Consider the following 112,853-nt stretch of genomic DNA (forward strand, 5'->3'; position numbering starts at 1 on the left):
GCGATCTCCTGGCGCTCGTGATCCCACAGTAATAATTATTGGAGCAAAACCTAGATCAAAAATTCTCTTTGCTTCAGTAAGACGTGCTTCTAAAACATCACCGGGACGACCATCGAATTGGGCCGCGCCCATAACAACGATGGCATCTGCGCCTCGCACAACTGGATAGTGCGCTGCGTAATATGTCTTTCCGATGGCATATGTTGGGATCGCCAAAACAATCAAAAAGATTATTGTGAACACGCGACGGATAAATCTAAAGATAAACATCAGCCACCTGAAAACGCATCTTCTAATTCAATCGCAGCCATCTCATCTGGATCTTCCAACCAACGATCTGGCAAGGTAACTGGGCGGCCATGGCTTGTGCGACCGCGTGGTTTTTCACCCACCTCAATCGGATATGGCTGATCATCTAGTTGATCTAGCAGTGTGCGAAAGTGAGAAAGAGATTCAATTAAGCCAAATTCTCTACGTAATTCGCGGTGCACTCTAAATCCTTTGAGATACCACGCCATATGTTTGCGCAAATCACGGCATCCACGATCTTCTGATTCGAAGTAATCAACAATTAATTCTCCGTGTCTAAACATAACTTCGCGCACTTGATGCAGAGTCGGCAAAGTGCGCTCTGTTCCGCCCTTAAAAGCACTGACTAAATCTGAAAACAACCACGGACGTCCAAGGCATCCACGTCCAACAACAACGCCGGCGCACCCTGTTTGGCGAACCATTTCAACTCCGTCGGCGCCTGACCAAATATCGCCGTTACCAAGTACTGGAACACCAGTAGGTTTGAGGTGTTCTACAAGTTGGGCAATTGCAGACCAATCTGATTTACCTTCATACATCTGCGCTGCTGTGCGTGCATGCAGCGCAACCCATGCAACACCTAAGTCGGCCGCAGACTTTGCAGCCTCTAAATATGTGTGGTGATCACTATCGATTCCGATACGCATTTTTACTGTGACAGGAATGCCAAATGGTTTTGCAGCTTCAACTGCTGCTCCAACAATTGCACTAAAGAGATTGCGTTTATATGGAAGGGCTGCTCCTCCGCCTTTGCGAGTAACTTTAGGAACAGGGCAACCAAAGTTCATATCGATGTGATCGACTAAGTTTTCTTTACCAAGCATTGTGACCGCCGCACGCATGGTGTGTGGATCAACGCTATATAACTGCACAGAGCGTGGCCATTCACCTTTACCTGGTTCGATCATGCGCAGAGTCTCTGGCCGTCTTTCAATGAGCGCGCGTGCTGTCACCATCTCAGAGACAAATAAACCAGCACCTTGTTCGCGGCAGAGCATGCGAAATGGGGCGTTGGTTATGCCTGCCATTGGCGCCAATACAACTGGCGGATCAATTACATGATCACCAGTTGCAAGGGCAAGAGTGAGAGGTTTTAGCAACCGAGTAGTCGTGGCGCTAACCATGCTTCAACCTGATCGAGTGCAATGCGCTCTTGTGACATCGTGTCACGATCGCGAATTGTTACTGCGTGATCTTCAAGTGTTTCAAAGTCCACAGTGATGCAATACGGAGTTCCGATTTCATCTTGGCGACGGTATCGACGACCAATAGCACCAGCATCATCGAAATCGATACTCCAGTTCTTGCGCAATTGCGCTGCAAGATCACGTGCTTTAGGAGATAAATCAGCGTTACGTGACAACGGCAAGACCGCCACTTTTATTGGTGCTAAACGGTAATCAAGTTTGAGCACCGCACGCTTTTCCATTTCACCTTTGCTATTTGGTGCTTCATCTTCTGTGAATGCATCCATTAAGAATGTAAGAGTTGCGCGATCCACACCTGCTGCAGGTTCGATAACAAATGGTGTCCAACGCTCATTTTTTTCTTGATCAAAGTAAGAAAGATCTTTACCGGAGGCCGCTGAGTGCGCCTTTAAGTCAAAGTCTGTGCGATTAGCAATACCTTCAAGCTCGCCCCATTCGGTTCCGGCGAATTCAAATTTATATTCAATATCTGCTGTGCGCTTTGAATAGTGTGACAACTTCTCTTTTGGATGTTCAAAAATACGCAAGCGCTCTGGATTAATTCCAAGGTCCACATACCAAGCCATACGTGTATCAATCCAATATTGATGCCAATCTTCGTCCGTTCCTGGAACAACGAAGAACTCCATCTCCATCTGCTCAAATTCGCGAGTTCTGAAAATAAAGTTACCTGGCGTAATTTCATTGCGGAAAGACTTACCGATCTGGCCAATACCAAATGGTGGTTTTTTGCGTGATGTTGTCATCACTTGATCAAAGTTAATAAAGATTCCTTGAGCAGTCTCTGGTCGCAAGAAGGCAAGACCTGATTCATCTTCTACAGGTCCAAGGTATGTCTTGAGCATTCCGCTAAATTGTTTTGGTTCGGTGAATTGGCCTTTGTTTCCACACGCTGGGCAATTAACTTCTGTCAGCGATGTGGCAGCTTTCTTATGCTTTGCCTCATATGCTTCAAGTAAATGATCTGCGCGATAACGCTTATGACATGACGTGCACTCTGTCAGCGGATCAGAAAAAGTTGCAACGTGTCCGGATGCTTCCCAGACTTCTTTTGCCAAGATCACACATGAATCTAGACCGACAACATCTTCGCGGCCTGTGACCATGGATTTCCACCATTGGCGCTTTACATTGTTTTTTAACTCAACTCCGAGTGGGCCGTAATCCCACGATGCGCGCAACCCACCATAAATTTCTGATGAGGGATAAACAAATCCGCGGCGCTTTGCAAGACCAACAATATTTTCTAAACGATCCGTTGCCATTTCATTTTCTCCATCCGGCTGGCTGTCGGCGGTAAAAGCAACTCCTGTTGCGATCCGTGTCTAAATTTTACTCTGAGTACGGCATTTCATATGCACCGGGCTCATCGATTGCGCGGGCAAGAGTTGGAATTGCATTCATTTTTACATCGTTATTTCCAAGTGCGCGGCGATATGAGCCTACGTTTTCCCACTGTGTAACCAGTGACCACAACGTCGGGTCATCAAGATTTTGACCGTATTGGCCATCTCTAAAACCTGGGCACTTAGAAAATGCATCCAGGGCTGTGGCCAGCAGGGTTTGAAAATGAGCTGCTTCACCCAGTGGCACGTTAAATCTGGCGACAGCGAGCATGGGCTGAGCCTAGACCCTGCCTGAATGGTGAAAATGAAAATCATTTTCATTTGTGCTATGGTCGGATTATGAACCTAGCCATTGGACTCGCAGCCCTAACTGCAATTGCAACCACTGCCGGTGGATTCTTAGCTATTCGATCTCGCGATCGTCTGCACCTGATTCTTGGATTATCAGCAGGTCTGCTTCTTGGTCTTGTTGCCTTTGATTTACTCCCTGAAATTTTTGAGTTAAATACTCAAACTCTTGGAAATGTTCCAGTTGTTTCATTGGCTCTAGTCGTTGGTTTCTTAGCGCTGCACTTTGCTGAGCAAATCTTTGGTGCCCACGAACCTGCTGAATCAGATTACGGCCATGATCACAAGCACTCTGTCAACGTTGCAGGAACTCTCGGCGCTCTTGCCATGGGAGGTCACGTATTCCTAGATGGTGTTGCACTTGGATTGGCCTTTAAAGTCAGCAACGGATTAGGTATCGCGGTCTTTGTTGCAATTTTATCTCACGCGTTTTCAGATGGGCTTAACACAGTTTCACTACTTATCAAGAGCGGGCACTGGACCAAGCGTGCGATTTCACTACTGGGCCTAGATGCAATCATGAGAATTGCTGGCGCATCACTCGGTACTTATATTTCAATTAGTAATGACATGCTGGGAATTTACTTAGCGGCGTTCTCCGGATTCGTTATCTACCTGGCAACATCACATATTTTGCCTGAAGCCCACTCCCGCCATCCTTCCCGTCTGACTATGGCAGCCACAATCATTGGCGTTGTAGCAATGTGGCTCATCGTGGGAAATATTGGCCTTGAATAAATCTGAACTTAAAGTGCTCGGCGTCCTAGAACGTGTTGGAGGCTTTGCTAGTGCTCAAGAGGTGTATCAACTTCTGCAAAGAGGTAACCAATCGATTGGTTTGACCACTGTGTATCGCGCACTGCAATCTTTGCTCGATGACAAAGTTGTAGATACGTTGCGCAGAGATGACGGCGAAGCTATTTACCGCTTGTGTGGAGAGAATCATCACCACCACTTAGTGTGCAAGAGTTGTGGCACAACGATAGAAATTCAGGCAAATGCAATTGAAAAATGGGCGCAGCAGATGGCTAGTGATCACGGTTTTCGAGAAGTAGGACACACAGCTGAAATATTCGGCATCTGCAAGAAGTGCTAACTACGCTTTTCCAAACCTACGTTCGCGCTTGTTGTACTCCTCAATAGCTTTCCATAAAGTCTTGCGTGTGACATCTGGCCATAAAACATCCATAAAAACCATCTCGGCATAGACAGATTGCCATGGCAAGAAATTGCTGGTGCGCTGCTCGCCAGATGATCGCAGAAACAAGTCCACATCTCTCATTGCTGGCGAATCTAAATACTTTGCAAATGTCTTTTCTGTAATCGCATCGGCTTTGATTTTGCCCCGCTTCACATCTCGAGCAAGTTCAGTTGCTGCATCAACGATTTCTGAGCGGCCACCGTAATTAACACACATATTTAACGTCAGGGTTTTATTCTTCTTTGTTAACTCTTCTGCTTCTTCGAGTTCTGAAATAACACTTGCCCACAACCGTTTAGGCCTTCCCACCCAACGAATTCGAACACCCATCGCATTCATCTCATCACGGCGGCGCCTAATGACATCGCGATTAAATCCCATTAGAAATTTGACTTCTTCCGGTGATCGACGCCAATTCTCTGTTGAAAATGCGTATGCGCTTATTTCTTTAACACCGAATTCGATAGCACCTTGCACAACATCAAAGAGTGCTGCTTCACCCGCTTCGTGACCTTTTGTTCGTGGTAATCCGCGCTCTTTTGCCCAGCGACCATTGCCATCCATAACGATTGCAACGTGCTCTGGAATATTCATACCCGCTCCACGATTGGCAGTGAACGCAAACCGCGTTCAAGGTGCCATTGTAAATAAGCAGCGATTAATCCACTAGCCTCGCGGCGATTTTTTCCTTCACTCTTATTCGCACTCTCCCAGTCGCTACTTAACAGTGCGGCCATTAACTCAAGTGTTTCTGGTTGCGGGGTCGCACACGCAGATGGTCTGCACTCAAGACAGACGGATCCACCGCCAACGAGTGAGAAATATCTATGCGGTCCGGTCAGGCCACACCGTGAACAATCTGTCATTGATGGTGCGTAACCACCGAGTGCAAGGGATCGCAATAAGAATGCATCTAATACAAGTGCTGGGTCATAACGATCATCACAGAGCGCTTTCATCGCACCAACAACTAAATGAAACTCTTGCACCGCAGGTTCGCGTTCTTGGGCGGTGAAGCGCTCAGAAGTTTCAAGGATCGCTGAAGCAATTGTCCAGCGCTGATAATCATCTGTAATTGCTTCGCCGTAATTTCTTAAGGCTTCTACTTGTGTGACTGTGTCAAAAGTTTTACCAATATGCATCTGAATATCAACATGGCTACCAGGTTCAAGGCGCGCACCGAATTTAGACATTGTGCGACGAACACCTTTTGCCACACCGCGCACACGTCCGTGTTCGCGAGTAAGCATTGTGATGATGCGATCTGCTTCACCTAGTTTTTGCGTGCGCAAGATGATTGCTTCATCGCGATACAGGCTCATGCAGGCAAAGGTACTGGTGGCAACTATCTAATTGCGCGATTTATTGCAGACACGACGGCCTTAAGGGAGGCAGTCGTGGTGTTTGGATCAATTCCAACGCCCCAGAAGGTTTCGCCATTAATCGAGCACTCAAGGTATGCAGCAGCAGATGCATCACCGCCGGCTGAAAGTGCATGCTCGAAATAATCTAAAACTTTCACATCGACGCCATATGCCTGCAAGATGTTACAAAATGCTGCAATAGGACCATTGCCTGTGCCAGCTAGTTTTTTAGCATCGCCGCGATCAAGAAGTGTTACTTCTAGATTCACATCTTCATCTAGAACAGATGTCTGTGAAAGACCCTTTAATCTAAAGCGTCCCCACGGTGCATCTTGTGTTGGCAAGTACTCATCTTCAAACACATTCCATAACTCATCGGCTGTGACTTCTCCGCCTTGTTCATCTGTCATTGCCTGAACAACTCGGCTAAATTCAATCTGCAAACGACGTGGAAGATCTAGATGGTGTTCGTTTTTCATCATGTATGCAACGCCGCCCTTGCCTGATTGCGAATTCACGCGAATCACAGCTTCATATGAGCGACCAATATCTTTTGGATCAATCGGTAAATACGGAACAGCCCATGTGAATTCATCAACGTGCTTTCTGGCAGCCTTTGCATCACGCTCTAGATGCTCGAAACCTTTTTTAATTGCATCTTGGTGTGAACCAGAAAACGCAGTAAATACAAGGTCGCCGCCGTATGGATGGCGCTCTGGCACACGTAGTTGATTGGCATATTCAACTGTGCGACGAACCTCATCAATATCGGTGAAATCAATCATCGGATCAATTCCGTGACTTACTAAGTTAAGTCCAAGAGTCACAAGACAAACATTTCCGGTGCGTTCGCCATTGCCAAAGAGAGTTCCTTCAATGCGATCAGCACCTGCTAAGTAACCAAGTTCTGCGGCCGCAACGCCAGTGCCACGATCATTATGTGGGTGCAGCGAAACAATAACGTTCTCACGATTGTTAAGGTTTCGACACATCCACTCAATTGAATCGGCATAAATATTTGGAGTCGCCATCTCAACTGTTGCAGGCAAATTCATGATTGTCTTCCACTGCGCAGTTGGCTTCCAGATGTCATTAACCGCGTTACAGACTTCTACAGCAAACTCTAATTCGGTGCCTGTGTATGACTCAGGTGAATACTCAAATGAGACCTTGGTCTCTGGCAAAGTCTTGACAAGATCTAGACACATTTGTGCGCCATCTGTTGCAATCTTTTTAATGCCCTCTTTATCAAGGCCAAAAACAACTCGACGTTGCAATGTGGAAGTGGAGTTATATAGGTGAACGATCACTTGCTTGGCACCCTTTATAGATTCAAATGTTCGCTCGATCAGCGGTTGGCGAGCTTGAGTAAGAACCTGAATGATGACGTCATCAGGGATTAAGCCCTCTTGGATAATCTTTCGAACGAAGTCAAAATCTGTCTGGCTAGCACTTGGAAAACCAACTTCAATTTCCTTGTAACCCATTGCAACTAGGAGTTTGAACATCGCTAATTTACGCGGTGTATCCATCGGATCAATTAGTGCTTGATTGCCATCTCGTAAATCAACTGAACACCACTTGGGCGCCTTCGTCATCTTCTTTTCTGGCCATGTGCGATCGTGTAGATCAACAGGTATAAATGATGAGTAACGATGCGCACGCATCGATGATGGTTTTTGTTCTGGGAAATTCATTTTAAAACTCCTTATTAGTTACGGGATTTGTCAGGTTTAGCCGGCGCGACAAACCCCGCGGCGAGGGGACCGACTTACTTGGCCCCGCCACGGCAGCGAAGGAGGAGGCTGCGATGTGTCATGTGTAAATGGTAACCCCACCGCGTGATTTCAAGCAAGTAAAGTTCTAAACTCACGCGTATGGCCAACTTCGAAACGCAACTAATTGCCCTTATAGATTCTGCCAAAGAAATTTGTGACGTCGCAGAAAAATCAGGACGTGGTGATCAATTCAATGGTTCTGATTGGACCCCTGCAATTATTTTGGGACACCTAGTCGATGTTGATAAGCAAGTATGGATGGCTCGTTTTGATTTGATGCGGCAAGCACAGATATCTGGAGCACCAATCCCGCGATTGCAATGGTGGGAACCAGATGCAGTTGTGACTGCAGAAAAATACTCAACACAGAGCTTTGCAGAGGCGCGTACTAAATTGCTAGCAAGCAGAGAAAATATGGTTTCTTACTTAAAAAACCTCAGCCTTCAAGAGCGCGCTGCTGCTGCGCAACACCGCACCTTTGGTTCGATCACAATTGAATCAATGCTCCAAGTGCTTTTAGATCACGATAAAGAGCATCAAGCATCTCTTTTGTAACTCTGAGTAACTTTCAAATGTGCAATACTTCTGCAATCTTCTGATTGGCACTAAACAGGGCATGCCTCACTTCGCGTGTGGGATGTCCTGTTTTATTTATCCACAGTATTTTTCTTTTAATTTTTTCGGCCCTGGCACTTAGAGACCATTCCCTCACGATGTTGATGTGGTGTAACGGATAGCACATCCGTTTTTGCCAATCAGAAGGTGCGGGTTCGCATCCCGTCATCAGCTTAGTAGTCTCACAATTGCATTCTGGTTTTTGGCAAGAACCAAAAAGTTATGCAAAATGAGCAAGGGCCTTGAGGAAACTCAGGGCCCTTTTTAATGCCTACGTAGGAATAAGGGTGTTGGCAAAGATTTGCCATGCAAGTGCTGATTTAGCAATGAGTGAGAGCGTGATGTAGGTGCGCTCTCCACGCATGTAATCAGACCACTTACCAACTTTTTTATACTGCAAAAATTGCACGAGTGCGAATGAGTTAAAGAACAAGAAAATTGTAAGAACAATGACATAGACAAATGCAGGCGCCTTCGCATCACTTGGGCCACCGATTGCAAATACGTGAAAGAGCAGTGCAATCCAAGGAACGATTCCCGTAATGCAACCAAAGATGAATGGAAGCCATCCGCCGTTGCCTGGTTGCTCGTATTTCTCTTGAAGCCATCCGAATAAAATCATTGACGCGTTAACGCCAAAGATTGAGATGATCGCTGAAATTTCTGAGACACCAGTTACTTGTGCAATCAAAACAATCATCACTGATGAGCTGATGGAGTACTCAACCCAACGGAAGTAATTGCGCTTTTGTGCAAGACCGGCTGAATATCGTGGAAAGAACTTTGGGCTAGCAACAATGAAGTGAGCAAGTGCTGAAAGGCCTAAGAAGATACCGACAGTTAAGCCAATAGGAGTGTCAAAGAGAACAACAGGTTCGGCATAGGTTGATCCTGGAGGACCAGACATATATTTTGCTGTGATTGGTAATGAAAAATCACTGCTGAGTGCAAGGACTGCAATCATCTGCAGTAGGTGGAAAATTCCGGCGATGATGTTTGTGCGACGTAAACCTGCTGATGTGATCTCTTTGCTCATGGGGGCAAATTTATCCCACCAACTGCTAAAGAACTGGGATATACCTATCTAACTCAAAGGCACTTACCTGGCGGCGATACTCCTGCCACTCAGCACGCTTATTTCGAAGCACATATTCAAATACATGCGCGCCTAGCGTTTCGCGAACCAGCTCGCTCTTTTCCATGGCAGAAATTGCTTCATCCAAGTTTGTTGGCAGGGTCTGCAAATCATTAGATGCAGAAAGTTCGTACTTATTTTCTATTCCCTTTAAGCCAGCAGCAATCATGACGGCGTATGCAAGGTATGGATTACACGCAGAATCTGGTGATCTAAATTCAATGCGTGTGGAGTTTTCTTTTCCTGGTTTATACATCGGCAAACGCACGAGTGCGCCGCGATCACTTGGTCCCCAGTTAACTAGTGCTGGTGCTTCTCCGCCACCATGTAGCCGTTTGTATGAATTAACCCATTGATTTGTCACAGCAGTAATTTCAGCGGCGTGAGTCAAGATGCCTGCAATAAATGAGCGACCAATTTTGGATAAATTAAACTCAGCCTTTGGATCATAAAAAGCGTTCTCTTCGCCTTTAAATAATGAGACGTGCGTGTGCATTCCACTGCCCGGATGATCTGTAAATGGCTTTGGCATAAAGGATGCGTAGAAGCCTTGATCTAGGGCAACTTCTTTAATCACGTGACGAAATGTCATGATGTTATCTGCAGTGCTTAACGCATCAGCATCGCGCAAATCAATTTCTTGTTGTCCTGGTCCACCTTCGTGGTGGCTAAATTCAACAGATATTCCCATTGCTTCCAGCAAGGTAATTGCTTGGCGTCTAAAGTCATGGCCAACAACAGATGGGGTGTGATCGAAATATCCGCCTTGATCAACTGGCACTGGTACTTCGCCTTTTTCAGGACGTGCTTTGAATAAGAAGAATTCAATTTCTGGATGGGTGTAACAGGTGTAACCCATCTGTGCTGCTTTATTGAGTGTGCGACGTAGAACATTTCGTGGGTCTGCAGGAGATGGAGAACCATCTGGCATCGTGATGTCACAGAACATGCGCGCAGCGCCCGGGGCTTCTGTACGCCATGGCAAGATTGAAAATGTTGCAGGATCTGGCTTTGCCAACATATCTGATTCAGTAACACGAGCAAATCCTTCGATAGCAGAACCATCAAAGCCAATGCCTTCTGCAAATGCATTTTCTAATTCAGCAGGTGCGATTGCAACAGATTTTAGAAAGCCCAAAACATCGGTAAACCACAAACGCACAAATCGGATATTGCGTTCTTCAAGAGTGCGACTAACAAACTCTTGCTGCTTGGACATTTCTTGTTCTGGGGCCATGGCCAGATACTGCCAAAGCCGCGTTACGGCTGTGTTACGAAAATTAAGCTTCGCTCCAGCGTGAAGTCATGGGCAAGCGGCGATCTTTACCGAAGGCACGGACTGAAACCTTGGTGCCAGGTGGATATTGGCGACGTTTGTATTCAGCCTTATCCACCATTGCAATAACGCGCATTACAAGTGCGCTATCAAAACCGGCGGCAATTAGCGCAGCCGATCCTTGATCACCATCGACGTAACGAGTGAGTAGTTGATCTAATAACTCATACTCAGGCAATGAATCAGAGTCTTTTTGATCAGGGCGTAATTCGGCGCTCGGTTCTTTTTCAATCGAGCGCTGCGGAATTGGTGCAACTTCGCCGCGAGCAGTGGCTTGAGCATTACGCCATGTGGCCAGTGCCCAGACATCAGTTTTATAAATATCTTTAATAGGTGCAAAGCCGCCGACGGCGTCGCCATACAAAGTGGAGTATCCGACTGCGAGCTCTGATTTATTTCCTGTAGCAAGTACAAGGTGGCCTTCTTGATTTGAAATCCCCATCAGCGTCGTTCCGCGCACGCGGGCCTGAATGTTTTCAGCAGCCACTGCTTTTAGGGTGATGGATTGCATAAAGGATTGCACCATTGGCTCTATCTCAACGTTTCTAAAGTGAATGCCGGTATTGGCTGCAAATGCTGTCGCATCTTCAACTGAGTGATCGGAAGAATACTTACTCGGCATTGCAACACCATTGACGCACTTGGCGCCCAATGCATCAACTGCAATTGCTGCAACCAGGGCTGAATCAATTCCACCAGATAGGCCAACGACTACGGATCTAAATTTGTTTTTGGCGACATAGTCGCGAAGACCCATGACAAGTGCGTTCCAGATTTCTTCGTTATCACTCATCCGCGCAGCAACTGCTGGTGGCAGAGAATCAGATGCCTCAACGCCACTTTCTGAAATCACAACATCGGGTGTGGATGTCTGCGTGGCAGAATCAATATCGACTACCAATAGTTGGTCTTGAAATTGTGCGGCTCTAGAAATAACTACGCCTCTTGCATCAACGACAATGGTGTCGCCATCGAATACCAAATCATCTTGGCCGCCGGTCATATTCACATATGCCAAAGGCGCACCTATTTCCTTGGCACGCTTTTGAACAAGGGCTAATCGCACATCATCTTTATTGCGTTCATACGGAGAACCATTTGGAACAAGGACTAGACCAGGTTTTCTGGCAGCAAGATCTGCCAATGAGTGCCAGATATCTTCACAGATTGCGATACCTATATCTACGCCTTTGACTCGAATAACTAGCGTTGAATCCCCTGGCACAAAGTTTCGGAACTCATCAAAGACGCCATAGTTTGGCAAGTGACGCTTTGTATAAGTAGCTGCGATTTTTGAGCCGTAGATGATGGCCACGTTATTTTGTGGCGCCCCTGTTGTTGATTCATCGAGATAGCCCACCACTGAGACGATCGATGGATTTAGAGAAGTAACTAGTTGAGCCAGCGCTTTTTTGCTTGCACTTCTAAATGATGCGCGCATTGCAAGGTCTTCAACGGGATAGCCAGTTAAAACCATCTCTGGAAAAACAATGACATCGGCGGCAGCTTTTTTTGCCTGATCTGTGTATTCGCTTATGAGCGCAGCATTGCCTTCTAGATCACCAACTGTTGGGTTGATCTGTGCCAGTGCTACGCGCAACTTCATACGTTAAGCCTACTTCTAGTACCCTTGGGGATGTACCCAGGGACTTCACTTGAAGCCTTGAGGCTGGAGGTCTTTACATGTCATCCCTATATGGCGGAGCTACGCATCGTCGCGTAACCATTGCCGATTTAGCCGATGCTAAAGCGCGCGGTGAAAAATGGCCGATGCTCACATCCTATGAAGAGATGACCGCATCCATCTTCGATGAAGCCGGTATCCCTGTTTTATTAGTGGGTGATAGCGCTGGCAATAATTTCTTAGGTTTAGAAAACACAATCCCTGTGACAGTCGATGAAATGATTCCCTTAGTTCGAGCAGTTGTTCGCGGATCAGAGCGAGCAATGGTTGTTGCTGATTTGCCATTTGGGTCCTATGAACAATCCCCCGAACAAGCACTTGCCACATCGACTCGATTCTTTAAAGAATCTGGTGCGATGGCGGTCAAGATTGAAGGGGCGCGAATTTCAACTGTTGAAAAATTAGTTGCCACCGGAATTCCGGTGATGGGCCACCTTGGTTTTACCCCACAATCTCTTCACCAATTAAGTGGATATAAAGTCCAGGGCAGAACCGATGGTGATTCGATTTTTGAAGCAGCCCTCGCCCTTGAAAAGGCTGGAGTCTTTGCAATCGTCCTTGAATTAGTCCCAGCCGAATTAGCGGCTCGAATTACTAAGGCTTTGGCTATTCCAACTGTTGGAATCGGAGCCGGCGTTGATTGCGATTCACAAGTTTTGGTCTGGACAGATTTGATGGGCATAACAAAGAACCCACCTAAGTTGGCTAAGGCTTATCGCAATCTGCGCACCGAAATGCTCGATGCTACAAAGGAGTGGGCGGTGGATGTGGCGGGATCACGTTTTCCTGGCGCCGAACAATCCTTTAAGTAATATCGCCTCGTGAGTAAATTCGCGATTGATATAACGCCTTTAAAGAAATACCCCGACTTTCGAAACTTATGGGCATCAGGGCTGATCTCTTACCTGGGTTCGATGGTCACATATGTCGCAATTCCCTTTCAGATTAAGGAACTGACCAACTCATACGTTGCAGTCGGCATCGTTGGCGCCATTGAAATCATTCCGCTGATTGTCTTTGGCCTCTATGGCGGAGTTTTAGCGGACTATGTGGACCGCAAGAAAATGATCTGGGCAACAGAGGCTGCAGCCCTTGTTATATCGGGGATTCTCTTACTTAATGCGATGAGCTCAGAGCCCAAGGTCTGGGTTATTTATTTGATGGCTGGATTGTTTGCATCCGTTGATGGATTACAGCGACCAAGTGCTGATGCGATTTTGCCACGCATCGTAGGTCATGCAGATTTACCAGCGGCCAGTGCACTCATGAGTCTTCGTTGGCAGTTGGGCGTGATCATTGGGCCAACAATTGGTGGCATTGTTATTTCAACTGTCTCTATATCTGCTGGATATGGTTTTGATGTTTTCACTTTTCTTATCTCATTGATTTTTCTGGCAAAAGTCGGATCTGTGCCTAGCCACCCAGAGGCGCAAAAGCCATCTCTGCGTGGTTTATTAGATGGAATCAAATATGCACGTAGTCGTCAGGATTTAACTGGCACATACCTCATAGATTTGGCAGCAATGTTTTTTGCCATGCCAACTGCGCTCTATCCGTTCTGGGCTGACCAACTTGGTGCGCCTTGGGCACTTGGATTTTTATATGCAGCAGTAACTGTGGGTTCAGTTGTCGTCACATTAACTAGTGGATGGATTAAGACGTATCGATTCCATGGTCGCGCCATCATTTGGGCAGCAATTGGTTGGGGCGCAGCCATCGCAATGGCAGGAATTTCTAACTCCCTGATTCTGGTGCTCTTGTTTTTGGCAATCGCAGGGGGCGCCGACATGATCAGTGCGCTATTTCGCGGAACGATCTGGAACCAAACCATCCCGGATAATCTTCGGGGCCGATTAGCCGGCATCGAATTGATTTCGTACTCCATTGGACCATTGGCCGGACAACTTCGCGCCGCTTCAATGGCTGCAGCTACCAGTCTTACCTTTTCGGTAACTGCTGGAGGTCTCATCTGTGTATTTATGGTTGCCTTACTGGCGAGTTTTTTGCCGAAATTGAGAAAATATGACGCCGAAACGAACGAATTCGCAGTTGAAATGCGAAAAATTCGCCAAATGGAGCAAAAAAAGCGCGATGAAAAGTAATTTCGGCGAAAAATTGGCCGATTTTTTTAATTTCTACATGCATTTTTTTACCGAAATGCACAAAATTATTAAAAAATAAATTTGCGACACGCACTATCTTTTTTCTCTTATTAACTAGCATTACGGCGCAATTCCCGTCACACTTATCCACGAACAGGTTTGGGTGACGGATCCGAACCATTCCGAATGGAGATATACGTGGCTGCAGCTAAGAAATCTGCTCCAAAGCGTCGTCGCAAGAAGGCCGCTGCTAAATCAGCAGCACCAAAGCGTCGTCGTAAGAAGGCTGCTACATCAGCAGCACCAAAGCGTCGTCGTAAGAAGGCTGCTGCAAAGAAGGCAGCTCCAAAGCGTCGTCGTAAGAAGGCAGCTGCTAAGAAAGCAGCTCCAAAGCGTCGTCGTAAGAAGGCAGCTGCTAAGAAAGCAGCTCCAAAGCGTCGTCGTAAGAAGGCAGCTGCTAAGAAAGCAGCTCCAAAGCGTCGTCGTAAGAAGGCAGCTGCTGGTGCAGCTCCAAAGCGCCGCCGTCGCAAGAAGGCAGCAAAGTAAGCATTTCGCTTATTAAAAAAGCCCGCCACGAAAGTGGCGGGCTTTTTTGCTTTTAATAACTAATCTATTTCTTTATCAGATTCCCTAAGGGATTTACTTACCCTTGCAAATATCTCAGCAAGTGCAACTTGATCAGCCTTTGTTAGGTGATCTACAAATCGAGTGCGCACACTGACCACATGATCTGGGGCTGCGGCCACAATTGCTTTCAATCCCTTAGGTGTCATTACTGCAAAATATCCACGTTTATCAATTGGGCAGGATTCACGCTTTACCCACCCAGCTTTTTCCATCACCTTCATTCGATGAGAAAGTCTGGAGCGAGATAACATCGCAACATCTGCTAATTCACTCATGCGCATTCTGCGATCTGGGGCGTCACTGAGTTGGGCCAAGATTTCATAATCAGCCATCGACACATCGTGTGGCTCAAGGTCTGAATCAAGTGCTTCCAGTAATCGCCGGCTGGCAACAATGTATTGGCGCCAAGCCTTCATCTCAGATGGATTGAGCCATTTAGGTGTTGTAGCGTCTGCCATAGAGGCAATGGTATGCGAGAAGTTGAACCTTCAACTACTTCAAATAAGCGGGGGAATACAGCCAATGGTTTTAAAAAGCGGCATTGATCTTTCACATATCGATCTCACATTCGCCCCAGGCGATGACCTCTATCGCTATCTCAACGGTGGTTGGCTCAAATCCCATCAAATCCCGGCAGATCGAGCATCCGATGGCGTTGCATACGCCCTTCACGATGAAGCAGAAGCACAGGTGCGCGAAATCATCGAAGGAGCACATCGCAATAAAGATGGTGGAGCAGAAGCCCAAAAAATTGGCGATCTCTATCTCTCATTTATGGACACCGACGCGATTGAAAAACTCGGCACATCTCCCCTGGCTGCAGACCTTGCATCCATCGATGCGATAACAAATAAATCAGATTTCATCTCCACGATGTCTCGTCTTGAGATGAAGGGCGTCGGTGGAATATTCGGCGCAGCCATATACACAGATGCCATGGATTCAGAGACGAACATTATTTATTTAGGACAGGGTGGTTTGTCTTTACCTGATGAGTCCTATTACCGCGAAGAGCAATACGCACCGATTCGCGAAGCCTTCTTAGAACACGTGGCAAAGATGTTTGCTCTAGCCGGCATCTCAGCAAGCACCGCCGACGTGGCTTGCATCCTGGCACTTGAAACATCCATTGCAGCATGTCATTGGGATCAAGTTCGCGATCGCGATGCAACTCTTACCTATAACAAACACAGCCGCAGCGAATTAGAAAAATTAGCGCCGGCAATAGATTTCCCACTCTGGATTAAATCAGGTGAAGTTCCAACCAAAGCATTTGAATCAGTCATTGTTCGCGAACCTGATTTCTTCTCCGGTGTTTCAGCGCTGCTTGAAAAATTTGACCGCAACGCATGGGTACTTTGGCTTAAGTGGCAGTTGATTTCTGGCTCTGCGGCCTATCTAAACGATGCACTTGTGCAACAAAACTTTGCTTTCTATGGCACGACTTTGTCTGGTACTCCACAAATTCGCGAGCGCTGGAAACGTGCAGTTTCATTGGTCGAAGGCTCACTCGGTGAAGCAGTTGGTCGCATCTATGTTGATCGCCATTTTCCACCTGCTGCAAAAGCTGCCATGAACGAACTCGTTGCAAATCTGATTGAGGCCTATCGCATCAGCATAAGTGAGTTGTCATGGATGAGCGCTGAGACAAAGGCCAAGGCCTTTGAAAAACTGACTAAGTTCACTCCCAAGATTGGCTATCCAGATAAGTGGCGCGACTACTCATCACTGCAGATTTCAGCAGATGATCTCTTTGGCAATCTCGGTCGCATCTCAGCATTTGCCCGTGATTACGAATTAGCAAAAATCGGTGCACCCGTGGATCGCAGCGAGTGGTACATGACCCCACAAACGGTGAACGCCTATTACAACCCAGGTATGAATGAGATTGTCTTTCCAGCAGCTATTTTGCAGCCGCCTTTTTTTGATATCGATGCCGACCCAGCCGTTAATTACGGTGGAATCGGCGCCGTTATTGGCCACGAAATCGGCCACGGCTTTGATGACCAAGGCTCTAAATATGATGGCGATGGAAACATGGTTGATTGGTGGACCCAATCAGATCGCGATGAATTTGAAGTGCGCGCTAATGCATTAATCGCACAATTTGATGCACTCTCCCCTGAAGAAACCCCTGACATCACCGTTAATGGCGCTTTGACAGTGGGAGAAAACATTGGAGACCTCGGTGGTTTAAGCATCGCTTATAAGGCGTATTTGCTGGCTTTAAAGGGTGCACCAGCACCCGTTATCGATGGTTTAACAGGTGAGCAACGCTTCTTCCTTGCCTGGGCACAAGCATGGCGCGGCAAGGTGCGCCCTGAAGAACTTCGTCGCCGAATAGCCACAGATCCGCACTCACCCTATGAGTTTCGATGCAATGCCATCGTTAGAAATATTGATGAGTTTTATACAGCCTTTGATGTCAATGAAAAGCACACACTCTGGATGAGAGAGTCAGAGCGCGTTCGTATTTGGTAGTTATTCAGGCCAGACTATTCGGGAAAGTGACAAGCGACCTGGGTTGCACCGAGTTGTAGTAATTGTGGAACTTCAGTGCGGCACTTGTCTTGCGCTTTCCAGCAGCGAGTATTGAAAACACAACCAGTTGGTGGATTAATTGGGCTGGGCAAATCACCAGATAAAATAATGCGCTCGCGAGATTTCTCAGAACGTGGATCTGGTTGAGGAACTGCAGAGAGCAACGCCTTTGTATATGGGTGATGTGGCAGCTGATAAAGATCTGCAGTGGGTCCAATTTCCATTACCTTGCCCAGATACATAACTGCCACGCGATCAGAAATATGTTGCACGACAGATAGATCGTGGGCAATGAAAACAATGCTGATGCCATCTTCTCGCTGCAAGTCATCGAGTAAATTAATGACCTGTGCCTGAATAGAAACATCGAGTGCACTTACTGGTTCATCGGCGACAATAAAACGTGGCTTGAGCGCGATAGCGCGGGCAATACCGATGCGCTGGCGCTGTCCGCCAGAGAACTCGTGCGGATAACGGTTGTAGTGCTCAGGGTTTAGGCCCACGCGCTCCATAAGAGTTTGCACAGCGTTTTTCACACCGCCTGAGGGATCAACTTTTTGAATCTCAAAGGGTGCAGAAATTATCTTGCCAATAGTTTGGCGGGGGTTAAGGGCTGAATACGGGTCTTGGAAAATGATCTGCATCTGTGCGCGAAGAGATGTCATTTTATGGTGCTTAAATTTTGTGATGTCTTGGCCTTCAAAGACGATGCTGCCTGAAGTTGGCTCTGTTAACTTTAAAATTGTGCGGCCAGCAGTTGTCTTGCCACAACCAGATTCGCCAACTAATCCCAGAGTTTCACCGGCGCGCAAATCAAATGAGATTCCATCTACTGCTTTGACCACAGATTTCTTGCGATCCTTAGATCTCTTAACAGGAAAGTGTTTAGTCAGGTTAGTGATGCTCAAAATGGTCTCATTACTCATTAGCGCACCTCCTTCATTGCATCGGCAAAGGATGCTTGACGCTTTGACTCATCGATATGACATCGTGAGGTGTGGGAGGCAGATGCGCCGACCAAATCTGGCATCACAGTTGCACATGCATGGCTATCTGCAAATTTGATGTATTCACACCGTGGTGCAAAGGCGCACCCTGCCGGCAAACTAATAAGAGATGGAGGCTGTCCTGGAATCGCTTTGAGGCGCTCAGATCCAGTTACTGAAATGCGTGGAACTGATTTTAAAAGACCGAGATTATATGGATGCATTGGGTTATAGAAAATGTCATCGACTGCGCCTTGTTCCACAATTCTTCCTGCATACATCACATTTACTTTTTCAGAGACTTGAGCAACAACACCTAAGTCGTGAGTAATGAGCAAAATTCCCATGTTGAACTCTTTTTGAAGTGAAGCAAGAAGAGTCAAAATCTGTGCTTGCACCGTTACATCCAACGCCGTCGTTGGTTCATCAGCAATAAGCATCTTTGGCGAATTCATTAGCGCCATTGCAATCATCACGCGCTGGCGCATACCGCCAGAGAATTGATGCGGAAACTCTTTTGCACGTTGCGCGGGTTCTGAAATTCCAACTAGGTCAAGCATTTCAATAGCGCGAGATATCGCTTCCTTTTTCTTGCCAGGGTTATGAACTAAATAGGCTTCTGCCAGCTGCGCTCCGATTTTGTAATACGGATGAAGAGCCGACATTGGATCTTGAAAAATCATTGCAACGCTTCGACCGCGCATGCTGCGAATCTCTTCTTCACTGGCTGAAATAACATCTAAGAAGCCACCTTCATGGGCAACGCTGATGGACCCACTCATCTGGGCAGAACCTTTTTTGTGTAATCCCATTACTGAAAGACTTGTCACTGTTTTTCCTGAGCCAGATTCGCCCACGATGGCAACTGTTTCTCCTTGAGAAACGCTCAGTGATACCCCATCGACTGCGCGAACTAAACCATCATCTGTTGGGAAAGCAACGTGGAGGTCTTTAATTCTTAATAATTCAGACATTACATTCTCACCCGCGGATCAAGGACTGCATAGAGCATGTCCACGATTAAGTTCATGACGATTACAACCACTGCTGCCAAAATTGTGGTGGCAAGTACAACAGGTAAATCAAATTCATAGACTGAACGCAGAGTCAGTCGAGCTAGCCCTGGCAAATTAAAAATAGTTTCGGTAATGATTGCTCCACCGATAAGTCCGGCAAAGTCCAAGCCAGCCAAGGTGATGATGGGTGCAAGTACTGCGCGCAATGTGTGCTTGAAAAGAACTGTGCGCTCTTTAACGCCTTTTGCTCGCGCGGTGCGAATGTAATCCTCACCCAGAGTATCTAGCACTGCAGCCCGGGTAAATCGTGTGTAGAGGGCGGCATATGCAATTGCCAGAGTTATCCACGGCAAGATGAAATACATAAACCATCGCCCCGGGCTATCTAAAACAGAGACATAACCATCGAGTGACATTGGAACAATCTTCCACTTAATGGAGACCCAAATAAGTAGAGCCAAACCAGTTACGAAGGTGGGAAGAGATGTTCCCAAGAGCACAAATACTGAGCTAGTTGTGTCAGGCCATCTACTCTTAAACTTTGCCGCAAGAACGCCAAGTGAGATTCCAATAAGTAACCATAAAACTAAAGCGCCGACAGCTAAATTTAATGTAACTGGTAGAGACTCTTTGATCATGTCTGTAACGCATGCGTTTTCATTAAATGAATAGCCAAAAGCCGGAGCCGGGCAACTAAAGGCGGCTTGGCCGCTTCCATATGTGCGACCAACAAAAATTCCCGATAGAAAGAGCCAATACTGCTCATAAATTGGTTTATCAAAACCTAGTTTTATTCTGTTGCCCTCAATGATTTGAGGTGTGCAACGCTGTCCGCATGTAAGAGCTGCGGGATCAAATGGTAAAACGGAGAAGATCGCAAAAACCACAGCCGAAACTGCCAAGATTGTCAGGACGGCAAAGAAAAAACGCCGACCAATAAATCTATACATTTTCTAATCCCCTAAAAAAATTAATGAATGAATTTCAAGTAAATGCCCCTGAGGCTTTTGCAAACCTCAGGGGCACTGTACTTCAATACGTTCGACTAGATATGGATTACTTCTTTACCCAAATCTTGCCGTATGCAGGGTTACCTTGTGGAACCCAGAAGAAGACGCCACCGAGGCCTGAACCCCAGACTTCTTGTGCCTTACCAAACACTGTTGGCAATACCCAGAAGTTCTTCATAGCTTCTTTATCTAGTGCTTTCCACATTACTGCCTGCTTCTTACGATCTGTTGTCTTCATTGCGATGTTTACCTTGTCTTCAAATGCCTTGTATGCAGGATCATTTGAGTTTTGTGACAAGTTAAATCCACCGAATGAAGCGAAGAGTTCAGGGATAACTGTTGAGGCGTTAGCCCAGTCTGCTCCCCAACCAGAACCTGACATGTCACTCTGCTTTGCAGGGTTCATGACAGTTGAGTAATAACCAGCGCTGATGATGTTGAACTTCACCTTGATTCCAACACGAGCATAAGCAGCCTCGTTAATTGGAATTGTGTCATTCAGTGTTGAAGATTGACGAGCGTCAATCACAATGCCATCTTCAGTTGCCTTCTTGTAATCAGCAGGACACTTAGTCTTTGCTGTTTCAAGAAGTGCCTTTGCCTTAGGAATGTTTCCTTCTGGCATGAAGTCCGCACTTCCTGGGCCAACGACCTTAGTTGGCTCGTAGTCAGTTGCAACCAATGGGCTAATTACGCCAGTTGCATATGAACCTGCATAAGTAGGTCCACCTGAATAGTCAAGAAGTGCCTTTGCATTACGTGCGTAATACATAGCTGCACGAACTTCTAGACATGGCATCTTGGCTAAGTTAAATGCAACGTAGTTTGCATAAGGATCAGAGTTATTCATACGACGGTTCTTGTATGTGTTATCTGTGAAGAACTTATCCCTGTTTGTTGGAAGTGGGCCATTGAAGTTAATTGCATTTGGCTGTGAATCTTCAAGGAAGATCTGATCTTGTACTTCTTCATCTAAACCAAACTTGATAACAACCTTGTCTGGATAAGGAGTACGAACAGGATCTGATGCCTTTGACCAATACTTGTTACGGATTAATACAAGCTCTGTCTTGTTATTACGAGAGATCTTGTATGGACCTGTTGCCTGTGGCAGTAGGTCATACGCATCACCTGTATCAAGCTTTGCCTGTACTGGAGAAATTGTTCCGTAAGTTCCCAAGTAGTTAAAGTCAGCTACTGACTTATTCAAATTAAACGTAATTGTGCGGTTGTCCTTTGAACAAGAAACAGCCTTCTTAAATGCTGCTAGTCCTGCTGGTGTGTTCTTGTAAGGACCTGTGAAGATTGAATTTCCATCTGCATCTTTTGGAATATCAAGCCATGAGAGCAAGTAGGCAGGACCATCAGTGATGACATCAGTTGCGAATACGCGTGATGTTCCGTACTGAACGTGCTCACATGTAATTGCTGTTCCGTCTTCAAACTTAGTACCTGGACGCAGCGTGAACTTCCATGTCTTTGCGCTGTTGCTTGGAATACCAGTATTTGTTGCTAAGTCAGGAACGATGTTCGCACCTGCTTCACCAGGAACTGGAGCGTATGCAACGAGTGTGCGTGTGTGGAAAGAGTTCATAAACGCTAAGTCGCGTCCTGTGTAAATACGGCTTGGATCTAAGTGATCAAGACGTGGTTCGTGCTCAAGAAGAACAAGTGTTCCTCCAGTGCGTGGAGTTTCTGCGGCGTTTGCTACTTGTGATCCTGCAACAAGTGCTGCAGAGATAACTAGTGAGCTAGCGGCAGTTACAACTACGACGCGGCGAAGAGCGGAGATGCTGCTCATTCATGGTCCTTTCAGTTGGTGGGCGCGGGCTGCCCTGAGCGCACAGTCAAGCAGAAAGTGTCCGAAATGTGAATAAGAGGTGAACTCAGGAAGGGGTGACGTTAGCGGTCTGCGCGTGGATCGAGCGCATCTCGCAGCGCATCGCCCACCAAGTTAAAGGCTAGGACCACAAGGACTAGTGATCCCGCAGTAATTAAGAAAAAGCTCGGCATCACGGTGACGTAACGGGATGCATTTGAAAGCAAGATTCCCCATGTTGATGCAGGTGGTTGAACACCTAAACCAAGGAATGAAAATACTGCTTCAGCGGCTAAATATCCTGGCAACGAGAGTGAAACAACAACAATGACAGGTGCCCACACATTTGGTAATAACTCTTTAAGAATAACTCGTGATCGTTTTGCTCCCATTGCTTCGGCGGCGGTGACAAAATCTCTTTCACGCAAACTAAGTATTTGTGAACGAATTAATCTAGAAAATCCTGGCCATCCAAAGAAGGATAAAAAGAAGACTAGAAATAGAACACGTGCAGAGTTTCCTTGAGCGATTCCGGCGCCTTCGATGCGCTTTACCATTGGCTCACTCAACGCAACAATCATAAAAAATGCTGGGAAGGCAAGAATAAAATCTGTAAAGCGACCAAGAGTGCTATCTACACGACCCCTGAAGTATCCCCCGATGATTCCCACAAACAAACCAATTGTTAAACTTGTAAAAGTTGTGAGAATTGCAACCATAAATGAAATGCGTGAGCCATAGAGTAATTGCGCAAGCAGGTCGCGCCCTGTGCCAGGAATAAGTCCGAGTGGGTGATCAAGGCTGATGCCACCATTGGGCAGATCAGGAATACCGCTTCTATCGAGAACTTCAAGATTTAATGTATTGGGATCAATGCCTAATATTTTGCAGACAATGGGGGCAAATAATGAGAGTGAGAGCAAAGCGATGCTTACGGCGGCAGCGCTCATTCCCACTTTATTGCGCTTAAAGCGCATCCATGCAATTTGGCGCGGACTGCGGCCTTGGATTGAACCATCGCTTTCACGGGTTGTTTCAACGGTGGTTGTCATGGCGCTTACTCTATACTTTCAGGCATAAGAGTTACACCTTGGGTAAGGATTTACTTGCCCCGATGGAGGGTTACATGTTCACACGCACTAGCCACAAAGTTACTGCTGCACTCACAGCCACACTTCTTGCCCTTGCCTTGAGCGCATGCGGTGGAGGAACTGAAGCAGATACAACAACAGCAGCCGAAGGCGAAGCACTCGTGAACGCAGTTGAAGAAGAGGCACAAGCAAAAGGTGCATTTGATACAGCAGTTGTAACTCCAGATAAAAACTCTTTCACCGTGACATCACCTGCAAAATTCACACCAGGAAAATTTGCGGCCGGTCAGTTGCCAGGACAAATTAATCAACGATTTAACATCACAGTAAGCAATGGATCAGCTGCAGATCTTGATCTTGCAACATTAATTATTAAAGGAACAACTACGGCTGGTGCTTGTGTAGACATTTTTGATGGCGATGCCAAAATGGATGGTGCACCACAAACTCCACTTGCAGCCGGTGCATCGATTTCATTTGCATGGGGCATTTCTTGTCCAGGAGCCCCAGGAGATGAACTCACTGTTGTGCTGACAAATAACGCAGTCAACGTCGTTGAAGCAACGGGCAAACTCGCTTAATTACTCTGTTTTGTTGCCATCTTCTTTAATTTAAAGAACAGCGGCAGCGGCAAAAGTGCTCCAATAAGCATTGTAAATATCCACGCGCTTTCAAGGCCCGCACCAAGCATGGGGCCACTAATTGCTGGTCCAATGACACCCGAGACTCCCCATTGCAATCCAGTCAGTGCGTTAGTGCGCCCGCGAATATGTTCAGGTGATAACTCATTGGCAAGTGCTGGAAGCGTTGGCGACCAAATCATTTCACCAAATGCAAAGACCACTTGGCTTATACATAACATTATTGCGCCAGCAATTATTGGTAAGAGCGGAGATATTCCAACGACGCCCCACGATATTGACCAAATAATTCCAACCGCGATGAGTGCTTTATATTTTGATTCGCGACTGAGTCTGCGCAAAACTGCTGGCTGGAATAAAACAATAGAGATCGTATTTGCGGCATAAAAAATACCGAGCCACTTAGGTGATAACCCTAAGTACTGCGTTGCATAAATTGGGAGTCCCGCTTGCAAACTGGCATACCCAAAAATCAAGAGAATCAATCCAGAAATGCTTAGTAGAACTATTTTCTTGTTTTCCCAGACATCTTTATAGCTTCCACCCTTTGGTTCGTGTGCTTCGGGTATGTACTTTCCAATAAGTGGGGTTCGAATAAGTAAAATGACGACCAAGAAGAGCAGGAATGTAAATGAATCAATGATGTACATAATCTGAAATGAACGCAGGGATCCTTCAGTAATTACTAGGGATGCAAATATTCCCCCTAGGCCAATTCCAAGATTGAGCAGCATGAAATTTAGGCCAAAGATATTCTGCCGATCTTTGACTTCGGTTAATCGCGTCAGCATCACATTTATCGGCGGCCAGATAAATGCTGCGCCAACAGATTGAATACTCATAACCACAATGGCATCGCGGTGAGTCTGCACAAATGCCCAACCGCCAGTGCCAATAGATTCGGCAACAATTCCAACGATTATTACCTTCTTTGGCCCGATGCGATCTATCAAAGCACCGACTGGTCCCCCGATAAGTAGAGATACCGCAGCACCGAAAGAGAGTAAGAACCCACCAAAAGTATTTGTGAAGCCACGCATGTCATGCAAATAAACCAACAAGAGTGAGAGAGTCATACCGGTTCCGATAGCGCTGAGCAGCACTCCTAAAACCATTTTCTTAGAGTGTGGGTTCAGGATTGCGTAATACTCACGAGCTATTTCTGAGTTTAAAATCATTTAGGCAAGCAGCGCCTTTGCTTGTGCAAATACTTTGTCTGTGTAATCAACAAGCAATGTGACATGGCCTTGTCCAGGGATAAATGTTAGTTCGGCGGTTGATATATGTTTTTTTAGCCAATGTGAGTGTGCGTGAGGCACCATAAAATCTTGATCGCCTTGCCAGATTTTTACTGGCTTATTAATTGATGAAAGATCAAATCCCCATGGTTTAGTAAAAGCAACATCATCATCTACCCAACCATCAAAGCTGACTGCAAGTCCTGATCTAATTGCCGCAGCAATAACATCTGCAAAAGAACCTTCCATTGATTTCTTGTCAGTTTCGCTAATTAGCCCACCAAATGCTTCGCGGATTTCTGCGCCACCGGCAGATTTAAATGCTGATGCGTTATCAATAAACCACTGCTGAATGACATCTTCACCTTGTAGTGATGCACCGAATTCATCATAGTTTTCTTGTGCCATACCCTCTAGAAAATCTAAATCTTCAACGCCGTATGCGCCCACACCAGCTAATGTAATTGCGCCAACATTGCTATCTAATAATGTGTTTGCAAGTGCATGTGGGCCACCGCCAGACCAACCAATTGCTACGAATTTTTCAATACCTTTAGACTCCAAAACTTCAGATATATCTTTATTGACGCTAACAATGCTGCGGCCATAATCGCGATCGCTCGTGCCATATCCCGCACGGCTATATGAAATAGCGCGAATGCCCGCATCTGCTGCATATGTAAACCACTGGCTCCACAGTGATGCACTAGCCGGTGTTCCATGATGAAAAACGATGGCACGGGTGCTATCAACGCCGTTATCTAGTACTTCAAGTTCTCGGCCAGATCTAAGTTTGAATTGAGGCATTTTCTTAGCCTACATCTCTGCCACAATGTGGCGCATGGGCCAAGGAACTAATTTGGGTTTTGGATTTGAAATAAAGGCGCGCGATGAGGGTTCACTCGCTCGTGTTGGAAGCATTTCTACTCCACATGGTCAGATACAAACTCCAGCATTTATTCCAGTAGGCACAAAAGCCACAGTTAAATCAGTTTTACCTGAATCAATGCAAGATTTGGGTGCGCAAGCACTCTTAGCAAATGCATATCACCTCTATCTACAACCAGGACCAGAGATTCTCGATGAAGCAGGTGGCTTGGCCAAGTTTATGAATTGGCCGGGTCCGACAATTACCGATAGCGGTGGTTTTCAGGTTCTATCCCTTGGAGTCGGTTTCAAAAAAGTATTGGCGATGGATGCAAAGACCTTTCGATCCGATGAAGTAATTGCAGGAAACAAAGAGCGCTTAGCCCACGTCGATGATGAAGGTGTGACATTTAAATCTCATCTAGATGGATCAATGCACCGATTTACTCCAGAGATATCGATGCAAGTGCAACATCAAATCGGTGCTGACATCATGTTTGCATTCGATGAATGCACAACGCTTCATAACACCCGTCGCTATCAAGAAGTTGCAATGCAGCGCACATATAACTGGGGATTGCGTTGTCTAGATGAGCACAAACGCCTGACTGATTTGCGAGCAGATAAGCCATACCAAGCACTCTTTGGTGTTATTCAAGGTGCGCAGTACGAAGACTTGCGAAAGAAAGCTGCTACTGATTTTGGTGCCATGTCATCATCTGATATTTCATACGATGGATTTGGTATCGGCGGAGCACTGGATAAAGATTCACTCGGCACAATTGTGAAGTGGGTTAATGAAGTTTTGCCGCAAGAAAAACCAAAGCACTTGCTCGGTATTGGCGCCCCTGAAGATCTCTTTGTTGGCGTTGAAAATGGCATAGATACCTTCGATTGCGTACTTGCCTCACGTATCGCTCGCACAAGTGCGGTCTACACAATGGAGGGCAGATTTAATCTTTCTAACGCTGTATATAAGCGAGATTTCAACCCGATAGATGACGAGTGTGATTGCTACACCTGCACGCATTACACACGAGCATATTTACACCATGTCTTCCGCGGTAAAGAGATTATCGCAGCCACTTTGGCCACAATTCATAATGAGCGTTATATCGTTCGTTTAGTTGATCAGATGCGTCAAGCGTTACTAGATGGAAATTTTCAAGACATGAAGGCAGATTATTTAGGACGCTACAAACACAAATCGGGACAATCTAACGATTAAGAAATTTCTTGCGATACGCATCTGCTGACATTTCATAAATACTCTCTGGTCCATCTACTTCATCTATTTGCTCGCCCATGAAATCAAAACCAAATGAATTAATCAGAGCAATTGATGCAGTATTTGTTGGGCTAACTGTGTAACGCAAAGTTTTCACTCCAGGCTCTGTTACAACCCATCCCCACATGCCTTGCAGTATTTCTCTGCCAAAACCTTGGCGTGCATATGCCGCTTCGACTCCTAAGCCAATTTCCATCATTCCATTGGCATCAGGTGCTCCATGAAAACTCGTACTTCCAATAACTTCCTGCGTGCTTCGCAGAACAGCCCAGCGCACAAACCACTTATTGACTTCAGGATTTTTTTTCACTTGGGGAACTCTCCACGCAAGCGGACCTTGAAAATCAATTAAGACTCGAAGTGGATTTGTAAATGCTTTGCCTGAAAGTGCTTGCCTGTCATTGCGATTCTCAAAGAGATTGATTAAATCAGCAGCCTCGATGTGGTGTAGATCAAGGCGTTCGGTTTGAATCAAATTCACATGGTAAGTATTTCAGACTTAAATGAGAAAGAGAGATTTCGCTTTCTCAACAGCGCTATGTCGGCCATCGGCTTCAAGCTTGCGATAAATATTGCGAAGGTGGGTTTTCATGGTGTTCTGGGAAACATGCAGTGAAGAACCAATAGCACTGATCGGTTTACCTGTAGATAAATTCTTCAGAATTTCAATCTCTCGCTTGGTCAGGGCTTCTGACATTCCTGAGTTATTTTGATCCTGCTTCTTAAGGCGATCGGCCGCGGCACGTGCCAACTCTTCAAGATAAACAGTTGGGCGCGCCCCAGATGCCTTGATAATCAGATTAAGAACTGCAGGTTTTTGGCGTAAAAGTATTTCGCGAGCACCATATAAAGCTGCCAAATCCAAACACTTTTGCAGATGCCCCAAAGCTTCGGTTTCGCGATCAATTGCTGCGCCAACGTCATTGAGATATTTATCTAACAAATCACGCGGAGTTTTTGTAGGCAGTGTTTCAGAAAGAGCATCTGGAATCTTTTTGCCTTGAAGTTCCATAATCCTTGGTTTGTATCGAGAAACGAGGTTTCCTTCTGGCATGCGATCTAGTAAAGCAACAACGCGATCATAATCTTTTACAACATATCTCAAGAATGCTTCGTTGGCGTCAACTAATGAGCCCAACTGATTAATGCTTGATACCGATTGAATTAATTCGCGTTGCTCCTTAATTCCTTCAAAAGCCTCTTCAACTCTTCCTTCCAAAACATACTGCCGCAGTAAATAACCATCGGCAAGGATGTACCAAACTTTTTGTTTTGAAGCCAGAGCAATCGTGCGAACTAGATTAAATGCATCTAGCGCCTCATCTATCTTTGAAAACTCAAGCAGGCATCTTGCACGAATAAAGTGAAGGTCGGCTGACCCAGAAATACCTGTGTAATCATTAATCTCAGCAGTTTCAATTCCTGTGCAAGCAATTTCAAATGCCTCAAAATAATTACCTTCTGCAAAGCTTGCTGCAGCACTAATAGCATTGACGTAATACATTGGAAGAGGCGCATAATCTAGAGACAAGTAATGTTGTGCTTGGGCATAAATCTGTATACATTCTTCGTAATTTTCAAGAGCCAGGGCTTGATTGGAAAGAAGACGCAGCACATGTAACTTATCTATATTTTCAACATCGCGAACATTTTCTACCGGACTTAAGACGATTTCTGCTTCAATGTTTAATTTGCTTAGATTGCCATTGAATAAATTAATCGTGGCCGAAGAAACGCTTGCTGACTTTTGCAGAAAAACTTCAATTTCCGAATCTTTGATAATTGCCAATAACTCTAAAATAAGGGCTTGGGCTCTTTCGAACTCTAGATTTACAACATGAGCTGCGACTTGAAGACTTAACCGGCGAGGGTAACCGCTTGGGAATTTATCTCCGATGATTTTGCTCCATTGTAGAAGGAAATCACCTTTTCCAGTTGCTGCCATAGTGCGGATGTTGTTCTTGAGAATCCACTGAAGTAACTCATGATCTTCAGATTTAGACGCATGAAAAAGTGCGACTCCAATTTTTTTTCTTTCAAGAAATAAATCGGCTAATTTTTTATGCATTAATGATTGGGCACTCCGCGATTCAGAGAAACGATTTTGCAGTGATTCGCGAATGATGGAATTGAGGTGATACGTGCGGCCAGCATTTGATATTGATGAAATTAATAATCCACCCGTGCACATGCGTGCAAAAAATTCAGGCGCCGCCCGATTCCCTATGAGCAGGTCAGCAATTTCAGCATCAAATTCTTCAACAATACTTAATCTAGTTAATATGTCTAATTCTTCAGCGTTTAAAGATTTGATAATTTCTTCAGCTAAGTAGCTCAGTGGATCTGCTTTATTGGCAATTTCATCTTGGATAGATAGTTCAGTTACACCCTTTTGTAATTTGCGAACTAAGAGTTGAAGGGCTGCTGGCCAACCTTTTGCAGTATCTAGAGTTGCTTTGACATGCAAATTCGTAATATCTAGCCCTGCTAGTTTTGCGATAGCTGCAGTCTCTTGAGAACTGAAAAGTAAATCATCTGGAGTGACCAGATTCAGGTTGCCTAATTTTGCAAATCTTGAATAAGAAGCATCGGGTGCTTTACGGGAAATAAGAACTATGTGAACATTTTCAGGAACACTTTCTACAAAAACTCGCCTAATATCAGAAGATTGGGCGTCTAATTCTTCTGCAGAGTCGAGCACCCAAATGAAATTTTCTTTTTGTTCATATATTTCATTTGCCGTTTTTCGAACAATGTCTCCTATATCAAAATCGCTCAGAGAATTTGCCCAGGGCGCAAAGCCTGGAACAGCATTTCGCACAGATTGGATCATGTGTTGCGATAGTTGAATTAAGGAATCTTTGCTGCTCATCTGAGTCCAAATAACTTTAGACGTGCATTGCTTTGCCCACTCTGCGACAAGCGTTGTTTTTCCATAACCTGCAGGTGCAATAACGAGTGTTGCTCCAGGTCTTTTTTCTGATAACAAATTAAACAAATGTTTTCGAGTAATTAAATTATTTGGAAGAGATGGAGCCAATGTTCGCGAGAGCATCACGCCATCAATCACCGAGGGTGATGGCTTCTTGTCACGATTGGGCATGCCTAAGGGTGATACGAATTCGGGAAAATTCCAAGATAGCCCTCACCCATGAGGGGTGATTGGGGGACGCGATATTGCTTAAATACGTGCGCTTAAGCGCAAAACCGTATTTCTCTCATGCGCCTCACCCATCGCCCAATCTGCTGGAATTTTGGCACCGAGTGAATCACGCTTCTGCCAGACATTTGCACTGATAACTCGAGAAAGGGCTGCCATTTCAAGAGTGGCTTTGGCTGTGCCATACGTTGCAGCGGCTGCGTGATCAATAACAGTGAGAGCAAAAAATATTTCACCAGAATCACTTTGGACAATTTCAATCGTGCGACTCTGCTGTGGCCAATCTGCGTGTGAAGCTGTTTCTATCTGCCAGAAACCACGCTCTTCTATTTCAGGACCAATCCACTCAACATGGTGGCGATGAACGTGACCGGCAAGCCAAGCAATGACCTGCGGATACTTAAGAAGCATTTCTGTAATTTCATCAACACATACTCTGCGCCCAGTGGGTGCATAATCGTTAAACATCTTGCTCAAAGGGTGGTGTGAGGCCAATACAACGAGGCGATCACTCATTTTGATTTCATTTTCTAACCATTCAAATTGAGTCACATCAAGAGAACCCTGCCAGCCACCAAATTCGTTGACACTATCAATCGTAATTAACTTTATTTTTCCTACATTTGTTGAGTAATACATGTGCTTTTTCTGCACATGCTCTTCTGTAAATCCATGTCCCTTTGGCGCTCCTGGAGAACTTAAATGCTTCGCAGCATATTCACCGCGTTCAACTGCCTTACGTTTCACATCAGGTGTCACCAGAATGAAAGGTGCATCTTCAGCTCGTGGCAGAGATGCTGGGCCAATTTCATCAAAGGCTCCGAGCGTTTGTTCGAGGGTAAGCGATGACGGTAGGCCAATGAATCTTTTATTGCCAATGATTGACTCTTGGCTATTTTCATCCGGGGTAACAGTTCCTTGCAAGAGTGCATCATGATTTCCATGAACTGCATACCAAGGAAATTTCAAACCTGTGGATTTAATTGGTTTGCGACATGAATCGAGCAAACCCGGGACAACTGGAAAGCCATATTTTGCACGCGCATCATCATCTTGCATACCTGCAGGAGTACCGTGCGGATGCCAGTATTTAACGTCATAGTGTTCTGCGCCATCATCCATCACGCCTTCATACTTGTTGGAATCACCAGAATCTGGCGTGATTTCTACGCCATCTAGTAGAGCGATATACCAATCAACTTCGTTTAGTTGTGCGTTATCGGTTGTATCGCCAGTAATAATCGCAGCATCGATTGGATGTCCCGATAGTGGTCCAGTTGTGACTTTATTGAGCGCCTGAACCATTGATTCGACGACATGGGGTGAAAGCATTGCTTGTGGCCGATAGCAGCCAATTGTTCCAACGACGTCACGGATTGGGCTATCTGGATCAGCCCAACGATCTAGAAACTCTGGGCGCAGCGGTGATTGTGCATCGCACACATGAAGATCAGATAAGTGGTGCATTACAAGTAATGGTTGTGATTGTTTAGGAAATTCTGCGCCGACGTGTGCTTGCTCACTTACTTGCTCGAGTTCTGACCAACCTTTTTCGTTGGGAGATTTTCGAATGAACGTCATTACATAATTCTAATACACTTCGCAGATGAATAAGAGAGCCGATACATCCGTTTCGTTACATCCACTTATCGCAGAGCGATGGAGTCCACGAGCATTTGATGAGAGCGCCACGATTTCCTCCGATGATCTACGTGCAATCTTTGAAGCTGCACGCTGGGCACCAAGTGCATTTAACGCACAACCATGGAAGTTTATTCACGGTGTGCGAGGAGATGAGAAATTTACCCAAATTTCATCTCTTCTTATAGATTTTAATAAGCAATGGGCACCTAAAGCATCCGCTCTCATTCTTGTAAACGCACTTACTTTTCGTGAAGATGGCAAAGAAAATCCGACTGCGTTATACGACACCGGCTTAGCAGTTTCACTTTTAACCCTTGAGGCAAATCATCGCGGCTTTGATGTTCACCAAATGAGTGGTTTTGATAGTCAGGCAGCAAAGGCGACATTCTCACTTGAAGCAGGTGTTGAACCAGTTGCATGCATAGCTGTTGGCAAAAAGACATCTCCTGATTCCTTACCTGATGAAATTAAGGCTCGTGAGGTAGCACCGAGATCTCGTAAATCTCTTGATGAAATAGTTAACATCACTTGGTAGCCTTACGTTCATGAGCGAATATCAAGTAATGCGATGGAGAGAAATCCCTTCAATGGTGATGGCTCGAGATGGTGCGGACACAATCAAAGTGATGTTGCCCGCACGCTTTCAAGAAGCAATTGATGAGGCTGCGATGCGCTTGGGCGAAATAGATGCAGATGCATACACCGCAGGTTGGAACAGAGATCCTTGGACGCAATCTGATGAAGTTCCTGCAGCGCTTGCCGCGCGAATTACCGCATCCCTTGAAGAAGAGTTTCCTGAGAGTAAATTACAAGCAATTCTTGATGCAATGAACCCAACAAACTAACAGGAGTAAAGATGTCTGCCATTTATGACGCACTTGCCAACGCTGTACTCGCATCAGATGGTGCAATGGGAACAATGTTGCAAGAGCGCGGTTTAACAGATGGCGGCGCCCCAGAATTGTGGAATGTTGAAAAGCCAGAAGAAATCGAAGCTGTGCTTGAAGCCTATGCAGCAGCTGGCGCAAAGTTCATAACCACAAATACTTTTGGTGCCACACATGGTCGACTTGAATTACACGGTCTTGCAGATCGCGTCATAGAACTGAATCAAGCAGGTGCAGCAATTGCGCGCAAAGTTGCCGATCGCCATCCTGGTTGTTTTGTCATGGGCGATATTGGTCCATCGGGTGATCTGATGGATCCCATGGGAACTCTTACACCTGAAAGCGCCAAAGAATTATTCTCAGAACAAATCAGAGGTTTAGTTGCAGGCGGCGTCGATGCAATTCTGATTGAAACGATGAGTGATCTCGCTGAAGTAGAAGCAGCCGTTGAAGCAGCAAAAGCAGTTGCACCAGGATTGCCAATTATTGCAACGATGTCATTTGATACAAACCTTCGAACAATGATGGGCGTTAAGCCTGCAATGGCAGTAACCCATCTTTCATCCATAGGTGTGCGCATCATTGGTGCAAACTGCGGTCGTGGCACAGATGAAATGCGTCAAATTGCACAACAGATGGTTGATGCACGCCCAGAAGGTATTTTCATCATTACCCAATCAAACTCTGGACTGCCAAAACTAGTTGGTGACACATTCATGTATGAAGGCACACCAGATGAAATGGCTATCTACGCCGCAGAAATGAAGGCGATGGGCGTCAATATTGTTGGATCATGCTGTGGATCAACGCCTGCACACACACAAGCAATCGCTGCTGCTATCGCTTAATTCTGCGTTGCAGCAATCTTTTGTGACCACTCTTTAAATTCAGTAGACAAGTAAGTCACGTCTTTAATCTGATTTATCTTTGAACGTTCGCCACTTTTTGCCGCAAATAAATCACTGATAGTGACTGTGTGATCGGGTTTGAAGATGACTTCAATTAAATCCCCTGCCTGTGCGCTTCCTTCTTGAATAATTCGAAGGTAAGTACCAGGTCTTCCTGCTTGGGTGAAATCCTTAATCAGAGTTGCACGTTTCCAAAATCCGGCAAAGACGCGACATGGAATGCGTGGTTGTGAAACTTCAAGAATTACTGAGCCAATTTTCCACTGTTCGCCAATAAGAGCGGCGTTCACATCGATACCTTCGGTTGTGAGATTCTCACCAAATCGACCTGCAGGAATCTCTTCGTTGATCTCTTTTTCCCACCACTGTGCATCTTCACGTGCATAGGCATATACGGCTTGCTCGTATCCCCCATGCACATTGGTATCAATGACTCGATCGCCAACAACGCCATTATCTTTAAACTCAATTGCTCCACTAACGCTTCGTTTATCTATTCCGGTGCGTCCTTCACTACCGGTCCACTCACCTTGGTGAAGGACGGAAGTAATGTTTATTGATATGACGCGCGCACTCATGAGCCAAGTTTATTCAAATCTTCACCAGTGACGCGAAAAACTGTCCATTCATCCATGGCAACTGCGCCTTGAGATTTATAAAACTCAATAGAAGGAGTATTCCAATCCAATACCCACCATTGGAATCGCCCGTATCCACGCTCAACACATATTTTCGCTAAGTGCTTTAGGAGTGCAAGACCATAACCTCGCCCACGATATTCAGGTTCGATGTATAGATCTTCGAGGTAAATTCCGTGAGTACCTTGCCATGTTGAATAATTTAAAAACCACAAAGCTGTTCCAATTATGCGATTATCAACTTCAACAACATGGGCGAATACATGCGGATTTGGATTAAAGAGTGCAGTAGTTAATTGTGATTCTGTGGCCACAACTTCATCGGGTGCTTTTTCATATAGTGCTAAATCCTTTATTAGACGCAAAATATCTGCGACGTCGCCTGGCTGTGCTTCTCGAATACTCATGGCTATCTCTGCAAGAACTTTCGGATTGCAAACCAGATCCGTTTTGGCCATTTTGTTGCAAGTGTGACAGGAGAAACTTGCATAACTTTTGTTTGTGCAGGCTCATCAGGTGTGGTCACATCACTTAAGGCCGGTGAACTCTCATCAAGTGAATCAGCAATGCGCTCAATATTGGAGACCAGCGAAATATTTCTTACAAACTCTTCTTGATCAATTCGATCAGTTTCGGCAATTAATTCTTCCGCCAGTGTCGCTGCCGCCAATCGTAAATCTTCGGCAATATTGAGTGCTCTCTGTCCTGCGCTATGTGTTTCGATTGATTCAGCCTTTGATGTAATGGCATAACTTGTTGCAGATAATGCGTTTCCTATTTGACGGTTAGCAAATTGTGTAACGCCTCCTGCAACGGCTGAATCAAAGAGCGTGCGAGCAATTGTTCGAACCTGCACCACTGTGTGCTCCATCGCAACTCCGCGCAGATAAAGTGCGTCAGCTTGGTCTGCTTCGGCAAGGGGTGACCAACGTGCATATTTCTTTGCTTCAAGTGATTGCGATCGAACATTTGGAATATCTTCAATCAAAACCCGAGCACGTGATAACCATTTACCCGCTTCGGCTTGTGAATATCCACTGGCAACTCCTTCTGCCATCACACCGAGTAACTCTGCAGATTTCTTACCCAGTCGTGAGATTTGCTCAATAGTTCGACCCGCTGGTGTGCTTGCAAGAGAAAAATAAGAAAAGACAATGGCAACGGCTGCGCCAATAAATGTTGAAAACAAGCGAGTTTCTGCTGTGCTGCTATTAATTCCCGGGCCAATGACAATCAGTGCTGTAACTGGAACGTTTATTGATGCAACTTCTCCTAAGTGCAATGCACGTGCGACGACTGAACAGAGCAATACAGTTGTTGCAACAGCGATGAAGCCAAAGTCAAAGTAATAAACAGTAAGCAGTGCTATTCCACCACCTATGGCAGTACCTAGGATTTGTCCCAGTCCTTCGCGGATGGACTTAAACATAGAAATCCGGACACTCAAGCTGCAGACAATTGCGGCGACTAATCCACCGCCATCAAAGGCTAGTTCTCCTACAAACCATGCCGAACCTGCTGCAAGGCTAACAACAACAATTTGTCTTACCCAGATTATGCGGTTGGTAAAGAGCGCGACGATACGAGAAAAAAAGCGCTTCATGTGGCAAGTCTATTGCGTCAGAATTTATTACGAGAGAAGCTCAGATAAGAGTTGCTCAACTCGTTTCTTAATGTCATCACGAATAACGCGCACAGATTCAATTCCTTGGCCCGCTGGGTCATCTAGTACCCAATCTTCATACCGTTTGCCTGGATAGAAGGGGCACGCATCTCCGCATCCCATAGTGATTACGGCATCAGATTCTTGTACCGCCTCTGGTGTTAAGACTTTAGGTACATTATTGGAAATATCAATTCCAACTTCTTGCATAGCTTGTACAGCGATTGGATTTATTGAATCTTTTGGAGCAGATCCGGCGGATAAAACTTCTACCCGGCCTGCGCCAAGTGAGTTCATAAAACCGGCTGCCATTTGTGAACGCCCCGCATTGTGGACACACACGAAGAGAACGGTTGGTTTAGGCGAAGACATCTTCTTCCTTCTTTTGTGCAGTCAATAGAGATGCGATTAAGACCCCTAGTACAGCACCGATGCATTGCGCCAAGATGAACAGCGGCACAGATTTCAGTGAAATCCCAGAAAAAGACTCACTTAATGTTCGCGCAAGAGTGATTGCTGGGTTTGCGAAAGATGTTGAGGATGTAAATATGTAAGCAGCACCTATCCAGGCAGGTACGACGACGGCAGCCATTGATCCACGCTTTTGATGCTGAAGAAGCAGAATAATCATAAGTAACCCGGCTGTCGCAACTACTTCTGCGAGAAAGAGATAGTTTCCACTTCGAGTGTATGTGGATTGCTCAATAGCCTTCTTGTTAAACATCAGGTTTGCGAGCACTGCTCCACTGGCTGTTCCTAGTACCTGCGCGAGAACATAGAAACCAGCTTCTTTTATTGAAATGCGCTTATAAAAGAGTTCGGCCGCTGTAACGAGCGGATTGAAATGCGCACCACTAATTGGTGAAAAAAGAGTGATAATTATGAACAACATAAACACTGTCGTAATTGTGTTTACAAAAAGTTGAATGGCAATATCTTGAGTCAAAATTGTGACCATAATGCCTGAGCCGACAACGCTGGCTGCCAGCAATAGTGAACCTAAAAACTCAGCAGATAACTTCTTTACCATTTATTTATCCTTCGCTAGCGGCCTTGAGTTGGACCAATGTTTTGGCAACTGCTCTCTGTGTAAAAGGATAAGCCTTGCGAAGAGATAACCATGCTTTAGCGATAAGTGGCGCGCGGGAAGCATCAAAGGATTCTGTTACTTGCGTACTTTGAGGCCCGATGTTCACTAATTCGTAACGCCAAATCCACCTACCAACATGGCGCCAAGCGATTAATGAATTTTCTTGATATTCAGTTACGGTGTTGAGAATTCGATAATTGACGCCCAAATGCATTTTCATTCCAAATTTTGATCCAAGGACTAATTTATGTGGACCGCTGATATTTTCTTGAATAGTGTTTGATCCATCGATTTCTTTGTGTCGCTGTGGATTTGAGAGGATTGCAAAAATCTTCTCTGCAGGAGCATTAATGACGATTCTCGCTGATTTAATCTGTCCGTTGCCAGTTTCTAGAATTTCAGAGCGTGTATTTTTGTCCATTTATTTTCTCAAAAATGTTGTTAGGTACCCCAAACTAAACAAGAAACCGACGGCAGCATAGGCAATTGTGAACCATCCGTATTCAGCAGGAATCAATAGTGTGAGCGCTCCCAAAGCTGCGGCAGAAATAACCATTACGCGAGCAGAAAAAACAACACTTGTTTCACTTCCAAAGCGAGCTACTGAGAGCATATTTCCGGTTAATGCAATCAATGTAATTGCGATCATTCGCATTGACCATTGCAGTGAATCAGTGCTTTCTAAATTAAGTAATTCTAAAAATGTTTTAGGATCTACAAGTAAAAACAATGCACTAAGCCCAAAAACTGTAGCGCCAAACTTTAGAATTGTTCGAAGGCGCTTAATTGCAAGGGCTGAAGTAAAAGACATGGGTAGAGCCTAAACCCAGGTAAATCTAGATTCCAGTACTTGGCTAGCGATATTTTGGGGCGATTATGGTTGGAGCACGCCTGTGGCTAATAAGACCAGAACTGCACTGCCAAAGGCCACTCGATAGATGATAAATGGTGCGAAGCTCTTAGTTGTTACAAATTTAAGCAACCATGCAATCACCAAGTAACCAACAGCAAATGCAATAACAGTTGCTACTAATGTTTCTGACAGTGAGTAAACAGCAACTTGGTTCTCTGAAAGAGCACTCTGTAGTTGGTAAAAACCACTGCCAAAGACAGCCGGTAGTGCCAAAAGGAATGAATAACGAAGTGCGGCTTCACGTGAATATCCAAGATAGCGCCCCATTGCAATGGTTGCACCTGAACGTGAAACACCTGGAATAAGAGCTAACGATTGAGCCAATCCGTAAAGAATTCCGTGCTTCACATTGAGTTCAGAAAGTTCTTTAGTTTTCCCACCAAATCGATCTGCGGCACCTAGTACTAGGCCGAAAACAACCATCATCGTTGCAATGATCCATAATGATCGCAATTCAGTTGTGATCAAATCTTGAGCGAGATAACCAATAACGACAATTGGAACCGATCCCACAATTATGAGCCAGCCCATTTTGGAATCTTGATTACGGGCGTTCTTATTGCTCAAACTTGCAAACCACGCAGAAATAATCCGGGCGATATCTTTTCTAAAGTAGATAAGCACAGCTAACTCTGTTCCTATCTGAGTAATTGCCGTAAACATTGCACCAGGATCAATAGCATTTGGAAAAACTTCGCCCGCAAGGCGCAAGTGCGCACTGGATGAAATAGGAATGAATTCGGTGAGGCCTTGGATGATGCCAAGAATTATTGCTTCAAGCACTGCATCCACCTCACCTCAAAAATATTTAGGTTTAAATAATAGCGATGGAGTTAGTTCCTGAAGGTGATTTTCTTACCGTGCATCACAACTTTTAATCTAGCAATTGCACTTTTGCCCATACCGTGAAGATTTGTAAGGTCCTCTAGTGAAATCTTGCGAAGGTCTGAGACTTTATAGAGCTTGGCATCAATGAGTGCCTTGCGCGCCGGCGCTGCCAAGCCAATAGCGCGCCATTCTTCATCTATTTCTTCGTAATTGCTCATGTGACTTCTCCAAGGACTACTGGGAATATTTCAATACTAGCCTTAATCATTTATAAAAGTAAGATTTGAGTATGAGCGCAAGCCAAGTTCTACAAGAGATTAAATCGCTCGCAAACACAGGTAGGGCATTTGATCTTCAACGCTTCTTTCAGACTGCCCCTGGTCAATATGGCGAAGGCGATATTTTTCTTGGTTTAGTTGTTCCAGAAGTGCGGATGATTGCCAAAAAATACAAAGATCTTTCACTTAAAGAGATTGAAATTCTCACAAGTTCTAAGTTCCACGAAGCACGACTTTGTGGCCTCATCATTTTGACTCTTCAGTACAAAACGCTCAAAGAGCGAAACGAAAAGAAGAAGATTTTTGATGCCTATATGAAATCGTTGCAAGCGGGTCATGTAAACAATTGGGATCTTGTAGATGTGACTGCACCCATCATTGGTGAGTACCTGATTGATTCAGATGATCCATACATTTTGCTCTATAAATTAGCTGGAAGCAGATCGCTCTGGCAACGCAGAGTTTCTATGGTTTTTACATTCGCCTTTATTCGTTCAGGTGACATCGAACCAACCTTTGTAATGGCAGAGAAATTACTCGGTGACAAACATGATTTGATCCACAAGGCAGTTGGCTGGGCTTTGCGAGAAGCTGGCAAGCTCAATGGGATTGCTCTTCGAAAATTCCTAACAGCGCATTCACACGAGATGCCACGAACAATGTTGCGTTACTCCATAGAGAAGTTTTCTGAGCGTGAACGAAAGAAGTGGTTGCTAGAAAGCAAAATGGTTAAGTAAATCCTGATGTAAAGTTCTGAACGTGGCGATAGTTAACTTTTATGCAGCGGCGCGAGCAGCCAGTGGAGTTTCAGAGTCACAAATTGACGGTTCCACACTCGGAGAAGTAATTGCATCCGCATCTGCCCAGCATCCACAACTTGTTGCGATATTGCCTGGGTGTTCATTTTTAGTAAATGGTGCAGCAGAATCAAATAACGATCTGAAAGTTGGCGCAGGCGATGTCATAGACATCTTGCCTAGATTTGCTGGTGGGGCTTAACCGCCGATTGCAGACATCGGACGAGATGGCTGAATAAAGCTTGGATCGTTAATTCCGTGGCCAGGTAATTTATCTTTCACTGTTACATGGAATTTAGAAATCAGTGCTTCAATCTTTTCTTCCTCACTTAAGTCAGAGCGAAGAATGCCACGCAAGTCTGTCTCTTTCATTGAGAATAAACATGAACGCAGTTGACCATCAGATGTCAGGCGAATGCGATCGCATGCTCCACAAAATGGGCGACTAACGCTTCCGATAATGCCAACAGTTGCTGGACCGCCATCGATTAAGAACTCCTCTGCAGGCGATGAACCACGGTAATCAACTGGTGAAAGTTTGTACTTGCTGCTGAGTTGTTCAAATATTTCATCGGCTGTTATGAGTTCGGCGCGATTCCAAATGCCGCCGGCATCTAATGGCATCTGTTCGATGAAGCGAAGATTTAAATCTTCGGCCAGCGCCCAATCTAATAAACTCGTGACTTCTCCATCGTTTATGCCGCGAAGTAACACTGCATTAATTTTTACCGGCAATAAGCCCGCATCTTTAGCCGCTTGTATCCCTGCAAAAACATCGTCTAGTCGATCTCGGTAAGTCATCTTCTTAAATACTTCGCGATCTAGAGTATCCAAGCTGATGTTAATGCGACGAAGTCCCGCATCAAATAATGGTGTGGCTAACTTTGCCAAGGCAAGTCCATTTGTTGTCATAGACAAAATTGGTGGGTTTTCAATGGCTGAAATACGAGAAACGATTTCAACAATATCTGGGCGTAAAAGTGGTTCTCCGCCAGTTAGGCGAATTTCATCGATACCTTGTGAAACGCCAACTTTGATAATTGAAATCAACTCATCAGTTGTTAGAAGTTCATCCGATGGCAACCAAGCAGCAAAATCATGTGGCATACAATATGTACAGCGAAGGTTGCATCGATCAGTTAAAGAAACTCGTAGGTCTCGGTGACCTCGCCCGTATGTGTCAACCAGCTGTGTCATGCGCTGTTCACCCATTCGTTAGTGCCATCAGCGAAAACTTGATACTTCCATATTGGAAGTTCTTCTTTTACGGTGGAAACAATCTCTTCACACGCTGCAAATGCCGGACCACGATGTACTGCAGTTACAACAACAGCGAATGCAGTCTCGCCCATCGCAATTTCGCCATATCTATGTGCAACGGCTACCGCTATAACATCATGTTTGGCCGCAATTCGATATGTTATCTCTTCGATAACACCCTGAGCACTTGGATGCACCTCATAAGTCAAAGATTTAACGCTCTTATCAGCATCGTTATCTCTCACATCGCCAGAAAAGCTTGCTACTGCTCCTGCTTGATTTGTTTTGAGAGATTCCGCTAAAGAATCTACTGAAATTTTCTCTTTAGTTACTAGGGCTGTGATCATGTCCGGCCAATTGATCGTGGATGTGAGATGCAAGTCTTTCAATAATAACTAAGCCATCTTTTGCGGCCCCTGGCGATCCAGGTAAATTAATAATTAAGGTCTTATTTGTTACACCTGCGGCGCCGCGAGATAAATCTGTTGTTGGCACTTTGTCCCGCGAATATGCACGCAGTGCTTCCAGAATTCCTGGCATCTTTTTTTCGATCAGCGGCTCAGTTGCTTCCGGTGTCACATCTAGCGGTGAAATCCCAGTGCCACCAGTAGTAACAACTAAATCAAGACCATCTTTGATTGCGGACTTAATTGCTGATGCAATTTTTTCGATGTCATCTGGTAGTACTTCAACGGCATCGATTTGATAACCCAGAGCCTTCAAACCTTGAAGCAGAATCTGACCTGAAGTATCTTCATACACGCCATTAAATGCTCGATTACTCGCCGTGATTACTGCAGCACGTTTCATGTGCGCTTCCAGTGGCCGTTTCTTCCGCCATCTTTTTCATCGACTTGAATATGTTCAATCGTGGCCCCTGGGTCCAACGCCTTTGTCATATCGATAATTGTGAGTGCGGCAATTGAGACTGCAGTGAGTGCTTCCATCTCCACGCCAGTGCGATCAGATATTTTCACAGTTGAATAGATTTTTACTCCATCATCGGCAATTTCTAAATCCACATTCACACTCGAAATAGAAATTGGATGACATAAAGGTATAAGTTCTGCCGTTTTCTTAGCTCCCATAATTCCCGCTATTCGGGCTGTGGCCAAAACATCACCTTTCGGCGCTTTGCCTTCTGCAATCAAGGACAACACAGATTTACTTAACAAAACTTTTCCAGATGCGCTGGCACTGCGTTGGGTAATATCGCGATCTGATACATCAACCATGTGGGCATTGCCCTCATCATTGATATGGCTTAGCTTCTCGCTCATCCGTGAATCTTAATCGGATTCAGCGCTGCGAAAGAAGTGAGATAAAAGCAATGCCTGAAATCAAGCGCAAAGAAAATAGAAAGAGCCCTGATTTCTCAGGGCTCCTTCATGCATATCTGGTGCAACTCTTTTGACCACTACCAATAGGTCGAGTCGAATCAGTTAAGACTGTGGTGGAGACGACGGGGTTTGAACCCGCTCCGATTGTTTGGTAAACGAACAGGCTGCCAATTACAACACGCCCCCATCACGCGAGCGAAGTTACGCAATTACGAAGTGGTGAAATTTTGAATTGGATGAACCTGTGCATGAAGTGGTTCTGTGGGCAGCAAAAAGGACTTGGTTTTACCCAAGTCCTAATTACTACCAAACAACCGTGGTGGAATTATTGCACAAAACAAACTCTGCTGCATAAAAGCAAGAGGGACTTGGCTATTAACCAAGTCCCGATTACTACCAAACTATTGTTGGATAAGTATGGCACAAAACTAAAGTTACTCGCAGTAACAATTGCTGAAAAGAAGTATCGTTCTGTAATCCGCAATTACACAGTGTGCCTGAGATCCTCGATCAGATCAAAGTAAACGAGCACAATCTCAGTTTCATTCTTAATTGGCAATCCGAGCTTCGACCAAAACGCAAAGTGACTTTCTCTAAAGTCATCACCGTTTAGGTCACCTTCTGCCTCTGCAAGAGCAAATTCATCTGGCACTTCTGCAAACTTTTTGACTTCGACTCGAGTAACTTGAATCGTTGCAATATGTTGATTCAAATTATCGATTACTGCTAATTTTTCTCCAACGGTTTCGATCGGCTCATTCTCTGCGACGTAATCCCATTCGAGAGTACCCGCTGTTGCCCGCTTATTTCCATCAAGGATGAGTGAAATTAGTTTGTCACGGGATTGACCAGGGTTGCCAAATTCAACAGTGCGCAATCCATTAACAATTGGAAATGTCATACCAGCAAGTTTACTGGGATGAAAAAGAAGAGTCGCCCTATTAGCCGCACTAAGAAAATATCTTGAATTTTTTGCCTTCATTTTTTGATGTATAGATTTCTGAGCCCACAGTCACCAGCATCATCTGATCACTAACGCTAAGAATCCCTGGAGCACCTTTAAATGTACTCTGCTTTGTCCACGTTTTGCCAGAATTTGTTGACTTGTAAAGCGAGGTGCCACTTAACGCATAGAGACCCGATTTGCGCCATTCGATCTGAGTAATTTTTAGCTTATTCTTAATTTTACTTGCTGATTTGAAGGCATTGTCAGTGAGAAGCAATTCAGAATTCTTAATTGCAATAGCCATTGCTGGCATCTCGGGTGAAACAGCAATATCTGTAAAAGTGTTTGTTCCTAGAGAGCTCCAAGTCTTTCCGGAATCTGGTGAATACATCAAATTTCCGCTCTGTGAATCTGCACCGTATAAATCACTTCCGGCACCTTCTAAAAAGTGGAAATCAACTTTTCCAACTAAAGAGATAGCTTTCCACGTTAATCCGCCATCAAGGGATTTCATCACTCCTATTGGGTTTGGCATCTTGGAACCTACTGCAGGGTGTCCGCTTGCCAGCAATGCCTTACCTAAAGTTGTAAACCCCATCACATCAATCTTTTCTTTTCCAACTAACTTCATATCATTCCTGCTAACTAGCTCATAAAGGCCCTCATGAGTTAAGACATGCACTTTGTTTTCCACGACTTTCACATGATGTATATGTGAGACGGAATCAAGAGTTTCTGCACTTGCGCTATTGCCAACCGCCATCAAAGCAACGATCGCGAAGATGGAGAAACTGAGCTTCAAGCCCTTAGCCTCTAACTTTTTCATATCTTTCTCGATTCTCTGTAGTAATTAATTTCTTTCACACTCTGCCCGCATACGGCATCATTCCGGAGACGCTGTAAATATTTGAATACCTCAGACCTGTTGCAGTTGATCTTGCTTCCCACATCATTCCGCCACCTGCGTAAATGCTCATGTGGTGGATGGTGCTTTGAGTTCCCTTGTATGAATAGAAAATTAAGTCTCCTGGCTGCATTTCAGCAATAGGAATCTGCTTGGTATAGGTATAAAACAATCCTGAGTTAAGGCGATCCCAAATAGGCCAACCAAGACCGGCATATTTGTATGCGGCATAGACAAGTCCCGAGCAATCAAAGGAGTTAGGTCCTTCGCTACCCCATACATACGGCTTTTTCGCTAGAACTTGCCGCTTAGCAAATTCAACCGCTTTTAATCGCTGTTCTTCGGTTGTTCGTGACTTCGTAGCACCAGTAGGCCCACCAGTTTTCCAAACTTTAGATTGATTCTTAACTTTACCGGCTTCATTAGATCGAGTTTCTTCCAAGATTGCTAGTTGGCGTTTTTGCTCGAGAGTTATACGAACTCTCTTGGCTGATGCAAGGTCTCGTTGCAATTGATCCTGAACTGCTTGAAGTTTATTAACTTCTTTTTGTTGTTCAGCCTGTGCATCATCGGCTTCTTTCTTTGCTGATGCCACACGTTCGGTAACTTCTAACTGCTTTTGCTTGGCTACTTCAGCAACTGCCTTAGCTCGCTGAGCAATATCTTCAGCGGCCTTAAATCTCTTCAGTGAGGTTCTATTGCCAACACCTAAATTTTCTAAAGTTGATAATTTGTCCATTATTTCTTGAGGGCCACTAGAACTCAAAATAGATTCAAGATCTGAAAGGCCACCACCATTTACATAAGCATGGATGGCCAACTTTCCAATTTCACGATGGGTCGCAGAAACTTCGGCTGCTGCTACTAAATAGGATTCATTTGCAGAATTTAATTCACGAGTGGCCACTAATAAATCTGCCTTTGCGACCGTATATTTTTTCTGTGCTTGATCCGCGATAGCACTCAACTGCTTTAGGTTTCCCTTTGCGCGTGCTAGTTTTTTTAATGCTTCATCTGCGATTTTTTTCTTTGCTAATTCAGCTTTTTTCGCAGCTTCAATTTGTGCAAGTGTGGGTTTATGGGATGTTGCATGGCTTGCACTCATTGGGGTCGAGAATGCAAGAACAAAAATCATTGCGGCAACAAGAAAGTTTTTATGGATTAACTTCATAGCCTTCTGGCTCCAACAAATGGCTTTCTTCCAAACATTTTCGTTAACGGCACTACTTCGACTTTTTTGCCTGGTCTTGGAGCTTGAACCATTTTTCCGCCGCCCATATATATCGAGACATGGCTAATTGGTTTACCAAAGAAGAGTAAATCCCCCGGCTTTACATTCGAGTAAGCGACTGACTTTCCGTATTTAACTTGCACTCGTGAAGAGTGAGGCAGAGAAATGCCTGCCTTTTGGAATGCTCGCATAGTTAATCCCGAACAATCCCATCTTGTTGGACCAGCAGCTGCCCATACATAAATATCACCAATTTGTTGTAGTGCGAACTTGAGTGCAATGGATCCGCGGGTGTTGTCACCCTTATAAGAAGCGGCATATCCTTTTGAATCATTTAGTATCTTATTTTCTCGAGCGGCTTCTTCTCGAAGAAGACGTTCTCTATCCGCCTTCGCAAGTGATTTAAGAAGTTTTTCGGCCTTAAGCAATGCACTCTTTGCTTCCAGAACTTGGCGATTAAGTCGTTTCTCCTCAGCAATTAGCAGCGAAGTACGATCTGCAATTACCAACTGTGTGGCTTGGACTTTTTGTTTTGTTGTTTCAAATTCCCGCAACTGCTTTGAATATCCTTTGCTTAAGCTATCTAATACCGAGGCATCGGAAAGGTACTTCGTTGGGTCAGATGAAAATAGTAATTCAAATGTTCCACCAAAACCACTTCCTTGAAATTCAGAAATTGCAATTTTTGCTAAAACTTTGCTTACAATCCGTAATTCTTCTTGAATTACCACCTCACGTTGTTGCAGTGCCCCCGTCTCCTTCTGAAGTGATTTAATTCTTATCTTCGCTTCGTTTGCTGCTTCATATTTTTCGGCAGCCAAAGTTCTTAGTCGGTCAATATCACGCTGCACAGATGCCACCGTTGGTGCAGCCTGAGCTTGAACAGACTGCACCATGAAAGCGAGAACAAGCAGTGAGGCGATGACTCTCTTCATATTATTGACCTTGGACCTTATTTACTCTTAGTAAGTAATTTCTTCATGAGTGTAATTTCAGCAGATTGTCCTGTTCGGATATCGGTTGCAATCTTCTTGGCTTCACTATTTTTTGTGCGATCAAGCATAGAGACCATATCTAAAGCACCTTCATGATGAGCAATCATCGCTTTAAGGAAAGCAGTATCGAATTTGGTGCCTTTAAGTTTCTTAAGAGCAATCAGGTCGCTTTTAGAGAGCATGCCGCCCATACCCATGTCGTGTCCCATTGTCATTGATGACTTAGTAGCTGTCAGCCAATACTTCAACTGACTAATCTCTTTTCCTTGCGCAGCAATAATTTCCTTAGCAAGCTTCTTTACTTCTGGGCTGGCGCCATTTTTGAGGGCCATGTTGGACATATCTATGGCTTGTTGGTGATGGGGAATCATGCCTTGAGCGAACATGATTTCATTCATGCCTAGATTTTTTAGAGAATTGGCATGTGAACTAGCCGATGCGGAATGACTGAAGAAGGGAAGGGAAATAACGGCGAGCAATAAAACAGTTTTCTTTAACATTTTTAGTCCTTTTCTCGATTTGATAAAACAGTTCTTTAAATCGAAGAAGGATTAGATGCGGATGACTCCCAATTGAGGGCGAGAAAGAGCAAGATGGAAAACTTGGGGTCGATAAATAGCCGCTAAGACACGAACTGAGTTCACAAAACTATTCAAACGAGACTTTGGGGCTCTTAAATTAAATAATTTTCTACCAAATAGAAGCACAACGAAGAAAAGTGCCGCACATCCGCTATCTATAAATCGCTCCGTATTAGAAGCAACGTTCAGAGTTTTTGTCACTGTCGTCAGGGCAGAATCATGATCCACATGGTTGTGCTGCATCGTTGCCTGATTGCTGGAGATGGATTGGCATTGATGAGCAATCACCATTCCAGTTGAAAATACTGCCAAGAAAATGGCAAAGAGTAAGGCTATTCGCTTACTGCTTTTAGCCACCATGCGCATGGAAAAACTTTACCAGTTGCCACTTTTTAGGCGACTATTTGAGAAAGACTCTCACATGAATTGTGATTTAAAGTACAGAATTACCCTCAGTCGATGCCCATAAAGCTGCAGAGAAGATAGGTTGAAGAAGAGTCGCCCTATAAGCCGGATCCTGTGGTTCTTGCGAACCGATCACCATCCATCTAGTTACGTAATCACTTACGTAATCAAGCAACCTACCCGTTGACTCGTGCGAGCAGCACTCGAACGCCAACTGCGTGGTCTTGCTTCAGGCGGGGTTTACATAGCTAACTGCATTACTGCAATTACTGGTGGTCTCTTACACCACCGTTTCATCCTTACCAATATTTCTATTGGCGGTTTACTTTCTGTTGCACTGTTCCCGCGGATTGCTCCGGGTGGGTGTTACCCACCGCCTTGCTCTGTGAAGTCCGGACTTTCCTCGGTGTCTTGCGACAACGCGGTGATCCGGGCGACTCTTCAGTAGTTAAGGATACGACAGAGATTAGTGATTAGTAAACGTGATTTATTTACGCGTGAATTAACTTAAATGTGCGTCGTTGCTGACCATGCGCAAGCAACGCAATCCATCACTAGGCCAAATAGTCATAGATGTAATCGATGCTGGAGTGATGTCTATGTGGAATACACCTTCGATAGGTGCCCCAACTGTTATGCGAATTGCGTGGCGAATAACCATGTTGTGAGTTACAACCACAACTTTTTTACCTGGGTATGTGTCAACTAAGTGACTTAAACCCGCTTCAACACGAGCTGCAATAGAGTTATGTGATTCACCATCTTTAGGTGCCACGGCTGTGGATGAAAGCCATGCTTCATATTCTTCGCCGAATTTTTCGCGAACTTCTTGATTAGTTAAGCCATCCCAGTGGCCAAAGGAAAGTTCTGTCCATATCTCATCATCAATTACTTGTAGATGTGTTGATTGCGCGATTGCTTGCGCAGTTTGTTGCGCTCGCTTGAGTGGGGATGCGATTAATACATCTGGCTTTATTTCTTCAATAACTTCTGCAACTGCTGCGGCTTGTGCAAGTCCGGCATCAGATAACCCTGGGTCGTTCTTGCCAGCGCCAGAGAAGCGACGCTCTGGTGTCATTGGTGTATCACCGTGGCGAATTAAGTAAATAGTTGTTGGTACTTCATCAGAGCGCAGCCGATCTGTGAGGTAATTAATTTGAACAGGTGCGTGAGTATCTGATCCGCCGCTTTCATTATCTAGTGCCTTATTAGCCAAGCGATCGGCGTGTGAATTAAGGTCGCGCGGAATCCATGAGTACTTAACTAGCGATGGCGTGTGGGCTGCGCGCGCTTGCGCCGCTAATTCGCGCATATTTGAATGTTTGATCTGCCAACGTCCGCTCATCTGTTCGACAACTAATTTGCTATCCATTTGCACTTCAACAGTTGCATCAGGATCAAGTGAGTGAATGTGAATGAGGCCAGCGATTAATCCTTGGTATTCGGCAACGTTATTGGTTGCAACGCCGATGTAGTCATAGAGCTCGGCAACAATTTTGCCGCCTTCACTGACAACTGCGCCATAACCTGCGGGACCGGGATTGCCACGGGATCCGCCATCTGCGGTTAATGTAAATGCTCTCGCCATTTCTTAAACTCCACGCACCAATATGCAGCGGCATTCTTCGCAACGAACAACTTCATCTTCACTTAAATCTAACATTCGCTTAAGTTCGACTGCGTTTATTGAAAGATTGCACCCGCCGCATTGGCCACCCTTGAGCGCTGCAGCACCTGATCCCCCGCCGCCACGTATTTTTTCGTATAACTCAAGTAGCGCTGTGTCTACAGATTTAGCAGTTTCGCTTCGCTCGTGTGCAATTTTCTCTAGGTCAGAGTTAATAACTGTGACCGCATTCTCTTTCTTAATCTCAAGGTCTGCGATTTGTGCTGCAAGTTCGGACTCTTCTTTTTCAAGTGTGGAAATGCGCTCTTTGAGAGATTCCATACGCATCATGATTTCGAGTTCTACTTCTTCGAGTTCGGCCCGGCGCTTATTAAGCGTTGCTACTTCGTGAGTTAAACCCTCTAAATCTTTAGGGGAACCGGTGCCAGAGTTAAGACGAGCTTCATCGCGGGTAATGCGAGAGACAACTTGTTCAACATCGCCTTCTGCACGGGATAGTTCGCGCTGCACATCACTTGCTTCTGTTTGGGCGCCAATGCGTAAATCGCGTGCATTATTTGCACGAATAGTAAGTGTATTTATCTCAGCAATTTCAGGAAGATTTGCTGCTTTATTTTTTAGAGTTGCAGTGGTGAAATCAAAATTTTGAATATCTAGAATGTGGCGCTGATCGCTGGGGCTGGCTTTCATAACGCCTCCCTGGCTTGGTAAGTGCAATATGTGTAATTGTTTTTCTTTCCCTGGTGGGCGCTGAGGGTTTCGAACCCCCGACATTCTCGGTGTAAACGAGACGCTCTACCACTGAGCTAAGCACCCTTAAGTTCCACCGTTAAGTGGAAGCCTAAGTCTAACCTATTAAAGAGATGCGATTGCACCCTTGTAATCAGCGACGTTACGCGCATCGCCTAGACCATTTACGACCTGCCAACGCAGGATTCCTTCTTTATCAATTACGAATGTGCCGCGAACTGAGCAACCGCGCGCTTCATCAAAAACACCGTATGCCTTTGCTGCGGCGCCGTGTGGCCAGAAGTCTGCAAGCACTGGGAATTTATAACCTTCTGCTTCTGCGAATGCACGTTGTGCATACATTGGATCGCAAGAAACTGCTAGCAATTGCACGTCATCATTTTGAAATGCTGCAAGGTCATCACGCAGTGCACAGAGCTCGCCTGTGCAAATTCCTGAGAATGCGAATGGATAGAAAAGAACTACTACGTTTTTCTTTCCCTTAAAAGATGAGAGTGAAACGTTTGTTCCGTGTTGATCCATCAAATTAAACTCTGGTGCCGCTTGGCCAATTGTTAGTGTCATGTGCGCAAACTTATCGCTTGCCGGCCTTACGTGCCACTAGACGTGTGGCGGTCCAATCTTTTGAAATAGGGATCGTCGATGTTTGGCTTAAGCCAGCAGTCGGCGCCGCATCTTGGATCTCACTTGGTTCAACGTGATAGGGGCGACCAAGTTTTGGTGTTAGTACCCAAATTGGTCCAGCTTCAGAGAGGTAGGTAAGTGCGTCAACTAATTCATCGACAAGATCGCCATCACCATCTCGCCACCACAAAATAACTGCATCAACTACTTCGTGATTATCGCTTCCTAAAAATTCAGTACCGGTGATTGCTTTTATAGATGCACGGAGTTCGTCATCACACTCATCGTCATAGCCAACCTCAAGTACAAGGTCGCCTTGGGCTACTCCCAGTCTGCTTGGCACGGGCTAAGTCCACACAATGATTGGCGCGAGCGCAAGTGTTTTCCTGCTATTCATTGCTTCAATTTCCACTAACTGCCCAGTACGTGGAGAATACGTCTATGAGCGAAACATTTGAGGCGCCAGATCAGATCATCGAACAGCTAGTCGATGTGGACCCAAGTGAAACCGCTGAATGGCAAGCATCCTTTGATCAAGCCCTCAAACATGCAGGACCGGTACGCGCTCGTTACTTAATGCTCAATTTATTAAAGCATGCACGCGAAAATGGCGTTCCACTCTCCGCACTTCGCACAACTGATTACATCAACTCTATTTCTCCATCACACGAACCAGAGTTTCCTGGAGATGAAGCACTCGAAAAACGCATTCGTCAATTTAATCGTTGGAACGCAGCGATGCTTGTGCATCGCGCACAACGTCCAGGCGTTGGTGTGGGCGGACATATTTCAACATACGCATCTTCTGCGTCTTTATATGAAGTTGGCTTTAACCACTTCTTCCGTGGTCAAGATCATCCAGGTGGCGGAGATCAAATCTTCTTCCAGGGACACGCATCTCCCGGAATGTATGCACGTGCATTTCTTGAAGGACGCTTTAGCGAAGATCAGTTAGATGGATTCCGCCAAGAACTTTCACATCCTGCTGGTGGATTATCTTCATACCCACATCCACGTCTGATGCCAGATTTTTGGCAGTTCCCAACAGTGTCAATGGGTATTGGTCCAATCAATGCAATTTATCAAGCACGCTTTAATCGTTACTTACATAACCGCGGAATTAAAGACACATCAGATCAACGCGTCTGGGCATTTCTAGGCGATGGCGAAGTTGATGAAGTAGATACTCTGGGCGCAATTGGACTGGCAACACGTGAGAAGTTAGATAACCTCACATTCGTTGTTAACTGTAACTTGCAACGCCTTGATGGTCCTGTGCGCGGTAATGGCAAAATCATTCAAGAACTCGAATCAGTATTTGGTGGCGCTGGCTGGAATGTTATAAAAGTTATTTGGGGACGCGGTTGGGACCCACTTCTTGCCCAAGATCGTGAAGGCGCTCTTGTTAACATCATGAACACAACTCTTGATGGTGATTACCAAACATTTAAGGCAGAAAATGGTGCCTTCATTCGCGAGCACTTCTTTGGTCGCGATCCTCGCACAGCTGCAATGGTTTCTAGTTGGAGCGATGATCAAATTTGGGGACTACAACGTGGTGGACATGATTACCGCAAGTTATTTGCCGCCTATACAGCAGCAGTTCAAGACAATGGTCGCCCAACTGTAATTCTGGCTAAAACAATTAAGGGTTGGACACTTGGTTCACACTTCGAAGGTCGTAACTCAACGCATCAGATGAAGAAGATGACTAAGGAAGATATTTTGCAATTCCGCGATCGTCTGCAGATTCCACTGACAGATGACAAGTTAGATGCGTACTTACCTTCTTATTACCGTCCGCCTGCAGATTCACCAGAGGCAAAATACTTAGCAGAGCGTCGCCAAGCACTCGGTGGATCTATTCCACGTCGCCGCAGCGTTTCAAAGCCATTGGCACAACCAGATGACTCTGCATATGAATCCGTAAAGCGCGGCTCTGGTCATCAGGAAATTGCAACAACAATGGCATTTGTTCGCATGCTCAAAGATCTAATCAAAGATCCAGGTCTTGGCTCTCGCCTTGTTCCAATTATTCCTGATGAAGCGCGCACATTTGGTTTGGATTCACTCTTCCCAACACTCAAGATTTATTCACCAAATGGTCAGAAGTACATGTCAGTTGACCGCGAACTCATGCTTTCCTATAAAGAATCAACTGAGGGAGTAATTCTTCACGAAGGTATTAATGAAGCAGGCTCTGTTGCATCCTTTACAGCAGTAGGTTCTTCATATTCCACACACGATGAACCAATGATTCCTATTTATATCTTCTACTCAATGTTTGGTTTCCAGCGCACAGGAGATGCGTTCTGGGCAGCAGCTGATCAACTTGTCCGTGGATTTGTAGTGGGCGCAACGGCAGGACGTACAACGCTTAATGGAGAAGGCCTGCAACACGAAGATGGTCACTCGCATTTATTGGCTGCGACTAACCCAGCAGTAGTTGCATACGATCCAGCATTTGCCTTTGAACTTGGCCATATTGTTAAAGATGGTTTGCGCCGTATGTATGGACCTAACTCTGAAAATATCTTCTACTACCTCACTGTTTATAACGAGCCTTATGTGCAACCTGCAGAGCCAGAAAATCTCGATGTTGATGGACTCTTGCGCGGTGTTTATCTATACGCACCAGCAACCATCAAGAGCAAGAAAAACGTTCAGTTGCTCGCATCAGGTGTGGGAGTTAATTGGGCGCTGAAAGCACAGAAGTTATTGGCAGAAGATTTCGATGTCGCAGCCTCTGTCTGGTCTGTTACTTCATGGAATGAGCTACGCAGAGATGGTCTTGCAGTTGATCGTCACAACTTACTTAATCCACAAGATCAGCGAACTGCTTACATCACAAGCAAACTAGATGGTGCAAAGGGACCAGTCATTGCGGTCTCAGACTTTATGCGCGCTGTGCAGGATCAAATTGCTCCATGGGTTACCCAACCCTTTGCAGCACTTGGTACTGATGGCTTTGGTTTATCAGATACTCGTGGTGCGCTTCGTCGTCACTTCAAAGTCGATGCAGAATCAATCGTTATCTCAGCGCTTCAGCAACTAGCAGCCCAAGGTGATATCAAAGCTAAGCTCATTGAAGAGGCGATCGATAAGTATCAGATCAATGATGTCCGCGCGGCGGATGCTGGCAACACTGAAGGTTCTGGCTGATTCCTAAAATAGCGCGTTAGCTAAATCGCTGCGCGCTTTAATTAATCGTGGATCACTTGGATCTACTAATGCAAAGAGTGCAAGAAGATGATCTTTTGCCTTCTTTTTTTCATCAGCCGAACAATTTCTTACACAGTGCAATAAGCGATCAAAGGCCGGCTGAACATCTGCGCTCATCACTTCGATATCCGCGCACGCCATGGCAGCAAGCACATTAAGTGGATCAGCCTGCGCCGCAGCTTTTGTTGTTTCCAGATTTAATCCATCTGTTCGGATAAATATCTCTGTTTGAGCCAAACCTAATTTTGCGAATGCATCATTTGGCTTTCGAGCAAGTAATTTCTTATACGCAGCCTCTGCGGATTTAAAATCTCCGGTTTCAAGTGCCTTCAGTGCTTCTTCCTCTTCAGGTTCGATTACTTCAGCAGGTGGAGCACCGACTCCTTGCTGGGCAGATAATTCCAAGACCTTGTTAATAACAAGTGCGATTTGTTCTTTTGCATAGGGTTGTTCAAAGAGTGGAACTAATTGTCCTGCAACAAAAGCCACGGCATAGGGAACTTTTTTTGTTTGAAGCGCCGATGCCACCTCAGGTTGCTCATCGATATTTACATTGCCAAGTCGCCATGCGCCATTGCTCTCTGATTCGAGTTCACCAAGGATTTCAAGTGTTGCCATTGATTCAGGACTGCGCGGTGACCAACATAGAACTATCGCTGGCTTTGTTGATGAATACTCCAGGAAATCAGGAGTTAGATTTGTTGGCGTGATCGAAATACCAGCAACTGTTGCGGATGCTTGTGGTGCTGGTTTTCCAAGGGATGAAAGGTCAACCGCGCGGCCAAAATTAGGTGGAAGCGTCATAAGGAGATCCTGCCAGAGTCACTTCTAAAAGGAAGAATTTCAGAAATATAGGATTTAGTTGCATTATCTAATCCCACATCTCCACCAGCTTTTTCACTTAAGTTCCAGCGATGTTCCAATATTTCGTGAAACATCTGAGCGGGTTCTACTCGTCCCACTAACTCTTGTGGCACGTGTGCAAGTGTTGGTCTAAAAACTTCATTGAGCCATTTGAGTGCACTCTGATTAACAGGGGGGCGTGGTTCCTCTATTCGAGATCTATATCTATCAAAGGATGCGAGCAATCGCTTTGCTTGCAATTCTTCTGTTTCAAGCCCGGTGAGTTCTAACAAACGTGCTTGGTGATATCCAGCTGCAACAAGTTTAGGTTGGAAAATAAGAGTTTTGTTTTCACCATCGAGTGAAACCGATACTTCTTCCACGGTGAAACCTAAATCGTGAAGTACGCGCATTGCTCGTTCGACTGCGTGACGATCACTTGGGTCTAGTTTTTGTGGCTCTTTGAGTGCGGCCCATAAACGGCGATAGCGTTTAATGACTGTTTCACTTGCACGAATGGGATCAATGTCTGGATCGAGAACCCCAGAGAGTGCAAGGTCTTCTAATTCTGCTGCCACATTAAAGTGGGCTATTTCTAAATCATGTTCGCGTTGTCCATCACTGAGAGTCTTTTGAAACTCACTTGTTTCTGCATCGACAAGGTAGGCAGCAAAACCTTCAGCATCTCGTCTAAAGAGCGTATTTGAAAGTGAACAATCTCCCCACCAAAATCCGAGCAAATGCAAACGCACTAATAAAAGCGCTAGCGCATTGGCCATTGTTGTTATGTCGTGGGCGGATACATTTCCAGAGAGCAAAATGCGATAAGGCAATGAATACGGCAAAAATCGTGTGGCAAGTGCGCACGGCAACTCTTCGCCAGTGCTATCGGTGCGACCTTCAACAACTGCAATTGGATCAACACTTGGTGCACCTAATTGTTTGAGTTGCCGCAATATTTTGTATTCACGATTAGCAAACTCTGCGACGGTTTCTTTGATTGCATACACTTCTGCATCGGGATCTTCACTCGCCCGAACTAAGCGAACGATGTGGCGTGAGATGCCGCGCTTTTCAGCCAGTAATGGATCTTCAGGCCAATTCTCCAAAGGGCTCTGCCATGGCAAACCTGTAACAGCGGCGATTTCTTCACCGAGCCCAGTTATTCGAAGTGCCATGTTCGTATTCTCTCACAGTACGCACTATCGGCTTACGGGTGCTTTAGAATGTACTTATGGCACTGACAAAACGCATTTTAAAACCACGTACAAAAAAAGAAGTTGTAAAACCGAATTACGGTCAAATGGGTGCTCCAATTAATCGCACACAACCATTTTATTTCGGCTTTGTTGCAGCTCTCGGTGCACTCTGTGCAATTGTCTTACTTCGTGCCCTCGGCAGCGTCAGCCAAGTTTTCGTTCTTATTCTTATTGCACTTTTCTTAGCAACTGGACTAAACCCAGCAGTTGAAGCTGTGAGATCTCGTGGAGTCTCCCGAGTAAGCGCTGTGGCAATTATTTTTGTTGGCGTCATTGCATTTGTCATCTTTTTTGCATGGGTTGTTGTCCCACCTGTTGTTTCACAGGGATCTCAGCTCATTAATAACTTGCCTGCGCTCCTGCAAGATCTCAAAGCCAATGCCACTATTAATCGATTAAATGATCAATTTGGGTTGATAGATACCATGCAGGAAAAACTCAAAGAATTTACATCAAATGGCACACTGTTGGTCTCAACATTTGGCGGAGTAATAGGTGTTGGTAAATCTGTTATTTCAGGTACTTTCTCAGCCCTGACAATTCTTGTTCTCACTCTCTATTTCATTACATCGCTTCCACAAATGATTAACCTCGGTGTTCGCCTAGCCCCTGCGAGCCGCCGTGATCGAGTTGAAAAACTAACTAATGCCATCATTGCCCGCGTTGGTTCATTCGTCGGTGCACAAATAGTTATTGCATTTATGGGTGCCACTTTTGTTCTCATACTTGGCGCCCTCATCGGACTTCCTTCTCCTATCGCAATCGCAATGGTTGTTCTTGTCTGTGCGCTGGTTCCTTTGATTGGTCACTTCTTGGGCTGCGGTGTTGTCACAATTGTTGCGCTCACCGTTTCAATCCCCGTGGGCATCATTGCATTCGTGGCTTACATTGTTTACGTACAAATTGAAAATTATGTTGTTACTCCACGAATCATGAAGCGAACACTGAAAGTTCCTGGCGCAGTAACAATCGTTGCAGCCCTGATTGGCTCATCACTTCTCGGATTAATCGGTGGTTTACTGGCAGTTCCTGTTGCAGCATCAATTATTTTGATACTTGATGAAGTTGTTTATCCGCGGGCTGATAACTCTTAATACTCTTGCGGCAAAGGCAAGTGATCAGGTGCAATTACTTGAGTAATTTCGCTGAGCACTCTATAAACAGCAGGTTCTCCCACCCATAGATGTTTTGCATCTTCTACGGCAATAATTGAAATTTGTTTTAGCGGTGCAAATCTTTGCCTGGCCGCATCCGGGTTTAAGTACTCATCATGTTCTGGAACAAGGGCAATAACTGGGCGCCCATCTGTACTCCACCAATTTAAATCTTCATCAGTTGAAAAACGAAGTGGTGGACTTAAGAGTATTAAGCCTTGGATTCTCTTATCTCTTGCAAATTTAAGTGCGAGATCAGTTCCAAATGACCAACCAACAACCCATAGATTTTCTAATTTCAATTCATCGAAACAGTAATTAATCATCGCTTCAACATCAAAGCGCTCTGATATGGCGTTATCAAAGTGTCCTGAACTAGTTCCTGCTTCACTTGTTGTGCCACGAGTATTAAAGCGAATGACATTGATTCCACCCATTGCTGGCAATCTATTTGCAGCTTTTTTGAACACATGACTATCCATCATGCCCCCGGCGGTTGGAAGCGGGTGAAGCGCCAGAATTGAACCTGTTGATTTTTCGATTGGTCTAGCGATTTCACCAACGAGATCGATGCCATCTTCTGTTCTGACATTAAATGAGGTACGCACACCGGGCAAAACAGTGCTCGGGCGTATTAGTTCGGACATGTCAGCCATCTTATCTAGTAACGAGATTACCCAGCGACTATTCTTTGCAGATGCCTACACGCGCTAAGACCTTTGATTCACATTACCCAGTAACTGGCGATGCCATTGGAACTTTTCCAATCCATACCGATGCAGATGTTCGAGTCGCAGTTGCTCAAGCTCGCATCGCATCAGATAAGTGGGTTGCACTAGGTTTTCGTGGACGTAAGAAAGTTTTATTAGCGTGGAGCAAATTGTTAATGGAACGCATTGAAGAGTGCACCGCACTTATTTCAATGGAGACAGGAAAGCCTGTAAGCGATGCAAAACTTGAAGCATCCCTTGCTGCAGGTCACCTTGCGTGGGCCGCACGTCATGCACAAGAAGTAATGCGCACATCTCATAGATCACCTGGTGCGGTAATGGCAAATATGTCAGCAACTGTTGAACGCTCTCCCGTAGGTGTAGTCGGTGTCATTGGTCCATGGAACTATCCAATTTTTACTCCAATGGGTTCTATTGCATACGCACTCGCTGCTGGGAACACCGTTGTATTTAAACCAAGTGAATTTACGCCAGGCGTTGGTGTGTGGCTGGCTCGCACGTTTGCAGAAGTTGCACCATTTTCAAATATTTTCCTCTGCGTTACCGGCCTTGGCGATACTGGCCGTGCACTCTGCGAAGCGCACGTAGATAAATTAGCGTTTACTGGATCTACCAAAACTGCCATGGTTGTGGCTGCAACGTGTGCAAAGACAATGACTCCTGTTGTCCTTGAATGCGGAGGAAAAGATCCTGTCATCGTCGCACACGACGCTGATATCAAACGCGCTGCTGAAAACTCAATCTGGTCATCGATGTCTAATGGTGGACAGACTTGTATCGGCGCTGAACGTATTTATGTCGTTGAAAGCGTTGCAGATGAGTTCATTGCAGCCATGTTGGATGCAGTAAAAAACATTAAGCCTGGCGAACCTGGGGTTGGAAACTACGGTCCAGCCACAATGCCAAAACAATTAGAAATTATTCAATCCCATATTAAAGATGCGCTAAAAAGTGGCGGTCGTGCAATCTACGGTGGTGCAAAATCAGTTAAAGATCCATACGTTGAACCTGTTATTTTGGTTGATGTGCCTGAAGATTCAATGGCCATGCAGGATGAAACTTTCGGTCCAACAATAATTATTAACCGCGTAAAGAATGTGGATGAAGCAATAATTCTTTCAAATGCTTCCAGGTATGGCCTGGGTGCATCAGTCTGGTCAAAGCGCCAAGGTAAGAAAATTGCTGCCCAACTGCACTGTGGAATGGTTGCTATTAACTCCACAATTTCATTTGCTGCGGTGGCATCTGTTCCATTTGGTGGCGTGAAAGATAGCGGTTATGGACGAATCCACGGTCCTGAAGGAATTCTAGAATTTACTTATGCCAGAACAATTGTGCGGGCTCGTTTTCAATTACCAATTACCTTTACTAGTTTTAAGCGCACTGCCGGAAATGACAAGTTAATTATCAAATTAACTAGGTTGTTAAATGGTCGTTTCGGTTAATTAATAACGCGGTGCATTTCTAGTACGTTCTGTGCGGGGTTTTCTATTACTACGTTTTGCCCAACATGCGTTGTGCCAATGACGTCGCCCTTCTTCGTCACCTTCTAGCCACGCAACAGTGTGTGGTGTTGCCATTGGAATCATCTGATCACAGCCCGGACATCGATATGGTTTATTTGATGTTGAACCTGTGATCTTGCGAACAACGTATGAACCTTCTGCGTGTTCTTCGATAGTTTGGTTAGAAGTTGCAATGTCGCGATCATCACTCTTGGGCCGCTTATTTTTTGGATAATTCTTTCGCGGGCTCATGTCTTTATTTTCTCGCACTTTCCTCTAAATTGTGGCAAGGTAGCCGTATGAACGTCATTGAAGTTCAAGGATTACACAAGTCTTACGCGGATACAAAGGCTGTAGATGGCATAGATCTCACTATTGCCCAAGGAGAAATCTTTGCACTCCTTGGTCCAAATGGCGCGGGTAAAACAACAACTGTAGAAATTCTAGAAGGGTTTAGAAAAGCAGACTCTGGCTCCATTTCTGTACTCGGATTTGATCCATCACAACGCGGCGTTCAATCACGAATATGGCGAAATCGCATTGGAATTGTTTTGCAATCAACTGCGGATGCAGGAGATCTCACCGTTGAAGAGACAATTTTGCACTTTGCAAAATATTATTCGACGCCTCGTGATGTGGATGAAGTAATTAGTTCTGTTGGTCTTGATGAAAAACGCAGCGCACTCATTCGCACGCTATCTGGCGGACAACGTCGGCGACTAGATGTTGCACTTGGCATTATCGGATCCCCTGAGCTCCTATTTCTCGATGAACCAACAACTGGATTTGATCCAGAAGCACGACGTGCATTTTGGTCACTGATTGAAAGCTTGCGCAAAGGTGGCACAACTATTTTGCTGACTACGCATTATCTTGATGAAGCCGAAGCGCTTGCAGATCGTGTTGCTGTAATCACGCGCGGAAAGATTCTTGAAGTTTCAACTCCTACACAATTAGGTGGCCGAGCTACAGCTAAAGCGCGGGTTCAGTGGAAATCTGATGGCGTGATGCAAGAGGAGATGACAGATAACCCCACAGAAGTTGTTAGGAGATTATCCGCTCAATTTCCTGGTGAAGTCCCAGAGTTACAGGTGCTGCGCCCTTCACTTGAAGATATTTACCTCTCCATGATTGGAGAGAAGAAATGAGTCAGAATAAATCTTTGCCTACAACAATCGCACTCGGTGTGGCACGTGGTGGATTAGAAATTAGACAATTTATGCGCCAACGTGAATCAGTTGTGTTCACACTCGCATTTCCAATTATTCTCTTAGCAATATTTGGCTCCGTTTTTAAAACTACGCTGGCAGAAGGCGTGACATTTAGTCAGTATTTCGTGGCAGGAATGATTGCCTCTGGCCTTGTGAATACAGGATTTCAGCAATTGGCAATTACTATTCCTATGGAACGTGAATTTGGTTCTCTTAAGCGTTTGCGCGGAACCCCAATGCATGTTGCTAGTTACTTCATCGGAAAATCTATTTTGGTCTTTGTCAGTATGGCTATTCAGGTTCTTTTATTACTTGCTGGAGGAATGATTTTCTTCGGTGTGCAATTGCCTACTGATCCATATAAATGGCTCACATTTACCTGGCTCATTGTTTTAGGTAGCGCGGCATCTACGGCACTTGGTATCGCTTTTTCCACGGTGCCAAAGAGTGGCCGTGGGGCATCAGCGGTTGTTTCACCAGTTGTTATTGTTCTGCAGTTTTTCAGTGGAGTTTTCTTTGTATTCACAGATTTACCTGGATGGATGCAACAAGTGGCAGCTATTTTTCCACTTAAGTGGATGACCCAGGGAATGCGTTCGGTGTTCCTGCCTGATTCATTTGCACTTCGCGAGGTAGCAGGAACATGGGAGACAGAGCGAACATTTTTGATATTAATGGCATGGTTAATTGCGGGTATCTTCCTATCTATTCGAACATTTAAGTGGAGCAGAGATTGAAAAAATTTGTCGCACTCTTTTTGATCTCAATTCTTACTCTCTCAACAACTTCAGCAATCGCGGCTTCACCAACTGCCACACCAAAGCCAAGTGCGAAAACCACTGCTACGGAAACGAAAAAGCCAGCTACCAAAAAGCCGGCGGTGAAGAAGAAGAAAAAGGTTGTAAAGAAGAAAAAGAAGAAACTTCCACCTTTGCAGCCAGTTGTCTGCTTCGGTCAGGCATGGCCACCATCTGGATTTTCTAAAAATGGTGAGGTCTTTGCAAAGATTCCAACAGCTGCTCAATTGCAATGTGAATCATCAGATAACAACTCCCCTGCAAAGGTTTTCTTGCGGGCAGATCTACCCAAGTGTGATGAATTTGCATGTGGTGCGATAACTGTCGCCTCAGAAAATAGATGTTCATGGTGGGAAGTGACGTCAACTTTTGAACGAATCAATGTAAATACAGGAAAAATTGAGGAAACTCTAGGATCTCTGCGCACTGTTTCCAAAGGCACTAACGCTCGGGTTTTCCAAAGTATTATGTTAGTCAGCGAAATTAAGCATAAAGATGCCTCTGGAAAAATACTGAACAATATAAAGGCAAGCAATCTTGCGATTAGTTGTCATCACACTCCTGCGCCAGAACTAAATAACAGGAATTTTTATACCCCGAATTAGCGATTAGCTCCTGGTACCCATAACTGATCTCCAATTTCTTTGTTTGCCACACGTGCAAGAACAAAGAGAAGATCAGATAAACGGTTGAGATATTTAGCTGTAAGAGGATTAACTCCACCACCAAAGGCGTGAATGGCTGTCCATGTGCGACGTTCTGCGCGACGTGTAACTGTTCTTGCAACATGTAAGTGAGATGCTGCTGGAGTTCCTGATGGAAGAATGAAGGATTCCAGTGGTTCTAGTTGGGCATTGAATTTATCTATTTGAGTTTCTAGATAAGCAATTTGTGATTCAACAACGCGAAGTGGTTCAATCTTTGGTTCATCAACAACAGGTGTGCACAAATCCGCGCCAACATCGAAGAGGTCGTTTTGGATGCGAATTAGTAGTGATCGAAAATCGCCACTTATTTCATCTGTAGAGAGCACAACTCCAATGGATGAGTTTGCTTCATCGACATCGGCATAGGCTTCTAGTCGAGGATCGTTTTTGGATGTTCGACTCATATCTCCTAGTGAGGTAGTGCCGTCATCGCCTGTCTTTGTATAAATACGCGTTAAATGAACCATGGGTGGAGCCTATTAGGAGAGTTACGATGTGACCACTCAAAGTATGGGTTTTCAACGTGGAGGGTGCGGAGGTGAAGCGATGGCGCAGGATGATCGCTTTCGCGTCCAGGGCGGTGCCAATTTACGTGGTGAAGTACACATCACTGGTGCTAAAAATTCCGTTCTCAAACTAATGGCAGCCGCGCTTTTGGCTCCTGGAACCTCAACAATAACTAATGTTCCAGATATTGCAGATGTAGACATCATGGCCGATTTACTTACACGATTAGGTTGTTCAGTAAATCGCAATGGTTCAGAGTTAAAGATTAATGTTCCAGAGACTCCGGGACACCGCGCAGACTATGACTTGGTTCGAAAGATGCGCGCATCAATTAATGTACTTGGTCCACTCGTTGTTCGCACAGGTAAAGCTGAGGTTGCACTACCTGGAGGCGACGCAATTGGTTCTCGCGGCTTAGATTTTCATATTAAAGGTTTAGAAGCACTCGGTGCAAAAGCACATATCGAACATGGCTATGTTGTTGCAGAAGCGCCCCAAGGACTCAAGGGGGCTAGCATCGAATTAGATTTTCCAAGCGTTGGTGCTACAGAAAACATCATGACAGCAGCGGTTTTGGCCGAAGGAAAAACAACAATTGAAAATGCTGCTCGCGAACCAGACATCGTAGACCTTGGTCAATTTCTAATTTCTATGGGAGCAAAAATAGATGGCTTAGGTTCTCCAGTTATCACAATCCAAGGAGTTAAGAAATTAAATCCAGCCACACATGCCACTATTGCTGATCGCATTATTACCGGAACATGGGCGTTTGCTGCTGCGATGACAAAAGGCGACATCACGATTCATGGAGCCCGTCCACAAGATCTTGAGTTACCACTAGAAAAACTCACTTCAGCCGGTGCCATCATCACAAGTACTGAAGATGGAATTCGCGTGCGTATGGATTCGCGTCCACAATCAATTGATGTTTCAACTCTTCCCTACCCTGGTTTTCCCACAGATTTATTGCCGATGGTAATTGCACTTAATTCCATTGCAACCGGTGATGCCATAGTTACTGAAAATGTCTTTGAATCTCGGTTTATGTTTGTTAACGAATTGACCCGACTAGGCGCACAAATCACTGTAGATGGCCATCACGCCTCCATTCACGGTATTTCACAGCTCTCAGGCGCTCCAGTTGAAGCAACCGACATTAGAGCAGGTGCTGGTTTAGTTTTAGCTGCCCTTGTCAGCGAAGGTGAAACAACAATTGAAGGTGCTTATCACGTTGATCGTGGCTATCCGAATTTTGCAGAACAATTGCGAGCACTCGGCGCTGATGTGGAGCGTGAATAAGAGATGAGTACCGTGCAAAATCCAGATCGCAACCTCGCACTCGAACTCGTTCGGGTAACCGAAACTGCAGCAATTGCTGCAGCGCCATGGGTTGGACGCGGTGAAAAGAATTTAGCTGATAAAGCAGCCGTTGAAGCAATGCGCACAATGATTAACACCGTTGATATGTCAGGTGTGGTTGTTATCGGTGAAGGTGAAAAAGATGATGCACCAATGCTTCATAACGGCGAAGAAGTTGGTAATGGTCTTGGACCAGCCTGTGATGTTGCAGTTGATCCAATTGATGGAACATCGTTGACTGCAAATGGAATGAATGGCGCAATCAGTGTTATTGCATTGGCTCCACGCGGTTCGATGTATGACCCATCAGCAGTTTTTTACATGAACAAGATTGTTACAGGCCCCGAAGCTGCTGGAGTTATCGATATTAATGCTTCAGCTAAAGTAAATATTCAAGCAGTTGCAAAAGCAAAGCGCATGAACGTTTCAGACATCACCGTTGTTGTTTTGAATCGCCCACGTCATGATGTTTTGCTCAAAGATATTCGTGAGGCAGGAGCGCGTATTCGCTTAATTCAAGATGGCGATGTTGCAGCAGCAATCGAAACAGCGCGACCAGAGACTGGTATTGATTTATTAATGGGAATCGGTGGAACTCCAGAAGGTGTTATTACCGCTGCTGCAATGATTTGTTTAGGTGGATCTATACAGGGAAAACTTCACCCAAAGGATGCGCAAGAAAAAGAGCGAGCAATCGCTGCTGGTCACGATCTCAATAAAGTACTTACAACTCGGGATTTGATTAATTCAGATGATGTCTTCTTATCAGCCACGGGCATTACAGATGGCGAATTACTGCGTGGAATTAGATATACGTCCTATGGATCAATTAGTCAGTCACTGGTTATGCGAGGAAAATCCCAAACAGTGCGCTTAATTCAGACCGAGCATCACCTTAAATAACTAAGCGATTATTTCTTTGCATCCGTTGATTCAGTCAGAATTGAAACACGGTTATTTGAAACTGAGATAAATCCACCATGAACACTAAATTCTGTGGAAGATCCATCAACACCATCAATACGTACAACGCCGTCAACTAGTACGCCAAAGAGCGGAGCGTGATCTGGCAATACACCCAGATCACCTTCGATAGTGCGAGCAGAGATGAACTTTGCTTGCCCTGACCAGACTCGCTCTTGTGGCGATACTAATTCGACGTTAAGTGGCATTGTTAATTACTTTCCAAGACTTGCTGCTAGCTCTGCAGCCTTGCGTTCTACGTCATCTAGTCCGCCGCACATGAAGAACGCCTGTTCTGGAACGTGATCGTACTTTCCATCTGCAAGTGCTTCAAATGCTGTGATTGTGTCTGCTAGTGGCACGAATGAACCTTCGATACCAGTGAAGACCTTGGCAACGAATGTGTTCTGTGACAAGAAGCGTTGAATACGACGTGCACGTCCAACAAGAATGCGATCTTCTTCTGAAAGTTCGTCGATACCAAGGATTGCAATGATGTCTTGTAGATCCTTGTAGCGCTGCAAGATCTGCTTAATGCGGTTAGCAACACGGAAGTGGTGTTCACCGATATAGCGTGGATCCAAGATGCGAGAAGTTGAGTCAAGTGGATCCACAGCTGGGTAAATACCAAGCTCTGAAATCGGACGAGACAACACTGTTGTTGCATCTAAGTGCGCGAATGTTGTGTGTGGCGCTGGGTCAGTAATGTCATCTGCAGGAACATAAATTGCCTGCATAGATGTAATTGAGTGACCACGAGTTGAAGTAATACGTTCTTGTAGCTGACCCATTTCATCTGCAAGTGTTGGTTGGTAACCCACAGCAGATGGCATACGTCCAAGAAGTGTTGATACTTCAGAGCCCGCTTGTGTAAAGCGGAAGATGTTATCGATGAACAAGAGCACGTCCTGCTTTTGAACATCGCGGAAGTATTCAGCCATTGTCAGCGCTGAAAGAGCAACGCGAAGACGTGTGCCAGGTGGCTCATCCATCTGACCGAAGACCAAGGCTGTTTTATTAATAACGCCGGTCTCTGTCATTTCAAGGAATAAGTCATTTCCTTCACGAGTACGCTCACCAACACCGGCGAATACAGATACACCACCGAAGTTTTCAGCAACGCGATAAATCATTTCCTGAATAAGTACTGTCTTACCAACACCTGCACCACCGAATAGGCCGATCTTTCCGCCCTTTACATATGGTGTGAGTAGGTCGATAACTTTGATGCCTGTTTCAAACATCTCAGTCTTTGACTCAAGCTGATCAAAAGCTGGTGCGTTACGGTGAATTGGCCAACGCTCTTTGATGTCGAGTGAAGAGGTTGGAACATCTAAGGATTCACCAAGAGTATTAAATACGTGTCCCTTTGTTACATCGCCAACGGGAACAGAAATCGCAGCACCGGTATCTGATACCTGTGCACCGCGAGTCATTCCATCAGTTGGTTGCATAGAGATTGCGCGCACGAGGTTATCTCCAATGTGCTGTGCAACTTCTAGGGTCAACGTACGTGTCTGACCACTCATGGTCACATCAACATGTAGCGCGTTAAAGATCGAAGGCATTGAATCGGCTGGGAATTCAATATCCACCACCGGTCCGATTACTCGAGCTACGCGGCCCTTACCGCTATTTTCTTTCGACATCATTCACTCCCTGCATTTGCCGAGGACAACGCGTCTGCGCCGCCAACAATTTCGCTGATCTCTTGTGTAATTTCGGCTTGACGAGCCGCGTTCGCAAGTCTTGTTAAGGACTTGATTAACTCATCAGCATTGTCAGTTGCTGATTTCATTGCGCGACGTCGAGCTGCGTGCTCTGAAGCCGCTGATTGCAACATTGCGTTAAAAATTCGAGCCTCGATATAGCGTGGAAGAAGTGAGTTGAGCACTACTTCTGCATTTGGTTCGAATTCATACATAGGCAATAAACCAGATGAAACTGGTGCATCGCTTTCTACAACCTCTAGAGGCAACATGCGCTTTGCAAGTGCGCTCTGAGTCAACATAGATTTAAATTCGGTAAAGACAATGTGAATTTCATCAACACCGCTTTTTTCCATCTGCGCATCGGCTAAGAACGCTTGAATAAGTGAGTCAGCCACGCTCTTTGCATCTTCATACGTTGGTGTGTCAGAGAACCCGCTCCATGAACCAGCAATAGCGCGGTTACGGAAGCGGTAGTAATTAACTGCTTTGCGACCAACAAGATATGAAGCAACTTCTAATCCACGTGAGCGAATGAGGGCAGCGAGTTGTTCGCCTTCCTTGATCGCGTTATTTGAATAGGCACCAGCCATACCGCGGTCTGCAGAGATAATGAGTATCGCTGCGCGCTTTGGATTTTCAGATGCTGTAGTCAACGGGTGATTTGTAGATGAGTACGTGGCAACTGCAGATACTGCACGGGTCAACTCATTTGCATAAGGAGTTGAGGCTGCGACTCGTTGCTGCGCCTTGACAATACGAGAAGCGGAAATTAACTCCATTGCTTTCGTAATTTTCTTGGTCGCTTTAACGGATCGCATCCGTCGGCGGTAAACGCGAAGTTGGGCACCCATTTTTTACTTCTTCACCGCCGGTGGCACGTGCTTAGTAATTTGTTCTGCCACTTCACCTTCAAGTGCTGCAGCTTCTGCTTCATTGACAGCAGCTGAAACGGTTGGAACGAAGATTTTCTTGAATGCAACGACTGCTTCTTCAAGTGATTTCACAGTGTCATCTTCTAGTTGCTTTGTCTCTGAAATTACTTCAAAGATTGCTTTGCGTTCGCGTGCGATGTAATCAAGTAGTTCTGATTCAAAGCGACGAATATCAGCAACTGCAATGTCATCGAGCTTTCCAGTTGTTCCAGCCCAAATTGATGCAATCTGACGTTCTAGTGAATATGGTGAGTACTGACCTTGCTTAAGTAGTTCAACCATGCGAGCGCCACGCTCTAGTTGCGCTTTTGATGTCGCATCTAGATCTGAACCAAATGCTGCGAAAGCTTCTAGTTCGCGGAACTGTGCAAGGTCAAGACGCAAACGACCAGCGATCTTTTTCATCGCCTTAGTTTGTGCTGAACCACCCACGCGAGAAACAGAAACACCTACGTTAATCGCTGGGCGAACGCCTGCGTTAAAGAGATCTGTTTCAAGGAAGCACTGTCCATCAGTAATGGAAATAACGTTTGTAGGGATGAACGCTGAAACGTCATTTCCCTTAGTTTCAATAATTGGAAGTCCAGTCATTGAACCGCCACCTAATTCGTCAGAGAGTTTTGCGCAACGCTCAAGAAGACGTGAGTGTAAGTAGAAAACATCTCCTGGATACGCTTCGCGGCCCGGTGGACGACGTAGCAACAATGAGACTGAACGATATGCCTCTGCTTGCTTTGATAGATCATCAAAGACAATAAGAACGTGCTCGCCTTTATACATCCAGTGCTGACCAATTGAAGAACCGGTGTATGGAGCGAGGTATTTAAATCCTGCTGGATCGGATGCAGGAGATGCAACGATGGTTGTGTATTCCATTGCACCAGCTTCTTCAAGTGCACCCTTAACGGATGCAATTGTTGAACCCTTTTGACCAATAGCAACGTAAATGCACTTTACTTGCTTCTTTGGATCTCCAGATTTCCAGTTTTCGCGCTGATTAATGATTGTGTCAATTGCAACAGCTGTCTTACCAGTTTGGCGGTCACCGATAATCAACTGACGCTGTCCACGACCAATAGCAGTCATCGCATCAATAGCTTTAATACCAGTTGCAAGTGGTTCCTTAACTGGTTGACGTTGAACTACAGAGGGAGCCTGCAATTCAAGTGCACGACGCGCATCGGCTTTAATTTCGCCTTTGCCATCGATTGGACGACCGAGTGGATCAACGACTCGACCAAGGAAGGCATCACCTACTGGAACAGAGAGAACTTCACCTGTTCCGCGTACTGATGTTCCTTCTTCAATTCCTTCATATCCACCCAAAATAACAACACCGATTTCACGGACGTCGAGGTTAAGTGCAAGACCTAGCGTTCCGTTCTCGAACTGCAAGAGTTCATTCGCCATTGTTGAAGGCAGACCTTCGACGCGAGCAATACCGTCACCAGCTTGGCTAACAGTTCCTACTTCGTCTCGAGCTGCAACGCCTGGATCGTATGACTTAACAAAATTCGCGAGTGCATCACGGATTTCATCAGGTCGGATCGTTAGCTCCGCCATTTTTTTCTCCCTTTTCCTTTTTCTTCTCTAGTTAAATCTTCTTTACGCACTCTTACCAGCAAGTGTGCGACCTGCTGATGCGATGCGATTTACGAGTGTTCCATCAACTAATTCATCTGCAAATTTGACTGAAAGCCCACCCACAACAGATGGATCAACTTCAACATTTACTCGAACTGGTTGGCCAAGTTGCTTGGTCAGTGCTGCAACCAAACGGTCGTACTGAGCGGATGAGAGTGCAACTGCTGTGCGAGCAACTGCGATGAGGCGATTGCGACGTGCAGCTAGTGCGTATTGGTAATCATCAAAGGCTGCTTCAACACTTCGTGCACGCCAATTATTTATAACGTGGTTAACGAGTTTGATTGTCGATGATGAGCTCTCTTTGCCAAGTAACTCTGCAATCAGAGATGACTTAGCTTTTTCTGCTCCGGCGGTGATCAAGGCGCTACGCAATTCAAAAGAAGTTGAGATGGCGCGAGCAACAGTGAAGAGCTCGCTTTCAACTCGATCTAATTCATTTGCGATATTTGCAGCTGATGCTTCCGCTTCGATTGCTAGTTGTTCTAGTACTTCCACAAGATCGGAAGAGGCTGACCAGCGCAACTCACTGACGCCAGTGATTACGTTGAGTGCAGATGCGCCGACGCTCTTTCCAAATATTTCCTTTAGGAGTACTGCTTTTGACTTCGCATCACGAGATGGATCATTGATCGCTCTGCGTAATGAGATATTTGAATTTAATACAGATGTGATGAAGAACAATTCGGAAGAGAGAAGGGATGCGGCATCGGCTGTTGAGCCTTTTGCAGCAGCATCAATGAAGCCGCGTGCAACCACAAGTGATTGACGGCTTCTGCCTCCGAAGTGGTTTCTCATCTTTTTCCTTTTACTTAGATTTCTCTAAATCATCAAGGAAGCGATCCACGATGCGTGATTGACGGGCCTGGTCTTCTAGTGCTTCTCCGACGATCTTTGATGCGAGTTCAACTGCAAGTGTTCCGACTTCATTGCGAAGTGAAGTCACTGCTTGTTGACGCTCTGCCTCAATGGATGCGTGTGCAGCTGCTGTTATGCGTGCTGCTTCTTCCTGAGCTTTAGTGCGAAGTTCTTCAATAATGGCTGTGCCTTGAACGCGTGCTTCTTCGCGAAGTGTTTGTGCTTCTTCGCGTGCTTTCGACAATTGCTCGTTGTACTGACCAAGTGCGCGTTGTGCTTCAAGCTGTGCTTTTTCAGCACGCTCCATGCCACCTTGAATCGCTTCGGTACGCGCCGTAAATGCTTTTTCAAACATCGGCACAACTTTGCTTCTCAAGACAAGGAAGAGAAGGGTGAAAGCAATCGCGCCAACAATAAGTTCTGCTGTGTGCGGAACTAGCGGATTGATTTTGCCTTCTGCAGCCAAGATCACTGTATTAACCATTTTTAACTCTCTCTATTACTTAGATATTAGAGAACAAATGCGAGTACGAGACCGAAGAGTGCAAGTGCTTCAGCAAGTGCGAACCCAAGGAACGCGATTGGCTGTAGGACGCTGCGTGCTTCTGGTTGACGAGCAACGCCGTTGATATATGCGGCGAAGATAAGTCCAGTTGCAATACCAGGACCGATTGCTGCGAGGCCAAAACCGACCAGGTTAAGTGTGCCTTCCATTTTTTTCTCCTTTTTTCTTTTCTTTAGGTATTTACCTAATTAGTGCTCGTCGGCAAGGGCGCCGGCGATATATAGAGCTGCCAACAGAGTAAAGATGTACGCCTGTAGACACTGGACCATGAATTCAAAGAAAGTTAGAACGATGCCAATAGCAAAGGCAAAGGGACTAATTAACTTCAAACCAATAACACCTTGGAATAGATGTTCTCCACCCAAGATAAAGACGAGCAAGAGCAAGTGCCCTGCAAACATGTTTGCAAACAAACGAAGTGAGAGCGTGAGTGGGCGAACAAGTAAAAATGTCAGCAACTCAAGTGGAGTAATAAGAATGTATGCAGCCTTTGGAACGCCAGGCATGAACATAATTTCTTTGAAGTACTTCCATGCACCTTGTTTGCGAATTCCAACGTAGTGGAAAACTATGTAGACGGTGCCTGCTAAAACATATGGGAAAGAAACACGAGACATCGTCGGAAATTGAAGAAGCGGAATAATTCCAAAGAGATTATTCGTCAAAATAAATGTAAAGAGTGTGAAAAGGTATGGAACAAAGCGCATGAAGTCATGGCCGATAACATCTCGAGCTAGATCATTTCTAACGAATGCATAGACGCTCTCGCCCGCAAATTGGAACTTAGAAGGAATGATCGCTGCTTTGCGAGAAGAGAGAATGAAAAAAACTGAAATCAAAATAACTGATAGAAAAACCAGAAATACTGGTTTAGTTGTAAAAGCACTATTTCCAAAAATTGGTGGGAGTTCGAAATCGTTGCTACTAGGTGGGACGAAGCCTTCACCCTCTGCGCTTAAAGACACTAACGAGCGCACGCACACTCCTTCAAATAAACTCAAATGAATTCAAACGGACTTATCAATTAGGACGCCGGGGATGCGTTCTGCGAGCAACCCTATGGGGAAAAGTCCCGCCTGTGAAATTGGATTAAGCCGAGCTATTAGCCCTTACTCGCGGCCAAATCGAAGCCAGACCAGGTAAATCCCTGAGGCGGCGCCAACGAGAAGGCCGGTGAGAAGCAGGAAGGCTGTGCCGAGCCACTTATCTAATCCCCAGCCGACAGCGCCCCAGAAGATCAACCCGGAGAGCAAGTAACCAACGATTGACCATGCAGCATTCTCATCACGTGTTGCCATGAGTACTCCCCTTTGGATTGCGCTAACTACTTCAGCTAATTCTTAGAATTAGGCAGGGGTAAATGTATGCGCAACTTCATGTAACTTGCAATTTCCCCACCCAACCAAGCAAATGTGAGCGCAATTGCGGTGGCACCAAAACTTGTTCTGTTTATCGTATCTCTGGAAGTAAAGGCGCTGAGAAGGTATAAAAATACGCCAAGAAAAAGTAGCTTCGCAAAATATGAAAATACTGCCAATGCCATTGTGCTCATGGGATCAAGATTTCGTGCAATGCGTGATACACCGATGTGGATGGCAAAATAAATAATTACAACAAATTGTGCGATTAGTGCGCCTAAAAATCCTGGCAATCCAACTATGAATGTGCATAAGCCGATTGCAATAATTCCAACAATAAATGAAGGAACAAGTGCTCCACGAAGCATGAGGCTTTCAGAACTTTTTTGATCAGACATATATGGAGTCCTTTTTACCACTTTGAGTAACCACAATCGCGATCGTGGCAAGGGCTGCTGCGGTAAGTAGTGCAACCCACGCCGGCGCAAAGGCAGAAATCGTAATTGGAAAAGCCAGAGTTGCAGTCCATAGATACATGATTATCGCGGTACGCACGTGCGAGTTTCCAGCAGCGAGTAAACGATGGTGAAGATGATCTTTATCTGGTGCAAATGGTGAACGACCTGCGCGTAAGCGTCGTGCAATTGCCAGTACTAAATCTGCCAATGGAATCGCAAGAACTGCAAATGGAAGCAAGAGCGGAAGCAGAGTCGGACCAACTTTTACTGCTGTAATTGCATTTGGATCTACTTGCCCAGTTAATGTAATGGCTGCAGAGGCTAGTAATAAACCTAAGAACATTGAGCCAGAATCGCCCATAAAGATGCGAGCGGGGTGAAAATTATGTGGCAAGAATCCAAGGCAAATTCCAATGAGCACTGCAGTCATAAGAGATGGTGCACCAGCGCGACTAAAGCCCCAGACAACAGCTAACAGGTATGCAAAGGTAAAGAAGGCAGCCCCTGCAATGGCCACAATGCCCGCTGCTAATCCATCTAATCCGTCAATGAAGTTAACCGCGTTAATAGTTACTAAGACGATTAGGACTGTGACAAGTTGTCCGATGCTGGGTGGAAGAGTGATGACACCATTTATTGGAAGCCATAAAATCTGGATTCCATAAATAAGCAAAATTCCTGCGGCAAGTGCTTGTCCGGCTAACTTTGTCAGAGCATCTAATTGATAGCGATCATCTGCCATGCCAAGTACGACTAGAAAAGTTCCGGCTAGGAAAATTCCTTGTGCCTCATGGCCAAAAGATTTTCCAACCAGTGTGAGATGTTGAACGATGATGAAAGTAAGTGACATAGCCGCCCACATAGCAACCCCACCCCACCGTGGAGTTGGAGAAGTGTGAACATCGCGGGTGCGCACCAATGCGACGGCGCCAAATTTAGATGCAAGAGTTCGAACAAATGGAGTGATCAGATAACACAGCGCTGCAGAGAGCAGCAAAGTGAACATGTACTCACGCATGGAGTAAGTCTATGCGTTATAAATTGGGAATTTCGAAGTTAAGGCGTGAACTTCACTCTTAATTCCTGATAACACCGCTGGATCTTCGCTGCGGATTGCGCGAGAAATCAAAGACGCAATCGTCTTCATTTCTTCAACGCCCATACCTTGTGTGGTTGTTGCAGGAGTTCCCACGCGAATACCACTTGTGATTCCTGGCTTTTCTGGATCAAAAGGAATTGAATTCTTATTAAGAACAATGCCTGCATTGCCACAGCGTTCATCTGCAACTTTTCCATTAACGCCAGTACCGCGGATATCAATGAGTGCGAGGTGTGTTTGTGTTCCGCCAGAAACTGCGCGCATACCCTCACCTTCAAGTGCTGAGCACAGTGCTTTTGCATTGGTAATAACATCTTTTGAATACTTTTGATATTCAGGTGTTGCGCACTCTCGAAGCGCGACAGCCTTGCCAGCGACTGCAGACATAATCGGTCCGCCTTGCATTCCAGGAAAGACAGATTTATCAATTGCAGCAGCGTGTGCTTCTTTGGTAAGAATCATTCCACCGCGTGGACCACGTAAAACTTTATGTGTTGTAAATGAAACGACATCTGCATATGGCACCGGTGAAGGAATAGCTTTTCCAGCCACCAAGCCAATGAAGTGCGCAGCATCGACCCACATGATTGCGCCAACCTCATCGCAAATTGCACGGACCTTTTCAAAATCAACAAGACTTGGATAAGCAGTAGCACCAGAACAAATCATCTTTGGTTTGTTGGCAATAGCAAGATCGCGCAATTCGTCATAATCAATGAGTTCAGTATCTTGGCGAACTCCATATGAAACTACGTTAAACCACTTTCCAGAAAAGTTAACAGGAGAACCATGTGTGAGGTGTCCACCGTGTGATAACGACATAGCAAGAACTGTGTCACCAGGTTTTGTAAATGCTTGATACACAGCGATGTTTGCACTTGCACCTGAGTGTGGTTGAACGTTGGCATGATCTGCACCAAATAAAGATTTAGCACGTTCGATTGCAAGGTATTCGGCCTTATCTACTTCTTCGCATCCACCGTAATAACGCTTGCCTGGATAACCTTCTGCGTACTTGTTTGAAAGAGTTGAACCAAGGGTTGCAAGCACTGCACGTGAAGTGAAGTTTTCACTTGCGATTAATTGAAGATTGGTTTGTTGGCGCTTGAGTTCTGAGAGCAAAACCGCAGAAATTTCTGGATCTTGCTTGCTCAACAAATCAAAGTCTGGTCCGTAGAAAATATCTTTCGTCATTTGCAGATTCTAATCTGACTAGGCGAAATTGTCAGGAGATACTTTTTGAAGGGATTCACGCGAGATTGCACCTTCTCGAATGAGTTCCATTCCATCATCTGAAACGTTTATGACGGTACTGCGAGGTCCGGCTGGTAGATGGCCACCATCGAAAATTACATCCACACCTGGATTCTCAAATCTCTCGACATCGAGCAATGTTGGCAATCCATTATTTGTAATACTTGCAATTGCCAATGGTCCGCTCTTTTGCATCAAATCCAAAACGAAACCTTCTTGTGGCACTCGCAAACTAATGAGATCAAGTCTTTGTGAATCTCCTAAATCCCATGCCAATCCAACTTGTGGTTTCACGTTAACACTTAACAGCCCTGGCCAGAACGCATCCGTAATTTTTTGAACATCATCTCGCATGCTGCGTGATAATCCTTGTGCAGTTTTAGCTGTTGAAATTATTACTTGCGAAACCACACCGAGAGCATCGCCACGAAGTACGTGCATTGCTCGAACAGCAAAGTGGCTAAATGCATCGCATGCATAGACATATCCATGTTCGAGTGGAACAACGATGACATAACCATCACGAATTGATTTAAGTCCTCGTGCTAAATGTTCAGCAGGGTCACCAGTGGTGATGTCCACTCTTTCAACTGGGTTGCTCATATATCTTTCCGTATCGCGCTAGTCCAACGTGGTCGACCAACTAAATCCTGATGTAACTGTATCTCTTGAAAATCATGGCTTAGTGCATCGGCAATCAAAGAGCCCTGTAATTCATTGTGCTCGATTGCCAATAAACCACCTGATTTAAGTAGGCGAGCAGAAGCTGCAATAAATGCACGGGGTGCATCCATTCCATCTTTGCCTCCAAAGAGTGCAATAGCTGGTTCGTGTTCAACAACATCTCTTGGTAGATCTGACTCATCCTGAATATATGGCGGATTAGCAATGATGACATCGCATTTAATGCCAATGAGTGCGTCGCTGACATCGCTATGAACAATCCGTAAATCTTCAATAATTGCTTCAACATTTTTCTTAAGCCACACAAGTGCTTCATCGCTTTTTTCAACTGCTATCACTCGACTGTTAGGCGCCTCTGTTGCGATTGCAAGTGCCAGTGCTCCAGAACCTGATCCAAGATCTACGACACTTACCGGTGCGGGCAAATTAGAAATATGTGTAAGAACTGCGCCAACTAATAGCTCACTCTCTGGTCTTGGAACTAATACTCCTGGGCCCACTTTTAACTCAAGATTTCTAAAGTATGCGGTGCCTGTGATGTATTGAAGTGGTTCGTGAAGAATTCTTCGGGCCAATAAGTCATGAAAGGTATCTAGTGCAATTGATGTATCGCCAAGGGATGCCAGCGTGCGCTCTAGAACTAGTGGGTTATGTAGATCCATCCGCGAGATTCCTAGAACGTGTGCCAACAATATTTCAGCATCTATGCCATCGATTTCTGAAAGGGCTAGTTGTTCTTTTGCATCCTTTAAAGTCTCGCGCACGTTCATACTTGTATTTATTCTGTCGAAGCTAACTTTGCTGCTTTATCAGCATCTAATAAAGATTGAATGACATCATCTAATTCGCCATTTAAGACGATGTCTAAGTTATTAGATTTGTAGTTAACGCGGTGATCACTCAACCGGTTTTCAGGAAAGTTATAGGTTCTGATGCGCTCGGAACGATCAACGGTTCGAACCTGATTCTTACGTTCAGCCGATGCGACTGCAGCTGCTTTTTCTTGTGCATCAGCCAAAAGGCGTGCACGCAAAATACGAAGCGCTGACTCTTTGTTCTGTAATTGGCTCTTCTCGTTTTGGCAAGAGACCACAATGCCTGTTGGCACGTGTGTTAAACGTACTGCTGAATCCGTTGTATTTACGCTCTGTCCACCAGGACCTGATGAGCGATACACATCTACGCGGACATCATTCATATTTAATTCAACGTCAATTTCTTCTGCTTCAGGAAGAATCAAAACTCCAGCAGCCGATGTGTGAATTCGGCCTTGACTCTCTGTTTCTGGAACGCGTTGCACGCGATGTACTCCGCCTTCAAATTTCAAACGTGCATATGGTGATTCACCAGGTGCTGCTGTGCCTTTGGATTTAACTGCAACAGAAATATCTTTGTAGCCACCCATTTCACTTTCAGTGGCATCGAGAATTTCAACTTTCCAATTTCGTTTTTCGGCATATCGCATATACATGCGCAATAAATCTCCTGCAAAAAGAGCGGACTCATCTCCGCCTGCGCCAGCTTTAACTTCCAGAATCACATCTCGATCATCATTGGGATCTCGTGGAAGTAATAACTCTTCTAGTTTTTCGGCAGCCTTCTGTGCTGTTTCTTCTAGTGCAGGAATTTCAGATGCAAAATCTGGATCAGTGGCTGCTAACTCTCTTGCAGCGTTTAGATCATCATCGGCGCTCTTCCACTCTTTAAATCCAGCAACGACTGGACCGAGTTGTGCGTAGCGACGACCAAGTTGGCGTGCCTTGCCTTGATCATCGTGAAGTGAAGGATCAGCCATGGCTGCTTCTAGTTCTGCGTATTCGCGAACCATTTCGTGTGCAGATGCAAAACGATCATTTGTCATTGTGGCTTCTCCTTTCCTTTAGTTTCGCTTAATAACAAGATCTGTAACAGAAAAGCAAAAGACCGCAACCACTACCCAAGTAGTGAATGCGGTCTCTTTAGAAAGCTATTTTTTACCGAAGCGCTCTTCGAACTTCGCTACGCGTCCACCAGTATCAAGGATGCGCTGCTTGCCGGTGTAGAAAGGATGGCAGACAGAACATACTTCAACATAAATTGAACCGCTTGTAACAGTTGAACGGGTAACAAACTTTTCACCGCAACCACAAGTTACTTGAGTCTCTTTGTACTCTGGATGGATCTCTGACTTCATTTCATTTCCTCTTTCGTGTCTGGGTCGTGATATTCACGTGAACCAGACTGACGGTTAATAGGGCTAAAGGTTAACCCCATCAGGTGGGTATTTAAAAATTTGAGCGTGAACTTATCCTTCAGATCCTGGTCCGACAGTTGTCTTCTGGATCTGCATTAAGAATTCAACGTTGGACTTAGTGCCCTTCATCTTTTCCAGGAGTAATTCGAGTGCTTGTTGTGGTTCAAGTGCGTGAAGTACGCGACGAAGTTTCCACACAATATTAAGTTCTTCTGTTCCCATAAGAATTTCTTCTTTACGAGTACCGGATGCAACAACGTTCACTGCAGGGAAGATTCTCTTATCTGCCATACGGCGATCAAGAATGAGTTCCATGTTTCCAGTTCCCTTGAACTCTTCGAAGATAACTTCATCCATACGAGAGCCGGTATCAACTAGAGCAGTTGCAAGAATTGTGAGTGAGCCACCATCTTCGATGTTACGAGCAGCACCGAAGAACTTCTTTGGTGGATACAAAGCTGCTGAATCAACACCACCAGAGAGGATTCGACCTGACGCGGGTGCTGCAATGTTGTATGCGCGACCTAGACGTGTAATTGAATCAAGAAGCACAACAACATCGTGTCCAAGTTCAACTAGACGCTTTGCACGTTCAATTGCTAACTCTGCAACTGTTGTGTGGTCATCGGCAGGGCGATCAAATGTTGAGGCAATAACTTCGCCCTTTACTGAGCGCTGCATATCTGTCACTTCTTCTGGACGCTCATCTACGAGCACAACCATCAAGTGACACTCTGGGTTATTTGTTGTAATTGCATTGGCAATTGCTTGCAACACCATTGTCTTTCCAGCCTTTGGTGGAGAAACAATAAGTCCGCGCTGACCCTTACCAATAGGTGAGATCAAATCAATAACGCGCGTGGTCAAAATATTTGGTTCAGTTTCAAGGCGTAAACGCTCTTGTGGATACAGCGGAACTAGTTTGTTGAATTCAACGCGGTTGCGTACTTCATCAGGATTTGATCCGTTGATTGTGTCCAACACAATGAGTGCGTTGAATTTTTCACGACGTTCACCTTCATTTGGCTGGCGAACCTGACCTGTGACGACGTCACCTTTGCGCAATCCGTATTTACGCACTTGCTGCAGTGATACATACACATCATTTGGTCCAGGTAAATATCCACCTGTTCGAATAAATGCATAGCTTTCAAGAATGTCTAGAAGACCGCCTACAGGAAGTAGTACGTCGTCTTCTGAGAGAACTGGTTCGCGTTCTTCACGGTTTCCACGATCGCGATTGCGATCACGTCCGCGACCACGATCACGTCCGCGACCACGGTCATTGCGATCAAAACGATCGCCGCGGTTGCTTGAAGAATCACTGTCGGAATCTGAGTCATCATTGGAATCTGAATCGCGTGGCGCATCTTTCTTATTACGATTATTGCGCGCTTCGCGACGAGCTTCTCGTTCTGCTTTGGCTGCTTCTCTGTTGGCTGCTTGTAAATCAGCAATTGCCTGAACGAGAGCATCTTTCTTTAGTTTAGGAGCCCCTTCAATACCGAGTTGCGAAGCTACTTCCTTGAGTTTCGGAAGAGACATTGCATTTAACTCTGGGCTGTCTGAACGTATTGGTTCTTTTTCTGTCATTGTTTTCATTTCAGTAATGGCCTTAAGGATTGCCCAAAAGGAGCGAGTAATTTATTTATCTGAAAAAATCTTGCACCGATTAACTAGAGCCGGCTGATCAGATGTCATAAGGGTAGCACCGAGGCGCCAGTCCCTACAAATTCTCAATTAAGCGATGATTCCCGCTCCGGTCGTGCAAATATTCAAGGCTTTGACCTCAAAGGCAGAACCAGCTGCTCGCTGTAATTCAGCGATCTCATTGGCATCACCATTGTGAAGAGCCAGCACTGTTGGGCCTGAACCCGAAATAAATGCTGCAACACCAGCACCACGTAGTTTATTAACAAGGGCAAAAGATTTAGGCATAGCCTCTTGACGAAACTTTTGGTGAATGAAGTCTTCCGTTGCAATAAACAATAAATCTGGTCGGGAAGCCAGGGCATGCACAAGTAATTCTCCGCGAGTTGTATTAGCTGCTGCATCTGCGTGAGCAATGCTCTCTGGAAGAAGTTTGCGAGCCTTTGACGTTGCAACGGCTCCCTCTGGAATAAATGCAATAGCACTAATGCGTGGGTCTACATGAATTTGAACAGCACGCGCGATGTTCTTGCCACGCTGATCTTCAGTCCAAGAAATCGTTGCACTTCCAAAGAGAGCAGCAGCAACATTATCTGGATGACCTTCCATTTCTGTTGCAAGGTTTAATAAATCCTCATTACTCATTTTTTCTTCACCAGTTAATACAAGAGATCTGGCCAGCATGAGTCCGCCAACAATTGCACTTGCAGAAGATCCCAAGCCGCGTCCATGTGGAATGACATTCAGTGCTCGAATTGCAACACCCTTTGGTTCGCCGCCTAAAAATTTAAATCCTTTATACATTGCCTTAACAAGTAAATTCTTATCTGTGCGTGGCAAAACATCGGCGCCTTCGCCAGAAATATCAATATCTAATCCTGGATCATCGAGAATTTGTGCGACATAGCGGTCATACATACCGAGAGCTAAACCGAGAGAATCAAAACCAGGACCTAGGTTTGCACTAGTTGCTGGAACTTGAATTTGTATGGTGTTTGCGCGAAAAGTTGGTTTAGCCATTTTATGAAAGACCTAACGCCTTTGCCGCCGCCTTGACACTTACTGGCACGACAACTGGTTTCTTAGCGCCTTCTAGTGCCCATGGAATATCTTTTAAACCATGGCCAGTTACGGTAATAACAATGGTTTTATTCTTTGGAAGCTTTCCTGCCTTTTGATACTTAATAAGTCCTGCTAATCCAGCAGCAGATGAAGGCTCAACGAAGATTCCTTCTTTCGATGCGATCAGGTGATAGGCAGCGAGAATTTCTTTATCTGTCACAGCATCTATTAACCCACCTGAAGAATCGCGCGCATCAATTGCTTGTTGCCATGATGCTGGATTGCCAATTCGAATTGCTGTTGCAATCGTATTTGGATTCTTAACAATTTTTCCTTTAACAATTGGCGCAGAGCCTGCTGCTTGAAATCCCCACATTGCGGGCAATTGTGAACACATGCGATCAGAACGGTATTCCTTATAGCCCTTCCAATACGCAGTAATGTTTCCTGCATTACCAACAGGCAGAGCGTGAATATCTGGTGCATCACCTAAAGCATCGACTACTTCAAAGGATGCAGTTTTTTGTCCTTCGATTCGGTATGGATTAACTGAGTTGACTAGTGCAACTGGGAAATTTTCAGATAACTCACGCGCAAGTGTTAAGCAATCATCAAAGTTTCCATTTACTTGCAAAATTTTTGAACCATGTGCAACGGCTTGCGCTAATTTTCCTAGGGCAATTTTTCCTTTAGGAATAAGTACTGCCGGAACCATTCCAGCTTTAACCGCATAGGCAGCAGCAGAGGCCGAAGTATTTCCAGTGGATGCACAAATAACAGCTTTTGATCCATCTTCGGCTGCTTTAGAAATTGCCATTGTCATGCCGCGATCTTTAAATGATCCTGTTGGATTTAAACCTTCATACTTAATCCACACATCATTTTTTAATAACTCAGAAAGATTGCAAGCATAAATGAGTGGAGTTCCACCTTCATTAAGGGTAACTACAGGAGTCTGATCTGAAACAGGCAAGCGATGACGATATTCGTTAATTACTCCGCGCCATTGATGCGCTCCTGGTCTGCGAGAAAAAATAGACATCAGGATTGCGACCCAAGCACTCGCAGAACACTTTCAACTTTAGTAACGATGTCCATCTTTGATAACGCACTGACTGTTGAACTAAGTGCTTCTTCAGTGGCGCCGTGGCTTACAACAATAAGTTCAGCATCATTTCCACGACCTGATTGACGAACTGTTTGAATTGATACGCCTTCTTTAGCAAATACTTGAGCAATAGCAGCTAAAACACCTGGCTTATCAGCAACATTTAAACGAATAAGAAATTGTGTTTTTGTATCACCGATTGGCGCAATTGCGCGATCGGCATAATCGCTTTCACGTGGGCCTACTGAATCGCTGACTCGATGGCGCGCCACTGCAACAACATCTCCCAAAATTGCACTTGCAGTTGGGGCACCGCCTGCTCCAGGGCCGTAAAACATTAATTGACCTGCAGACTTTGCTTCAACGAATACAGCGTTAAATGCATTGCGAACTGCGGCCAGTGGATGACTACGGGGAATAAGAGTTGGGTGAACACGTACTGAAATTCGATCATCGGAAGTGAGTTCTGCGATGGCTAGTAATTTAATAACGTGATTCATTGTCTTGGCCACTGCAACATCATCTGCAGTAATAGATGAAATACCTTCACGGTAGACATCATCAACACTTACGCGTGAATGAAATGCAAGACCGGCAATGATTGCAGCCTTTGATGCAGCATCTATTCCTTCAACATCTGCAGTTGGATCGGCTTCTGCATAACCAAGACTCTGCGCTTCTTTGAGAACATCAGCAAATGCACGACCTTCTTCATCCATCTTTGTAAGAATGTAATTTGTTGTTCCATTGACGATTCCCATAACGCGAGTAATCTGATCGCCAACAAGTGATTCGCGCATTGGGCGAATAATCGGAATGGCACCTGCAACGGCTGCTTCATAGTAAAGATCCACGCCCTTGTTATCTGCGGCTGTAAAAAGATCTGCGCCATGTAAGGCAAGGAGTGCTTTATTGGCTGTAATTACAGATTTACCATTTTTGATTGCAGCAAGAATTAATTCGCGAGCAGGATCTATTCCACCCATTACTTCAATAATGATGTCAATCTCAGAATCATCAATTACTGATTGTGCATCAGTTGTAAAAAGTGATTGATTAATTCCTTCGCGAGCTGCTTTGATATCTCGAACTGCAATTTTCTTTAAGATTAACTTCGCACCGGCGCGAGTAGAAAGTTCTGCATTATTTTTTTCTAGCAGCGCAGCAACTTGGCTGCCGACAACGCCGCAGCCAAGCATGCCAATATAAATATTTTTATGCGCGCTCATGTGCTTATTCTTTCACAGATGAGCAGATGCGCGTTAAATATCTAGGCGCAGGAGATCTTCAATGCTCTCACGACGCAGGATTACTCGAGCTTTTCCATCTTTAATGGCTACAACAGGCGGACGCGAGATGTGGTTGTAATTGGTGGCCATGCTGCGACCGTATGCACCTGTTGCTGGCGTGGCAAGTAAATCCCCGGGAATGACATCTGCCGGAAAATCTATGTCTTTAATAATGATGTCCCCTGTTTCGCAATGTTTTCCAACGATGCGCGTTGCAATCTTTTTAGCCGTTGATTCACGATTGGCAAGAACGGCTGTGTATTCGGCGCCATATAAAGCTGTGCGCAAATTATCACTCATGCCACCATCTACTGAAACGTAGTTTCGGGTGGATGCATTTTCTAGCGTGACAACTTTTGTTGTCCCAACTGTGTAAAGCGTAAACATAGAAGGCCCAACAATGGTGCGCCCTGGTTCAATAGAAATCTTCGGAACATTAAGCGAGTGCTTTGCACAAGAATCTTTGACAACTTTTGCCAATGTGCCAAGCACATCTGAGGCTTGAATCTCTGATTCGTTATCTAGGTATGCAATTCCATATCCCCCGCCCAAATCAAGTTCTGGTAACTGCTGACCGAACTCTGAATTGAACTTTGCCAAGAGCTCGATGAGTCGATCGGCTGCAATAGCAAATGGCTCTGTTTGAAAAATTTGTGAACCGATGTGTGAATGTAATCCGCGCAGTTCAAGGCTGGCGTGTTTTTTGGTTTCGACAATTGCTTGCCACGCAGCGCCACTGGCAATAGAAAAACCAAACTTCACATCTTCATGCGCGGTTGCAATGGATTCATGAGTATGTGCTTCGATTCCTGGAGTTAAACGAAGCAATACTCTTTGAGTCTTTCCTGCCGATTGTGCGGCGGCCGCAACTCGTTCGATTTCAAAGAGTGAATCAATAACTATTGCCCCAACACCTGCGGCAACGGCTTGTTCAATTTCATCTACTGATTTGTTGTTGCCATGTACTTCAATGTTTTCAGCCTTAATGCCGCCTTTGAGTGCCACTGCTAATTCGCCACCTGTGCAGACATCTATTCCGATACCAAGATCTTCAATCCAGCGTGCAACTTCTACGCAGATAAATGCTTTTGCTGCGTAATACACACGACCTGCTTGCGGACCAAATGCTTTAGATAGTTCGGAGTTCCAATGCAGTGCGCGAGTGCGAAAATCATCTTCATCTAAGAAAAATGCTGGAGTTTTAAATTCAGAAGCCAGAGCTGTCGCAGAAATACCTGAGCAGGTAAGTACACCATTATTGATGGTTACATTTTTAGACCACAGGGGCTGTAAATTTTTGCTCATCACATTTTCTCCGGTGCGCTCACGCCAAGTAAATCTAAACCATTTTTAATAACTTGCTTAGTAGCCGCACATAAATTTGCACGGGCGCTATGAAGGGAAGAAATAGATTCATCGCCCAGTGGCAAGACGCGGCAATCAGCATAAAAACCGTGATAAACCCCAGCTAGTTCTTCGAGATAACGAGCGACTCTATGGGGCTCTCTCATTTCTGCAGCGCCTGCAACAATTTTTGGAAACTCTGCAAGTGCTCCGAGTAATTCATTCTCGCGATCATGTGTGAGCTGGGTTGGATCAAAGTTTTCAAGTCCCACAGGAATTTTTAACTCTTGCGCATTTCGCAATACGCCAGCAATACGAGCGTGTGCGTACTGCACGTAATAGACAGGATTTTCATTTGTATTTCGCTTTAACACATCAATATCTAGAATCATCGGAGCATCTACTGGATAGCGAATCAATGTGTATCGCGCAGCATCTACGCCGACTTTTTCAACGAGTTCTTCGAGGGTAATAATTGTTCCGGCGCGCTTGGATAGTTTTACTTCTTCCCCGCCTTCCATAATTTTTACTAACTGACCAATTAATACATGGATGTTGTATTCAGGATTATCACCGGCACACGCAGCAGTAGCTTTCAAGCGACCCACGTAACCATGGTGATCTGCGCCCAACATATAGATACAGATATCAAAGCCACGATCACGTTTGTTAATGTAGTAAGCAGTATCTGATGCAAAGTAGGTTAAGTCGCCATTGGCCTTTGTGAGCACGCGATCTTTATCATCACCGAAATCTGATGTGCGAAGCCAGGTTGCACCCTCTTCTTCAAAGACATGACCTTGCTTACGCAGCTTGACCATTGCAACATCTACAAAACCGCCCTCATGCAGCGAGCGCTCTGAGAACCACACATCGAAGTGAGTTCCAAAATTATCTAGTACTCGTTTTTGATCACCTAGTTGCCACTTGTAACCACGTTCACGAAATTCATTGACGCGCTCTGGTTCGGGCAAAGCAATTAGTTTTGAATCTTGGGCAACTAGTGTTGCTGCAATATCGCCAATGTATTGACCTTGATAACCATCTTCTGGAATTGCTTTGCCAAGTGCTGTGGCTTCAAGGGATGCACCAAATAAATCCATCTGGTTGCCACGATCGTTAACATAAAATTCGCGAGCAACATCGGCACCGGCTGCACTTAATACGCGGCCGAGGGCATCGCCCACTGCTGCCCATCTAGTGTGACCAAGGTGTAATGGCCCTGTTGGATTTGCACTGATGAATTCAAGATTGATGCGCACACCTTTAAGGCCAGTGCTCTGACCATAGTGTGATTGTGCATTAATGATTGTGCGAACAAGTTCGGCTTGGCTTGCTCTATTTAACGTAATGTTAAGAAAACCGGGCCCTGCGATATCTACTCTTGCAATTTCAGGGATCACCGCCAAATTTGATTGCAAAATGGTTGCAACCTCTCGTGGATTTTTTCCTGAGGGCTTTGCTAATTGCAGTGCAATAGAAGTTGCATAATCACCATGGTCGCGATTTTTTGGGCGCTCCAGTGCAATGGTTTCTGGAAGTGCGGTACTAATCTCTTTAGGTAATTGCCCTGATGAAATAGCAGCCAAGATCGCTGTGCGGATATGGGCGGAAATCTGCTCTGAAAGGGAGATTTCTGTGCTGCTCACCTGCCAAAGGCTACCCTTTGCGCCTGCGCTCTCGCTTTGTTACCGAATTGTTATTTCGGATTGCCTTCAATGAGCGTATGCAAGGTGTGACCTTTCTGGCCTTTAAAGATAGCGTCACCCGTGGTTCGGCCCCCTTTAACTGGTTGGAACAGTTTCAACCAGGGGCGTTCCACCTTTCGAAAGGTAATAAATCTATGGCAAAGCGCCGTTTAGCGATGACTGCAGCACTTGCTGCATTTGCAATCGCACTAACAGGTTGCTCATCGAGCGACAGTTCTGCTGACGGTTTCGTCGGTGTAATCCTTCCAGATGCTGCTTCATCAGCTCGCTGGGAAACTGCTGACCGCGGATTCCTACAAGCTGCATTTGATGCTGCAGGTGTAAAAGTTGATATTCAGAATGCAAACGGCGACAAGGCCGCATTCCAGACAATCGCTGATCAAATGCTTTCAGCAGGTGCAAAGGTTCTCATCATGGTGAACCTTGATTCAGATTCAGCTAAGGCTGTTCAGGATAAGGCTGCTTCACAAGGCGTTCCAACAATTGACTACGACCGTCTAACACTTGGCGGTTCAGCTTCTTACTACGTTTCATTTGATAATGAAGCAGTAGGCAAGCTACAAGGTGAAGGTATTAAGGCATGTCTTGACGCTGCTGGTAAGACATCAGCACGCATCGTTTACCTAAACGGTTCACCAACTGATAACAACGCAACTCTTTTCAAGGCTGGATACGATTCAGTACTCCGTCCATTGATCGATTCAAAGGCCTACACATTGGTCGATGATCAAGCTGTCCCAGACTGGGATAACGCAAAGGGTGGAGTTATTTTCGAACAGCAACTTTCAAAGGCTGGCGGAAAGCTTGATGCAGTTGTTTCAGCTAACGAAGGTCTTGGACTTGCAGCTGTAGCAGTTCTTAAGAAGAACAAGCTAAACGGCAAGGTTTGTGTATCTGGACAAGATGCAACTGTTGACGGATTGCGCGCAATCCTTACAGGTGACCTTTCAAACACTGTTTACAAGGCAATTAAGGCAGAAGCAGAAGGCGCTGCAACTTTGGCAATCGCATTGCTTAAGGGCGAAGATGCAACAACTGCTACAGGTTCAGTGAACAACGGAGCAATTGATGTTCCTTCAGTTCTACTAGTACCAGTCGGAATCACAAAGGCTAACGTCAAGGACGTTATTGCTGATGGCTTCCAGAAGAAGGAAGATGTCTGTATGGGCATCGAAGATCTCTGCACAGCTAACGGACTATAAAAAGTTCGATAATTTGCGGAAAATGAAATAAGTTTCGGCCCGGGGGTTAAAAGCCCCGGGCCGAAATTCTTTCTACTAGAACTAGAGGAGATTGCCGTGAGTTCACCAATACTCTCGCTTCGAGGAGTCAATAAATCTTTCGGTCCTGTAAATGTTCTTAAGGGCGTGGATTTTGATACATACGCTGGAAAAGTAACGGCGCTCGTTGGCGATAATGGAGCGGGCAAGAGCACACTCATTAAATGTATTGCTGGTATCTACACACCAGAATCTGGTGACTTCCTTTTTGAAGGTAAAAAAGTTGAGATCAATGGACCACGCGATGCAACAGAACTCGGAATTGAAATTGTTTATCAAGATTTAGCTTTGTGTGACAACCTCGACATTGTTCACAATATGTTCCTTGGCCGTGAACAAAAAAAAGGCCCAGTATTAAATGAAACTTCTATGGAAGCTCTCGCTCGTAAAACACTCGATGGCTTAAGTGTTCGTACGGTTAAATCAATTCGACAGACTGTTGCATCCCTTTCAGGTGGACAACGCCAGACTGTTGCGATTGCGCGTGCTGTTTTGTGGAATAGCAAAGTAGTAATTCTTGATGAGCCAACCGCAGCCCTAGGTGTTGCACAAACTGAGCAAGTGTTAAACCTTGTTCGTCGTTTGGCAGATAACGGACTTGCAGTTGTTTTGATTAGCCACAACCTCAATGACGTATTCGAAGTCGCCGATAACATTGCTGCGCTTTACTTGGGTCAGATGGCTGCGCAAGTGGATAAGAAAGATGTAAAGCCACAACAAATTATTGAGTTAATTACTACTGGTAAATCTGCTGGAGTTTCAGGAGTGAACGCATGAGTACTGAAATCATTCACGAATCACCAACTCTTAAAGGTGCAGCAGCAGATTATTGGAGCCGCGTAAAAGCTGGTGACATCGGTGCACTTCCTGCAATTTTAGGACTTATTGCACTCTGTGGAATTTTTGGTGCGATGTCCAATGTTTTCCTTACCCCAGGCAACTTTGCAAATCTTCTGACTCAAGCAGCGGCAGTAATTGTGATCGCTATGGGACTAGTTTTCGTATTGCTCCTTGGCGAAATTGATTTATCTGCTGGTTATGCAGCTGGTGTATCAGGTGCTGTACTCGTAATTCTTATTACTAATCATCAAGTCGCGTGGTACATCGCATTTCCGATCAGTATCGTCGTCGGTGGCCTCCTTGGGTTTATTCTTGGTTCACTAGTCGCGCGCATCGGAATTCCATCATTCGTCGTAACCCTGGCTGCATTCTTAGCATTCCAGGGATTGCTGCTACTTCTAGCTGGCGAAGGCGGAACAATTCGCATCGAAGATAAGACAATTCTTGCAGTTGAAAATAGCAATCTTTCTCCCCTGCTCAGTTGGGTTTTCTTCATTGTTGTAGCAGTTGCATATGTCGCCACAGGACTTAATCGTTTAAATACACGACGTCGTGCGGGGCTAAAAACTGAACTTGTAAAACTCTGGGTAATCAAAACAGCAAGCCTTCTCATCATTACAGGCGGCGCTGTCTTTGCACTCAATGTTGAGCGCAGCAACAATCCAGATCTCGTCAGTCTTAAGGGAATTCCATATGTAGTTCCACTCATTCTTTTCTTACTTGCAGTCGGAACTTTTGTTCTTGGTCGCACAGCATTTGGGCGTCATATTTATGCAGTCGGTGGCAATGCAGAAGCTGCGCGTCGCGCAGGTATTAACGTTAAGCAAGTACGTATCGCAGCATTTGTTATCTGTAGTTCTTTGGCTGCTGTTGCTGGCATGATTTTTGCTTCTCGCCAAAACTCAATCTCTCCAACAACAGGTGGCAGTTCAACGCTTCTCTATGCAGTAGGCGCCGCAGTTATTGGCGGTACCTCGCTATTTGGTGGAAAAGGAAAGATGCGAGACGCCATCCTTGGCGGTCTTGTAGTTGCTGTTATTGATAATGGCATGGGCCTTTTAGGCTATGCCGCAGGTATCAAGTTCATTGTTACTGGACTTGTGTTATTAGTTTCCGCTGGCGTTGACGCAGTATCTCGCCGCGGAAGTTCAGTTAGTTAGAGCTCAACTCCCATTAAATGCTCTAGCGCTAACTGATCAATAACTTCGTATCCATAACCACGCTTACCAGCTGCATCAACATCGAAGGAATCCTTTGCTAGGTCCTTCCATGTTTCACCGCTTGCAAGTGTTGGTTCCATAAGTCCTGGAATGTTTGATTCCTTCATTGCAGCAATTACGCGTGGATCTTTTCTAAATGCTGCTGCGCGCTCTTTAAGAATCAAATAGGTGCGCATATTCGATGATGCCGATGCCCACACACCCTTGTCATCTTCTGTGCGCGCAGGTTTGTAATCAAAGTGCTTAGGTCCGCTGTATTGGTAGCGCTCAAGCAAATCAACTAAGAAGAATGCAGATTTTAGATCTCCGTGACCAAAGACAAGATCTTGATCGTATTTTGGACCGTGTTGGCCATTGAGGTCGATGTGGAATAACTTCTTGTGCCATAGAGCTTGGGCAATGCCGTGCACAAAGTTAAGGCCAGCCATTTGTTCGTGCCCAACTTCTGGATTAACGCCAACCATTTCTGGGTAATCAAGTTCGTTGATAAATGCGAGTGCGTGACCAATTGTTGGCAAGAAGATATCACCACGTGGTTCATTTGGTTTTGGCTCAAGTGCAAACTTGATGTTAAAGCCATTATCTTTTACGAATTGCCCAAGGGTATTAAAGGCTTCACGGAAGCGATCGAGTGCGACATATCCATCTTTTGCTCCATCGGATTCGGCGCCTTCGCGTCCACCCCATGCAACATAAATTTCGGCACCAAGTTCTGCAGCTAATTCGATGTTCTTCATTGTTTTGCGTAGTGCGTAACGGCGAATATCTTTATCGTTGCTTGTAAAGGCACCATCTTTAAAGACTGGATGTGTAAATAGATTCGTTGTCGCCATTGGAACTTTCATTCCAGTTTCATCGAGTGCTTTCTTAAAGCGATCGATGTGCTTGCGACGTTCGCCTTCATCACTGCCAAATGGAATTAAGTCATCATCATGGAAAGTCACACCATGTGCACCGCGTGCTGCTAGTTCTTTAACTGAACGAACTGGATCAAGTGCATCACGAGTTGCATCACCAAAGGGATCGCGTGCTTGCCAGCCAACAGTCCAGAGACCGAAAGTGAACTTATCTGCTGGTTTTGGATCAAATGACATGGTCGAACCCTTCGTAAGATTTAGCCGTTTTGGCAACAGGGCGAACTTACCTCTAACCTTGGCCATATTCCACAGGCATTAATCACAATGTCAGTGGCACTCTTTTGCGGGAGTGGTGAAATGGCAGACACGCAGGTCTTAGGAACCTGTGTCTTCGGACGTGCGGGTTCAAGTCCCGCCTCCCGCACCATCAAGATGTAGATAAAGAGGTTCGCTAGGTGTTACAAGAACTTCGAGCTCTCAGATCACATAAGGGATTTATTCCACTAGTTGGCTCTCGATTTATTTCCAATGTGGGCAATGGACTTTCTCCCATTGCGTTGGCCTATGGAGTTTTAAGTATTCCAGGTGCTGATGGAAAAGATCTCAGCATTGTTATGGCCGCACGTTTTGTTCCAATGGTTGCCTTGATGTTACTTGGTGGTGTTGTTGGAGATCGTTACAAACGAAATCGCGTTGTTGGCGGAGCAGATATTATCGGTAGCGTTTTTGTTGCAATTAGTGCAATTTCATTTATCGGTCACTTCCCTTCTGTCTGGTTATTAGCTCTTATGGGAGCAATTTTTGGAGTGCTAAATGCGCTCTGGTGGCCGGCAATGGTTGGTGTACTTCCTGAAATTTTGCCTAAAGAAAAACTAAAAGATGGTAATGCCATCGTGGCTTTATCTAACAATATTGGCTTTGTAGTCGGTGCACTGCTGGGCGGAACTCTCGTAACGTTGTATGGATCTGGTTGGGCTTTGTTAATTGATGCAATATCTTTTTTGATTGCTGGAATCCTTGTGTGGAATTTAGATTTACCGCCCATGCCTGATCGAGAAGATAACTCAGTAATTCACGACCTGCGTATTGGATGGCATGAATTCATTGCTCGTCCATGGGTCATTGCAATTGTCTGTTCATTTGCTGTCATCAATATGTGCTTCGAATCTATTTGGCAGGTTTTAGGTCCTTTGGCATATGACCAAGGCGATAACGGTCCTCGTAATTGGTCGCTCAATCTTGCAGCAGTAACTGCTGGAATGATCTGCGGAAGTGCGATTGCGCTGAAAGTTAAATTTAAACGTCCATTAGCAACATCAATGGTTTTCATTGCAATTTCTTCGGTGTGGAACTTTGCAATTGCTAGTTCGCAACCACTTGTCATCACGATGTTATGTGGCGCTGTTTCCGGAGTTGCAATCGATATCTTCATGGTTCAGTGGAACACTGCAATGCAATCGCATATTCCAGAGGAGTCATACTCGCGTGTTGCCGCCTATGACGCATTAGGTTCTTTCGGTATTGCACCAATTGGTGTGGCATTTGCAGGACCTGCTGCTGCCTACTTTGGAATTACAGCAACGCTCTGGGCTACAGGAATACTCACATTTGTCGCGGCCCTTGCATCACTGAGTGTGAAATCTCTTCGTACTCTTAAGTAGATTTTGTTGCGAGTAACTTGCAAGAACTAATCACTCGTTAGAACTTTCTTCTACTTTTTGTTACGTTCTCCTCCTGAGTAAATCACTCACTACAACAAGGAGGTAGCACCTAATGTCAGATAAGAAATGGTCATTTGAGACTTTACAAATTCATGCTGGTCAAACAGCTGATCCGACAACTGGTGCACGCGCTCTTCCTTTGTATCAAACAACTGCGTATCAATTTAGAGATACACAGCATGCAGCTAATCTCTTTGGTTTAGCGGAACTAGGAAATATTTATACACGCATCATGAATCCAACTCAGGATGCAGTTGAACAACGCTTGGCCGCACTTGAAGGTGGAGTTGCAGCGCTTCTTGTTGCATCTGGATCTGCTGCAACAACATATTCAGTTCTAAACGTTGCTGAAGCGGGCGACCACATTGTTTCAAGTCCAAGTTTGTATGGCGGAACTTATAACTTGTTTCATTACACACTTCCAAAATTCGGTATCGAAGTAACTTTCGTTGAAGATCCCGATGACCTTGATTCATGGCGTAAAGCTGTACGTCCAAATACAAAAGCATTCTTCGGTGAAACTATCGCTAATCCAAAAAATGACATCTTGGATATTGAAGGTGTTGCAAAAGTTGCTCATGAAGCAGGCGTTCCATTAATCGTCGATAACACTGTTGCAACTCCATACGTAATCAAGCCAATCGAATATGGCGCCGATGTCGTTGTTCACTCAGCAACTAAGTTCTTATCTGGTCACGGTAATGCTGTTGTGGGAGCGATTATTGATTCTGGAAACTTTGACTATGCAAAATATCCAACAAAATTTAAGGGTTTCAACGAACCAGACCCAAGTTATCACGGACTTGTTTTCGCTCAAGCTCTTGGAGTCGGTTCAGCATTTGGTGCAAACCTTGCTTATATCTTCAAGATTCGTCTGCAATTACTTCGTGATATCGGAGCAGCAGTTTCTCCATTTAACGCATGGTTACTTGCGCAAGGTTTAGAAACTCTAAGCCTTCGTATGGAACGTCACTTAGAAAATGCAAAAGCAGTGTCAGAGTGGCTATCAAAGCATCCAAGTGTTGAAAAAGTTAACTATGCATCATTGCCTAATTCACAATGGAATAAACTTGCTAAGAAATATGCACCGAAAGGATCTGGCGCTGTTCTTTCTTTTGAACTCAAAGGTGGCATAGAAGCCGGAAAGAAGTTTGTGGAGTCCCTCAAACTCTTTAGCCATGTTGCAAATATTGGAGATGTTCGTTCGTTGGTTATTCATCCAGCAACTACAACACACTCTCAATTGAGCCCTGAAGAACAACTTACTGCGGGCGTAACACCAGGTTTAGTTCGTTTGAGCCTAGGTCTTGAAAACATTGAAGATATTAAGGCTGACTTAGAGGATGGTTTTAACGCTTCTAAATAAATGAGTTAGGCATAGGCTTATCTCATGACAACGCAGGTGCCAGCACCACCAAAGCTTCGAGGGTGGTTTCACCTTGGTGCTACACCTGCGGTAATAATCGCATCCCTTGTCTTATTTATTCTAAGCAAGTCATCTCTTAAGTTATCTGTTGCACTGTATTCAATAACTGCAATCATGTTATTTAGTGTTTCAGCGATTTACCACCGCGTTCCATGGTCACCTGCAAAGAAGGTTATGTGGCGTCGTTGGGATCACGCCAATATTAATTTGCTAATTGCCGGTTCCTACACGCCTTTTGCTGTTGCACTTCTTGAAGGTCGCGATCGCCTAACTCTTCTTATTGTTGTCTGGGTTGGCGCTCTTGCCGGAGTTGCACTGCGTGTGTTTTGGGTTGGCGCGCCTCGTTGGTTATATGTTGCTAATTATTTATTACTCGGTTGGGTTGCAGTTATTTACACACCACAGCTCTATAGAGAAGGCGGTCTCTGGGTATTGCTTCCAATATTAATTGGTGGACTTTTTTATTCTGTGGGAGCAATTTTTTACGCCTTGAAAAAGCCGGGCCGTTATGCAAAATATTTTGGCTTTCATGAGCTCTTTCACATCTTCGTTTTAGCGGCCTGGATTTCTCAGTACGTCGCCGTTTCCATGGCCATTTACCGCGATTAACACCGGCCTCACTACTCGGACTAACCCCCGTACCCCACACAGGGACTTTTGCCGATGGCCCTTACTGCTCTAATCTAAAGCCCCTAGAGAACCTCTAGAAATTATCCGTCGGCAGCAAGGAAAATGATGAGCGAGAAGAAGAGTTTCCTTAATTGGGTTGGCTTCACAGGTGAAGAACAAACCACTCCTGGTTCTGTTGACCGTATTCGCGAACTTGAAACACAACTTGCTGATCTTCGCTCACGCCGCGACATCACTTCATTAAGCAAAGAAGAGTTTGAAATTCTTGCAACTGAAACTGCAATGTCAATGATCAAATCGGCGCAGCTACGTGAAGCTCGCGCGCAAGCCGCTTCTGATCGCCTTGTTAATGAAACATCACGTGCTGCCAAAGATGCACTGGAAGCTGCGCAGAACAAAGCAGCCTCAATGCTCTCAGGTGCTGAATCTCGCGGCCGCAAATATATTCAAGCTGCAGAATCAGAAGCTCAAGAGATGATTGCAAATGCAGAAGATGCAGCAGATCGCGCTATGGAAGATAAGAAGCGCGAAGTTGCAGCGTTGGCACAAGCTGCACGCCGTGAAGGTGAGCGTATTATTTCTGGTGCAACTGTTGAAGTAACAAATTACCGACATTGGCTATCTGGTGTTATCTCAGAAGCTGAACGTTTATACAAAATTCAAACTCAATCACTTGATGCTGCAGAGGGTGCGATTCATCAATCCCGTACACGTCTGGAAAGCGCATTTAATCGTTTAGAACAACTTCAAAAGAGTGTTCTTGAAAACCTTAATCCTGATGACACCATCATCAACCGCGGCCCTATTCGCGTTGAGAGCCAACGGACTAAGAGAGCACTTAATGCACCAAAGGGTAAGTCGACCAAAAAGGTTGCAAAGAAGAGTTCTGCAAAGCGTAAGTAATCTCAATGTCTGCACAGCGCGGAATTAGATACATCCCTGCAATCGATGGCTTGCGAGCTGTCGCAGTAATTGCGGTAATGCTCTATCACTTAGGTGTTCCTTGGATTCCTGGTGGTTTCCTTGGAGTCGATCTTTTCTTTGTTATTTCTGGATACGTAATCACACGTTTGCTCTTGGATTCAATTCAACGTAGCGGTGGATTAGATCTACGTGCGTTCTATAAATCTCGACTTCGCAGATTACTTCCACCATTAGTTTTCATGATTGTTACTACTACGTTATTTATCGGCGTGTGGGCGCCAGATACAATTAAAAGACTTCTCACCGATACTCCGTTTTCTCTCATGGGAGTCATGAATTGGTGGCTTGTATTTAGACAAGCAGATTATTTCGAAGCAATTGGGCGACCACCACTTTTGCAGCACACATGGTCACTCGGCGTTGAAGCACAGTTCTATCTGGTGTGGCCACTTATTTTGCTTCTCGTGCTTCGTCAATTGGGAAGAAAAATCATTCCCGCCGCAGCCCTAATTATTGCGATTGGATCAGGTGTTGCACTGTTCTTGGTTTCATTAAGTGTTGATTCAAGCTCTTCACAGAGCATAAGTCACGTTTACTTCGGAACAGATACTCACAGCATTGGTTTATTTCTGGGCGCAGCATTAGCCGTTAACTGGATTCCACAAAATCTTAAGGTTGATATTGCCAAGCGAGCACAAGATGTCATCGATGGAATTGGTGTATTTGGTTTTCTGGGGATTCTTGCTTGTTTCTTATTCATTGAACAGGGAAATCCAACTCTCTACAAAATTGCCTTTCCATTGGCTGGAATATTTGGATGCGCGATCATCATGTCTGTTGTTCATCCTGCTTCACGATTTGCACCCCTCTTGCAAGGAAAAGCGATTCTGTGGATTGGTGAGCGCTCATATGCGATCTATTTATGGCATTGGATTATCTTTCAAGTAACGCGTCCCAGCGTTGATCTAGCCGGTGCGAGCTGGGCTCTCTATGCACTTCGAATTCTTATTGTTTTCGCCTTAGCTGACATCTCACTTCGTTGGGTTGAATTGCCCTTTAGAAATGGCTACATCGAGTCATGGTTTAGAGGTATGAAATATCGAACAAAGAAAGTGCGTGTGCGTCAGCAAACTACATTGGCGTTATCAATTATTTCCGTATTGGCTGCTACATCTCTCGTGAGTGCAAATGCAATTGCAATCAGTGAGCGAAATCTTGCTAAATTGAAGTTGGAGATAACTTCTGAAGCGCAAGTGCAAACGCAAATAACTAATCCTTCTGAAGGTCTTTGGGTGGCAGGAGATTCGGTAATCCTTGGTATTCGAAATGAATTATCAAATCGACGACAGGTTGGATTGATAAATGCCCATGTGGGTCGTCAGGCACCGGAATTAATAGAGGTTCTAAACAAAGATAAAGCTCGAATGCTCGGTGCGCCAATTATTGTCAATATGGGAAATAACAATCGGCTAGGTGAAAGTGAAGTTGTTTCAATATTTGAAGCAATAAAGGATCAACCTCAAATTATTGTTATTAACACTGCAGTGCCGAGAGGTTGGAAGGATGAGAATAATTCCTTGATTCAACAAGTCGCATCTCGGTATCAGAATGTGAAAATTGTTGATTGGAACGCTATTTCACAGGGGCATCCAGAATACTTCGCACCCGATGGTGTGCACTTAGTGCCAACTGGCATAAGTGTTTATGTGGATGCGATTGTGTCTGAGTTAGAGTAAATCAAATAAAAAAGCCCCCGCGAAATGCGAGGGCTTTTTAATGTAAAGATTTACTCGTATTGACCTGCAAGTCCGAAGATCTTTGCAGAAGCAGTTTGTCCATCTGCATAAACACTCGATACTCTAAATTGTGTCCAGCTATCTGAACTTGAAAGCATTACAGAGTGAGTTAATTCAGTTGGACCTGTTGTTGCTACAACTGCCCATTCTCCGCCTGCTGGCTTGAGTTCAACATTAAATCCTGTAAGTCCCTCTGTTGCCATTGGAGCTTTCCAGCGAAGATTCATTCCATCTGCTGAACGAAGTGCAACGAATGAAGTTGGTGCTTCGACAGTTCCAACTGGTTCTGCAGGAGTTGTTGGCTCTTCAGTCATAGTTGGTTCATCAGTCATTGTGGCTGTAGCTGATGGTGTTGTAGGAGCTGCAGCATCATCGCCTTCTGTTCCTGACTTTGACCATACAAGAATTGCAAGAAGAACGATTCCTACGACAACGATTGTTACAACGCGATTTGATGCACCTTGCTTTGGTTTGTTATCAAATGAAACAGACTTAGCTGCATTGCGTGGTGCTGGTGCAGTCGATACATCAACGCGACCACGTGCGCTACCAACTGGAACAGCTGGTACTACTAGGCGATCAACTGATGTTGCACGACGAGAAGATTTCTTTGTTGTCTTACGAGCTGCAGACTTTTTTGCGCTCTTCTTTACTGCAGATTTACGAGCGGTGCTCTTCTTCGCAACTTTCTTTACAACTCTCTTTGAAGTTGACTTACGGGCAACAGATTTTTTGGCGCTCTTCTTTGCTGACTTCTTAGCGGTTTTCTTGACAGCCACATGCACTCCTTGGGTAGCGGTACGTACTTACTTCACGCACTCGGATAAGAGAAGTTTACCCCAGCGAGGTCAGCAAACTGATTACGTGAGGTGCTATTGCACGGAGTGATTTACCGCGATGGCTTATCAAATCCTTCTCGTCCGCGCTCATTTGCGCACTTGAGATTGCTAACCCGTGTGGTCTAAATAGGGGGTCGTACCCAAATCCATGATCTCCAATTGGGGCAAAGAGAATGGATCCTTCGAAGATTTCTTCGGTAACGTGCTCTCTTCCATCAGGAAGTACGAGTGCCGCAGCGCAGGTGAAATGCGCACCGCGTTTTTCTTCGGGGATGCTCTCTAATTCTTTTAACAGCTTTGCGTTGTTGGCTCTGTCATCTCCATGAACTCCTGCATACCTGGCAGAAAATAATCCGGGGGCACCACCTAGAGCATCCACACATAAACCACTGTCATCTGCAATTGCTGGTAATCCCGTTTCTTTACAGACGCTTCGTGCTTTTAGTAATGCGTTTTCTTTAAAAGTACTTCCAGTTTCTTCAACTTCAGTTGTGTGTGAAAACTCTTCAAGTCCTACGAGATTTATTGTGCCCTGAGAAATTGAGTCAAGAATTCTTCGAAATTCTCGGATCTTGCCTTGGTTGCGAGTTGCTAAAACTAAAGTAACTGGCGCGCTCATTTGGCTAGAACTGAACTCTGCATTCTTGCTAAATCTTTGCAACCACCAACTGCAAGATCTAATAACTGATCTAAGAGTGCGCGATCAAATGGAACACCTTCGGCAGTTCCTTGAACTTCAATGAAGCGACCATCTCCACTACACACAACATTCATGTCAGTATCAGCGCGAACATCTTCTTCATAGCAAAGATCGAGCATTGGAACACCATCGATAATGCCAACGCTTACGGCAGCAACGGAATCTGCAAGTGGTTTTGAATTTGCTTTGATGTGACCCTCTTTTTTAGCCCACGCAATAGCATCTGCTAAAGCAACGTATGCACCAGTAATTGCGGCTGTGCGCGTTCCACCATCTGCTTGCAAGACATCACAGTCAATAACAATTGTGTTTTCGCCAAGTTCTTTTGTGTCAACGATTGCTCGAAGCGAACGACCAACTAAACGTGAAATTTCTTGAGTACGTCCACCTAATTTACCTTTGACGCTTTCGCGATCAGATCGGGTATGAGTTGCACGTGGAAGCATGGCGTATTCAGAAGTGACCCATCCTGTGCCTGAATCTTTTAACCAACGTGGAACGCCAGGAGAAAATGATGCAACGCAAAGAACTCTTGTCTTGCCGAACTCAACGAGAACAGAACCTTCGGCATGATCTAGCCAGCCTCGCGTAAATTTAATTTCACGGAGTTGATCATTTGTGCGTCCATCATTGCGTGACATGTATTTCTCCGTTTAGTTAAGTGGTTTATAGGCTTTGGTGTTCAACTCGGCCAACTTCTGGGCCGAGAAATCTACGAGCAAGTGATTCAAATGCTTTTGCATCACCCGTTGCCAGGAATCGATGCTCAGCGCTCTTTGCACTTGAGTGCAGTAAATCATTTTCAACTAGTACGCGATATAGATCTTTTGCGGTTTCTTCCGCACTTGAAACCAAAGAAACCGAATTGCCTACAACGTATGAAATCACACCTGTTAACAATGGATAGTGCGTGCAGCCAAGAACTAAGGTATCGATATCAGCATCAATGACGGGTTTGAGATATTTGCGGGCAATGTCTGTGATTTCTGGCCCAGATGTTTCTCCACGTTCAACAAATTCGACAAATAATGGGCATGGTACTGAAGTGATACTTAAATTTGGCGCAGCTGCAAATGCATCCATATACGCTTTTGAATCAATAGTTGCTTGTGTACCAATTACGCCAATTTTTCCTGATCTGGTTGCAGCAACTGCTCTGCGAACTGCAGGTTGAATTACTTCAATAACTGGTATTGAGTATCGCTCGCGTGCATCACGCAACATTGCAGCACTTGCTGTGTTGCATGCGATGACAAGTGCTTTGACACCTTGATCGACTAAGAAATCCAGAGTTTCTAAAGCGAACTCTCGAACTTGTGCCAATGGGCGTGGACCATAGGGTCCGCGGGCTGTATCGCCAATATAAAGAGTTGATTCATTTGGAAGTTGATCAAGAATTGCACGTGCAACGGTTAAACCGCCAACGCCGGAATCAAATATTCCAATAGGTGCATCACTCACACTGTGAAGTCTACCGCTATGCCCACAATTGATTATCGAGTGCTTCTGATGCGCTCACGTGATCAGCACTATAAACACCAGTAGAGAGGTATTTCCAACCAGCATCGCAGACAATAAATGCGATGTCTGCACTCTTGCCATCGCGTATAGCTTCGGCCCCCATGGCAAGGGCTGCATGAAGAATTGCACCTGTAGAAATACCAGAAAATATTCCTTCTACTTCTAGTAACTCGCGAACGCGACGAACTGAGTCTTCTGCGCCAACAGAGAAGCGGCGAGTTAGAACTGAAGCATCGTAGAGTTCTGGAACAAAGCCTTCATCAATATTTCGGAGTCCATAAACAACTTCGCCATAACGTGGTTCGGCTGCAATTATCTGTACATCCGGTTTTTGTTCACGTAAATATCTTCCTGCACCCATTAGCGTTCCTGTTGTTCCTAAACCAGCTACGAAGTGTGTAATCGTCGGTAGATCTGCAAATATTTCAGGACCAGTGCCTTGATAGTGAGCAAGTGTGTTTGCCGGATTTCCATACTGATACATAAAAACCCACTCAGGATTTTTTGCGGCTAATTCTTTTGCAACCCGCACAGCTTCATTTGAACCACCTGCTGCAGGTGAAAAGATAATTTTTGCGCCCCACATTTCAAGTAATTGTCGGCGCTCAATCGATGTGTTCTCAGGCATTACACAAATTAATTTATAGCCTCGCGTCTTTGCAACCATCGCTAGTGAAATTCCAGTATTGCCACTAGTTGGTTCAAGAATTGTTGCACCTGGTTTGAGAGAGCCCTCTGCTTCGGCTTTTTCAATCATTGCCAAGGCTGCACGATCTTTAATTGAACCCGTTGGATTGCGATCTTCCATCTTTGCCCACAAACGAACATTTGGAGCCGGAGAAAGTTTTGGTAAACCAATAAGTGGAGTGTGGCCTACAGAACTTTCTAGAGAATCAAAGCGTGCCACTGTTAGCCACCTGCAACAGCAGGCAGAACAGTAATTGAATCACCTGATTTAAGCGCCGCATCTAAGCCACCAAGAAAGCGAACATCTTCATCGTTGACATAAATGTTAATAAAGCGTCGCAACGCACCATCTTCTAAAAGGCGTTCAGCTAAGCCTGGATATTGACGATCAAGATCTGAGATTAAGGATTTTAAATCTGCGCCGTCAGCAGAAACGACTTTTGCATCCTTTGTGTATGGACGCAAAATTGTTGGAATTCGAACTTCAATTGCTGCTGTAGTCATGTGCTTATTATTGCTAATGCACGCCGCTTTCGCCAATTCACGAAAAGACGTGAGTTAATCCAGGATTGTTACGGGTTCTTCTGTGACCGTGCCATCGATAATTCGATACGAGCGAAATTCAGTCGCAGGTGCAATCTCCTCGCGTGTAGAAACTAGTACGTAGTGCGCGCCCGGTTCGCCTGCGTAGGCAATATCGGTACGTGATGGATACGCCTCTGTTTCTGTATGAGAGTGATAGATAACAACTATTTCCTCATCATTGTCATCAACTTCGCGATAAAGAGCGAGCAAATCTTTTGGATCAAACTCATAAAAAGTTGGCGAGTGTGCTGCGTTAATCATGGGCTTTAAACGCATGGGTGTATCGGCGCCAAGTGAACCGAGAATGACGCCACATGCTTCATCAGGATATTCAGCGCGTGCTTGTTCAAGAATTTGATTAACCATTGCACGCGAAATTGTTAATGACATGTCAGGATTCTAATCCATCCATGAGTGCTTGAAGTAAATTACCTTGCAGCCAGCCGAGCCAACTATAAACACCGTACACACCACGCATTGGGTCATCAGGTGCCAATAGCTCAAGTTCTTCGTGGGTATTTTTCTCAACATTAAGGCGCACACCAAGTGCGAGCCGAATGTCATTTATGCCACCGAGCCAGGCATTTGCTAGATCGTGATTGAGTTCGATGCTTCCATCTTCACTGCTCATGAGCATCGTGCGAATAGACATGGCGTGTGCTTGTTTTTTTGTTCGCAATACTGATTCGGTATATCGACGAAATTCAGATGCGTCCACCCCATCTGCATAAGCATTTGGCAAAAGGCGAAGTAAAACCTCATCATCCGGTGGTGAATCATGAAAAGTTATTCCGACCATTGCAGCCAAAGGGTCCTGATCATTGTGATCTACGCGTTCGGCGAGTAACTCAATAATTTGTTGCGAAAGATTTATGAGAACTTCTTTTTCAGAATCTGAAAATTGTGCAACGAATAACTCTTCACCGTGGCGAGTAAATCCGTGGCTCTCCTTCATTAGCCTTGATCTCCGCGTTGCAGTGTTGCCCATAAACCATATTCGTGAAGTCTTGCGACATCGTGTTCCATCTCTTCACGAGTGCCTTCTGAAACAACGGCTTTACCTTCTGTGTGTACCTTCATCATTAATTCTGTTGCGCGCTCACGTGAATAACTAAATAGCTCCATAAATACATAAGTTACGTAATCCATCAGATTTACAGGGTCATCCCAAACAATTGCGACCCATGGTCGATCAGAAGAAAAAATCGCATTAATCTCTTCTTCAATCTTTGATTTGATTTTGACCACTATCTGATCACCACCGTAAATACTTCTGAATCTGCTTGATTCCATAACGAATCTTGCGCAACGCCCACTTTGTACTTACCAAAGCCTTTTTGTGCAGTAGTTGTAGAGAAAGTAAATGCTCCATTTATATCTGTAATTACTGGGGTGCCTACTGGAGTCCACTTACCGGCTCGCTGTTGCAACAACTGAACTGCTACGCCATTTTGTCGTGGTGATAATGCTCCAGTTATTTCAAATGCTTGTAAACGCAGTGCAGATACTGGAGCAGTTACTGATATGCGACGAGTGATAACAACGGCTATTTCTGGAGAAATAGATTCAAGGCGTTCCCATGTTCCTTCTGTACGTGCACGAAGTGAAGTGCTCTTGGAAAGTAGCAGTGGCACCTGAATTGCGCCATCTATTCCAGTTGTACTAGTTGCAATTTCTCGCCACTGTGTTTCATTTGCAGATTTAGATTCAATTCGTACTAACAAATTATTAATTGGTAATTTGTCCGGTAATTGAAAGAGCGCTTTAAGCCCAACGATGGATCCAAATTCAACAGATGTGGCAACTTCTGTATTTGAGCTATTCAAAGAAATCGAACTAACCACTTGATCTGGTGCGATAGCAAGGGCAGCATCTCTAATGGCTTGTGAGCCTGCCATATCTTCCATTCCGAATGTCCACTGCGCTACACCACCGAGTCTGTATTTAGAGACAAATCCAATTCGTGAAGTAAAGCTTCGTGCATCTTGATACCAAGCTGTTCGGGTTGCTGTACACGTTGTCGCTAATCCTGCGGCTGTGAGTCCGCTATACACCTTGTTATATGTGAAATTAACTTCTCCCAGTACTTCATCATATGTTGGAATTACGCCATAACCTTGCGCAAGAGCCGCAGCATCTCGCAACACAAAGGTTGCAGCTTTTGCGCCAACTTTTACAACGTTGGCAACTTCAACCGGACATGTACCTTCGACTTTAGTAACCCAATCTCGACCATAACCTGGAATTCCAACGTATACCTTTGAAGCAGGCATCACTGAAATTGCATATTTAATTGTTCTTTCAGTCCATGCAAGTGGGCCAAGTGGGCCAGGCTTTGAAACCGAAAAGTCATAGGTCATTATTCGTAGGCGATCGATGTACGGAGCAATTTCTGCCCAGGCATAAACAAAATAACCTTTTTGTGCTCCTGATGGATCATAAAGATATGGAGTAGATACAGATAACAATTTATTTTTTGATTTTAGGACACCGCTAAGTTCTTTTACAAATGCAACCCAATGTGGCTTAGTTGAACTCCACGTTGTGTTTTTGTCAACAAATGCGAAGCCTTCAAAGTCTAAATCAATTCCATCGTAGTTATACTTCATCACGAGTTCCACGATTGCATTAACAACTTGAGTTCTAGAAACTGGGTTAGCAAGTAGTTTTGATAAAACTAATTCACTTGTTCCATCAGTTATCGTCGGAATAATCGTAAATCCAGCGCTGCGCAATGTTGCAAGCGGTCTATCAATTGGAACACTTGGATTAGCTGGGGCGTATAAGTCTGTAACAACTGGAAGTTTCTTTGCCCCGTTATATTTCAAGGTGTACCAAAATGGCATTACTTCACGGATGATATCCGCGTTCGCAACAACGGCTGGCAGAGATCTGCTCATTGAGTAATAAGGAATCCAACCCGTCAAAACTTTGCGAGGCTGTGTATTCGCGCTCACTTGTGGTACAAAGGCGACCATGTTTGTTATTACTAAAAGTATTGCGAGAAATGGTCTCAGTTTTTTCATATCACTTTTCTTCAGGCGCTTCACGCAATCCATCATGAATCTCTTTGCACGCCGGGCAAATTGGATATTTTTCAGGATCGCGTGAAGGAATCCATTTTTTACCACACAGTGCTTTCACAGCTTTTCCAGTCACGGCAGATTCAACAATTTTCTCTTTTTTCACAAAATGTGAAAACCGATCATGACCGCCATCATCTTCTTCTAATTCGGGGCGTGTCAGCAGATCTGTGTCGGTTGCGGTATCGCTTCCGCGTCTGAAAATACCCATGAGCACACCTTACCGTGAGGGTAGAATTGATTGGATGAAGGACTTATTGCGCACAGAACATTTAACTCGTGACGACGTTGAGTTGTTGCTAGATACTGCTGCACAATTTGCTGCCGAACCACTTCGCTCTAAAGATGCATTAGCCCATAAGAGTGTGGCGATCTATATGACCAAGCCATCTACTCGTACGAGATTGGCCTCACAAACCGCAGTTGCACACTTAGGCGGTTCACCAATTGTTTTGCGTGGTGAAGATCTACAACTTGGTCGCGGCGAATCAATTGCAGATACTGCAAAAATCTTTAGTGGATATTGCGATGCGCTTATCGTGAGAACTTTTGCTCAATCAGATGTTGATGAACTCGGAAAATATGCATCGATTCCAGTTATTAATGCTTTGACTGATGATGATCATCCAACACAATTGTTGGCAGACTGGCTGACGATTCGTGAAACTTTTGGTAAAGATGTTTCCGGACGTAAATTTGTTTATCTTGGTGATGGAAACAACATGGCTCATTCTTGGCTCATCATGGGCGCAATCATGGGTGCTCACGTAGTCGCAGCAACTCCTGAAGGCAAGTGGGCACCGAGTGCGCAAGCAATCGCTACTGCAAAAAATATTGCAGCAAAGAGTGGTGCAACGATTGAGGTAACACACGATGCGCAAAGCGCTGCAAAAGATGCAAGTGTTTTGTATACCGATGTGTGGATGTCTATGGGTGATCCAGAATCAGAAAAAGCCGAAAAGATTAGAGCGCTGGCACCATTTGCGATAACAGATGAATTAATGTCAAAGACTTCTAAGGACTCGATTTTTATGCACTGTCTTCCCGCGCATCGCGGTGAAGAAGTTATGGCATCGGTCATCGACGGACCGAAATCTGTCATCTGGCGTGAAGCATTTCACAGACGAACCACTATTCAATCCCTGTTGTTTCACTTAACAAGAGGTGAACTTAAGGGTTCTATCTAGCCACTCGGCACAAAAAGTATTAGGTTTGCCTCATGCGAATTGCCGTACCTAAAGAAATCCGCGATGGAGAAAAGCGAGTAGCACTCGTTCCCGACATCATCAATAAGTTAACTCGTTTGGGTTATGAAGTTTCCATCGAATCTGGCGCGGGAAATCATTCACAAGCAATGGATGAAGATTTCAAGAGTGCTGGGGCATCCATTGTTAATGGAGACGTTCTCAAAGGAGCAGATGTCGTACTAAGCGTTTCCCCGCTTACTCCCGCTCAAATGTCATCACTTAAAAAAGGTGCACTGACTATTTCATTCTTATCACCTGTCACCGCTGTTGATTCAATTGATGCCGCAGCTAGCGCAGGAGTTACAGCGTTTTCACTCGAATTAGTTCCGCGCATTTCACGTGCGCAATCTATGGATGCTCTGACATCACAAGCACTCTGTGCTGGATATCGCGCAGTATTAGTTGGCGCAGAAATGTCTCCACGATTCTTTCCATTATTAATGACAGCAGCCGGAACTGTTACACCCGCTCAAGTTCTTGTGCTCGGTGCAGGTGTTGCAGGTTTGCAAGCGATTGCAACCGCACGCAGATTAGGCGCAGTTGTATCTGCATACGATGTTCGACCATCTTCTGCTGATGAAGTTAAATCAATGGGCGCAACATTTATTGATCTTGAATTAGAAGCACTCGAGGGTGCTGGTGGTTATGCACGCGAGATGACTCCAGAGCGTGCGGCAAAGCAACGTGAGTTACTAACTCCTTACATCGCTAAATCACATGTCGTTATTACAACTGCTGCAGTGCCCGGACGAAAAGCACCACAGTTAATGACACAAGCGATGGTTGATGCAATGGGGCCAGGAACAATCATTGTTGACTTAGCCGCAGAGACTGGCGGAAACGTTGAAGGTTCTAAACCAGGTGAAGTTGTGGTTACTAAAAATGGCGTGCGCATTTGGGGCGGAAAAGATGTGCCAAGCCAGCTTCCCTTCCATGCATCAAGTTTGTACTCGCGCAACGTTGTAAATCTCCTGACGCTTTTAACAACGCCGGCTGCAGAAGGCAGTGCGCTGGCATTAAATCTTGATTTTGATGATGAGATTATTGATGGTGCCGCAGTTACACATGCAGGAGCTAAACGAGATGGAGGCGCAAAATAATGGAACCAATTGCAATTATCTCGATCTTTGTTCTTGCAGTATTCGTCGGATTTGAAGTTGTCTCTAAAGTCTCAAGTACTTTGCACACCCCACTGATGAGTGGTGCGAATGCAATTCACGGCGTTATTTTGGTCGGTGCAATCATCGTTGCTGATCACAGCAAAGGTGCACTTCAGTTAGGACTATCGGTTGCAGCAATCATCTTGGCCACCATCAATATGGTGGGTGGATTCGTTGTCACTGATCGCATGCTTGAAATGTTTAAACCAAAGAAGGGCGGTGAGAACAAGTGAGCCACTTCTTATACAGTTCGATTGGTCTTGCTGCCGGCGTCTGTTTTATTCTCGCTCTTAAAGGTTTATCAAAGCCAAAAACTGCACGTCGCGGAAATATTATTGGTGCAATTGGCGCAACAATCGCAACAATCGTCGTCTTTTTCTACGCACAAGAAGGCGAATCATTGCCACTTAATAACTTCGGTTGGATTATCGGAGCAATAGCTGTTGGTGTAGTTATCGGTGTTCCTGCTGCACGTAAAGTTCAGATGACACAGATGCCACAACTTGTTGCACTATTTAATGGTGTTGGTGGTGGAGCTGCGGCTCTGGTTGCAATCGTTGAGTATTTACACCTTGGTGAGAAGGCGAATACTGCAGAAGTTATTGCAACGGTTTTCACCGTAATCGTTGGTTGTGTCTCATTTAGTGGATCAATCATCACATTCTTAAAACTTCAAGAATTAATGACTACTCGGCCTGTTGTATTTCCTGGCGGCCGTTTTGTAATTGCAGGCACACTGGCTGCAACACTGGGTGCTGCGGTGTGGGTTGTTATCGAACTCGGAACTAATCCACTGATGATTCTTGCAGCGCTTTCACTGCTATTTGGTGTTCTATTCGTACTTCCAGTTGGTGGCGCAGATGTTCCAATTGTTATCTCGCTGCTCAATGCATTTACTGGTTTAACAGTTGCAGCAAGTGGATATGTTCTAGATTCAACACTTCTAATTATTGCTGGAACACTCGTTGGTGCATCCGGAACAATTTTGACTCGTTTAATGGCAGAAGCAATGGGACGCTCACTCTTTGGAACACTCTTTGGAGCCTTTACTGCAAAGCCACAAGAAGCAAGTGGGGCCGCAGAAGATCGTCCAGTTCGCTCTGGTTCACCGGATGACGTTGCAATCTTGCTCAACTATGCACGACGCGTAGTTATTGTTCCTGGCTTTGGACTCGCAGTTGCGCAAGCACAGCACACGGTGCGCGAATTAGCAGATTTGATGTTGGCTAAAGGCATTGATGTTGCATATGGAATTCACCCTGTTGCAGGTCGTATGCCAGGACATATGAACGTATTACTTGCAGAAGCCAACGTTCCATATGACCAATTGGCCGAAATGGAAGAAGTAAATCCAACCTTTGGGCAAACCGATGTTGCAATTGTTATTGGTGCCAACGATGTTGTTAACCCTGCTGCACTAACAACTCCAGGGTGTCCAATTTATGGAATGCCGATTCTTGAAGTTTCTAATGCAGCAAACATTATTTTCTTAAAGCGATCAATGCGTCCAGGCTTTGCTGGAATCGAAAATGAATTGCTTTATGATCCAAAGACAATGCTGCTCTTTGGAGATGCAAAGGCTTCGCTAACAAAGGTTGTCTCCGCCCTTAAGAACCTCTAATTTCTGAGTTGCAGGTAGTTGAATGTTCAACTACTCTTGGCTTACTGAAATAAGGAGTTGAAATGCCTGCTGTAACCGTTAGCGATATAACAATCTTGCCTCGAGTGTCCGTGGCACCAGGATTGCGCGCGCGAACAGTAAAGAGCATCACAACAGCTCCACAAGGTTTTGAAGGCGAAGGCTTTCCAGTACGTCGCGCATTTGCTGGCGTTGATATGTCAGAACTCGATCCATTTATTCACTTGGATCAAATGGGCGAAGTTGAATACGCACCGGGTGAACCAAAAGGAACTCCATGGCACCCACATCGCGGTTTTGAAACAGTTACATACATTATTGATGGAATCTTTGATCACTATGACAACAATGGTGGCGGCGGAACAATTCAAAATGGTGACACACAATGGATGACTGCTGGTGCAGGAATTTTGCACATCGAAACTCCCCCAGAGCATTTAGTTATGAGCGGTGGCTTGTTCCACGGTTTTCAATTATGGGTAAATCTTCCTGCTGCTAAGAAATGGTCACCACCTGCATACCAAGATCTACGTGCCAGTGAAGTTGCACTTCTTGCGTCTCACGATGGTGGTTCACTCATTCGCGTAATCGCTGGCGAAATCGATGGACACAAAGGACCAGGTTCAACACAGACCCCAATTACTTTGGTGCATGCAACTGTTCAGCCAGGCGCTGAACTTCGTTTGCCATGGCGTAAGGATTACAACGCTCTTGTCTACACATTGGCAGGACATGGTTTCGTTGGCGAAGAGTCTCGCCCAGTTCAGATGGGTCAACTCACCGTTTTCGGCGAAGGTGATTTTCTAGTTATACGTGCAGCAAACCAACAAGAAACACGTTCGCCTGAATTAGAACTATTTATTCTCGGTGGCCAACCAATTAAAGAACCTGTTGCATGGATGGGTCCATTCGTTATGAATACGAAAGCTGAAGTACTGCAAGCATTTGAAGACTTCCAAAATGGTGTACTAGGAACCGTTCCTGCTATTCACAAAAAAGAAGTTTTGAACGTGCACGGAGCTCCTACAGAAATCGTAGAAGAGTAAAACTAACCAACCATTTCGGGATCGTAGGCACGATTGCTATCGTGAATACAACTCTTGCTGACATCAATCTTTGAACAATCTTCGCAGAGCAAAACTAATTCATGGCAGGCTTTGCGGGTACAGTTATAGAACTGCTTAGTAGGCGCATTGCAGCTTTCGCATTCGCCAATAACTTTTGCTTTAGGTGAGAAATCAATTGCCATGCGACCATCAAATGTATAAAGCGAGCCTTCCCACAAACCTTTATCACCATATTTTTTTCCGTACTTAACGATGCCACCTTCAATTTGGTAAACCTCTTTGAAGCCGTTATCGACCATTACCGCTGAAATAATTTCGCAACGGATGCCACCAGTGCAATATGTAACAACTGGCTTGTCTTTAAGGTGATCGTACTTTCCGCTCTTAATTTCCTCAACGAAGTCACGTGATGTTGTTACATCTGGAATTACGGCATTCTTAAACTTTCCAATTTTTGCTTCAAACGCGTTGCGACCATCGAAGAAGACAACTTCATCGCCTCGTTCTTCAACTAATTTTTGAACATCGTATGGCTTGAGATGCTTGCCACCACCGATTACTCCATCTTCACTTACTTTAATAACTGAAGGATCTCCGAAGGCAACCAGTTCTTCTTTAACACGAACTGCTAAACGTGGGAATTCATTTCCAGTTGCTTCAGACCACTTAAAATCAATTTTCTTAAATCCTGGATATTTCTTTGTGCGTGCAACGTATGTCTTAAGAGATTCCATATCTCCACCAACGGTTCCGTTGATTCCGTGAGGAGATACAAGAATGCGACCTTTAAGTCCTAGGGATTCACAGAGAGTGAGCTGCCACAAACGAACAGCAGCAGTGTCTTGAATCGGCGTGAAGCCGTAATAGAGAAGTATCTTCTGTGGTTCCACAAGCCAATCTTAACCGCTGATAGGTACTTCAAAAAACGCCGCTACTCGCAGGCAACCCCGTCTTTATCCCGATCCAGCGCCTTGTTGAGTGTGTATAAGGTTTTATTTTTTGAACGAATAATCGGTGTTACTCCTGCTGCCTTTGCTTTCGCGCACGAAGAATACTTCACAGCCTTCTTAACTTTAGGTACAGCAGTTGGCTCGGTTGTTGCAATCGGTGTTGGCGCCACCGTTGGAGTTGGAGCAACAAGAGTTATGGGTGTAATTCCTGCAGTGATTGCATAGGCGGGAATTGAGAAAGCTGTTATAGATGTGATGCCACATGAAGCAACAAGTGTTGTGAGTGCCGTCGCTTCTGCAGTATCAACGGTTAGTGAATAGCGAACTTTGATTGCGATCCAATTAGAAACATATGTGCACTTATCAACTAATGGCAACCATGTACTTGGATCTTGATCACTCTTCTGCCGATTAAGTGATGCCGTTACTGCAATCAGTGATCGTGAATCAGTTAAATCGTTAGCAAATGCTTCACGTTGCGCAGGAGACCATTTCCATGCGCCAGATCTCCATGCTTCAGAGAGTGGAACCATGTGATCAATATCCAAAGTTGAATAATCAGTTGTTGCTAATCCATCATAGGCACTGATCCATTTGCCACCATTAAAAACACAACCGCTACTGAGTTTGGGTATAGATACCGCTTCTTGAATTAAAACTTCTTTGCGCGTATCACACTTGTCTTTATCAGCATCGATCCAGTGTTTAAATAAAGTGCGTTCATAACCAGATAACTGATCAGGGGCTATTGTTAAAGGTAAATCAAATGCTTGCGCTGCGGGGGCGGTGAGCATGTTCATGGCTAATGCCAGAGTTAAAGCAGTTGTGTAGAGCGATCTTGAGGCTTTCACGTATATCTAGCGTGGAACTCTGATGCGTAAAGAATTAGTAACTACAAACAAACTAGATAACGCCATCGCACCCGCTGCATACATAGGTGAGAGCAATCCCATTACTGCAATCGGTATTCCAACGACGTTATATGCAAATGCCCAACCGAGGTTAACGCGAATTGTTCTAAGGGTTCGCTTTGAAAGTTTTAAAGCATCTAAGACCGCGCGAAGGTCTGTGCGCATCAACGTGATGTCCGCGCTAGAGACAGCTACATCTGTTCCGGTGCCCATTGCAATGCTTACATCTGCGCCAACTAGAGCTGCTGCATCATTGATTCCATCACCGACCATTACAACTGTGTGAGATTGACTCTGTAATTCGCGAATCTTCGTTAATTTTCCTTGTGGCAATGCGCCAGATAAAACGTGATCACTGTCGATTCCTACTTGTTTAGCGATAGATTGCGCAGCATCTTCTGAATCTCCTGTTAGCAACCATGGAGTAATTCCTGCATACTTTAATTGCGAAATAGTCTCTGCTGCATCTGATTTGAGTTCATCGCCGACAGTAAATACAGCTAGTGCAACTCCATCCCACGCTAATACTGAAACACTTAAGCCAGCGTTGTGACCGCGATCAACGGCTGCAGTAATAAGTGGATGAAAAGTTGTGGTGCTGTGTGCAACTGCTGCGGGTGAACCGATTAATACAACTGGTGAGTGAGTTCCAAGATTTACACGGCCTGCAGCACCAGAACCTGGTGTTACTTGAAACTCAGAAACAGACGTTGATTTAATCCCTTGCGATGAAATAAAGTCTCGAAGGCTTACAGCAATCGGATGATTGTTTTGTTCTTCAATTGATAACGCTGTGGAAAGAATTGTGGCCTCGCGTAGCAGTGGTTCAAAACTTGCTCCAAGAAGTGCTCCTGCTTCATGTGCGACTGTGACTTCGTGAACTTTCATCGCCCCAGTTGTGAGGGTTCCGGTCTTATCTAAAACAATTGTGTCTACCTTGCGAGCAACTTCTAAGACTCGAGGGTTTCGAATAATAATTCCACGTTGAGCGCCACGACCTGATGCCACAAGCAGTGCCACAGGCGTTGCTAATCCGAGTGCGCATGGGCAGGCAATAACGATAACTGCGATTGCTGTTGCAATTGATTCTGAAAGTGATGCACCGTTGTATCGAAGTGCGCCAAATGTTCCTATTGCAATCACCGTAACAATAGGTACAAAAACAGCACTGATGCGATCTGCAAGACGAGCAATAGGTGCCTTTGTGCTCTGAGCTTCCATAACCATTGACGTTATGCGTGCGTATTCAGTATCGCGCCCAACGCGAGTTGCACGAACAATTAGACGACCATTTGTGTTTACAGAACTACCAATAACACGATCACCGGGACCAACTGTTAGGGGCAATGATTCACCTGTGATCAGTGAGTTATCTACCGAGCTATTGCCCGAAACAATTACGCCATCTGTTGCAATTCGATCTCCTGGTGCAACAACAAATTCATCGCCAATTTCTAAGTTCTCAACAGGAATGACAACGGTTAAGCCACCACGAACAACACTTACTTCCTTCACATTCAGTGCTAAGAGC

The 112,853-nt window shown here is 45.1% G+C and carries 121 protein-coding genes, 3 tRNA genes and 1 other RNA gene (2 of these 125 cut by a window edge); 37 read left to right on the forward strand and 88 right to left on the reverse strand.

What is annotated here, in order from left to right:
* The 4 genes from PHILAsVB114_RS05380 to PHILAsVB114_RS05395 all read right to left on the reverse strand — a co-directional run.
* Window positions 1-243: the beginning of a YdcF family protein gene (locus tag PHILAsVB114_RS05380; RefSeq protein WP_204246775.1), read on the reverse strand. It extends 384 nt beyond the left edge of the window; only the first 243 of its 627 coding nucleotides appear in the window; it begins with the start codon at window positions 241-243; its stop codon lies off the left edge, out of view.
* A 26-nt stretch (window positions 244-269) separates the two neighbouring features.
* On the reverse strand, window positions 270-1,436 hold the full coding sequence (gene dusB / locus PHILAsVB114_RS05385) for a tRNA dihydrouridine synthase DusB (RefSeq protein WP_095698351.1): 1,167 nt from the start codon (window positions 1,434-1,436) through the stop codon (window positions 270-272).
* Window positions 1,406-2,785 (reverse strand): glycine--tRNA ligase, encoded by a 1,380-nt coding sequence (locus PHILAsVB114_RS05390; RefSeq protein ID WP_095698352.1) that lies wholly within the window; start codon window positions 2,783-2,785, stop codon window positions 1,406-1,408. The genes dusB and PHILAsVB114_RS05390 overlap by 31 nt, the downstream gene beginning before the upstream one ends.
* Window positions 2,786-2,852: 67 nt before the next feature.
* Window positions 2,853-3,137: an antibiotic biosynthesis monooxygenase family protein gene (locus PHILAsVB114_RS05395; RefSeq protein ID WP_095698353.1), complete on the reverse strand. Its 285-nt coding sequence runs from the start codon at window positions 3,135-3,137 to the stop codon at window positions 2,853-2,855.
* Between the two features lie 68 nt (window positions 3,138-3,205).
* Between PHILAsVB114_RS05395 and PHILAsVB114_RS05400 the strand changes: the two genes are divergently transcribed.
* Window positions 3,206-3,952: a ZIP family metal transporter gene (locus PHILAsVB114_RS05400; RefSeq protein WP_095698354.1), complete on the forward strand. Its 747-nt coding sequence runs from the start codon at window positions 3,206-3,208 to the stop codon at window positions 3,950-3,952.
* A complete protein-coding gene (locus PHILAsVB114_RS05405) occupies window positions 3,945-4,310 on the forward strand; it encodes a Fur family transcriptional regulator (protein WP_095698355.1) in 366 nt (121 codons plus the stop codon). Before PHILAsVB114_RS05400 ends, PHILAsVB114_RS05405 begins: the two co-directional genes overlap by 8 nt.
* Here PHILAsVB114_RS05405 and PHILAsVB114_RS05410 read toward each other — a convergent pair whose 3' ends face one another.
* The 3 genes from PHILAsVB114_RS05410 to leuA are packed head-to-tail and all read right to left on the reverse strand — an operon-like array spanning window position 4,311 to window position 7,476.
* Complete coding sequence (locus PHILAsVB114_RS05410; RefSeq protein WP_095698356.1) at window positions 4,311-5,009, reverse strand: isoprenyl transferase; 699 nt, start codon at window positions 5,007-5,009, stop codon at window positions 4,311-4,313.
* Window positions 5,006-5,737: a DNA repair protein RecO gene (gene recO / locus PHILAsVB114_RS05415; RefSeq protein ID WP_095698357.1), complete on the reverse strand. Its 732-nt coding sequence runs from the start codon at window positions 5,735-5,737 to the stop codon at window positions 5,006-5,008. Before recO ends, PHILAsVB114_RS05410 begins: the two co-directional genes overlap by 4 nt.
* Window positions 5,738-5,760: 23 nt before the next feature.
* On the reverse strand, window positions 5,761-7,476 hold the full coding sequence (gene leuA, locus PHILAsVB114_RS05420) for a 2-isopropylmalate synthase (RefSeq protein WP_095698358.1): 1,716 nt from the start codon (window positions 7,474-7,476) through the stop codon (window positions 5,761-5,763).
* 180 nt (window positions 7,477-7,656) lie between these two features.
* Between leuA and PHILAsVB114_RS05425 the strand changes: the two genes are divergently transcribed.
* Entirely contained in the window at window positions 7,657-8,112 is a 456-nt protein-coding gene (locus PHILAsVB114_RS05425; protein WP_095698359.1) for a DinB family protein, read from the forward strand.
* Between the two features lie 160 nt (window positions 8,113-8,272).
* Window positions 8,273-8,346 (forward strand) — tRNA-Ala (locus PHILAsVB114_RS05430).
* Between the two features lie 97 nt (window positions 8,347-8,443).
* On the opposite strand, the gene heR is transcribed toward PHILAsVB114_RS05430, so the two are convergent.
* The 3 genes from heR to PHILAsVB114_RS05445 form a co-directional block, all read right to left on the reverse strand.
* A complete protein-coding gene (heR, locus tag PHILAsVB114_RS05435; protein WP_095698360.1) occupies window positions 8,444-9,208 on the reverse strand; it encodes a heliorhodopsin HeR in 765 nt (254 codons plus the stop codon).
* Window positions 9,209-9,233: 25 nt separating this feature from the next.
* The gene (locus tag PHILAsVB114_RS05440; protein WP_095698686.1) at window positions 9,234-10,526 is read right to left on the reverse strand and encodes a glutamine synthetase family protein; all 1,293 of its coding nucleotides are present in this window, start codon (window positions 10,524-10,526) and stop codon (window positions 9,234-9,236) included.
* Window positions 10,527-10,587: 61 nt separating this feature from the next.
* Complete coding sequence (locus PHILAsVB114_RS05445) at window positions 10,588-12,249, reverse strand: NAD+ synthase (protein WP_095698361.1); 1,662 nt, start codon at window positions 12,247-12,249, stop codon at window positions 10,588-10,590.
* 77 nt (window positions 12,250-12,326) lie between these two features.
* Between PHILAsVB114_RS05445 and panB the strand changes: the two genes are divergently transcribed.
* From panB to PHILAsVB114_RS05460, 3 genes are all read left to right on the forward strand, one after another.
* Window positions 12,327-13,139, forward strand: coding sequence for a 3-methyl-2-oxobutanoate hydroxymethyltransferase (gene panB, locus PHILAsVB114_RS05450; RefSeq protein ID WP_095698362.1), 813 nt, complete (start codon window positions 12,327-12,329; stop codon window positions 13,137-13,139).
* A gap of 9 nt (window positions 13,140-13,148) precedes the next feature.
* Complete coding sequence (locus PHILAsVB114_RS05455; RefSeq protein WP_095698363.1) at window positions 13,149-14,429, forward strand: MFS transporter; 1,281 nt, start codon at window positions 13,149-13,151, stop codon at window positions 14,427-14,429.
* Between the two features lie 198 nt (window positions 14,430-14,627).
* A complete protein-coding gene (locus PHILAsVB114_RS05460) occupies window positions 14,628-14,975 on the forward strand; it encodes a hypothetical protein (protein WP_095698364.1) in 348 nt (115 codons plus the stop codon).
* Window positions 14,976-15,034: 59 nt separating this feature from the next.
* Here PHILAsVB114_RS05460 and PHILAsVB114_RS05465 read toward each other — a convergent pair whose 3' ends face one another.
* Window positions 15,035-15,514, reverse strand: a complete 480-nt coding sequence (locus tag PHILAsVB114_RS05465; protein ID WP_095698365.1) for a MarR family winged helix-turn-helix transcriptional regulator — start codon at window positions 15,512-15,514, stop codon at window positions 15,035-15,037.
* A gap of 64 nt (window positions 15,515-15,578) precedes the next feature.
* Here PHILAsVB114_RS05465 and PHILAsVB114_RS05470 point away from each other — a divergent pair, with 64 nt between their 5' ends.
* Window positions 15,579-17,537, forward strand: coding sequence for a M13 family metallopeptidase (locus tag PHILAsVB114_RS05470; RefSeq protein WP_095698366.1), 1,959 nt, complete (start codon window positions 15,579-15,581; stop codon window positions 17,535-17,537).
* Window positions 17,538-17,551: 14 nt separating this feature from the next.
* Here the strand turns inward: PHILAsVB114_RS05470 and PHILAsVB114_RS05475 are convergent, their stop codons facing one another.
* The 5 genes from PHILAsVB114_RS05475 to PHILAsVB114_RS05495 all read right to left on the reverse strand — a co-directional run bounded on the left by PHILAsVB114_RS05475 (window position 17,552) and on the right by PHILAsVB114_RS05495 (window position 23,480).
* A complete protein-coding gene (locus PHILAsVB114_RS05475) occupies window positions 17,552-18,523 on the reverse strand; it encodes an ABC transporter ATP-binding protein (protein WP_095698367.1) in 972 nt (323 codons plus the stop codon).
* Window positions 18,523-19,557 carry an ABC transporter ATP-binding protein gene (locus PHILAsVB114_RS05480; RefSeq protein ID WP_095698368.1) on the reverse strand — a complete coding sequence of 345 codons (1,035 nt, stop codon included), beginning with the start codon at window positions 19,555-19,557 and terminating at the stop codon, window positions 18,523-18,525. The genes PHILAsVB114_RS05475 and PHILAsVB114_RS05480 overlap by 1 nt, the downstream gene beginning before the upstream one ends.
* Window positions 19,557-20,549 carry an ABC transporter permease gene (locus PHILAsVB114_RS05485; protein ID WP_095698369.1) on the reverse strand — a complete coding sequence of 331 codons (993 nt, stop codon included), beginning with the start codon at window positions 20,547-20,549 and terminating at the stop codon, window positions 19,557-19,559. The genes PHILAsVB114_RS05480 and PHILAsVB114_RS05485 overlap by 1 nt, the downstream gene beginning before the upstream one ends.
* A gap of 106 nt (window positions 20,550-20,655) precedes the next feature.
* The gene (locus PHILAsVB114_RS05490) at window positions 20,656-22,410 is read right to left on the reverse strand and encodes an ABC transporter substrate-binding protein (RefSeq protein ID WP_095698370.1); all 1,755 of its coding nucleotides are present in this window, start codon (window positions 22,408-22,410) and stop codon (window positions 20,656-20,658) included.
* A 101-nt stretch (window positions 22,411-22,511) separates the two neighbouring features.
* The gene (locus PHILAsVB114_RS05495) at window positions 22,512-23,480 is read right to left on the reverse strand and encodes an ABC transporter permease (protein ID WP_095698371.1); all 969 of its coding nucleotides are present in this window, start codon (window positions 23,478-23,480) and stop codon (window positions 22,512-22,514) included.
* 74 nt (window positions 23,481-23,554) lie between these two features.
* On the opposite strand from PHILAsVB114_RS05495, the gene PHILAsVB114_RS05500 reads away from it, so the two are divergent.
* Window positions 23,555-24,100: a hypothetical protein gene (locus tag PHILAsVB114_RS05500; RefSeq protein WP_095698372.1), complete on the forward strand. Its 546-nt coding sequence runs from the start codon at window positions 23,555-23,557 to the stop codon at window positions 24,098-24,100.
* Here the strand turns inward: PHILAsVB114_RS05500 and PHILAsVB114_RS05505 are convergent.
* Both PHILAsVB114_RS05505 and PHILAsVB114_RS05510 read right to left on the reverse strand, forming a co-directional pair.
* Window positions 24,097-25,338, reverse strand: coding sequence for an MFS transporter (locus PHILAsVB114_RS05505; RefSeq protein ID WP_095698373.1), 1,242 nt, complete (start codon window positions 25,336-25,338; stop codon window positions 24,097-24,099). The two genes, PHILAsVB114_RS05500 and PHILAsVB114_RS05505, sit on opposite strands and share 4 nt — an antisense overlap.
* Window positions 25,339-26,205, reverse strand: coding sequence for an alpha/beta fold hydrolase (locus tag PHILAsVB114_RS05510; RefSeq protein WP_095698374.1), 867 nt, complete (start codon window positions 26,203-26,205; stop codon window positions 25,339-25,341).
* Window positions 26,206-26,239: 34 nt separating this feature from the next.
* Between PHILAsVB114_RS05510 and tgt the strand changes: the two genes are divergently transcribed.
* On the forward strand, window positions 26,240-27,493 hold the full coding sequence (gene tgt / locus PHILAsVB114_RS05515) for a tRNA guanosine(34) transglycosylase Tgt (RefSeq protein ID WP_095698687.1): 1,254 nt from the start codon (window positions 26,240-26,242) through the stop codon (window positions 27,491-27,493).
* On the opposite strand, the gene PHILAsVB114_RS05520 is transcribed toward tgt, so the two are convergent.
* From PHILAsVB114_RS05520 to PHILAsVB114_RS05530, 3 genes are all read right to left on the reverse strand, one after another.
* On the reverse strand, window positions 27,483-28,034 hold the full coding sequence (locus tag PHILAsVB114_RS05520; protein WP_095698375.1) for a GNAT family N-acetyltransferase: 552 nt from the start codon (window positions 28,032-28,034) through the stop codon (window positions 27,483-27,485). The genes tgt and PHILAsVB114_RS05520 overlap by 11 nt on opposite strands.
* 18 nt (window positions 28,035-28,052) lie before the next feature.
* Window positions 28,053-30,656: a LuxR C-terminal-related transcriptional regulator gene (locus PHILAsVB114_RS05525; RefSeq protein ID WP_095698376.1), complete on the reverse strand. Its 2,604-nt coding sequence runs from the start codon at window positions 30,654-30,656 to the stop codon at window positions 28,053-28,055.
* A 78-nt stretch (window positions 30,657-30,734) separates the two neighbouring features.
* On the reverse strand, window positions 30,735-32,294 hold the full coding sequence (locus PHILAsVB114_RS05530; RefSeq protein ID WP_095698377.1) for a TIGR03767 family metallophosphoesterase: 1,560 nt from the start codon (window positions 32,292-32,294) through the stop codon (window positions 30,735-30,737).
* Between the two features lie 25 nt (window positions 32,295-32,319).
* Between PHILAsVB114_RS05530 and PHILAsVB114_RS05535 the strand changes: the two genes are divergently transcribed.
* Genes PHILAsVB114_RS05535 through PHILAsVB114_RS05545 form a run of 3 tightly spaced genes read left to right on the forward strand, consistent with a single transcriptional unit; the run spans window position 32,320 to window position 34,092 of the window.
* Complete coding sequence (locus PHILAsVB114_RS05535) at window positions 32,320-32,892, forward strand: nitroreductase family protein (protein WP_095698378.1); 573 nt, start codon at window positions 32,320-32,322, stop codon at window positions 32,890-32,892.
* A gap of 10 nt (window positions 32,893-32,902) precedes the next feature.
* Entirely contained in the window at window positions 32,903-33,202 is a 300-nt protein-coding gene (locus PHILAsVB114_RS05540) for a virulence factor (protein WP_095698379.1), read from the forward strand.
* Between the two features lie 11 nt (window positions 33,203-33,213).
* Window positions 33,214-34,092, forward strand: coding sequence for a homocysteine S-methyltransferase family protein (locus PHILAsVB114_RS05545; RefSeq protein ID WP_095698380.1), 879 nt, complete (start codon window positions 33,214-33,216; stop codon window positions 34,090-34,092).
* Here PHILAsVB114_RS05545 and PHILAsVB114_RS05550 read toward each other — a convergent pair.
* From PHILAsVB114_RS05550 to PHILAsVB114_RS05590, 9 genes are all read right to left on the reverse strand, one after another.
* Window positions 34,089-34,730, reverse strand: coding sequence for an MOSC domain-containing protein (locus PHILAsVB114_RS05550; protein ID WP_095698381.1), 642 nt, complete (start codon window positions 34,728-34,730; stop codon window positions 34,089-34,091). The genes PHILAsVB114_RS05545 and PHILAsVB114_RS05550 overlap by 4 nt on opposite strands.
* The gene (locus PHILAsVB114_RS05555) at window positions 34,727-35,248 is read right to left on the reverse strand and encodes a GNAT family N-acetyltransferase (RefSeq protein ID WP_236850873.1); all 522 of its coding nucleotides are present in this window, start codon (window positions 35,246-35,248) and stop codon (window positions 34,727-34,729) included. Before PHILAsVB114_RS05555 ends, PHILAsVB114_RS05550 begins: the two co-directional genes overlap by 4 nt.
* On the reverse strand, window positions 35,200-36,393 hold the full coding sequence (locus PHILAsVB114_RS05560) for an FUSC family protein (RefSeq protein WP_095698383.1): 1,194 nt from the start codon (window positions 36,391-36,393) through the stop codon (window positions 35,200-35,202). Before PHILAsVB114_RS05560 ends, PHILAsVB114_RS05555 begins: the two co-directional genes overlap by 49 nt.
* Before the next feature lie 27 nt (window positions 36,394-36,420).
* On the reverse strand, window positions 36,421-36,765 hold the full coding sequence (locus PHILAsVB114_RS05565; RefSeq protein WP_236850875.1) for an arsenate reductase ArsC: 345 nt from the start codon (window positions 36,763-36,765) through the stop codon (window positions 36,421-36,423).
* Between the two features lie 46 nt (window positions 36,766-36,811).
* The gene (locus PHILAsVB114_RS05570) at window positions 36,812-37,483 is read right to left on the reverse strand and encodes an aquaporin (protein ID WP_095698385.1); all 672 of its coding nucleotides are present in this window, start codon (window positions 37,481-37,483) and stop codon (window positions 36,812-36,814) included.
* A 4-nt stretch (window positions 37,484-37,487) separates the two neighbouring features.
* Complete coding sequence (locus PHILAsVB114_RS05575) at window positions 37,488-37,964, reverse strand: SRPBCC family protein (RefSeq protein WP_095698386.1); 477 nt, start codon at window positions 37,962-37,964, stop codon at window positions 37,488-37,490.
* Window positions 37,965-38,354 (reverse strand): hypothetical protein, encoded by a 390-nt coding sequence (locus PHILAsVB114_RS05580; protein WP_095698387.1) that lies wholly within the window; start codon window positions 38,352-38,354, stop codon window positions 37,965-37,967.
* 63 nt (window positions 38,355-38,417) lie between these two features.
* A complete protein-coding gene (locus PHILAsVB114_RS05585) occupies window positions 38,418-39,239 on the reverse strand; it encodes an undecaprenyl-diphosphate phosphatase (RefSeq protein WP_095698688.1) in 822 nt (273 codons plus the stop codon).
* Between the two features lie 50 nt (window positions 39,240-39,289).
* On the reverse strand, window positions 39,290-39,502 hold the full coding sequence (locus PHILAsVB114_RS05590; RefSeq protein WP_095698388.1) for a helix-hairpin-helix domain-containing protein: 213 nt from the start codon (window positions 39,500-39,502) through the stop codon (window positions 39,290-39,292).
* A gap of 71 nt (window positions 39,503-39,573) precedes the next feature.
* Here PHILAsVB114_RS05590 and PHILAsVB114_RS05595 point away from each other — a divergent pair, with 71 nt between their 5' ends.
* Together PHILAsVB114_RS05595 and PHILAsVB114_RS05600 are read left to right on the forward strand one after the other, a co-directional pair.
* A complete protein-coding gene (locus tag PHILAsVB114_RS05595) occupies window positions 39,574-40,299 on the forward strand; it encodes a DNA alkylation repair protein (protein ID WP_095698389.1) in 726 nt (241 codons plus the stop codon).
* 22 nt (window positions 40,300-40,321) lie between these two features.
* Window positions 40,322-40,561, forward strand: a complete 240-nt coding sequence (locus tag PHILAsVB114_RS05600; protein ID WP_157906157.1) for a MoaD/ThiS family protein — start codon at window positions 40,322-40,324, stop codon at window positions 40,559-40,561.
* Here the strand turns inward: PHILAsVB114_RS05600 and moaA are convergent.
* The 16 genes from moaA to PHILAsVB114_RS05685 form a co-directional block, all read right to left on the reverse strand.
* The gene (moaA, locus tag PHILAsVB114_RS05605; RefSeq protein ID WP_204246776.1) at window positions 40,558-41,556 is read right to left on the reverse strand and encodes a GTP 3',8-cyclase MoaA; all 999 of its coding nucleotides are present in this window, start codon (window positions 41,554-41,556) and stop codon (window positions 40,558-40,560) included. The two genes, PHILAsVB114_RS05600 and moaA, sit on opposite strands and share 4 nt — an antisense overlap.
* Window positions 41,553-41,966 carry a molybdenum cofactor biosynthesis protein MoaE gene (locus tag PHILAsVB114_RS05610; protein ID WP_095698392.1) on the reverse strand — a complete coding sequence of 138 codons (414 nt, stop codon included), beginning with the start codon at window positions 41,964-41,966 and terminating at the stop codon, window positions 41,553-41,555. Before PHILAsVB114_RS05610 ends, moaA begins: the two co-directional genes overlap by 4 nt.
* Window positions 41,944-42,429, reverse strand: coding sequence for a MogA/MoaB family molybdenum cofactor biosynthesis protein (locus PHILAsVB114_RS05615; protein ID WP_095698393.1), 486 nt, complete (start codon window positions 42,427-42,429; stop codon window positions 41,944-41,946). Before PHILAsVB114_RS05615 ends, PHILAsVB114_RS05610 begins: the two co-directional genes overlap by 23 nt.
* Window positions 42,426-42,899 (reverse strand): cyclic pyranopterin monophosphate synthase MoaC, encoded by a 474-nt coding sequence (gene moaC / locus PHILAsVB114_RS05620; protein WP_095698394.1) that lies wholly within the window; start codon window positions 42,897-42,899, stop codon window positions 42,426-42,428. The genes PHILAsVB114_RS05615 and moaC overlap by 4 nt, the downstream gene beginning before the upstream one ends.
* Window positions 42,900-43,443: 544 nt before the next feature.
* Entirely contained in the window at window positions 43,444-43,860 is a 417-nt protein-coding gene (locus PHILAsVB114_RS05630; protein ID WP_095698395.1) for an ASCH domain-containing protein, read from the reverse strand.
* A gap of 49 nt (window positions 43,861-43,909) precedes the next feature.
* A complete protein-coding gene (locus PHILAsVB114_RS05635; RefSeq protein WP_095698396.1) occupies window positions 43,910-44,731 on the reverse strand; it encodes a WD40/YVTN/BNR-like repeat-containing protein in 822 nt (273 codons plus the stop codon).
* 34 nt (window positions 44,732-44,765) lie between these two features.
* The gene (locus PHILAsVB114_RS05640) at window positions 44,766-45,980 is read right to left on the reverse strand and encodes a C40 family peptidase (protein ID WP_204246777.1); all 1,215 of its coding nucleotides are present in this window, start codon (window positions 45,978-45,980) and stop codon (window positions 44,766-44,768) included.
* Window positions 45,977-46,975 (reverse strand): C40 family peptidase, encoded by a 999-nt coding sequence (locus PHILAsVB114_RS05645; RefSeq protein WP_095698397.1) that lies wholly within the window; start codon window positions 46,973-46,975, stop codon window positions 45,977-45,979. Before PHILAsVB114_RS05645 ends, PHILAsVB114_RS05640 begins: the two co-directional genes overlap by 4 nt.
* 17 nt (window positions 46,976-46,992) lie before the next feature.
* Window positions 46,993-47,433: a DUF305 domain-containing protein gene (locus PHILAsVB114_RS05650; protein ID WP_204246778.1), complete on the reverse strand. Its 441-nt coding sequence runs from the start codon at window positions 47,431-47,433 to the stop codon at window positions 46,993-46,995.
* 153 nt (window positions 47,434-47,586) lie between these two features.
* Window positions 47,587-47,982 (reverse strand): hypothetical protein, encoded by a 396-nt coding sequence (locus PHILAsVB114_RS05655; protein ID WP_095698399.1) that lies wholly within the window; start codon window positions 47,980-47,982, stop codon window positions 47,587-47,589.
* Between the two features lie 124 nt (window positions 47,983-48,106).
* Window positions 48,107-48,462: RNase P RNA component class A (rnpB, locus tag PHILAsVB114_RS05660), an RNA gene on the reverse strand.
* Between the two features lie 61 nt (window positions 48,463-48,523).
* Window positions 48,524-49,609: a bifunctional RNase H/acid phosphatase gene (locus tag PHILAsVB114_RS05665; RefSeq protein ID WP_095698400.1), complete on the reverse strand. Its 1,086-nt coding sequence runs from the start codon at window positions 49,607-49,609 to the stop codon at window positions 48,524-48,526.
* A gap of 3 nt (window positions 49,610-49,612) precedes the next feature.
* On the reverse strand, window positions 49,613-50,338 hold the full coding sequence (locus tag PHILAsVB114_RS05670; RefSeq protein WP_095698401.1) for a zinc ribbon domain-containing protein: 726 nt from the start codon (window positions 50,336-50,338) through the stop codon (window positions 49,613-49,615).
* Between the two features lie 51 nt (window positions 50,339-50,389).
* Window positions 50,390-50,464 (reverse strand) — tRNA-Val (locus PHILAsVB114_RS05675).
* A gap of 39 nt (window positions 50,465-50,503) precedes the next feature.
* Entirely contained in the window at window positions 50,504-50,962 is a 459-nt protein-coding gene (locus tag PHILAsVB114_RS05680; RefSeq protein ID WP_095698402.1) for a peroxiredoxin, read from the reverse strand.
* Between the two features lie 10 nt (window positions 50,963-50,972).
* On the reverse strand, window positions 50,973-51,353 hold the full coding sequence (locus PHILAsVB114_RS05685; protein WP_095698690.1) for a DUF3052 domain-containing protein: 381 nt from the start codon (window positions 51,351-51,353) through the stop codon (window positions 50,973-50,975).
* A gap of 110 nt (window positions 51,354-51,463) precedes the next feature.
* On the opposite strand from PHILAsVB114_RS05685, the gene aceE reads away from it, so the two are divergent.
* On the forward strand, window positions 51,464-54,184 hold the full coding sequence (gene aceE, locus PHILAsVB114_RS05690; protein ID WP_095698403.1) for a pyruvate dehydrogenase (acetyl-transferring), homodimeric type: 2,721 nt from the start codon (window positions 51,464-51,466) through the stop codon (window positions 54,182-54,184).
* Between the two features lie 3 nt (window positions 54,185-54,187).
* Here the strand turns inward: aceE and PHILAsVB114_RS05695 are convergent, their stop codons facing one another.
* Together PHILAsVB114_RS05695 and PHILAsVB114_RS05700 are read right to left on the reverse strand one after the other, a co-directional pair.
* Complete coding sequence (locus PHILAsVB114_RS05695) at window positions 54,188-55,048, reverse strand: co-chaperone YbbN (protein WP_095698404.1); 861 nt, start codon at window positions 55,046-55,048, stop codon at window positions 54,188-54,190.
* Window positions 55,045-56,265, reverse strand: coding sequence for a DUF4032 domain-containing protein (locus PHILAsVB114_RS05700; protein ID WP_095698405.1), 1,221 nt, complete (start codon window positions 56,263-56,265; stop codon window positions 55,045-55,047). Before PHILAsVB114_RS05700 ends, PHILAsVB114_RS05695 begins: the two co-directional genes overlap by 4 nt.
* A 56-nt stretch (window positions 56,266-56,321) precedes the next feature.
* Here PHILAsVB114_RS05700 and PHILAsVB114_RS05705 point away from each other — a divergent pair, with 56 nt between their 5' ends.
* Window positions 56,322-57,440, forward strand: coding sequence for an AI-2E family transporter (locus PHILAsVB114_RS05705; RefSeq protein WP_095698406.1), 1,119 nt, complete (start codon window positions 56,322-56,324; stop codon window positions 57,438-57,440).
* Here PHILAsVB114_RS05705 and PHILAsVB114_RS05710 read toward each other — a convergent pair.
* Window positions 57,437-58,147, reverse strand: coding sequence for an alpha/beta hydrolase (locus PHILAsVB114_RS05710; RefSeq protein WP_095698691.1), 711 nt, complete (start codon window positions 58,145-58,147; stop codon window positions 57,437-57,439). The two genes, PHILAsVB114_RS05705 and PHILAsVB114_RS05710, sit on opposite strands and share 4 nt — an antisense overlap.
* 50 nt (window positions 58,148-58,197) lie before the next feature.
* On the opposite strand from PHILAsVB114_RS05710, the gene PHILAsVB114_RS05715 reads away from it, so the two are divergent.
* Complete coding sequence (locus PHILAsVB114_RS05715; protein WP_095698407.1) at window positions 58,198-59,676, forward strand: aldehyde dehydrogenase family protein; 1,479 nt, start codon at window positions 58,198-58,200, stop codon at window positions 59,674-59,676.
* Here the strand turns inward: PHILAsVB114_RS05715 and PHILAsVB114_RS05720 are convergent, their stop codons facing one another.
* On the reverse strand, window positions 59,677-59,988 hold the full coding sequence (locus PHILAsVB114_RS05720; protein ID WP_095698408.1) for an Rv1322 family protein: 312 nt from the start codon (window positions 59,986-59,988) through the stop codon (window positions 59,677-59,679).
* A gap of 47 nt (window positions 59,989-60,035) precedes the next feature.
* Here PHILAsVB114_RS05720 and PHILAsVB114_RS05725 point away from each other — a divergent pair, with 47 nt between their 5' ends.
* The 3 genes from PHILAsVB114_RS05725 to PHILAsVB114_RS05735 are packed head-to-tail and all read left to right on the forward strand — an operon-like array spanning window position 60,036 to window position 62,349.
* Window positions 60,036-60,884 (forward strand): ABC transporter ATP-binding protein, encoded by an 849-nt coding sequence (locus tag PHILAsVB114_RS05725; protein ID WP_095698409.1) that lies wholly within the window; start codon window positions 60,036-60,038, stop codon window positions 60,882-60,884.
* The gene (locus tag PHILAsVB114_RS05730) at window positions 60,881-61,684 is read left to right on the forward strand and encodes an ABC transporter permease (RefSeq protein WP_095698410.1); all 804 of its coding nucleotides are present in this window, start codon (window positions 60,881-60,883) and stop codon (window positions 61,682-61,684) included. The genes PHILAsVB114_RS05725 and PHILAsVB114_RS05730 overlap by 4 nt, the downstream gene beginning before the upstream one ends.
* On the forward strand, window positions 61,681-62,349 hold the full coding sequence (locus PHILAsVB114_RS05735) for a hypothetical protein (protein WP_095698411.1): 669 nt from the start codon (window positions 61,681-61,683) through the stop codon (window positions 62,347-62,349). The genes PHILAsVB114_RS05730 and PHILAsVB114_RS05735 overlap by 4 nt, the downstream gene beginning before the upstream one ends.
* On the opposite strand, the gene PHILAsVB114_RS05740 is transcribed toward PHILAsVB114_RS05735, so the two are convergent.
* Complete coding sequence (locus PHILAsVB114_RS05740; protein ID WP_095698412.1) at window positions 62,346-62,918, reverse strand: cob(I)yrinic acid a,c-diamide adenosyltransferase; 573 nt, start codon at window positions 62,916-62,918, stop codon at window positions 62,346-62,348. The two genes, PHILAsVB114_RS05735 and PHILAsVB114_RS05740, sit on opposite strands and share 4 nt — an antisense overlap.
* Before the next feature lie 79 nt (window positions 62,919-62,997).
* On the opposite strand from PHILAsVB114_RS05740, the gene murA reads away from it, so the two are divergent.
* Together murA and glpX are read left to right on the forward strand one after the other, a co-directional pair.
* Window positions 62,998-64,257 (forward strand): UDP-N-acetylglucosamine 1-carboxyvinyltransferase, encoded by a 1,260-nt coding sequence (gene murA / locus PHILAsVB114_RS05745; protein ID WP_095698692.1) that lies wholly within the window; start codon window positions 62,998-63,000, stop codon window positions 64,255-64,257.
* Window positions 64,258-64,260: 3 nt separating this feature from the next.
* Entirely contained in the window at window positions 64,261-65,220 is a 960-nt protein-coding gene (gene glpX / locus PHILAsVB114_RS05750) for a class II fructose-bisphosphatase (protein WP_095698413.1), read from the forward strand.
* Window positions 65,221-65,228: 8 nt separating this feature from the next.
* Here glpX and PHILAsVB114_RS05755 read toward each other — a convergent pair whose 3' ends face one another.
* The 22 genes from PHILAsVB114_RS05755 to argS form a co-directional block, all read right to left on the reverse strand.
* A complete protein-coding gene (locus tag PHILAsVB114_RS05755) occupies window positions 65,229-65,489 on the reverse strand; it encodes a F0F1 ATP synthase subunit epsilon (RefSeq protein WP_095698414.1) in 261 nt (86 codons plus the stop codon).
* Window positions 65,490-65,495: 6 nt separating this feature from the next.
* Window positions 65,496-66,929, reverse strand: a complete 1,434-nt coding sequence (gene atpD / locus PHILAsVB114_RS05760; protein WP_095698415.1) for a F0F1 ATP synthase subunit beta — start codon at window positions 66,927-66,929, stop codon at window positions 65,496-65,498.
* Entirely contained in the window at window positions 66,929-67,843 is a 915-nt protein-coding gene (locus PHILAsVB114_RS05765; RefSeq protein WP_095698416.1) for a F0F1 ATP synthase subunit gamma, read from the reverse strand. The genes atpD and PHILAsVB114_RS05765 overlap by 1 nt, the downstream gene beginning before the upstream one ends.
* Before the next feature lie 3 nt (window positions 67,844-67,846).
* The gene (gene atpA, locus PHILAsVB114_RS05770) at window positions 67,847-69,487 is read right to left on the reverse strand and encodes a F0F1 ATP synthase subunit alpha (protein WP_095698417.1); all 1,641 of its coding nucleotides are present in this window, start codon (window positions 69,485-69,487) and stop codon (window positions 67,847-67,849) included.
* 42 nt (window positions 69,488-69,529) lie between these two features.
* Window positions 69,530-70,366, reverse strand: coding sequence for a F0F1 ATP synthase subunit delta (locus PHILAsVB114_RS05775; RefSeq protein WP_095698418.1), 837 nt, complete (start codon window positions 70,364-70,366; stop codon window positions 69,530-69,532).
* 10 nt (window positions 70,367-70,376) lie between these two features.
* Window positions 70,377-70,910: a F0F1 ATP synthase subunit B gene (locus PHILAsVB114_RS05780; RefSeq protein WP_095698419.1), complete on the reverse strand. Its 534-nt coding sequence runs from the start codon at window positions 70,908-70,910 to the stop codon at window positions 70,377-70,379.
* Window positions 70,911-70,936: 26 nt separating this feature from the next.
* Window positions 70,937-71,140: an ATP synthase F0 subunit C gene (gene atpE, locus PHILAsVB114_RS05785; protein ID WP_018206788.1), complete on the reverse strand. Its 204-nt coding sequence runs from the start codon at window positions 71,138-71,140 to the stop codon at window positions 70,937-70,939.
* Between the two features lie 39 nt (window positions 71,141-71,179).
* A complete protein-coding gene (gene atpB / locus PHILAsVB114_RS05790; protein WP_095698420.1) occupies window positions 71,180-71,968 on the reverse strand; it encodes a F0F1 ATP synthase subunit A in 789 nt (262 codons plus the stop codon).
* Window positions 71,969-72,100: 132 nt separating this feature from the next.
* Window positions 72,101-72,289, reverse strand: a complete 189-nt coding sequence (locus tag PHILAsVB114_RS05795) for an AtpZ/AtpI family protein (RefSeq protein WP_095698421.1) — start codon at window positions 72,287-72,289, stop codon at window positions 72,101-72,103.
* A 35-nt stretch (window positions 72,290-72,324) separates the two neighbouring features.
* Window positions 72,325-72,747 (reverse strand): Cg1360 family ATP-synthase-associated protein, encoded by a 423-nt coding sequence (locus PHILAsVB114_RS05800; protein WP_095698422.1) that lies wholly within the window; start codon window positions 72,745-72,747, stop codon window positions 72,325-72,327.
* The gene (locus tag PHILAsVB114_RS05805; RefSeq protein ID WP_095698423.1) at window positions 72,740-73,825 is read right to left on the reverse strand and encodes a glycosyltransferase family 4 protein; all 1,086 of its coding nucleotides are present in this window, start codon (window positions 73,823-73,825) and stop codon (window positions 72,740-72,742) included. The genes PHILAsVB114_RS05800 and PHILAsVB114_RS05805 overlap by 8 nt, the downstream gene beginning before the upstream one ends.
* Before the next feature lie 9 nt (window positions 73,826-73,834).
* Window positions 73,835-75,100 carry a serine hydroxymethyltransferase gene (locus PHILAsVB114_RS05810; RefSeq protein ID WP_095698424.1) on the reverse strand — a complete coding sequence of 422 codons (1,266 nt, stop codon included), beginning with the start codon at window positions 75,098-75,100 and terminating at the stop codon, window positions 73,835-73,837.
* 18 nt (window positions 75,101-75,118) lie between these two features.
* Complete coding sequence (locus tag PHILAsVB114_RS05815; RefSeq protein WP_095698425.1) at window positions 75,119-75,763, reverse strand: L-threonylcarbamoyladenylate synthase; 645 nt, start codon at window positions 75,761-75,763, stop codon at window positions 75,119-75,121.
* Window positions 75,760-76,614, reverse strand: coding sequence for a peptide chain release factor N(5)-glutamine methyltransferase (gene prmC, locus PHILAsVB114_RS05820; RefSeq protein WP_095698426.1), 855 nt, complete (start codon window positions 76,612-76,614; stop codon window positions 75,760-75,762). The genes PHILAsVB114_RS05815 and prmC overlap by 4 nt, the downstream gene beginning before the upstream one ends.
* 8 nt (window positions 76,615-76,622) lie before the next feature.
* Entirely contained in the window at window positions 76,623-77,705 is a 1,083-nt protein-coding gene (gene prfA / locus PHILAsVB114_RS05825) for a peptide chain release factor 1 (RefSeq protein ID WP_095698427.1), read from the reverse strand.
* A 105-nt stretch (window positions 77,706-77,810) separates the two neighbouring features.
* On the reverse strand, window positions 77,811-78,017 hold the full coding sequence (gene rpmE / locus PHILAsVB114_RS05830) for a 50S ribosomal protein L31 (RefSeq protein WP_095698428.1): 207 nt from the start codon (window positions 78,015-78,017) through the stop codon (window positions 77,811-77,813).
* 111 nt (window positions 78,018-78,128) lie between these two features.
* Window positions 78,129-79,670 (reverse strand): transcription termination factor Rho, encoded by a 1,542-nt coding sequence (gene rho, locus PHILAsVB114_RS05835; protein ID WP_095698429.1) that lies wholly within the window; start codon window positions 79,668-79,670, stop codon window positions 78,129-78,131.
* 147 nt (window positions 79,671-79,817) lie between these two features.
* Window positions 79,818-80,747: a homoserine kinase gene (thrB, locus tag PHILAsVB114_RS05840; RefSeq protein WP_095698430.1), complete on the reverse strand. Its 930-nt coding sequence runs from the start codon at window positions 80,745-80,747 to the stop codon at window positions 79,818-79,820.
* A 1-nt stretch (window position 80,748) separates the two neighbouring features.
* On the reverse strand, window positions 80,749-81,831 hold the full coding sequence (gene thrC, locus PHILAsVB114_RS05845; RefSeq protein ID WP_095698431.1) for a threonine synthase: 1,083 nt from the start codon (window positions 81,829-81,831) through the stop codon (window positions 80,749-80,751).
* The gene (locus PHILAsVB114_RS05850) at window positions 81,831-83,126 is read right to left on the reverse strand and encodes a homoserine dehydrogenase (RefSeq protein WP_095698432.1); all 1,296 of its coding nucleotides are present in this window, start codon (window positions 83,124-83,126) and stop codon (window positions 81,831-81,833) included. The genes thrC and PHILAsVB114_RS05850 overlap by 1 nt, the downstream gene beginning before the upstream one ends.
* A gap of 33 nt (window positions 83,127-83,159) precedes the next feature.
* A complete protein-coding gene (lysA, locus tag PHILAsVB114_RS05855) occupies window positions 83,160-84,491 on the reverse strand; it encodes a diaminopimelate decarboxylase (RefSeq protein ID WP_095698433.1) in 1,332 nt (443 codons plus the stop codon).
* A complete protein-coding gene (gene argS, locus PHILAsVB114_RS05860; protein ID WP_095698434.1) occupies window positions 84,491-86,179 on the reverse strand; it encodes an arginine--tRNA ligase in 1,689 nt (562 codons plus the stop codon). Before argS ends, lysA begins: the two co-directional genes overlap by 1 nt.
* A gap of 194 nt (window positions 86,180-86,373) precedes the next feature.
* On the opposite strand from argS, the gene PHILAsVB114_RS05865 reads away from it, so the two are divergent.
* The 3 genes from PHILAsVB114_RS05865 (at window position 86,374) to PHILAsVB114_RS05875 (ending at window position 89,519) form a co-directional block, all read left to right on the forward strand.
* Window positions 86,374-87,441 carry a sugar ABC transporter substrate-binding protein gene (locus tag PHILAsVB114_RS05865; RefSeq protein ID WP_095698435.1) on the forward strand — a complete coding sequence of 356 codons (1,068 nt, stop codon included), beginning with the start codon at window positions 86,374-86,376 and terminating at the stop codon, window positions 87,439-87,441.
* A 96-nt stretch (window positions 87,442-87,537) separates the two neighbouring features.
* Complete coding sequence (locus PHILAsVB114_RS05870; RefSeq protein ID WP_095698436.1) at window positions 87,538-88,296, forward strand: ATP-binding cassette domain-containing protein; 759 nt, start codon at window positions 87,538-87,540, stop codon at window positions 88,294-88,296.
* On the forward strand, window positions 88,293-89,519 hold the full coding sequence (locus PHILAsVB114_RS05875) for a sugar ABC transporter permease (protein WP_095698437.1): 1,227 nt from the start codon (window positions 88,293-88,295) through the stop codon (window positions 89,517-89,519). The genes PHILAsVB114_RS05870 and PHILAsVB114_RS05875 overlap by 4 nt, the downstream gene beginning before the upstream one ends.
* Here PHILAsVB114_RS05875 and xylA read toward each other — a convergent pair.
* The gene (gene xylA / locus PHILAsVB114_RS05880; RefSeq protein ID WP_095698438.1) at window positions 89,516-90,673 is read right to left on the reverse strand and encodes a xylose isomerase; all 1,158 of its coding nucleotides are present in this window, start codon (window positions 90,671-90,673) and stop codon (window positions 89,516-89,518) included. The genes PHILAsVB114_RS05875 and xylA overlap by 4 nt on opposite strands.
* A 106-nt stretch (window positions 90,674-90,779) precedes the next feature.
* Here xylA and PHILAsVB114_RS05885 point away from each other — a divergent pair.
* From PHILAsVB114_RS05885 to PHILAsVB114_RS05910, 6 genes are all read left to right on the forward strand, one after another.
* Window positions 90,780-90,863: transfer RNA gene (locus PHILAsVB114_RS05885), tRNA-Leu, on the forward strand.
* A 28-nt stretch (window positions 90,864-90,891) separates the two neighbouring features.
* A complete protein-coding gene (locus tag PHILAsVB114_RS05890; protein ID WP_095698439.1) occupies window positions 90,892-92,097 on the forward strand; it encodes an MFS transporter in 1,206 nt (401 codons plus the stop codon).
* Window positions 92,098-92,209: 112 nt separating this feature from the next.
* A complete protein-coding gene (locus tag PHILAsVB114_RS05895) occupies window positions 92,210-93,523 on the forward strand; it encodes a bifunctional o-acetylhomoserine/o-acetylserine sulfhydrylase (protein ID WP_095698440.1) in 1,314 nt (437 codons plus the stop codon).
* Window positions 93,524-93,547: 24 nt separating this feature from the next.
* Complete coding sequence (gene trhA, locus PHILAsVB114_RS05900; RefSeq protein ID WP_095698441.1) at window positions 93,548-94,192, forward strand: PAQR family membrane homeostasis protein TrhA; 645 nt, start codon at window positions 93,548-93,550, stop codon at window positions 94,190-94,192.
* Window positions 94,193-94,318: 126 nt separating this feature from the next.
* The gene (locus PHILAsVB114_RS05905) at window positions 94,319-95,116 is read left to right on the forward strand and encodes a hypothetical protein (RefSeq protein WP_095698442.1); all 798 of its coding nucleotides are present in this window, start codon (window positions 94,319-94,321) and stop codon (window positions 95,114-95,116) included.
* 5 nt (window positions 95,117-95,121) lie between these two features.
* Entirely contained in the window at window positions 95,122-96,873 is a 1,752-nt protein-coding gene (locus tag PHILAsVB114_RS05910; protein WP_095698443.1) for an acyltransferase family protein, read from the forward strand.
* A 50-nt stretch (window positions 96,874-96,923) separates the two neighbouring features.
* On the opposite strand, the gene PHILAsVB114_RS05915 is transcribed toward PHILAsVB114_RS05910, so the two are convergent.
* From PHILAsVB114_RS05915 to PHILAsVB114_RS05965, 11 genes are read right to left on the reverse strand one after another with little or no spacing between them, the layout of a single operon-like run.
* On the reverse strand, window positions 96,924-97,712 hold the full coding sequence (locus tag PHILAsVB114_RS05915; protein ID WP_095698444.1) for a hypothetical protein: 789 nt from the start codon (window positions 97,710-97,712) through the stop codon (window positions 96,924-96,926).
* A gap of 55 nt (window positions 97,713-97,767) precedes the next feature.
* Window positions 97,768-98,391 carry an RdgB/HAM1 family non-canonical purine NTP pyrophosphatase gene (rdgB, locus tag PHILAsVB114_RS05920; protein WP_095698445.1) on the reverse strand — a complete coding sequence of 208 codons (624 nt, stop codon included), beginning with the start codon at window positions 98,389-98,391 and terminating at the stop codon, window positions 97,768-97,770.
* The gene (gene rph, locus PHILAsVB114_RS05925; protein ID WP_095698446.1) at window positions 98,388-99,113 is read right to left on the reverse strand and encodes a ribonuclease PH; all 726 of its coding nucleotides are present in this window, start codon (window positions 99,111-99,113) and stop codon (window positions 98,388-98,390) included. Before rph ends, rdgB begins: the two co-directional genes overlap by 4 nt.
* Window positions 99,114-99,138: 25 nt before the next feature.
* A complete protein-coding gene (gene murI / locus PHILAsVB114_RS05930) occupies window positions 99,139-99,933 on the reverse strand; it encodes a glutamate racemase (RefSeq protein WP_095698447.1) in 795 nt (264 codons plus the stop codon).
* 16 nt (window positions 99,934-99,949) lie between these two features.
* Entirely contained in the window at window positions 99,950-100,900 is a 951-nt protein-coding gene (locus PHILAsVB114_RS05935) for a PLP-dependent cysteine synthase family protein (RefSeq protein ID WP_095698448.1), read from the reverse strand.
* A 2-nt stretch (window positions 100,901-100,902) separates the two neighbouring features.
* A complete protein-coding gene (locus PHILAsVB114_RS05940) occupies window positions 100,903-101,184 on the reverse strand; it encodes a MoaD/ThiS family protein (RefSeq protein WP_095698449.1) in 282 nt (93 codons plus the stop codon).
* A 54-nt stretch (window positions 101,185-101,238) separates the two neighbouring features.
* On the reverse strand, window positions 101,239-101,655 hold the full coding sequence (locus tag PHILAsVB114_RS05945; RefSeq protein ID WP_095698450.1) for a M67 family metallopeptidase: 417 nt from the start codon (window positions 101,653-101,655) through the stop codon (window positions 101,239-101,241).
* A gap of 1 nt (window position 101,656) precedes the next feature.
* Window positions 101,657-102,220: a DUF2017 domain-containing protein gene (locus PHILAsVB114_RS05950; protein WP_095698451.1), complete on the reverse strand. Its 564-nt coding sequence runs from the start codon at window positions 102,218-102,220 to the stop codon at window positions 101,657-101,659.
* Window positions 102,220-102,513, reverse strand: a complete 294-nt coding sequence (gene clpS, locus PHILAsVB114_RS05955; RefSeq protein ID WP_095698452.1) for an ATP-dependent Clp protease adapter ClpS — start codon at window positions 102,511-102,513, stop codon at window positions 102,220-102,222. The genes PHILAsVB114_RS05950 and clpS overlap by 1 nt, the downstream gene beginning before the upstream one ends.
* Window positions 102,513-104,291 (reverse strand): glycosyl hydrolase family 18 protein, encoded by a 1,779-nt coding sequence (locus PHILAsVB114_RS05960; protein ID WP_095698453.1) that lies wholly within the window; start codon window positions 104,289-104,291, stop codon window positions 102,513-102,515. The genes clpS and PHILAsVB114_RS05960 overlap by 1 nt, the downstream gene beginning before the upstream one ends.
* A gap of 1 nt (window position 104,292) precedes the next feature.
* Entirely contained in the window at window positions 104,293-104,559 is a 267-nt protein-coding gene (locus PHILAsVB114_RS05965) for a DUF3039 domain-containing protein (RefSeq protein ID WP_095698454.1), read from the reverse strand.
* Between the two features lie 34 nt (window positions 104,560-104,593).
* On the opposite strand from PHILAsVB114_RS05965, the gene argF reads away from it, so the two are divergent.
* The 5 genes from argF (at window position 104,594) to PHILAsVB114_RS05990 (ending at window position 109,440) form a co-directional block, all read left to right on the forward strand.
* The gene (argF, locus tag PHILAsVB114_RS05970; RefSeq protein WP_095698455.1) at window positions 104,594-105,535 is read left to right on the forward strand and encodes an ornithine carbamoyltransferase; all 942 of its coding nucleotides are present in this window, start codon (window positions 104,594-104,596) and stop codon (window positions 105,533-105,535) included.
* Between the two features lie 32 nt (window positions 105,536-105,567).
* The gene (locus tag PHILAsVB114_RS05975; protein ID WP_095698456.1) at window positions 105,568-106,695 is read left to right on the forward strand and encodes a Re/Si-specific NAD(P)(+) transhydrogenase subunit alpha; all 1,128 of its coding nucleotides are present in this window, start codon (window positions 105,568-105,570) and stop codon (window positions 106,693-106,695) included.
* Window positions 106,695-106,988 (forward strand): NAD(P) transhydrogenase subunit alpha part 2, encoded by a 294-nt coding sequence (locus PHILAsVB114_RS05980; protein WP_095698457.1) that lies wholly within the window; start codon window positions 106,695-106,697, stop codon window positions 106,986-106,988. The genes PHILAsVB114_RS05975 and PHILAsVB114_RS05980 overlap by 1 nt, the downstream gene beginning before the upstream one ends.
* Window positions 106,985-108,376, forward strand: a complete 1,392-nt coding sequence (locus PHILAsVB114_RS05985) for an NAD(P)(+) transhydrogenase (Re/Si-specific) subunit beta (protein ID WP_095698458.1) — start codon at window positions 106,985-106,987, stop codon at window positions 108,374-108,376. The genes PHILAsVB114_RS05980 and PHILAsVB114_RS05985 overlap by 4 nt, the downstream gene beginning before the upstream one ends.
* A 62-nt stretch (window positions 108,377-108,438) precedes the next feature.
* Window positions 108,439-109,440, forward strand: a complete 1,002-nt coding sequence (locus PHILAsVB114_RS05990; protein ID WP_095698459.1) for a pirin family protein — start codon at window positions 108,439-108,441, stop codon at window positions 109,438-109,440.
* A 2-nt stretch (window positions 109,441-109,442) separates the two neighbouring features.
* Here PHILAsVB114_RS05990 and trhO read toward each other — a convergent pair whose 3' ends face one another.
* The 3 genes in view from trhO to PHILAsVB114_RS06005 are tightly spaced (at most 41 nt apart) and all read right to left on the reverse strand, a layout consistent with a single transcriptional unit that may run on beyond the window.
* On the reverse strand, window positions 109,443-110,351 hold the full coding sequence (gene trhO, locus PHILAsVB114_RS05995; RefSeq protein WP_095698460.1) for an oxygen-dependent tRNA uridine(34) hydroxylase TrhO: 909 nt from the start codon (window positions 110,349-110,351) through the stop codon (window positions 109,443-109,445).
* 41 nt (window positions 110,352-110,392) lie between these two features.
* Window positions 110,393-111,262: an excalibur calcium-binding domain-containing protein gene (locus PHILAsVB114_RS06000; protein WP_157906159.1), complete on the reverse strand. Its 870-nt coding sequence runs from the start codon at window positions 111,260-111,262 to the stop codon at window positions 110,393-110,395.
* 6 nt (window positions 111,263-111,268) lie between these two features.
* Window positions 111,269-112,853, reverse strand: the 3' portion of a protein-coding gene (locus PHILAsVB114_RS06005; RefSeq protein WP_095698462.1) for a heavy metal translocating P-type ATPase. Its footprint extends 671 nt past the window's final position; the window shows 1,585 of its 2,256 coding nt (coding positions 672-2,256); its start codon lies off the right edge, out of view; it ends in the stop codon at window positions 111,269-111,271.

The sequence above is a fragment of the Candidatus Planktophila limnetica genome, from assembly GCF_002288365.1.
Classification (GTDB): Bacteria; Actinomycetota; Actinomycetes; order Nanopelagicales; family Nanopelagicaceae; genus Planktophila; species Planktophila limnetica.

Bases quoted from the DNA above. Each gene is read 5' to 3' on its own strand.
- moaA (WP_204246776.1), bottom strand. From the start codon at position 41,556: ATGACACAGCTGGTTGACACATACGGGCGAGGTCACCGAGACCTACGA.
- PHILAsVB114_RS05960 (WP_095698453.1), bottom strand. From the start codon at position 104,291: ATGAAAAAACTGAGACCATTTCTCGCAATACTTTTAGTAATAACAAAC.
- prmC (WP_095698426.1), bottom strand. From the start codon at position 76,614: ATGAACGTGCGCGAGACTTTAAAGGATGCAAAAGAACAACTAGCCCTT.
- PHILAsVB114_RS05580 (WP_095698387.1), bottom strand. From the start codon at position 38,354: ATGTCTTTTACTTCAGCCCTTGCAATTAAGCGCCTTCGAACAATTCTA.
- PHILAsVB114_RS05595 (WP_095698389.1), top strand. From the start codon at position 39,574: ATGAGCGCAAGCCAAGTTCTACAAGAGATTAAATCGCTCGCAAACACA.
- rdgB (WP_095698445.1), bottom strand. From the start codon at position 98,391: ATGAGCGCGCCAGTTACTTTAGTTTTAGCAACTCGCAACCAAGGCAAG.
- PHILAsVB114_RS05940 (WP_095698449.1), bottom strand. From the start codon at position 101,184: ATGACTACAGCAGCAATTGAAGTTCGAATTCCAACAATTTTGCGTCCA.
- murA (WP_095698692.1), top strand. From the start codon at position 62,998: ATGGCGCAGGATGATCGCTTTCGCGTCCAGGGCGGTGCCAATTTACGT.
- prfA (WP_095698427.1), bottom strand. From the start codon at position 77,705: ATGACAAATGATCGTTTTGCATCTGCACACGAAATGGTTCGCGAATAC.
- PHILAsVB114_RS05575 (WP_095698386.1), bottom strand. From the start codon at position 37,964: ATGGACAAAAATACACGCTCTGAAATTCTAGAAACTGGCAACGGACAG.
- PHILAsVB114_RS05505 (WP_095698373.1), bottom strand. From the start codon at position 25,338: ATGATTTTAAACTCAGAAATAGCTCGTGAGTATTACGCAATCCTGAAC.
- PHILAsVB114_RS05655 (WP_095698399.1), bottom strand. From the start codon at position 47,982: ATGCGCATGGTGGCTAAAAGCAGTAAGCGAATAGCCTTACTCTTTGCC.
- PHILAsVB114_RS05670 (WP_095698401.1), bottom strand. From the start codon at position 50,338: ATGAAAGCCAGCCCCAGCGATCAGCGCCACATTCTAGATATTCAAAAT.
- PHILAsVB114_RS05730 (WP_095698410.1), top strand. From the start codon at position 60,881: ATGAGTCAGAATAAATCTTTGCCTACAACAATCGCACTCGGTGTGGCA.
- PHILAsVB114_RS05980 (WP_095698457.1), top strand. From the start codon at position 106,695: ATGGAACCAATTGCAATTATCTCGATCTTTGTTCTTGCAGTATTCGTC.
- PHILAsVB114_RS05895 (WP_095698440.1), top strand. From the start codon at position 92,210: ATGTCAGATAAGAAATGGTCATTTGAGACTTTACAAATTCATGCTGGT.
- PHILAsVB114_RS05390 (WP_095698352.1), bottom strand. From the start codon at position 2,785: ATGGCAACGGATCGTTTAGAAAATATTGTTGGTCTTGCAAAGCGCCGC.
- PHILAsVB114_RS05495 (WP_095698371.1), bottom strand. From the start codon at position 23,480: ATGACAACCACCGTTGAAACAACCCGTGAAAGCGATGGTTCAATCCAA.
- PHILAsVB114_RS05535 (WP_095698378.1), top strand. From the start codon at position 32,320: ATGAATAAGAGAGCCGATACATCCGTTTCGTTACATCCACTTATCGCA.
- xylA (WP_095698438.1), bottom strand. From the start codon at position 90,673: ATGTCATTTGATCCAAAACCAGCAGATAAGTTCACTTTCGGTCTCTGG.
- thrC (WP_095698431.1), bottom strand. From the start codon at position 81,831: ATGTCTATTTTTTCTCGCAGACCAGGAGCGCATCAATGGCGCGGAGTA.
- tgt (WP_095698687.1), top strand. From the start codon at position 26,240: ATGGGCCAAGGAACTAATTTGGGTTTTGGATTTGAAATAAAGGCGCGC.
- glpX (WP_095698413.1), top strand. From the start codon at position 64,261: ATGAGTACCGTGCAAAATCCAGATCGCAACCTCGCACTCGAACTCGTT.
- dusB (WP_095698351.1), bottom strand. From the start codon at position 1,436: ATGGTTAGCGCCACGACTACTCGGTTGCTAAAACCTCTCACTCTTGCC.
- PHILAsVB114_RS05705 (WP_095698406.1), top strand. From the start codon at position 56,322: ATGGCACTGACAAAACGCATTTTAAAACCACGTACAAAAAAAGAAGTT.
- PHILAsVB114_RS05945 (WP_095698450.1), bottom strand. From the start codon at position 101,655: ATGTCATTAACAATTTCGCGTGCAATGGTTAATCAAATTCTTGAACAA.
- PHILAsVB114_RS05425 (WP_095698359.1), top strand. From the start codon at position 7,657: ATGGCCAACTTCGAAACGCAACTAATTGCCCTTATAGATTCTGCCAAA.
- thrB (WP_095698430.1), bottom strand. From the start codon at position 80,747: ATGGCTAAACCAACTTTTCGCGCAAACACCATACAAATTCAAGTTCCA.
- PHILAsVB114_RS05965 (WP_095698454.1), bottom strand. From the start codon at position 104,559: ATGGGTATTTTCAGACGCGGAAGCGATACCGCAACCGACACAGATCTG.
- PHILAsVB114_RS05805 (WP_095698423.1), bottom strand. From the start codon at position 73,825: ATGCGTGAGTACATGTTCACTTTGCTGCTCTCTGCAGCGCTGTGTTAT.
- PHILAsVB114_RS05545 (WP_095698380.1), top strand. From the start codon at position 33,214: ATGTCTGCCATTTATGACGCACTTGCCAACGCTGTACTCGCATCAGAT.
- PHILAsVB114_RS05475 (WP_095698367.1), bottom strand. From the start codon at position 18,523: ATGAGTAATGAGACCATTTTGAGCATCACTAACCTGACTAAACACTTT.
- PHILAsVB114_RS05525 (WP_095698376.1), bottom strand. From the start codon at position 30,656: ATGCCCAATCGTGACAAGAAGCCATCACCCTCGGTGATTGATGGCGTG.
- heR (WP_095698360.1), bottom strand. From the start codon at position 9,208: ATGAGCAAAGAGATCACATCAGCAGGTTTACGTCGCACAAACATCATC.
- PHILAsVB114_RS05465 (WP_095698365.1), bottom strand. From the start codon at position 15,514: ATGGCAGACGCTACAACACCTAAATGGCTCAATCCATCTGAGATGAAG.
- PHILAsVB114_RS05715 (WP_095698407.1), top strand. From the start codon at position 58,198: ATGCCTACACGCGCTAAGACCTTTGATTCACATTACCCAGTAACTGGC.
- PHILAsVB114_RS05440 (WP_095698686.1), bottom strand. From the start codon at position 10,526: ATGTCCAAGCAGCAAGAGTTTGTTAGTCGCACTCTTGAAGAACGCAAT.
- PHILAsVB114_RS05725 (WP_095698409.1), top strand. From the start codon at position 60,036: ATGAACGTCATTGAAGTTCAAGGATTACACAAGTCTTACGCGGATACA.
- PHILAsVB114_RS05480 (WP_095698368.1), bottom strand. From the start codon at position 19,557: ATGTCTGAATTATTAAGAATTAAAGACCTCCACGTTGCTTTCCCAACA.
- lysA (WP_095698433.1), bottom strand. From the start codon at position 84,491: ATGAGCAAAAATTTACAGCCCCTGTGGTCTAAAAATGTAACCATCAAT.
- PHILAsVB114_RS05695 (WP_095698404.1), bottom strand. From the start codon at position 55,048: ATGACGCTTCCACCTAATTTTGGCCGCGCGGTTGACCTTTCATCCCTT.
- PHILAsVB114_RS05815 (WP_095698425.1), bottom strand. From the start codon at position 75,763: ATGAGCAACCCAGTTGAAAGAGTGGACATCACCACTGGTGACCCTGCT.
- PHILAsVB114_RS05775 (WP_095698418.1), bottom strand. From the start codon at position 70,366: ATGAGAAACCACTTCGGAGGCAGAAGCCGTCAATCACTTGTGGTTGCA.
- PHILAsVB114_RS05490 (WP_095698370.1), bottom strand. From the start codon at position 22,410: ATGAGCAGCATCTCCGCTCTTCGCCGCGTCGTAGTTGTAACTGCCGCT.
- PHILAsVB114_RS05800 (WP_095698422.1), bottom strand. From the start codon at position 72,747: ATGTCTGATCAAAAAAGTTCTGAAAGCCTCATGCTTCGTGGAGCACTT.
- PHILAsVB114_RS05710 (WP_095698691.1), bottom strand. From the start codon at position 58,147: ATGTCCGAACTAATACGCCCGAGCACTGTTTTGCCCGGTGTGCGTACC.
- PHILAsVB114_RS05540 (WP_095698379.1), top strand. From the start codon at position 32,903: ATGAGCGAATATCAAGTAATGCGATGGAGAGAAATCCCTTCAATGGTG.
- PHILAsVB114_RS05570 (WP_095698385.1), bottom strand. From the start codon at position 37,483: ATGGTAAAGAAGTTATCTGCTGAGTTTTTAGGTTCACTATTGCTGGCA.
- argF (WP_095698455.1), top strand. From the start codon at position 104,594: ATGAAGGACTTATTGCGCACAGAACATTTAACTCGTGACGACGTTGAG.
- PHILAsVB114_RS05400 (WP_095698354.1), top strand. From the start codon at position 3,206: ATGAACCTAGCCATTGGACTCGCAGCCCTAACTGCAATTGCAACCACT.
- aceE (WP_095698403.1), top strand. From the start codon at position 51,464: ATGAGCGAAACATTTGAGGCGCCAGATCAGATCATCGAACAGCTAGTC.
- PHILAsVB114_RS05615 (WP_095698393.1), bottom strand. From the start codon at position 42,429: ATGAAACGTGCTGCAGTAATCACGGCGAGTAATCGAGCATTTAATGGC.
- PHILAsVB114_RS05810 (WP_095698424.1), bottom strand. From the start codon at position 75,100: ATGACGAAAGATATTTTCTACGGACCAGACTTTGATTTGTTGAGCAAG.
- PHILAsVB114_RS05610 (WP_095698392.1), bottom strand. From the start codon at position 41,966: ATGATCACAGCCCTAGTAACTAAAGAGAAAATTTCAGTAGATTCTTTA.
- PHILAsVB114_RS05510 (WP_095698374.1), bottom strand. From the start codon at position 26,205: ATGCCTCAATTCAAACTTAGATCTGGCCGAGAACTTGAAGTACTAGAT.
- PHILAsVB114_RS05470 (WP_095698366.1), top strand. From the start codon at position 15,579: ATGGTTTTAAAAAGCGGCATTGATCTTTCACATATCGATCTCACATTC.
- PHILAsVB114_RS05765 (WP_095698416.1), bottom strand. From the start codon at position 67,843: ATGGGTGCCCAACTTCGCGTTTACCGCCGACGGATGCGATCCGTTAAA.
- PHILAsVB114_RS05445 (WP_095698361.1), bottom strand. From the start codon at position 12,249: ATGAAGTTGCGCGTAGCACTGGCACAGATCAACCCAACAGTTGGTGAT.
- PHILAsVB114_RS05630 (WP_095698395.1), bottom strand. From the start codon at position 43,860: ATGACATTTCCAATTGTTAATGGATTGCGCACTGTTGAATTTGGCAAC.
- atpA (WP_095698417.1), bottom strand. From the start codon at position 69,487: ATGGCGGAGCTAACGATCCGACCTGATGAAATCCGTGATGCACTCGCG.
- PHILAsVB114_RS05680 (WP_095698402.1), bottom strand. From the start codon at position 50,962: ATGACACTAACAATTGGCCAAGCGGCACCAGAGTTTAATTTGATGGAT.
- PHILAsVB114_RS05550 (WP_095698381.1), bottom strand. From the start codon at position 34,730: ATGAGTGCGCGCGTCATATCAATAAACATTACTTCCGTCCTTCACCAA.
- atpE (WP_018206788.1), bottom strand. From the start codon at position 71,140: ATGGAAGGCACACTTAACCTGGTCGGTTTTGGCCTCGCAGCAATCGGT.
- PHILAsVB114_RS05640 (WP_204246777.1), bottom strand. From the start codon at position 45,980: ATGAAGTTAATCCATAAAAACTTTCTTGTTGCCGCAATGATTTTTGTT.
- PHILAsVB114_RS05500 (WP_095698372.1), top strand. From the start codon at position 23,555: ATGTTCACACGCACTAGCCACAAAGTTACTGCTGCACTCACAGCCACA.
- PHILAsVB114_RS05485 (WP_095698369.1), bottom strand. From the start codon at position 20,549: ATGTATAGATTTATTGGTCGGCGTTTTTTCTTTGCCGTCCTGACAATC.
- PHILAsVB114_RS05395 (WP_095698353.1), bottom strand. From the start codon at position 3,137: ATGCTCGCTGTCGCCAGATTTAACGTGCCACTGGGTGAAGCAGCTCAT.
- panB (WP_095698362.1), top strand. From the start codon at position 12,327: ATGTCATCCCTATATGGCGGAGCTACGCATCGTCGCGTAACCATTGCC.
- PHILAsVB114_RS05755 (WP_095698414.1), bottom strand. From the start codon at position 65,489: ATGCCACTTAACGTCGAATTAGTATCGCCACAAGAGCGAGTCTGGTCA.
- atpD (WP_095698415.1), bottom strand. From the start codon at position 66,929: ATGTCGAAAGAAAATAGCGGTAAGGGCCGCGTAGCTCGAGTAATCGGA.
- PHILAsVB114_RS05665 (WP_095698400.1), bottom strand. From the start codon at position 49,609: ATGGCGAGAGCATTTACATTAACCGCAGATGGCGGATCCCGTGGCAAT.
- PHILAsVB114_RS05950 (WP_095698451.1), bottom strand. From the start codon at position 102,220: ATGAAGGAGAGCCACGGATTTACTCGCCACGGTGAAGAGTTATTCGTT.
- PHILAsVB114_RS05700 (WP_095698405.1), bottom strand. From the start codon at position 56,265: ATGGCACTTCGAATAACTGGGCTCGGTGAAGAAATCGCCGCTGTTACA.
- PHILAsVB114_RS05565 (WP_236850875.1), bottom strand. From the start codon at position 36,765: ATGGCAGCCGGTTTTATGAACTCACTTGGCGCAGGCCGGGTAGAAGTT.
- PHILAsVB114_RS05720 (WP_095698408.1), bottom strand. From the start codon at position 59,988: ATGAGCCCGCGAAAGAATTATCCAAAAAATAAGCGGCCCAAGAGTGAT.
- PHILAsVB114_RS05650 (WP_204246778.1), bottom strand. From the start codon at position 47,433: ATGAATGAAATCATGTTCGCTCAAGGCATGATTCCCCATCACCAACAA.
- PHILAsVB114_RS05850 (WP_095698432.1), bottom strand. From the start codon at position 83,126: ATGAGCGCGCATAAAAATATTTATATTGGCATGCTTGGCTGCGGCGTT.
- PHILAsVB114_RS05590 (WP_095698388.1), bottom strand. From the start codon at position 39,502: ATGAGCAATTACGAAGAAATAGATGAAGAATGGCGCGCTATTGGCTTG.
- PHILAsVB114_RS05875 (WP_095698437.1), top strand. From the start codon at position 88,293: ATGAGTACTGAAATCATTCACGAATCACCAACTCTTAAAGGTGCAGCA.
- PHILAsVB114_RS05865 (WP_095698435.1), top strand. From the start codon at position 86,374: ATGGCAAAGCGCCGTTTAGCGATGACTGCAGCACTTGCTGCATTTGCA.
- rph (WP_095698446.1), bottom strand. From the start codon at position 99,113: ATGTCACGCAATGATGGACGCACAAATGATCAACTCCGTGAAATTAAA.
- moaC (WP_095698394.1), bottom strand. From the start codon at position 42,899: ATGAGCGAGAAGCTAAGCCATATCAATGATGAGGGCAATGCCCACATG.
- PHILAsVB114_RS05910 (WP_095698443.1), top strand. From the start codon at position 95,122: ATGTCTGCACAGCGCGGAATTAGATACATCCCTGCAATCGATGGCTTG.
- rpmE (WP_095698428.1), bottom strand. From the start codon at position 78,017: ATGAAGTCAGAGATCCATCCAGAGTACAAAGAGACTCAAGTAACTTGT.
- PHILAsVB114_RS05645 (WP_095698397.1), bottom strand. From the start codon at position 46,975: ATGAAGAGAGTCATCGCCTCACTGCTTGTTCTCGCTTTCATGGTGCAG.
- trhA (WP_095698441.1), top strand. From the start codon at position 93,548: ATGACAACGCAGGTGCCAGCACCACCAAAGCTTCGAGGGTGGTTTCAC.
- PHILAsVB114_RS05555 (WP_236850873.1), bottom strand. From the start codon at position 35,248: ATGGCCAAAACGGATCTGGTTTGCAATCCGAAAGTTCTTGCAGAGATA.
- PHILAsVB114_RS05990 (WP_095698459.1), top strand. From the start codon at position 108,439: ATGCCTGCTGTAACCGTTAGCGATATAACAATCTTGCCTCGAGTGTCC.
- leuA (WP_095698358.1), bottom strand. From the start codon at position 7,476: ATGAATTTCCCAGAACAAAAACCATCATCGATGCGTGCGCATCGTTAC.
- PHILAsVB114_RS05740 (WP_095698412.1), bottom strand. From the start codon at position 62,918: ATGGTTCATTTAACGCGTATTTATACAAAGACAGGCGATGACGGCACT.
- PHILAsVB114_RS05560 (WP_095698383.1), bottom strand. From the start codon at position 36,393: ATGAAGCGCTTTTTTTCTCGTATCGTCGCGCTCTTTACCAACCGCATA.
- PHILAsVB114_RS05795 (WP_095698421.1), bottom strand. From the start codon at position 72,289: ATGGCAACACGTGATGAGAATGCTGCATGGTCAATCGTTGGTTACTTG.
- PHILAsVB114_RS05410 (WP_095698356.1), bottom strand. From the start codon at position 5,009: ATGAATATTCCAGAGCACGTTGCAATCGTTATGGATGGCAATGGTCGC.
- PHILAsVB114_RS05635 (WP_095698396.1), bottom strand. From the start codon at position 44,731: ATGAAAAAGTTAGAGGCTAAGGGCTTGAAGCTCAGTTTCTCCATCTTC.
- PHILAsVB114_RS05530 (WP_095698377.1), bottom strand. From the start codon at position 32,294: ATGACGTTCATTCGAAAATCTCCCAACGAAAAAGGTTGGTCAGAACTC.
- rho (WP_095698429.1), bottom strand. From the start codon at position 79,670: ATGACAGAAAAAGAACCAATACGTTCAGACAGCCCAGAGTTAAATGCA.
- PHILAsVB114_RS05905 (WP_095698442.1), top strand. From the start codon at position 94,319: ATGAGCGAGAAGAAGAGTTTCCTTAATTGGGTTGGCTTCACAGGTGAA.
- PHILAsVB114_RS05975 (WP_095698456.1), top strand. From the start codon at position 105,568: ATGCGAATTGCCGTACCTAAAGAAATCCGCGATGGAGAAAAGCGAGTA.
- PHILAsVB114_RS05780 (WP_095698419.1), bottom strand. From the start codon at position 70,910: ATGGTTAATACAGTGATCTTGGCTGCAGAAGGCAAAATCAATCCGCTA.
- recO (WP_095698357.1), bottom strand. From the start codon at position 5,737: ATGAGCCTGTATCGCGATGAAGCAATCATCTTGCGCACGCAAAAACTA.